Annotated in this window: 95 protein-coding genes and 1 riboswitch (1 of these 96 running past the window's edge); of the genes, 34 read left to right on the forward strand and 61 right to left on the reverse strand. The window is 36.1% G+C overall.

The annotated features are described in order from the left end of the window. Positions 1-2,150: 2,150 nt before the first annotated feature. Both EO244_RS09735 and EO244_RS16935 read left to right on the forward strand, forming a co-directional pair. The gene (locus EO244_RS09735) at positions 2,151-3,065 is read left to right on the forward strand and encodes a carboxypeptidase-like regulatory domain-containing protein (protein WP_129254486.1); all 915 of its coding nucleotides are present in this window, start codon (positions 2,151-2,153) and stop codon (positions 3,063-3,065) included. 689 nt (positions 3,066-3,754) lie between these two features. Next, positions 3,755-3,904: a hypothetical protein gene (locus EO244_RS16935; protein ID WP_164977459.1), complete on the forward strand. Its 150-nt coding sequence runs from the start codon at positions 3,755-3,757 to the stop codon at positions 3,902-3,904. Positions 3,905-4,107: 203 nt separating this feature from the next. Here EO244_RS16935 and EO244_RS09740 read toward each other — a convergent pair whose 3' ends face one another. The 25 genes from EO244_RS09740 to EO244_RS09860 form a co-directional block, all read right to left on the reverse strand. Next, complete coding sequence (locus tag EO244_RS09740) at positions 4,108-4,788, reverse strand: sugar transferase (RefSeq protein ID WP_129254487.1); 681 nt, start codon at positions 4,786-4,788, stop codon at positions 4,108-4,110. A 74-nt stretch (positions 4,789-4,862) separates the two neighbouring features. After that, positions 4,863-6,083: a polysaccharide biosynthesis protein gene (locus tag EO244_RS09745; RefSeq protein WP_129254488.1), complete on the reverse strand. Its 1,221-nt coding sequence runs from the start codon at positions 6,081-6,083 to the stop codon at positions 4,863-4,865. Between the two features lie 45 nt (positions 6,084-6,128). After that, positions 6,129-7,073, reverse strand: coding sequence for an NAD-dependent epimerase/dehydratase family protein (locus tag EO244_RS09750; protein WP_129254489.1), 945 nt, complete (start codon positions 7,071-7,073; stop codon positions 6,129-6,131). A gap of 124 nt (positions 7,074-7,197) precedes the next feature. Continuing rightward, positions 7,198-8,331: a glycosyltransferase family 4 protein gene (locus tag EO244_RS09755; RefSeq protein ID WP_129254490.1), complete on the reverse strand. Its 1,134-nt coding sequence runs from the start codon at positions 8,329-8,331 to the stop codon at positions 7,198-7,200. Positions 8,332-8,695: 364 nt separating this feature from the next. Beyond that, positions 8,696-9,568 carry an ATP-grasp fold amidoligase family protein gene (locus tag EO244_RS09760; protein WP_129254491.1) on the reverse strand — a complete coding sequence of 291 codons (873 nt, stop codon included), beginning with the start codon at positions 9,566-9,568 and terminating at the stop codon, positions 8,696-8,698. A gap of 108 nt (positions 9,569-9,676) precedes the next feature. Beyond that, positions 9,677-10,738, reverse strand: a complete 1,062-nt coding sequence (locus tag EO244_RS09765) for an EpsG family protein (RefSeq protein WP_129254492.1) — start codon at positions 10,736-10,738, stop codon at positions 9,677-9,679. Further along, positions 10,738-11,709: a glycosyltransferase family 2 protein gene (locus EO244_RS09770; RefSeq protein ID WP_129254493.1), complete on the reverse strand. Its 972-nt coding sequence runs from the start codon at positions 11,707-11,709 to the stop codon at positions 10,738-10,740. Before EO244_RS09770 ends, EO244_RS09765 begins: the two co-directional genes overlap by 1 nt. Positions 11,710-11,905: 196 nt before the next feature. Further along, positions 11,906-12,556, reverse strand: a complete 651-nt coding sequence (locus EO244_RS09775) for an MBL fold metallo-hydrolase (RefSeq protein ID WP_129254494.1) — start codon at positions 12,554-12,556, stop codon at positions 11,906-11,908. Between the two features lie 91 nt (positions 12,557-12,647). Continuing rightward, positions 12,648-13,049 carry a methylmalonyl-CoA epimerase gene (mce, locus tag EO244_RS09780; RefSeq protein WP_129254495.1) on the reverse strand — a complete coding sequence of 134 codons (402 nt, stop codon included), beginning with the start codon at positions 13,047-13,049 and terminating at the stop codon, positions 12,648-12,650. A gap of 7 nt (positions 13,050-13,056) precedes the next feature. Continuing rightward, complete coding sequence (locus EO244_RS09785) at positions 13,057-14,073, reverse strand: 3-oxoacyl-ACP synthase III family protein (RefSeq protein ID WP_129254496.1); 1,017 nt, start codon at positions 14,071-14,073, stop codon at positions 13,057-13,059. 2 nt (positions 14,074-14,075) lie between these two features. Then, positions 14,076-15,128: a 3-oxoacyl-ACP synthase III family protein gene (locus EO244_RS09790; RefSeq protein WP_129254497.1), complete on the reverse strand. Its 1,053-nt coding sequence runs from the start codon at positions 15,126-15,128 to the stop codon at positions 14,076-14,078. Positions 15,129-15,145: 17 nt separating this feature from the next. Next, entirely contained in the window at positions 15,146-15,898 is a 753-nt protein-coding gene (locus EO244_RS09795; RefSeq protein ID WP_129254498.1) for an SDR family NAD(P)-dependent oxidoreductase, read from the reverse strand. A 3-nt stretch (positions 15,899-15,901) separates the two neighbouring features. Further along, complete coding sequence (locus EO244_RS09800; protein WP_129254499.1) at positions 15,902-16,126, reverse strand: acyl carrier protein; 225 nt, start codon at positions 16,124-16,126, stop codon at positions 15,902-15,904. 2 nt (positions 16,127-16,128) lie between these two features. Further along, a complete protein-coding gene (gene fabD, locus EO244_RS09805; protein ID WP_129254500.1) occupies positions 16,129-17,055 on the reverse strand; it encodes an ACP S-malonyltransferase in 927 nt (308 codons plus the stop codon). Positions 17,056-17,065: 10 nt separating this feature from the next. Continuing rightward, positions 17,066-17,698, reverse strand: coding sequence for an acetyltransferase (locus tag EO244_RS09810; RefSeq protein WP_129254501.1), 633 nt, complete (start codon positions 17,696-17,698; stop codon positions 17,066-17,068). A gap of 1 nt (position 17,699) precedes the next feature. After that, a complete protein-coding gene (locus EO244_RS09815; protein WP_129254502.1) occupies positions 17,700-18,809 on the reverse strand; it encodes a DegT/DnrJ/EryC1/StrS family aminotransferase in 1,110 nt (369 codons plus the stop codon). Beyond that, complete coding sequence (locus EO244_RS09820) at positions 18,806-20,254, reverse strand: lipopolysaccharide biosynthesis protein (RefSeq protein WP_129254503.1); 1,449 nt, start codon at positions 20,252-20,254, stop codon at positions 18,806-18,808. Before EO244_RS09820 ends, EO244_RS09815 begins: the two co-directional genes overlap by 4 nt. 5 nt (positions 20,255-20,259) lie before the next feature. Further along, positions 20,260-21,132 carry a glucose-1-phosphate thymidylyltransferase RfbA gene (gene rfbA, locus EO244_RS09825; RefSeq protein WP_129254504.1) on the reverse strand — a complete coding sequence of 291 codons (873 nt, stop codon included), beginning with the start codon at positions 21,130-21,132 and terminating at the stop codon, positions 20,260-20,262. A gap of 1 nt (position 21,133) precedes the next feature. Then, a complete protein-coding gene (gene rfbB / locus EO244_RS09830; protein ID WP_129254505.1) occupies positions 21,134-22,186 on the reverse strand; it encodes a dTDP-glucose 4,6-dehydratase in 1,053 nt (350 codons plus the stop codon). 25 nt (positions 22,187-22,211) lie between these two features. Further along, entirely contained in the window at positions 22,212-23,255 is a 1,044-nt protein-coding gene (locus EO244_RS09835) for an NAD-dependent epimerase (RefSeq protein WP_129254506.1), read from the reverse strand. Positions 23,256-23,284: 29 nt separating this feature from the next. Beyond that, positions 23,285-24,727 (reverse strand): UDP-glucose 6-dehydrogenase, encoded by a 1,443-nt coding sequence (locus EO244_RS09840; RefSeq protein ID WP_129254507.1) that lies wholly within the window; start codon positions 24,725-24,727, stop codon positions 23,285-23,287. Positions 24,728-25,010: 283 nt separating this feature from the next. Beyond that, the gene (locus EO244_RS09845; RefSeq protein ID WP_206734530.1) at positions 25,011-25,475 is read right to left on the reverse strand and encodes a nucleotidyltransferase domain-containing protein; all 465 of its coding nucleotides are present in this window, start codon (positions 25,473-25,475) and stop codon (positions 25,011-25,013) included. 1,480 nt (positions 25,476-26,955) lie between these two features. Then, positions 26,956-28,077 carry a Wzz/FepE/Etk N-terminal domain-containing protein gene (locus EO244_RS09850; protein ID WP_129254509.1) on the reverse strand — a complete coding sequence of 374 codons (1,122 nt, stop codon included), beginning with the start codon at positions 28,075-28,077 and terminating at the stop codon, positions 26,956-26,958. A gap of 209 nt (positions 28,078-28,286) precedes the next feature. Further along, positions 28,287-28,571 carry a GIY-YIG nuclease family protein gene (locus EO244_RS09855; protein WP_129254510.1) on the reverse strand — a complete coding sequence of 95 codons (285 nt, stop codon included), beginning with the start codon at positions 28,569-28,571 and terminating at the stop codon, positions 28,287-28,289. 224 nt (positions 28,572-28,795) lie between these two features. Next, positions 28,796-31,219: a polysaccharide biosynthesis/export family protein gene (locus tag EO244_RS09860; protein WP_129254511.1), complete on the reverse strand. Its 2,424-nt coding sequence runs from the start codon at positions 31,217-31,219 to the stop codon at positions 28,796-28,798. 840 nt (positions 31,220-32,059) lie between these two features. On the opposite strand from EO244_RS09860, the gene pyrB reads away from it, so the two are divergent. The 5 genes from pyrB (at position 32,060) to EO244_RS17010 (ending at position 36,507) form a co-directional block, all read left to right on the forward strand. After that, complete coding sequence (pyrB, locus tag EO244_RS09865) at positions 32,060-32,965, forward strand: aspartate carbamoyltransferase (RefSeq protein WP_129254512.1); 906 nt, start codon at positions 32,060-32,062, stop codon at positions 32,963-32,965. An 82-nt stretch (positions 32,966-33,047) separates the two neighbouring features. Continuing rightward, complete coding sequence (pyrI, locus tag EO244_RS09870; protein ID WP_129254513.1) at positions 33,048-33,506, forward strand: aspartate carbamoyltransferase regulatory subunit; 459 nt, start codon at positions 33,048-33,050, stop codon at positions 33,504-33,506. A gap of 255 nt (positions 33,507-33,761) precedes the next feature. Beyond that, positions 33,762-34,412 (forward strand): hypothetical protein, encoded by a 651-nt coding sequence (locus EO244_RS09875; RefSeq protein WP_129254514.1) that lies wholly within the window; start codon positions 33,762-33,764, stop codon positions 34,410-34,412. A gap of 311 nt (positions 34,413-34,723) precedes the next feature. After that, entirely contained in the window at positions 34,724-36,217 is a 1,494-nt protein-coding gene (locus tag EO244_RS09880; protein ID WP_129254515.1) for a dihydrolipoyl dehydrogenase family protein, read from the forward strand. A gap of 80 nt (positions 36,218-36,297) precedes the next feature. Then, on the forward strand, positions 36,298-36,507 hold the full coding sequence (locus tag EO244_RS17010; protein WP_206734531.1) for a four helix bundle protein: 210 nt from the start codon (positions 36,298-36,300) through the stop codon (positions 36,505-36,507). 234 nt (positions 36,508-36,741) lie between these two features. On the opposite strand, the gene EO244_RS09890 is transcribed toward EO244_RS17010, so the two are convergent. From EO244_RS09890 to EO244_RS09915, 6 genes are all read right to left on the reverse strand, one after another. Continuing rightward, positions 36,742-37,815, reverse strand: coding sequence for a [citrate (pro-3S)-lyase] ligase (locus EO244_RS09890; protein ID WP_129254516.1), 1,074 nt, complete (start codon positions 37,813-37,815; stop codon positions 36,742-36,744). 57 nt (positions 37,816-37,872) lie between these two features. Continuing rightward, positions 37,873-39,276, reverse strand: coding sequence for a triphosphoribosyl-dephospho-CoA synthase (locus EO244_RS09895; RefSeq protein ID WP_164977460.1), 1,404 nt, complete (start codon positions 39,274-39,276; stop codon positions 37,873-37,875). A 135-nt stretch (positions 39,277-39,411) separates the two neighbouring features. Beyond that, the gene (gene citF, locus EO244_RS09900) at positions 39,412-40,971 is read right to left on the reverse strand and encodes a citrate lyase subunit alpha (RefSeq protein WP_129254518.1); all 1,560 of its coding nucleotides are present in this window, start codon (positions 40,969-40,971) and stop codon (positions 39,412-39,414) included. Between the two features lie 46 nt (positions 40,972-41,017). Next, positions 41,018-41,914 carry an HpcH/HpaI aldolase/citrate lyase family protein gene (locus tag EO244_RS09905; protein WP_129254519.1) on the reverse strand — a complete coding sequence of 299 codons (897 nt, stop codon included), beginning with the start codon at positions 41,912-41,914 and terminating at the stop codon, positions 41,018-41,020. Next, positions 41,914-42,201: a citrate lyase acyl carrier protein gene (gene citD / locus EO244_RS09910; RefSeq protein ID WP_129254520.1), complete on the reverse strand. Its 288-nt coding sequence runs from the start codon at positions 42,199-42,201 to the stop codon at positions 41,914-41,916. The genes EO244_RS09905 and citD overlap by 1 nt, the downstream gene beginning before the upstream one ends. 671 nt (positions 42,202-42,872) lie before the next feature. Beyond that, complete coding sequence (locus EO244_RS09915; RefSeq protein WP_129254521.1) at positions 42,873-44,306, reverse strand: ADP-dependent glucokinase/phosphofructokinase; 1,434 nt, start codon at positions 44,304-44,306, stop codon at positions 42,873-42,875. Between the two features lie 343 nt (positions 44,307-44,649). Here EO244_RS09915 and EO244_RS09920 point away from each other — a divergent pair, with 343 nt between their 5' ends. The 4 genes from EO244_RS09920 to EO244_RS09935 all read left to right on the forward strand — a co-directional run bounded on the left by EO244_RS09920 (position 44,650) and on the right by EO244_RS09935 (position 48,390). Then, positions 44,650-45,063 (forward strand): OsmC family protein, encoded by a 414-nt coding sequence (locus EO244_RS09920; RefSeq protein ID WP_129254522.1) that lies wholly within the window; start codon positions 44,650-44,652, stop codon positions 45,061-45,063. Between the two features lie 204 nt (positions 45,064-45,267). Next, positions 45,268-45,852, forward strand: coding sequence for a peroxiredoxin-like family protein (locus EO244_RS09925; protein WP_129254523.1), 585 nt, complete (start codon positions 45,268-45,270; stop codon positions 45,850-45,852). Positions 45,853-45,956: 104 nt separating this feature from the next. Continuing rightward, on the forward strand, positions 45,957-46,406 hold the full coding sequence (locus EO244_RS09930; RefSeq protein ID WP_129254524.1) for a hypothetical protein: 450 nt from the start codon (positions 45,957-45,959) through the stop codon (positions 46,404-46,406). Further along, complete coding sequence (locus EO244_RS09935) at positions 46,369-48,390, forward strand: BamA/TamA family outer membrane protein (protein ID WP_129254525.1); 2,022 nt, start codon at positions 46,369-46,371, stop codon at positions 48,388-48,390. Before EO244_RS09930 ends, EO244_RS09935 begins: the two co-directional genes overlap by 38 nt. Before the next feature lie 30 nt (positions 48,391-48,420). On the opposite strand, the gene EO244_RS09940 is transcribed toward EO244_RS09935, so the two are convergent. Beyond that, entirely contained in the window at positions 48,421-49,752 is a 1,332-nt protein-coding gene (locus EO244_RS09940) for an MATE family efflux transporter (protein ID WP_164977461.1), read from the reverse strand. 124 nt (positions 49,753-49,876) lie between these two features. After that, positions 49,877-52,030 carry a S9 family peptidase gene (locus EO244_RS09945; protein WP_129254527.1) on the reverse strand — a complete coding sequence of 718 codons (2,154 nt, stop codon included), beginning with the start codon at positions 52,028-52,030 and terminating at the stop codon, positions 49,877-49,879. A gap of 133 nt (positions 52,031-52,163) precedes the next feature. Between EO244_RS09945 and EO244_RS09950 the strand changes: the two genes are divergently transcribed. The 3 genes from EO244_RS09950 (at position 52,164) to EO244_RS09960 (ending at position 56,668) form a co-directional block, all read left to right on the forward strand. Beyond that, positions 52,164-53,102: a hypothetical protein gene (locus EO244_RS09950; RefSeq protein ID WP_129254528.1), complete on the forward strand. Its 939-nt coding sequence runs from the start codon at positions 52,164-52,166 to the stop codon at positions 53,100-53,102. A gap of 65 nt (positions 53,103-53,167) precedes the next feature. After that, positions 53,168-53,581, forward strand: coding sequence for a hypothetical protein (locus tag EO244_RS09955; protein ID WP_129254529.1), 414 nt, complete (start codon positions 53,168-53,170; stop codon positions 53,579-53,581). Positions 53,582-53,617: 36 nt separating this feature from the next. Next, complete coding sequence (locus EO244_RS09960; RefSeq protein WP_129254530.1) at positions 53,618-56,668, forward strand: ATP-binding cassette domain-containing protein; 3,051 nt, start codon at positions 53,618-53,620, stop codon at positions 56,666-56,668. Between the two features lie 53 nt (positions 56,669-56,721). Here EO244_RS09960 and EO244_RS09965 read toward each other — a convergent pair whose 3' ends face one another. From EO244_RS09965 to EO244_RS10030, 15 genes are all read right to left on the reverse strand, one after another. Continuing rightward, positions 56,722-57,447: a nucleotidyltransferase family protein gene (locus EO244_RS09965; RefSeq protein WP_206734532.1), complete on the reverse strand. Its 726-nt coding sequence runs from the start codon at positions 57,445-57,447 to the stop codon at positions 56,722-56,724. Further along, a complete protein-coding gene (locus tag EO244_RS16940) occupies positions 57,440-57,592 on the reverse strand; it encodes a hypothetical protein (RefSeq protein ID WP_164977462.1) in 153 nt (50 codons plus the stop codon). Before EO244_RS16940 ends, EO244_RS09965 begins: the two co-directional genes overlap by 8 nt. Positions 57,593-57,594: 2 nt before the next feature. Further along, positions 57,595-59,019 carry a RapZ C-terminal domain-containing protein gene (locus EO244_RS09970; RefSeq protein ID WP_129254531.1) on the reverse strand — a complete coding sequence of 475 codons (1,425 nt, stop codon included), beginning with the start codon at positions 59,017-59,019 and terminating at the stop codon, positions 57,595-57,597. 43 nt (positions 59,020-59,062) lie between these two features. Next, positions 59,063-59,743: a DUF554 domain-containing protein gene (locus tag EO244_RS09975; protein ID WP_129254532.1), complete on the reverse strand. Its 681-nt coding sequence runs from the start codon at positions 59,741-59,743 to the stop codon at positions 59,063-59,065. 16 nt (positions 59,744-59,759) lie between these two features. Next, entirely contained in the window at positions 59,760-61,724 is a 1,965-nt protein-coding gene (locus EO244_RS09980; protein ID WP_129254533.1) for a dipeptidyl-peptidase 3 family protein, read from the reverse strand. Between the two features lie 76 nt (positions 61,725-61,800). After that, positions 61,801-62,616, reverse strand: a complete 816-nt coding sequence (locus EO244_RS09985) for a hypothetical protein (RefSeq protein WP_129254534.1) — start codon at positions 62,614-62,616, stop codon at positions 61,801-61,803. A gap of 9 nt (positions 62,617-62,625) precedes the next feature. Then, positions 62,626-63,819, reverse strand: a complete 1,194-nt coding sequence (locus EO244_RS09990) for an aspartate aminotransferase family protein (RefSeq protein ID WP_241687968.1) — start codon at positions 63,817-63,819, stop codon at positions 62,626-62,628. 154 nt (positions 63,820-63,973) lie between these two features. Next, positions 63,974-64,687 (reverse strand): LytR/AlgR family response regulator transcription factor, encoded by a 714-nt coding sequence (locus tag EO244_RS09995; protein WP_129254535.1) that lies wholly within the window; start codon positions 64,685-64,687, stop codon positions 63,974-63,976. A gap of 166 nt (positions 64,688-64,853) precedes the next feature. Beyond that, positions 64,854-65,543, reverse strand: a complete 690-nt coding sequence (locus EO244_RS10000; protein ID WP_129254536.1) for a TrmH family RNA methyltransferase — start codon at positions 65,541-65,543, stop codon at positions 64,854-64,856. 128 nt (positions 65,544-65,671) lie between these two features. After that, on the reverse strand, positions 65,672-65,944 hold the full coding sequence (locus tag EO244_RS10005; RefSeq protein ID WP_125031835.1) for an HU family DNA-binding protein: 273 nt from the start codon (positions 65,942-65,944) through the stop codon (positions 65,672-65,674). Between the two features lie 375 nt (positions 65,945-66,319). Continuing rightward, positions 66,320-67,339 (reverse strand): ABC transporter ATP-binding protein, encoded by a 1,020-nt coding sequence (locus EO244_RS10010; protein WP_164977463.1) that lies wholly within the window; start codon positions 67,337-67,339, stop codon positions 66,320-66,322. 59 nt (positions 67,340-67,398) lie between these two features. Further along, complete coding sequence (locus tag EO244_RS10015; protein ID WP_129254538.1) at positions 67,399-68,439, reverse strand: FecCD family ABC transporter permease; 1,041 nt, start codon at positions 68,437-68,439, stop codon at positions 67,399-67,401. 43 nt (positions 68,440-68,482) lie between these two features. Next, a complete protein-coding gene (locus EO244_RS10020) occupies positions 68,483-69,670 on the reverse strand; it encodes an ABC transporter substrate-binding protein (RefSeq protein ID WP_129254539.1) in 1,188 nt (395 codons plus the stop codon). A 78-nt stretch (positions 69,671-69,748) separates the two neighbouring features. Further along, positions 69,749-69,959: riboswitch (cobalamin riboswitch) on the reverse strand. A 94-nt stretch (positions 69,960-70,053) separates the two neighbouring features. After that, positions 70,054-70,248 (reverse strand): Arc family DNA-binding protein, encoded by a 195-nt coding sequence (locus EO244_RS10025; RefSeq protein WP_129254540.1) that lies wholly within the window; start codon positions 70,246-70,248, stop codon positions 70,054-70,056. 9 nt (positions 70,249-70,257) lie between these two features. Then, entirely contained in the window at positions 70,258-71,112 is an 855-nt protein-coding gene (locus tag EO244_RS10030; RefSeq protein WP_129254541.1) for an SPFH domain-containing protein, read from the reverse strand. A gap of 522 nt (positions 71,113-71,634) precedes the next feature. Here EO244_RS10030 and dnaA point away from each other — a divergent pair. From dnaA to EO244_RS10045, 3 genes are all read left to right on the forward strand, one after another. Further along, positions 71,635-73,065, forward strand: coding sequence for a chromosomal replication initiator protein DnaA (gene dnaA / locus EO244_RS10035; protein ID WP_129254542.1), 1,431 nt, complete (start codon positions 71,635-71,637; stop codon positions 73,063-73,065). A gap of 91 nt (positions 73,066-73,156) precedes the next feature. Continuing rightward, entirely contained in the window at positions 73,157-74,017 is an 861-nt protein-coding gene (locus tag EO244_RS10040) for an EamA family transporter (protein WP_129254543.1), read from the forward strand. A 30-nt stretch (positions 74,018-74,047) separates the two neighbouring features. Next, positions 74,048-74,659, forward strand: coding sequence for an IMPACT family protein (locus EO244_RS10045; RefSeq protein ID WP_129254544.1), 612 nt, complete (start codon positions 74,048-74,050; stop codon positions 74,657-74,659). Between the two features lie 36 nt (positions 74,660-74,695). On the opposite strand, the gene EO244_RS10050 is transcribed toward EO244_RS10045, so the two are convergent. Together EO244_RS10050 and EO244_RS10055 are read right to left on the reverse strand one after the other, a co-directional pair. Then, positions 74,696-75,271, reverse strand: coding sequence for a 3'-5' exonuclease (locus EO244_RS10050; protein ID WP_129254545.1), 576 nt, complete (start codon positions 75,269-75,271; stop codon positions 74,696-74,698). Between the two features lie 89 nt (positions 75,272-75,360). Further along, complete coding sequence (locus EO244_RS10055; protein WP_129254546.1) at positions 75,361-76,146, reverse strand: tRNA 2-thiocytidine biosynthesis TtcA family protein; 786 nt, start codon at positions 76,144-76,146, stop codon at positions 75,361-75,363. Between the two features lie 144 nt (positions 76,147-76,290). On the opposite strand from EO244_RS10055, the gene EO244_RS10060 reads away from it, so the two are divergent. Continuing rightward, positions 76,291-77,613, forward strand: coding sequence for a DEAD/DEAH box helicase (locus tag EO244_RS10060; RefSeq protein ID WP_206734533.1), 1,323 nt, complete (start codon positions 76,291-76,293; stop codon positions 77,611-77,613). A gap of 118 nt (positions 77,614-77,731) precedes the next feature. Here EO244_RS10060 and EO244_RS10065 read toward each other — a convergent pair whose 3' ends face one another. From EO244_RS10065 to argS, 6 genes are all read right to left on the reverse strand, one after another. Continuing rightward, positions 77,732-78,844 carry a hypothetical protein gene (locus tag EO244_RS10065; protein WP_129254547.1) on the reverse strand — a complete coding sequence of 371 codons (1,113 nt, stop codon included), beginning with the start codon at positions 78,842-78,844 and terminating at the stop codon, positions 77,732-77,734. 15 nt (positions 78,845-78,859) lie between these two features. Further along, positions 78,860-80,302, reverse strand: a complete 1,443-nt coding sequence (locus EO244_RS10070; RefSeq protein WP_164977464.1) for a SusD/RagB family nutrient-binding outer membrane lipoprotein — start codon at positions 80,300-80,302, stop codon at positions 78,860-78,862. An 18-nt stretch (positions 80,303-80,320) separates the two neighbouring features. Continuing rightward, positions 80,321-83,542, reverse strand: coding sequence for a SusC/RagA family TonB-linked outer membrane protein (locus tag EO244_RS10075; RefSeq protein ID WP_129254549.1), 3,222 nt, complete (start codon positions 83,540-83,542; stop codon positions 80,321-80,323). 499 nt (positions 83,543-84,041) lie between these two features. Further along, positions 84,042-84,923: a bifunctional methylenetetrahydrofolate dehydrogenase/methenyltetrahydrofolate cyclohydrolase FolD gene (folD, locus tag EO244_RS10080; protein WP_129254550.1), complete on the reverse strand. Its 882-nt coding sequence runs from the start codon at positions 84,921-84,923 to the stop codon at positions 84,042-84,044. A gap of 115 nt (positions 84,924-85,038) precedes the next feature. Next, positions 85,039-86,373 (reverse strand): signal recognition particle protein, encoded by a 1,335-nt coding sequence (gene ffh / locus EO244_RS10085; RefSeq protein ID WP_129254551.1) that lies wholly within the window; start codon positions 86,371-86,373, stop codon positions 85,039-85,041. A 226-nt stretch (positions 86,374-86,599) separates the two neighbouring features. Then, the gene (gene argS / locus EO244_RS10090) at positions 86,600-88,393 is read right to left on the reverse strand and encodes an arginine--tRNA ligase (protein WP_129254552.1); all 1,794 of its coding nucleotides are present in this window, start codon (positions 88,391-88,393) and stop codon (positions 86,600-86,602) included. A gap of 279 nt (positions 88,394-88,672) precedes the next feature. Here argS and EO244_RS10095 point away from each other — a divergent pair, with 279 nt between their 5' ends. The 10 genes from EO244_RS10095 to trpA all read left to right on the forward strand — a co-directional run bounded on the left by EO244_RS10095 (position 88,673) and on the right by trpA (position 99,916). Then, positions 88,673-89,014 carry an avidin/streptavidin family protein gene (locus EO244_RS10095; protein WP_129254553.1) on the forward strand — a complete coding sequence of 114 codons (342 nt, stop codon included), beginning with the start codon at positions 88,673-88,675 and terminating at the stop codon, positions 89,012-89,014. Between the two features lie 1,492 nt (positions 89,015-90,506). Then, positions 90,507-91,817: an aspartate kinase gene (locus EO244_RS10100; RefSeq protein WP_129254554.1), complete on the forward strand. Its 1,311-nt coding sequence runs from the start codon at positions 90,507-90,509 to the stop codon at positions 91,815-91,817. 22 nt (positions 91,818-91,839) lie between these two features. Beyond that, positions 91,840-93,000, forward strand: coding sequence for a diaminopimelate decarboxylase (gene lysA, locus EO244_RS10105; RefSeq protein WP_129254555.1), 1,161 nt, complete (start codon positions 91,840-91,842; stop codon positions 92,998-93,000). A gap of 303 nt (positions 93,001-93,303) precedes the next feature. Beyond that, on the forward strand, positions 93,304-94,710 hold the full coding sequence (locus tag EO244_RS10110) for an anthranilate synthase component I family protein (RefSeq protein ID WP_129254556.1): 1,407 nt from the start codon (positions 93,304-93,306) through the stop codon (positions 94,708-94,710). A 45-nt stretch (positions 94,711-94,755) separates the two neighbouring features. After that, entirely contained in the window at positions 94,756-95,328 is a 573-nt protein-coding gene (locus EO244_RS10115; RefSeq protein WP_129254557.1) for an anthranilate synthase component II, read from the forward strand. A gap of 43 nt (positions 95,329-95,371) precedes the next feature. Beyond that, positions 95,372-96,373, forward strand: a complete 1,002-nt coding sequence (trpD, locus tag EO244_RS10120; protein WP_129254558.1) for an anthranilate phosphoribosyltransferase — start codon at positions 95,372-95,374, stop codon at positions 96,371-96,373. Positions 96,374-96,385: 12 nt separating this feature from the next. After that, positions 96,386-97,171, forward strand: coding sequence for an indole-3-glycerol phosphate synthase TrpC (gene trpC / locus EO244_RS10125; protein WP_129254559.1), 786 nt, complete (start codon positions 96,386-96,388; stop codon positions 97,169-97,171). 31 nt (positions 97,172-97,202) lie between these two features. Further along, entirely contained in the window at positions 97,203-97,838 is a 636-nt protein-coding gene (locus EO244_RS10130) for a phosphoribosylanthranilate isomerase (RefSeq protein ID WP_129254560.1), read from the forward strand. Positions 97,839-97,856: 18 nt separating this feature from the next. Continuing rightward, positions 97,857-99,029 carry a tryptophan synthase subunit beta gene (gene trpB, locus EO244_RS10135; protein WP_129254561.1) on the forward strand — a complete coding sequence of 391 codons (1,173 nt, stop codon included), beginning with the start codon at positions 97,857-97,859 and terminating at the stop codon, positions 99,027-99,029. A gap of 137 nt (positions 99,030-99,166) precedes the next feature. Then, complete coding sequence (gene trpA, locus EO244_RS10140; RefSeq protein ID WP_129254562.1) at positions 99,167-99,916, forward strand: tryptophan synthase subunit alpha; 750 nt, start codon at positions 99,167-99,169, stop codon at positions 99,914-99,916. A gap of 65 nt (positions 99,917-99,981) precedes the next feature. On the opposite strand, the gene EO244_RS10145 is transcribed toward trpA, so the two are convergent. Further along, complete coding sequence (locus EO244_RS10145; RefSeq protein ID WP_129254563.1) at positions 99,982-103,044, reverse strand: ATP-binding cassette domain-containing protein; 3,063 nt, start codon at positions 103,042-103,044, stop codon at positions 99,982-99,984. A 577-nt stretch (positions 103,045-103,621) separates the two neighbouring features. Here EO244_RS10145 and EO244_RS10150 point away from each other — a divergent pair. The 4 genes from EO244_RS10150 (at position 103,622) to EO244_RS10165 (ending at position 107,614) form a co-directional block, all read left to right on the forward strand. Continuing rightward, the gene (locus tag EO244_RS10150; protein ID WP_129254564.1) at positions 103,622-104,470 is read left to right on the forward strand and encodes a prephenate dehydratase; all 849 of its coding nucleotides are present in this window, start codon (positions 103,622-103,624) and stop codon (positions 104,468-104,470) included. Then, positions 104,460-105,608: a pyridoxal phosphate-dependent aminotransferase gene (locus EO244_RS10155; protein WP_129254565.1), complete on the forward strand. Its 1,149-nt coding sequence runs from the start codon at positions 104,460-104,462 to the stop codon at positions 105,606-105,608. The genes EO244_RS10150 and EO244_RS10155 overlap by 11 nt, the downstream gene beginning before the upstream one ends. An 18-nt stretch (positions 105,609-105,626) precedes the next feature. Then, the gene (locus tag EO244_RS10160) at positions 105,627-106,469 is read left to right on the forward strand and encodes a prephenate dehydrogenase (RefSeq protein WP_129254566.1); all 843 of its coding nucleotides are present in this window, start codon (positions 105,627-105,629) and stop codon (positions 106,467-106,469) included. A gap of 77 nt (positions 106,470-106,546) precedes the next feature. Next, positions 106,547-107,614 carry a bifunctional 3-deoxy-7-phosphoheptulonate synthase/chorismate mutase type II gene (locus EO244_RS10165; RefSeq protein ID WP_129254567.1) on the forward strand — a complete coding sequence of 356 codons (1,068 nt, stop codon included), beginning with the start codon at positions 106,547-106,549 and terminating at the stop codon, positions 107,612-107,614. A gap of 82 nt (positions 107,615-107,696) precedes the next feature. On the opposite strand, the gene cysQ is transcribed toward EO244_RS10165, so the two are convergent. The 3 genes from cysQ to EO244_RS10180 are packed head-to-tail and all read right to left on the reverse strand — an operon-like array spanning position 107,697 to position 111,154. Continuing rightward, on the reverse strand, positions 107,697-108,506 hold the full coding sequence (cysQ, locus tag EO244_RS10170) for a 3'(2'),5'-bisphosphate nucleotidase CysQ (RefSeq protein ID WP_129254568.1): 810 nt from the start codon (positions 108,504-108,506) through the stop codon (positions 107,697-107,699). A 2-nt stretch (positions 108,507-108,508) separates the two neighbouring features. Beyond that, the gene (locus tag EO244_RS10175; RefSeq protein ID WP_129254569.1) at positions 108,509-109,330 is read right to left on the reverse strand and encodes an energy transducer TonB; all 822 of its coding nucleotides are present in this window, start codon (positions 109,328-109,330) and stop codon (positions 108,509-108,511) included. Between the two features lie 42 nt (positions 109,331-109,372). Further along, positions 109,373-111,154, reverse strand: coding sequence for an SLC13 family permease (locus EO244_RS10180; protein WP_129254570.1), 1,782 nt, complete (start codon positions 111,152-111,154; stop codon positions 109,373-109,375). Positions 111,155-111,681: 527 nt separating this feature from the next. Between EO244_RS10180 and EO244_RS10185 the strand changes: the two genes are divergently transcribed. Next, entirely contained in the window at positions 111,682-112,260 is a 579-nt protein-coding gene (locus tag EO244_RS10185; protein ID WP_129254571.1) for a DUF2284 domain-containing protein, read from the forward strand. A 42-nt stretch (positions 112,261-112,302) separates the two neighbouring features. Continuing rightward, the gene (locus EO244_RS10190) at positions 112,303-113,232 is read left to right on the forward strand and encodes a hypothetical protein (RefSeq protein ID WP_129254572.1); all 930 of its coding nucleotides are present in this window, start codon (positions 112,303-112,305) and stop codon (positions 113,230-113,232) included. Between the two features lie 185 nt (positions 113,233-113,417). On the opposite strand, the gene EO244_RS10195 is transcribed toward EO244_RS10190, so the two are convergent. Beyond that, on the reverse strand, positions 113,418-115,343 hold the 3' portion of the coding sequence (locus tag EO244_RS10195; protein WP_129254573.1) for a phosphoenolpyruvate carboxylase. The gene runs 615 nt beyond the window's last position; only the last 1,926 of its 2,541 coding nucleotides appear in the window; its start codon lies off the right edge, out of view; the stop codon is at positions 113,418-113,420.

A 115,343-nucleotide genomic window follows, 5' to 3' on the forward strand; every position in this document is an offset into this window, starting at 1 on the left:
GGTACAATACATGTAGAAGACATTCTTCTTTAAATTATTTATCTCCTTTAGAATATGGAAGGCTATTAAATAATGACAAGAGAGCGGCATGACTTAACTTATTGTCCACATTTTTGTTGCAAGTCCAGTACCCGTCCCGATGTTTTTCGGGATGATCGGGGGAGGTGGTTTTTAATACCCCCTTAATCCCCCTGAAGGGGGAATTTTGCCTTGTGAAATTATTGGTTGTCAACACATCTGACCTTAGGCCTTTTTTAACCACAAATATGTAAATGGGCTTCATTGAGTTCATAAATCAGTTCAAACACCCCTTCAGTTCCCCTAAAAGGGGAAAGCTTGATAGAAGCGGGCATTGAGCCTGCCGAAATGCATATAAAACACAACTGAATTTGCTCAAAAGGGGAAAGCCTTAGCTTGCGGAAATCATCAGTAATAAATTCTCATCCTTTCCAAGGAGGAGTACCCGATCGTGATCGGGGGAGGTGGTTCTATCAAGAAAATAATTTTAACCACGGATTATCACAGATGAACACAGATTAAAAAAAAACAACTACTAATGGACTCCGTCAAGTACTAAGCTTGGCTCTCCCCCCCTTCGATGGACTTCGTCGAGATCGTGAACTCAGTTCAGGCACCCCTTAAGTTCCCCTAAAAGGGGAAAGCTTGATAGAAGCGGGCATTGAGCTTGCCGAAATGCATACAAAACACAACTAAATTTGATCAGGATATTAATAAACAACGTTTAACCACCATTTTCACTAATGAACACTAATTAAAGAGAAAGCTTCATGACTTACTGTCTTAGCGAGGAGGTATGACGAAGCTATCTCATGCTAAAAGAGCTTTTATCAGTTTCCATCTTCGCTAAAGCTTTTATGGATGCGATCGCCTATCGGTTGTTAATGGTAAGTGCTTGGTTGTGACTTTTCGACTATTAAACTTTTTGACTCTTCTTCCCTTTTAACCTTTATTGTCAATTATTAGTCATCTTATTAACAAGGCTATAGACTGTGACGAAACGTTACATTTACATGACTAAGACACTTAAATTTAGGATCTAAGCAAAAAGATTTTTTTATTAAAGAAATAATTCATTAAATTTACTTATAATTTTATAAAGCGAATCAATGTCGTCACAATAAGTTCCTTACGAAAATTCAGAACTTATTATTTTCCTCAAAATAAAAATTGGATTATCCCAATTCTTTATGGGCTGGCTATTTATTAATTGCCCGTCTATACACTCCCCTCTTTAGACTCGGTGCGTATGGTATAAACATGCGATAAATCTCTTACAGCTGATTGACAATAGCATATAAACAAAACTTAAAGCAAATAAAAGCATAAAAAAAACAAGCACAGTTCATTAAAAAAGAAGTTGAATCGGTCCAATTAGGTGGATGAATAAGTCCGATTGAAACAAGAGTCAGTCCGACTAGGTGGATGAACAAGTCCAACCGGAACAAGTGTCAGCCCAATTGGGTACATGAGTAAGTCCAACTAGACTATCAGACAGTGTGATTGGGTGAATCAGCAAACCCGATCAGAACAAGACTTAGTCCGATTAGGTACATGAGTAAGTTAAACCAGACTATCAGCCAGTGCAGTTGGGTGAATGCGTCAGTCCAATCTGAACGTGAGTCAGATCGATTGGGGAGATCAGTATCCTCCTTCGCAGATAAACTGCTACGGTGGATAAAAAAGGATAAAGGTTAAGGGATAAAGTGAAAAAAATGTAAAGTTCATTCAGTTTTCGGTCAATGCTCATTAGGTACTGGTTTGTTTTCTCCAACTGTTAAACTACTAGATAATTAGGCTGTCAGATTGCCAAACTCTTAGACAAGGACGGATAAACACTTACAAAAAAAGAATCTCAATTAGTTTCTTTCGCAAGCCCCAAGGTATCGGGCAGGCGAATGTGATCAAATAAAAAAATACAAATACAGCAACTTTCATAAACGCTAAAATAAACTGCCTATGAAACACATCTGATTAAAAGACTTTAAAGCTTGCGTACCTAGATAGAAATGCCCACGACTTCTTAATTCGCTTCATAAAAACAACAAGAGGGTAAGGCAGCAGGCTTTAAATGTCTTTCACAAGAACGATCAATTGTATTTAAAACATTACAAATTTAAAATTATAATGATATGAAAAAGAAATATATGAATATCAGAGAAATGTTGAGACGATTTAGTGATTTTACAGAACTCTATCAGGTGAAACTCGATGCGATCCCTGTAGTTAAGGAGCTAATTGCTCTCATTCTGGGTCTAAAGCTCAATTTTGAAACGGCCTGGGCCATTCGGGAAAAGAATTATAAGGGAACAACGCTCTCCAAAAAGAACAAGAAAGACAAGGTTGCCGAACAGCTGGGCCGTGTGAATCAACTGATTTATAATTATTGTATCAAAATCAATAATTTAGACGACTTGCCCAACTTCAAAGGCAGTAAAATAACCTATGCGCAATACGGAGATGAACGGCTCATTTCGAGATTGGCATTAACAATAGACTATTGCGAGGGATTGGGAGAGAAATTGGTAGATACCGGAGTGACTGAGGACATGCTGACGGAACTTAAAAGCTTAACTGAGGCTTATAAGACGCTGATTCCTAAACCCAAGGAACTGCAAAGTATATCCAAAATTGCCAATAATGAACTCGGCACCATCTCTTTAGAAATCATCAATATCCTGAGATACCGTTTGGACCGGGTGATGAAATCGATGTTTGAGCTTGACGATCCCGAACTTTACAAGGCCTATGTAGAAGCCAGAGATATCGAAAAGGTGGGATACAAAAAGATCGCCATTACGGGGCATATACTGGACAAACAGACCAAACAACCCGTCGCACAGGCACATATTCTTATTCCTGAAGCGAATATCGATCATCAATGTACGGGTGGAAAAGGAGGCTTCCGGATACCATCGGTGGAACCCGGCACTTTTAATATGAGGGTTGAAGCGGTGACCTATAAGAGTATCAGCATGCAGCTGGTCCATCGCTATGGTGAAACCAATGTGCTGGAAATTGAGATGGAGGCGGAGGAAAGTCAGTAAGGTCAAAACCCCGAAGTCTCGGGGGAAAAGTCCAAAGGTCATTCATGAGAATCGACAATAGTCACGGGTCAATAGTGAATGATCAATGGATAGGGATTAGCTTTGATAATGGTGCTCTCAACTGGTTTGAGAGTACCATTTTTATGGAAGAAAAGCAAAAGGTCGGAAGAGTCAATAAAAAAAATTTAACCACTAATTCTCACTAATTAACTTCGTCGAGATCGTGAACTCAGTTCAAGCACCCCTTCAGTTCCCCTAAAAGGGGAAAGCTTGATAGAAGCGGGCATTGAGCCTGTCGAAATGCAGATAAAACACAAGTCAAGTAGACCAAGATAGCAATAAAAAAAACAGTTAACCACTCATTTTCACTAACATGTTAACGAGCCTATGAGTAAATTCACACTAATTTTAGGGAAATATTTGTCACTGGTTATTAGACAATAATTAATGGAGCATGAGCGCAATCAAAATGCAGACTGTTGTCAGTTTTCGGTTGTCGCACTCCACTTTATCCTTTAACCTTTTTGACCTTCACTCTAACTTGACAGATTTGACAAGCCAGCCCCTCCCCTTTTTATTTTACATTTGCATAACTAAACAACCAAGGACTAAATTAGCTTTCCATGAACCGCTTTGGCATGATCATTGCTAAGGACAAGCAGAAATTCTAAGCAAAAAAACAGTATAAAATGGAACTCGGAAACCTACCACAGGACATTGCAAAGGAAATTGAAAACAACCCCACTATTTCGCAAATTGTGCAATTGGCTGAACGCGTCCTCAACCAGGGCGATAGTGAAAATGCCTCTAAACTAGTGGATCTGGTATTGGAAGCATAGAAAAGGAATAAAGTTAAAGTTAACATGGGGCTTCCCAAATCTATGCGGGTACTATCAATTGTTGGTTCTCAGAAAGCCTGAAAGTTGTATGGAGACTTTCAGGCTTTTTTTATTTCTTTAAAGCGCTAGGGATTCGTTTTTGCAAATACACTTATAAGCATAAAAAAAAGGTGAAAATCTGATTGATTTTCACCATTTTTATTTTATTGAGTTATAAACACCGCTGGTAGTGGTGGTAAATCTTTAAAAATCTTGTGAACCAAATCACTTTTTGGCGAAACAATAACCCAAGCCGTTAAAAATATAATCATCATATCCGTATAAAAAGATTGATGTTTTTGATACCATAACTCCAATTCTCCTTTATAAGGTGAGATATGGAGTTTATAATACTGATCTAATGGCATTTTGGTTTCAGATAGTAATTGCTCTTCATCTCTAAAAACAATGGAGCCAATTCCTGTTAAGCCAGGCTTGACATTATAGATCACATCCTTTACATGTTGTGGATAAGGCTCAAAGGTTTTATCAACTAAAGGACGAGGACCAACAATACTCATACTACCAAAAAAGATATTGAATAACTGAGGCAATTCGTTAATTTTAGTTTGTCGCAAAAAACCTCCCATAGGTAATATTCGTGGATCTCTCTTTGTTGTATGCAAGCCTGTTCCTAAATTAGGACTATCTTTCAGCATGGTCGCAAACTTCCAAATATTAAAATATTGATTCTTATACCCTATCCGCTTTTGAAAATAAAAAACATAATGCTCTCCTGTTAAGAGTAGACCTATTACTACAGGAATTAAAATGGGTGACAAGATTAAAATGGCGATTAAGGACGCAGTAAAGTCTATTATTCTTTTAAAAAAATGTTTGTACATTTTTAATTTATTTCGTTAATTATCTTTGTTTTAAACACTGTCAGGAACGACTTCGTCGTACGCTTACAGGTTTTCTACATTTTTTGGTCAAGATGCTTACCCGTCTCAATGTGTTCGAAATTTGGTAAATACTTCGTTAAAACTTTAACAATATCTGATTTCTCAACATTATCCTGAGAAAAAAGTTGCTCCAAATTATCGAAAATAGAATCGATTTCTTTTAAGTCTCTCTTTACAGAATTTTTAATAACACCTAACTCAACAAATGAATCCAAATCCAACACTTCTTTCTCAGTATAAAACTCTTCAAAAGATTTCTCGCCACAGGTATCTGAACCGAAAAAGTAAATTGGGTATTTTTTGAAATCAGCATTTAATAATTCAGCTTTTCTCTTGGCCTCATCTTCAGTCTCACAAATATCAGCTTCCATACCCAAATGTGCTAACAAATCTTTTGCAATTCGATCGAAAGGAATCATGTCCTTTACATCATCTAATTTAGGAAAAAAGATATCTCCAGATTCCCCCATAATGGATGCCATTAAACAAAGTTCTCCAGACTCCTGTGGAGAAACAAAGAAACGACGAATACCAAGTGGGCACGACCATGGCTGACGTTTATTCAAACGATCTAAAAAACCTAAAGGAAGGCTACCATTTGAAAAAGCCACATTTGCAAAACGAGCTGTTTTAATTGGAATTTGAGAAGAATAAGCCATAATTAATTCTTCCATCAACTTCTTGCTGGCTCCCATAATATTCACAGGATTGGCAGCCTTATCCGTAGAAACACAAAAGAAGTGTTCCGGTGGGAATTCAATTAAAAGATCAAGCAATTTTCTTGCTTTTAAAACATTGTTCTCAATCATGGCCTCTACTGAGAAAATATCTTTCTCACTACGTACATGCTTGTGTGCTGCGAAGTTGGCTACAATATCAAATGGAGCCAGGTTTCTGAATAATTTTTCGAAAACACGATCTCCAAAATTAATGGGGTAAGTAATGAAATCCTCAGGAATATTATACTCGGTAGAACTTCTCAGGTCTCTTACCAATTCGGTCAAGCCATTTTCATTGATATCAACAACAACAAGCTTGCTAATATTGAATTTTAAAATGGCTTTAATATAAGAAGAACCAATTGTTCCAGCACCACCGATAACCAAAACTTTTTTCCCATCAATTCGTGATGATAATTCGCTGCTATATTTAGTAAAATCTTCACTTAATAAACTGACCTCTCTACCTGTGACATGGGTATTGATAAATGAATCAATATTGGTATTTATACTCATAACTTAAAATTTATATTCTTTTCTATTCAATTAATTTCCAAAATATCAAATAGTCTTATCACTAAAACTACTAATGGTATTTTTAATACCTACTTCTGCATCATGTGGTAGGTTAACTCCCAGTACAGCTTGCAGTTTCGTTGTCGAAACGACATAATCTTCCGTTAATTTATTCAAGCGTTCTGTATTTAATGGTAAATGTAAAACGTCACCCAATTTAGCCATAAATATGACAACACTTTTAGGGAAATACCACAAGCGTGGTTTTCGCCCCACCCCTTGAGAAATGATCTCAATGAGCTTATTCGTTGATAGCCATTTTTCATCAGCAATGTTGTAAGTTCCAGAGTTAATATCTCGGTCAATAAATGATTTAAAAATAAAACAAAGATTTGCCACTGAAACAAAAGAACGCTTATTCTCAAAAGATGCTAGAGGCCAAGGAATACCCTTAGACACAAGATTATAAAGTAAATTTAGATTCCCTTTATTACCAGGACCATGAATCATGGCTGGTCTGAAAATATATAAATTCTTATTTTCGGGTAAGACAATTGAATTTAAATAGTCTTCTGCCTTTATTTTTGATTTCCCATAAGCTGTAATTGGATTCGGAAGAAACTCTTCTGTTAACTCACCAGAAACAATATCTGCTACAGCCTTTACAGAACTCATCATTAAAAATTGAGTTGCTGAAGATTTATGATACCAATCAAAAACCTTCTTAGTCAAGCCATAATTAACATCAAAATATGATTTTTCATCAGAAGTATTCTTCAGATCATGAGCCTTACCTGCCAAATGGATGACAACATCAATATCTTTAAGATCTTCAAGTTGATCCCAAGAATATATTTTATCAACCCCTGATATATCATCATAAACAATGTCAAGTCCATATAAGGTATAAATCTCATATGATGAAAAATATTTAACAAGATTCTGACCTACAAAACCGGAAATTCCTGTTATTAGTATGTTTTTATTCATTAAACCAAATTTCTTCTTTTTATAATAAAGCGAATCCTAATCACCACTATAATATTTGATTATAAACAATTACGATTGTTCTAATCAATCAATCAATCAATCAATCAATCAATCAATCAATCAATCAATTGGATAGTTCTTGATATATCTTCATATGTATACCGGTCACCAATTCTATACTAAATTCATTTTCAGCTTTCAACCTTGAGTGAAGACCAAAATCTTCACATAATTGAGGATCTCGTAATAAATTCATCAAATATTCAGCCATTTCAAGATGGTCTTTAGATGGAACTAAATAACCATTTCTGCCATGTTCCACACAGTCTCTACACCCAGCATGATTGGTTGTTATAATTGGTCGTCCTATCGCACAGGTTTCAATTAAAAATTTCGGCACACCTTCACCATAATATGAAGGAAAGACAACAACATCAGACAGCGCAATATCTTTCTTCATATCTTTGGAAAAACCAATCCACTTGATACTACCAGTTTCTTCCCATTGCTTAATTGTAGATTCTTGAATTGCCGAGGGATTTATATCATCTAAGCCTCCAGCAATAATAAAATCAACATCTTTAAATTCCTCTTTAGATTTGATATGCTGTGCCGCTAAAAAGAATTCATGAAACCCTTTAGGATACAAGAGTCGAGCTGCCATAAAAACCCTTCTCTTCTTATCTATTTTAGTAGGCACATAAGAAAACTCTTCAAGATTTACACCAGAGCCCTTAATAAACACCGCTTGATTTTTTTCAATCAAATTTGCATCAAGAAATATAGATTTATCTTCATGATTTTGAAAAATAACACGAACTTTATTTTTTAAATCAAAAGCTTTCCTCAACAATTTTAAAACTAAAACTCGCTTTAATTTAGATCCTTCACTAGAAAATAAAATACCTAAACCACTCACGGCATTTACAATTGAAATATTCGGATTGCATTTAGCCGCCAAACTACCCAATATCATTGGTTTTAAAGTAACATGATGTACAATATCAGGTTTTTCCTTTTTGTACATTTTTTTTAATCTCAAGTAAAGAAGATACTCATTTATCGGATTAAACACAGACCTTTCGAAAGGCATATCACAAAATTTTAAGCCATGCTCTTCAATTTCCGATCGTCTGCCACTATCCTTTGTAATAATAGTAACGTCAAATCCATTTTCTTGGGCTGCTAAAGCAATTGGTAAACGATGTGATAAAAAAAACCAATCGACATTAACCACAATAAATATTTTTTTTTTCATTTTATTAGATCCTAATAATTATAACTCAAGATGCAAATTACATTCATGGTTCGGTATTTGCATTTCGAGCTACAGTTCAAAATTCTTTAGCACACTACTTCTACATACAAATTAGTAATACACCATTGTTTTCCAATACAATTATGTAAATATTCGATCATTACTTTTTTATTTTTTGCCATATTCACAATGAAATTGCTTGCCTCGAATAGATGAACTATCTCTGCAACAATCGTATTCCTATGCTTGTTACTTTCACGTTTCTCCACGATTGAGTTCTCTTTAAAATTATATATATACCATGAGGCATTTAATAGAATGCCAATTCTCATAATGATCTCAAAAAAAACAAAGCTATTTTTTATTAATTCAATTCGTTCAAAATCAATAAAGAGCCAATTTCATACTCACTCAGTTTAGATTCAATTCTTCCATTACAATTATCAGGATATAACGTTAACTCACCAAAGTAGACCTTCCCTTTTACATTATACAAATCAACTCTAAGGTATTCAAAGTTATTACTTAACCGTTTAGCAATGGAAACCATTTGCTTATAGTTATCCGGTTTTATCAACTGTGAATCAGAGTTTGGATAAGTCATTTTATACTTAAGCTTTTCATTAAAATCGATATTATAGAAATCTCTTTTGTGACTAGCAAATCGAGCTGAATCAATCTGAATAAATTTTGGTTCCCCATTAAAACAATAAAATTTGTAATCACACAAATCACCTGATGGATCATCCAAATAATGTTCAATTATTATTTGCGCTTTTACATCCTTATATTGCCATTCTCTGGTACGCTTATAATAATTAATATTCAACCATTTATTTACTTGATTTGAGACTTTTATCCAGTCCAATTCACTTTTATCTGTACAAACAATATTATTCTGAGAGCCGTTAGTAATTTTTAAAACAAATTTATTGGGCAATTCGTCAAAATTTATTCCCTCGAAATTATTATAAAGCCCAATTAATGGGATTAAATATTCTTCTCCAATTTTTTCTTTTATATAATTTCTTACAGCAAATTTATCAACGATTACATTCTGGATAGGATCTCTACGGTTTAATTTCAACCACAATAACTTATCATTAAAATACACCGGTTTGTTTAAATCAGGTAATCTTCTATTCTTTAATAGAAATGTGATGGTACAAAATAACCTGTCTGGAAAGATAAATAATATTGTTGCAAACAAGTTTTTTATATTTTTTGTTAATTTCATTCTTTGTATACTATTATTAATTTTACATTACAAATATCCCAATCTACATTTAATCAATATCAAATTGCCAATTTGCCTTTGACTTCTTTTATTCCATAAAAAATACATTTAAATAATAAAATAGTTCACTACCAACAGAAAAATTGTAGCTAAAAACAAATAACTAGTTGAGTTCTTTCGCTCAGATAAGGTCACAAATAGTAAGATAGGTATAGTAAACCAGCAATATAAACCAATACGGTCAGAATACGGAATATTAAACCACAATATAAAAAGAACAGTAGTAATCACATAGTAATTAAGAAAAAATTCATACTGACTATTTTTTTTCTTAAAATACATAAATAACATAAGAAAAAATAAATTATATACCAGGAAATCTAAACGAAAACCTACTTTATACAATGACGTAATATTATTAAAATACCTATCAATCTTAACATTGTTTATTCTAGAAATGAACGTAATAGAATGCAAACCCATGCCCATAAAGCTCAAAAAAGAAGACAAACCTACTATGATATATATATGAATGTCTTTTAATTTGATGTTCTTTGCAACAATTGAAATAGCAATAAATATTAAAACTGAATAGTGCGAAAAAATCGCCAACAAGGCAAATATTAAACTTTTCTTGTATCGCTCTGTAACATAGAAAAATTGAAAAACAAGAAAAAATGAAAGAGCTAAACCATTCCTAATAATATTACATTGGATATTTGAAAAACCTTGCAGTGAAGCAAACATTAACAATAAAAACACACCCGTTTTAGAATTTAAATATTTAGAAAAGTGTATTGAAAAAAAGAGAAAACAAGAAATCGTTATGCAAGAAAGAATCAAATTAAAAACTTCGAGAGACGCTAAATTTGATGTCACATATAAAAGACCCGCAAATATTAAATCGAGATTTACCATTTCACGAGCTGAAAAAAAACTAGGGCTAATTTTATACATATTAAAATATGATATGTAATTAGCAGAATCTGTTCCTAGATCTATATCTCGACTTCCCCAATAAACAATAAAAAAAGTGACTAATACAAATGAAATAAATTTATATACATTGCTTTTATACACCACACCATGATTAACAATGAAATAATAAACTACCGCTAATATTAATAATATATAATAAAAACCTTGGGTGTACAGTTGTGTATCATTCATTAATTTCTCCTCCTCCTCAAAAAGTCATATATATATTTATTACTTAAAAAGTTGGAAGAGAAAGTCTCTAATAATTGGTTATTTGCAATAAACCTAATAAATGCACCTTTACGTGTCTTAGGTCTAAATTTTAAAACCTTGGACTTGTAGTCTATGATACATGGTAAGTTATGTAACAAGGAAAACAAATAAGCTCTACTTATATGGTTTTCATAAACTCGACTTTGTAAATGAGTCAAATTATATTTTTCTATAAAAAAGCTCCTAATGTCAAAAGAACATTCATAAAATCTTATCGTCACCATTTTATTTTGAGAATGGCTAGCTGATTCAGGTAGTATTCTATAAACGGTGGTTTTATCAGAAATGTATTTTATTTTTGATATTCTAGATATTCCTAACCATAAAGGGAAGTCCCCCATTATCCATTTTCGATTAGTTGCGGCCTTCTGTATTATAGGACGAACCTGGTTTAAAATGCTTGCTCTAACTAATACTGTGGGTGTAGTTATTGAGCCAAAAAAAAATAAATCTTCAAAAACACTTCCCTCTAATTTACGAGAATGAATTTTTGGCTTTAAAACTGAATTACATCCAGATTGTTCATAATTATCTGTATAGACAAGACCATAATCCTCATTAGCCTCTAAAAAATCTACCTGCTTTTGCAGTTTATATGGATCAATCCAGTAGTCATCACCCTCACAAAAAGCAATATATTTACCAGTACAAGCCTCATGGGTTCTTTTTGAATTTTCACTTCCACCAACATTTACTTCCGAAATGATCAATTTGATTTGAGGATATTTCTCTGCATAGGTCCTTATAATATCTCTAGTTCCATCTGTACTGCAATCCTCTCCTATTACAAATTCGAACTTAAAATTAGTCTTCTGCATCAAAACCCCTTTAATACACTGCTCAATAAATGGAGCATGATTATATGTAATACAATGTACACTAACTAACATTTCACTTATTATTATTAATATTATTGTGAATATTTAAAAAAAAGAGCATCTCAATACTATATATAGACTATCATAAGGATTTATGATCTAAGTTTTAATAAAATTAAAAACATCTGCCCAGTAAGAATTTAAGTATTCTTTTTCTCGTTTAGATCTCCTTGTCATAAACAACATAATTACTAGAAATCCTTAACAATTAAATGCACAAAGTGACACTATTCTTTTTACCTAATGCAATATCGAAATTAATATCTGATTTTAGAGATGGTAAATTGTGTCCTGGCCATATCATTATATCATTCTCAAAAGCAGTATATATTCTCGTAATTGAATTTTGAGCCAGTTCTTTATTACCATACTTAGATCTAGTAAAAACTTTTATTCCAGGAATTAATGCATCTCCTGTAAATAAATTCTTCTCTACTTGAAAAGATAAACTATCAAGACTATGCCCTGGTGTTTCAAAAATATTTACTGAAATATTCTCCCATATAGGAATAGAATCACCTTCTTTTATTATAGTAATATCTTGTTTGTTAACAACAAAAGGGATCTCCTTATAAAGAGATCCATTTATTTTAGCTGAGAATAAGCCTTCACTTGCATATTTTGAAGCATATAACTTTAAATCAGGAAATCTAGCATAAAAGTCATTAACACCATAAATATGATCGAAATGAGAATGTGTTAACAATATTCCTTTTAACGATTTTTTATTCTCCTTAATCCATTTCAATATCTGACTACTATCACCCGGGTCAACGAGCCAAACATCTTTTTCTTCCCTTTTAAATATTAGGTAAGTGTTTGACGAGAATATACTATTTATGAACTTTTTAATTTGCATTATGCTTATTACATATATTTAATACACAAAGAACTATCTATTCTAAAATAATTTTTGTCAGTAATTTTTCTATTATTACTGTATTAAGAAATTACTTTGAACAAAGCTCAACCAATACTCCTTTTGTTTTTTTAGGATTAAGAAATCCAATATTCATTCCTTCCGCTCCTTTACGGGAAACTCTATCAATCAAGCGAAAACCATTTTCTTTGGCATCATTTAAAGCCTGATCAGTATCATCTACTGCAAATGCAATGTGATGTATTCCTTCGCCTTTCTTCTCAATAAATGATCCTATTGGCCCTTCTGGATCGGTTGATTCCAACAATTCTATCTTTGTTTGCCCAATTAAGAAAAAAGCAGTCTTTACAAATTGATCTTCGACATGCTCAACCGCGTAGCACTTTGTACCAAGAAGTTTTTCATACAAAGGAATACTCTCATCAATACTCTTAACAGCAATTCCAATATGGTCAATATATTTAGGAGTCATAAAAAAATTAATTAGAATGTTTACCAAAATCTAATACGGCAGCCCCAGTAGAATATCCTAAACCAGGTGCGGCTAATAAAACATTAGATTTATTGGCTAATGTTTCGTCTAAAATAGCTTCTTTTAGAGCAATAGGAATAGTAGATGAAACAGTATTCCCAACCTTTTCACAATACAGATAATATTTATCTTTTTGTATTCTCATTTTTTTCCTGAGAAGTTCTAATAAATATTTATTTGCTTGGTGAAAAACGAAAAGATCAATATCTTCTTTCTCTAAATTGTTTTTCAACAAATTATCACTAATGATAGGTGGCAAATAATCCAATGTGTATGTTAAAATTGCTGAACCATCCATAAATAAATAGTCTGATGATTTAGGGTTTCCGTATTCATCAAAAGTTAAATCATCAAGAGGTTTGGGCATTCTGAAACCACCTGTTTTAACAATTAAGTTATCAGCCCCTTTACCATCGGTACTAAAACTGAAATTTTTAATCTCAGCAAAACCATCAGTAGATATTAAAGTTGCAGCAGCAGCATCTCCAAAGATGGTTCTATTACCTTTATCTTTAGGATGTATATGCTTTGAGTAGGTCTCAGAGGTTAAAAGCAATACATTATTAGACATACCACCTAGTACCAATCCCTTAGCTAGGGAAAGACCATAAATAAAGCCTGAACAGCCTAAGTTGACATCAATAGCACCAATTGAAGTTGGTAAACCTAATCTATCTTGAATTAAACAAGCTGTAGTAGGAAGAATATAATCAGGACTCTGCGTTACAAAAATAATATAATCAATAGAGGACTTATCAATTTTGTACTCTTCAATTAATTTTTCCGCTGCATTTACAGCCATGTCCGAAGCTGTTTCATCATCTGAAGCAACATGCCTTTCATTAATCCCTAATTTTTTAGTGATCTTCTCAACTGACCATTCAGGAAACTGAGAAATTAAATCCTCATTAGTAACCATTTTTTCAGGTAAATAATACGATATCCCTTTTATATATGCTTCCATAATTACAATTCATTTACATTTAGAACAGTACAGTCAACAAAGTTCAAAATTGCAGATCCCCACGAAAAACCAGCACCAATCCCATTTAAGAGTAAAAGGTCATTATTTTGAAGATGAGCTTTTTGATCTGCAATTGTTAAAGGAATAGAGACACCACTAGTATTTCCATATTTCTCTATTGAAAACAACATCTTAGAAGCATCCAATTTTGCTTTTTTTCCAATAACTTTCATCATATATTTATTTGCCTGATGAAATACAAATCTATCAAAGTCGTTAATATCTTTACCCGCAAAATCCAACAATCTTTTTATATCTTTCGGAATTTTAGACACAGCAAAACTAAAGACATCCATACCGTCCATACGAATCTGCTCATCGTTCCGAATATTCCCTTCTTCATCTTGTTTATCAGCTAAAGATTCTTCGGAGCTCATATTTCTAAACCCTCCACTAGGGACAATAACAGATTCATAACTACTTCCATCTGTATTAAGTGAGAAAAAACTATCTCCATACTTATCTCCTTTAGATATCAGAGTAGCACTTCCTCCATCACCCAAGAGCAATCCAGTAGATTTATCTCGTTTCGAAGTTATTTTTGATAAGGTTTCTCCAACTAGAAGAAGAACATTATCGACGCCATGCAAATTTGCTAATGAATAAGCGAGAAACAAACCATATATATAACCTGAGCAGGTCATATTAACATCAAAAGCTAGAGTTGATTTCGATAACTTCAATCTATCTTGCATAATTATAGATGTTCCAGGAACTCTATAATCAGGTGTTTGGCTTATAAAAATCAAAGCACCCACCTCCTCTGTTTTGATATCAGACTCGTTAAATAAATTTATCGCAGCATCATAACATAGATCTGATGAACACATATCTTTATCAGCAATTCTACGCTCTTTTACACCCGTAGTTTCAATAAAACTAGTCAAATGCTTTTCAGAATGATAATCAAGCAATTTACTAGTTTCAACAATATTTTTTGGTACAGTTGCACTAACAGACTTGATTCCAATTCCACTAAATTTCACTAAAGCCATAATCGCACTTATTAATTTTAAGTTAAAGTAAAACCACCATCTATTACTATGTTGGTACCTGTCACCCAACTTGAAGCATTAGACAGAAGGTAAATCACTCCATGAGCTACATCTTCAGGCTGTCCAATCCGTTTTAGAGGGTATAGCTTTAATTTATCTTGAATTTGCTCTTTTGAAAATACATCGTTAGCTAACTCAAGTATACTTGTTTGAACAAGACCGGGATTAACACTGTTTACTCGAATTTTTTTAGAAGCTAAATCTATAGCAGCTCCTTTTACAAATCCATGAATAGCACCTTTGGATGCAGAGTATGAAGATTCTCCCAAAGTAGAAATACAAACACCCGAAATTGATGAAACAAAAACAATAGATGCCCCCTTATTTAATTTCTTCTTTTTAACTAATTTTGATGTTAACATTATAGGAGCAATAGTATTTATCCCAATAATTTCTTCTAAACTTTCTCTCTGAATAAACTTAACAACCATCAGTTTTGGTATTCCAGCATTAAGAACACATCCATCTAAAGGAGGACACTGCTCAACAAGTGAGTCTAAATTTTTATCTTCAGATAAATCTGCAATAACTTGAGTGTGGTTATCACCTTCTAAAGCTAAAAAGGTTTCATTAAGGCGTGAACTATTTCGACCAGTAACAACAACAGTTGCTCCCAACTTTGAACACTCAATAGCAGTGCCTCTCCCTATCCCCGAAGAGGCACCTGTTACAAGTATCGTTTTCCCTTTTAAAGAAAATGGATTATACATTGATTATGAATTTGCAACGTTAAATAAATCTTCAATTGTATTACTGTTACGAATATCTGCCCCAGTTATTCTTTTCTCCATTTCTTCATCAATCATTGCAATAACAGATAAAGCGGTTAAAGAATCCCACTCATCTAATTTTTTAAACTCTGTTTTTGAAGTAAAAAGCTCAACAGCAGTATCATCAAATTGTTCTGCGAAAAGTTGAATAAATTCCTTTAATTCCATAATTATAAATTGTTAACATTAATACTCTGATATGTTGGTACTTCGAGAATAGAACACACCTGTTTTTCAGGATACATTCTAGCTACAATTTTTTGTAGCGTATCATCTGTTCCAACCTCATAAAACTTATTTGCCCCATCCAAAACCATATTTCTTACCATGGATGTCCATAATACGGGATGGGTAATATGTTTAATTAAATTATTTTTTATTTCTTCCGGATTTGTATGAGCTTTTCCATCCACACACTGATATATAGGTATGTTTGGTTCATTAAATTTTGTATCCATAATAATCTTACCCAGTTCGAGTTCAGCATCTTTCATATATGGCGAATGAAATGAACCACTAATAGGCAATGGTACAGCCCTTTTAGCTCCCTCTGCCTTAAATATTTTGCAAGCAATACGGATACCTTTTTTTGAACCGGTAATTACAACCTGGCCAGGACCATTGTAGTTTGCAAAATAAATAGGCTCACCAGATTCAGCTGAAATTTCAGCCAATCTTCTATCAACAACATCATCTGCAATACCAATTACAGCAGCCATTGCTGTTTTGTATTTCTCACATGTCTTTTGTGCAATAATTGCTCTATTTAAGACCAAATTAAGACCATCCTCAAAAGAAACCGTATTATTAACAACCAAAGCAGCAAACTCACCCAATGAATGACCTGATACCATATCTGCTTTTATATCTTTTTGAGTTAGTGCTAAAATGGTACTATACAAAAACACAGCAGGTTGCGTATTTTTAGTTTCCATTAAATCCAATTCGGAACCATGAAACATGACATCAGTTATACGTCTCCCTAATATTTCATTTGCATATTCGAAATACTCTTTTGCCTTAGGAAAATTATCATAAAGGTCTTTCCCCATTCCTTCTCTTTGTACTCCTTGTCCTGGAAAAATTAATGTTTTCATTTTTATAATATTAGTTTAATCTAACAGCAGGATTACCATGCACTGTAGTGTATTCTTTTACTCTGCGTAATACAAAACTCACTGCACCAACGCATGCCCCTTTTTCAACACGAACATTTTGGTTTATTACTGCTGATGTATAAATAGTAACTTCATCTTCAATAATAGCCCCTCCTGTACAAACTACATGGCAATCAATCCTCGAATAATTTCCAACTTTAACGTCATGCCCAATTATTGTTGAAACCTGTATTAATGCAAAATCTCCAACTATTGATCCCGATCCCAAAGTAGCATTCTGAAGAACAATACTTCCAACACCAATCTTAGAATCAATATGAATATTTGCAGATGGATGTATTAATGTGATAAAATCACCACCTTTATCCTTTATAATTTGAATGTATTTCTTTTTATATTGAATATCTCCTAATGCGCAAACAAATACATCGTTGTCACAGACAACATAATCTTCAACAGAATTTACTATTGGAGGGTAACAAGTAAAATCATTTAGAGCATTCTTTTTATCATCTAAAAAACCTTTTATTTGATACTCTACTTTATAACCAGGGCATTGTAATGCCAAATTATAAATTTCACGACCAAACCCTCTTGCTCCAATAATTAATAAATTTTTCATATTATTTTTTTAAACACTCAATTATTCTCCCCAACTCTTCTTTGCCCAAATCTGGGTAAATAGGTAAACAAATCACTTCATCAGCAACCCGTTCTGCAACTGGCAGCCTACCTTTCTTTGCTGACTCCAAACCTTTATAGCTAGGGAATTGAGAAATCAAAGGGTAAAAGTATCGACGTGCAAAGATATTATTCTTTTTTAATTTTTCGTAAACTTCATCTCGAGTCATTCCATATTTATCTTTATCAATAAAAATTGGATAATAAGCATAATTATGCACAACACCCTCAATCTCTTCAAGAAATGACAGCCCTTCAATAATATTTAATTGTTGAGAATAAATATGTGCTATTTCTTTTCTTTTTTGAATCGAATCATCAATTGTCTTTAACTGTAAAGTTCCATATGCAGCCTGTAATTCATTCATCTTAGCATTTATCCCAGGAGCTACTACAGTAGTTTCATCTACAAAACCAAAATTCTTTAAGTTGTCAATTCTTTTTTTAGTTTTAGCATCGTGGCTTATTATTGCACCACCTTCAATCGTATTGAAAACTTTAGTTGCATGAAAACTTAAAATCGACAAATCGCCATAATTCAAGATACTCTCACCATCTTGTTTTACTCCAAATGCATGAGCAGCATCATAAATCACTTTTAAACCATAATTATCGGCTATTTCCTCTATCCTCTTTAAATAGCAAGGGTTACCATAGACATGAACAGGCATTATTGCCGTTGTTCTTGGAGTAATTAGTGCTTCTATTTTATCTGGATCGAGATTTAAATAATCCGGTTCAATATCACAGAAAACAGGTTTTATATTATTCCAACGTAAGGAATGAGTGGTTGCAACAAAACTGTAAGGAGTTGTTATCACCTCACCTGTAATCCTTAAGCATTGTAATGCAGTAACTAAAGCTAAAGTTCCATTCGAAAATAATGACACATACGGCACGCCCAAATATTCAGCGAGTCCCTTCTCAAATTCCTGATGGAATTTCCCATTATTGGTCAGCCATTTACTATCCCAAATTTCTTCTAACATCGGAATAAAATCATCCAATGCAGGGAGAACTGGCTGAGTAACTAATATCTTTTTTTCTTTCATCTTTCAACAGGTATAAATTCTTGTATAATTTTCAAACCATCTGTGAGCGCCTCTTGTTTAGATAGATACGCAACAGTAAAATAACTTACTATACCAATAATTATTTGCATTAAAAATAAAACAATGGACATTTCATATATTTTTGCTACAATTAACATTACTGCAACCATTATTAAGGATGCTAAAAGTGTCGGCAGTAAATCTTTCAGCTGTTTAAATAGTGGATAATGAACTAATTTATTTGTGTAATAGGAATTTATAAAAAATGCCACAAATGAAACTATTACATTAGACCACACTAACCCCATAATGCCCCAGTTAAGACCTATAGCTATCCCAACAATACCTATTCCTTTTTTTATTAGCTCTAATTTTAAAAATAAATCAGTTCTCCCTTTCACTTGGAGTATAGATAAATTTATGGCATGTAAAGTATACAACGTACCAGACAAACACAATAATTGGAAATAGGGCACAGCCAATAACCATTTTTCACCTAATACATAATAAAACAAAGGATGAGCGACTACAGCTAATCCTAACATTAAGGGGAAATTAACAAATGCTAATAGTTTTATGGTCTTTCTCAGTGCTAATAATAATTTCTCTGGTTCATCTTGCAATTTTGATAATGTAGGAAAGGTAACACTTCCAACTACTGAATATAAAGTAGATACTGGTACTTGTGAGAAATTTTTTGCCTGGGTATAATATCCTAAATCTTTTGCTGAAAATAATTTCCCAATAATTAATAAGTAAATATTTTGAAATATTTGATCTAACAAACTTGACAATAATAATTTATATCCAAAATTGAATAATTCTTTAAACGATTCTTTTGAAAATTGCAATGATGGTCTCCAATTGCTGAAAATCCAAAAAAACATACTTCTAAATAAGTATATTAATACCATTTGAGCAGCTAATGCCCAAACTCCGAAATTAAGGTAAGCCAAAGTTATTCCTACAAAGGCTGAGGCGATATTAGAAAATAATGTCGCTTTTGCTATAGTCTTAAATTCTATATTTTTACGGAATTTCGCAAATGGCACGACCGCCCATGAATCAAAAATTAAAATCAATCCCACAAAACGCAACAACCAAATTAATTCTAACTGATTAAAAAACGTGGCAATGAAAGGTGCTGTGAAAAATAAGATGACATACAATACGATACTTACACCAATATTACAAAAAAACACGGTTGAATAATCTACGCTACTCGTATTTTTCTTTTGAATTAAAGCATTTCCAAAGCCACTGTCAACAAAAACCTGAGACAGGGTAATGAAAATTGTAAGTATACCAATTAAACCAAAATCTGCTGGCGTAAGTAATCGCGCAAGAATAATTTGAGTTATCAACATTATTATTCTTGAACCAAACTTTTCCATGAAACTCCAAAATACTCCTCTTATAGTTTCTTTCTTTAAAGAATCAGTCAACGTAGCTATTTTATTAAATTTAATAAATATTGTCCATATTCATTTTTCTTCATAGGTTCTGCAATTTCTTTCAATCGTTCAGAACTAATCCATCCTCTTTCAAAAGCGATTTCTTCTAGACAAGCAACTTGCAAACCTTGTCGTTTCTCAATCGTTTCAACAAAACTGGAGGCATGAGCCAATGATTCATGTGTGCCAGTATCTAACCATGCAAAACCACGACCTAATAGCTTTACGTTTAAAGTCTCCTCCCTAAGGAACTCTTGATTTACTGTTGTTATCTCCAACTCACCCCTATTAGAGGGTTTTATGTTTTTAGCAACTTCTACAACAGAATTAGGATAAAAATATAAACCAACCACTGCATAATTGGACTTGGGCTCCTTTGGTTTTTCTTCAATACTTAAAACCTTTCCATTATCATCAAATTCAGCAACACCAAAACTTTCAGGATTATTAACGCGATACCCAAAAACTGTTGCTTTATTCTCTTGTTCAGCTGTTCTCACCGATTCTTCAAGCAAAGGAGTAAATCCCTGTCCATAAAATATATTGTCACCCAAAACCATGCATACAGCATCATCTCCAATAAATTCTTCACCAATAATAAAAGCTTGTGCTAAACCATCAGGCGAAGGTTGTTCGGCATAAGTTAATTCTATACCATAATCAGATCCATCACCTAAAAGTCGTTTGAATCCTGGTAAATCGCATGGTGTTGAGATAATTAAGATCTCACGTATACCTGCCAACATTAATACCGATAAAGGATAATAAATCATTGGTTTATCATAGATAGGCAATAACTGCTTCGATACACCCTTTGTTATAGGATACAATCTTGTACCACTACCTCCTGCTAAAACTATTCCCTTCATCTTATTGAGTTTTATACATTTCGTTATAATAATCATGATAATCTCCAGAAGTGATATTATCCATCCATTCTGCATTATCAAGATACCATTTCACCGTTTTTTCAATCCCTTCTTCAAATTGAAGTGATGGTTCCCATCCTAGCTCTTCTTTTAGTTTGGTTGAATCGATGGCATAACGCAAGTCGTGCCCTGCTCGGTCTGTCACATAAGTAATCAATTTTTCAGATGTTCCTTCCTCTCTACCCAGAGCTTCGTCAACGGTTTTAATCATCACCTTAATCAGGTCGATATTTTTCCACTCATTAAAACCACCAATATTGTAGGTATCTCCTATCTTCCCTTTATGAAAGATGAGATCAATTGCACGAGCATGATCCTCTACATATAGCCAGTCACGCACATTCTCTCCCTTACCATAAACTGGTAGTGGCTTGTTGTTGCAAATATTGTTGATAAAAAGTGGAATCAATTTTTCAGGAAATTGATATGCCCCGTAGTTATTTGAACAATTGGAAATAACAGTTGGCAAACCAAAAGTATCTTGAAAAGCACGCACGAAATGATCAGAAGAGGCTTTAGAAGCTGAATAAGGTGAGTGTGGATCGTAAGCCGTCGTTTCTAAAAAGAAGCCCTCTTCTCCCAATGAGCCATAAACTTCATCAGTAGAAACATGATAGAACAATTTATCTTCTAAGTTCCCCTCCCAAGCAAATTTAGCTGCTTGCAATAAACTTAGTGTTCCCATTACATTTGTCTGAGCAAATGAAAAAGGGTCTTTAATGGATCGATCAACATGAGATTCTGCTGCTAAATGAATCACGCCATCAATTTGATAATCAAGGAATATCTTCTGTACCTTTTCAAAATCACAAATATCACATTTTACAAATTCGTAATTAGACTTATCTTCAATATCTTTCAAGTTAGCCAAATTACCTGCATAGGTTAAGTTATCCATATTAACAATACGGTAGTTCGGGTATTTATTGACTAGCAAACGAACGAGGTGAGAACCAATAAAGCCTGCACCACCAGTTACTAATATATTTTTCATTTATTCCAATTTATAAACATTTATACTATAAGCTATTATACAACTTAAACCATTCAACTAACACTTTTAAACCAACATTCAACGGTACTTCTGACGTATAGGCAACATCCTTATTAAGCTTACTAGTATCGGCGTAAGTAACCTTCACATCCCCATCCTGCATCGGCATAAAATTCTTTTCAGCCTTTTTACCTAAACAAACTTCCATAATAGAAATAAACTCCATCAAGTCAACAGGCTTAGAATTACCAATATTAAACACTTCCGCTTTTGGTTGTTTAGTTGGTAAAGTTGAAACACATCGAACTACACCTTCCACAATATCATCTATATAAGTAAAGTCTCTTTGCATTTCTCCATTGTTGAAAACTTTAATGGGCTCACCTTTTGTGATAGCGTTCGCAAAGAGCATAGGGGCCATATCAGGACGTCCCCAAGGACCATAAACGGTGAAGAAACGCAGACCTGTTGTTGGTAAACTATATAAATGACTATAGGTATAAGCCATCAACTCATTACTTTTTTTAGTAGCAGCATACAAACTTACCGGGTGATCGACACGATCGTCCTCAGAAAATGGAATTTTAGCATTTGCCCCATAAACTGAAGAACTTGAAGCATAAACTAAATGTTCAATTTTGTTATGGCGGCAACATTCTAGAATATTAACATATCCAACGATATTGGATTGCACATAAGCATGTGGATTCTCGATAGAATAACGCACCCCTGCTTGTGCAGCTAGATTGACAACATGAGTAAAACACTCTCTCTTAAACAATCTTTCTAATCCTGAAAGATTAGTAATGTCCAATTTCAAAAATTGATATTTCTGATGTTTAGTACTCTGCACATATGGGAGAGATCCTTCGACAAGCTCAGGATGCCCCTCTGATTTTTCAACTTCAATTCTAGATATTCCTGATTCTGCCAAGCGGGCATATTTTAGGTTGACATCGTAATAATCGTTGATATTATCAATCCCGACCACTTCATGTCCAAGCTTCACCAAGGCCTCCACCAAGTGGAAACCTATAAATCCAGCAGCTCCTGTTACTAATATTTTCATAAAACGCGAATTTCGCTAATTATTACTTTCTAATTTCCTTTACCAATATTGTAGACCTCAAATCCAATCTCTGACAATTGCTTTTTATCTACAATATTTCTACCATCAAAGACAAATGCAGGTTTCAACATATCATTATACACCTTCTGCCAATCGTAAGATTTAAATTCGTCCCATTCCGTTAGTATAGCAGTCGCATGCGCAGATGCCATGGCTTCGTAAGGATCATTATGAACTGTCACTAACGAACGAATCTCATCCATGGACATGATTTCGCCTTGTTCTACATACTGACCAACACGGTGGGTTTGTAAATATTCCAGATCAGCAAAAATTTGCTCTTCTGTTACCTTTGGGTCATAGACATGGATTTCCGCTCTATCCTGTAGCAATTCATCTGCCACATATAAGGCTGCCGTTTCGCGTGTATCGTTGGTATCCTTTTTAAAAGCCCAGCCCAGGAAAGCAATTTTCTTACCCGAAACCGTATTAAATAAAGAATCAATAATATTCTTAGCAAAGCGGTGCTTCTGATAATCGTTCATCTTTACCACTTGCGCCCAATAATCGGCAACTTCAGGCAAATTGAAATGCTGACAGAGATATACCAAGTTTAAAATATCTTTCTGAAAACAAGAACCGCCAAAACCTACAGATGATTTTAAAAATTTGGCACCAATACGAGAATCTTTCCCAATAGCACGAGCAATTTCATCCACATCAGCACCAGTCTTCTCGCAAAGAGCAGAAATCGCATTGATGGATGACACTCGCTGAGCTAAGAAAGCATTGGCAGTCAACTTAGACAATTCAGAAGACCAAACACGGGTGGTCACAATGTTTTCACGAGGCACCCAGTTTAAATAGATATCAACTAGTGCTTGAACAGCCGCTTCACCAGATTCGGTCTGTTCACCACCGATCAAGAAACGATCCGGATTCATTAAATCCTGAACAGCAGTCCCTTCCGCTAAAAATTCCGGACTGGAAAGAATTTCAAACTTCACCCCATTCCCTGTTGAAGTTAATATGGTACGTAGGGCTTCTGCTGTACGCACAGGAAGCGTTGATTTCTCAACAATAATTTTATCATCTTTAGATACTCTGGCAATCTGACGAGCACAAAGTTCAATGTATTTTAAATCAGCAGCCATACCTTTTCCAACACCGTAAGTCTTGGTTGGTGTATTTACCGAAATAAAGATCATTTCAGCTTCATCAATGGCTTTATCCACATCCGTTGAGAAAAACAAATTACGACCACGTGCCTCAGCTACCACATCAGCCAAACCTGGTTCGTAAATGGGTAATTTATCCAAATCAGCATTGTTCCAATCGGCAATACGCTGCTCATTCAAATCTACCACAGTTACTTTAATATGTGGGCACTTTTGTGCAATAACTGCCATGGTTGGCCCCCCTACGTAACCAGCACCAATACAGCAAATATTTGTGATTTTCTTTGTGTTCATATTATAAGGTTAAAGGTTAAAGGCTGTGTACTGAGCGAAGTCGAAGTGTTAAAAACATCGCGATCGTCTGTGACTCAACCTCAACAATTCATATAATTCGTTTTGTTGTATATTTTAAAAATCAATCCTTAAATAGTCATTAGTTGAATAGTCAATGGTTAAAAGAACAGTTATCAATTCCCAATGACACTTCGACAACACTTCGGCAACACTTCGACGAGCTCAGTGACCTACTCAGTGACCTACTCAGTGTCCTGCTCTGTGCACCGCTATTGACAAATGCCTAATGATTACCGGCTTCCCAAACCAAAAAGCAGGATTCATTCTTTACAAAAACTTGTTCTTCATTAGGCTTAATAGTCAACAAGCGAATTTTTCTATTAATTAAATCCTCTGCCTTCTCAACTAAAGTGTTGAGGTAATTTTTATCTATGCTTTCTGCTACAAGTAGCAAATCGACAATTTTAGAATCCTGCCCTTTGGCAAAAGAGCCTGTCAGGTAAACTCGTTTTAAATCTCCCAACTTCTCAGCAATCTCTTCGATGATACTATCCAAACCCACATGCTTACGGATAATGGAATGGAGATCGTTAAAAAGAGGGTGTTTGGTATTGGCATGAAAAACCTTGCGATTTCCTTCAGTTTCTGCCTGCAACAAACCGGCTTCCTCCATACGATTCAGCTCCAAACGAATGGCATTGGATGATTCTCCGAACTCAGCCTCCAGGCCGCGCAAGTAAGATTTCATCTGAACATTCAAAAAGAACTTCAATAATATTTTGATCCTCGTTTTTGAGGTGATTAAACTTTCCAGCATTTTCAGTTATCAAGCCCTTCGGGCGTTTTCGGTTGTCGGTTGTCGGTTAGACTTATAACCTAAAACATACAAACAGAACCTAAAGTCTATTCTTTTCATGACTAATCAATCCCTACTTATGACTAAACAAAGGTTGAGTAGAAATTTTACTCGAAAGTAAATCTTATTTTGATAATTACAAAAGATTTTCACCACAGATTACATAACATGAAGCAAAAAAAATAATCTAACCACTAATGCGCACTTATTGAAATTAATTACGAATTATCAATGACGAATTACGACAAAACTATAAATGTGCGTCGTAGCCGTTCCTGAGTTCAGTAAAACAAACTATTATTCAACAATTCCATCTGAAATTAAAACCGAACAAAAATAGATTAAAAATAAAAGAATCTGACTTGTCAAATCTGTCAAGTTACCCTACGACAAGGATAAAGGAAAAAAGGTTAAATGAAACAATCCCGATTCTCGGGACCAGCAAAGCTGGGGCAAGGTTAAAGGAAGGAAAGGTTAAAAGAGATTAATTACGAATTATCGATAACGAATTACGACAACACTTAGACGCAGATGGACTTCGTCGAGCTCGCAAACTCGGTTAAATATGATTTTAAAAGGTCAATTTTAAATAGGACTTTCGCAAAACAAAACTTTCCCCTTTAGGGGAAAAAGGGGTACTTGAATTAAGCTCATTTACCATTGTCATTCTGAACGCAGTGAAGAATCTCATACGTCACAAGTGAGATCCCTCGTCGCTTCGCTTCCCTCGGGATGACAATGTTCGTCAAGCTCGGTACCGCCACGAATGTTCGGAGTGAGATATCCGAAGGTCATGACAATATATCAATTATAAGTTATGAATTATAAATGCGAACAAAATAATTGATGTAGATTAATGACTTTTCTTTTGTTCCTTTAATTAGTGTCCATTAGTGGTTAAAGAGTAAAAAGATAAAAAAGTAAAAGAATCGCATAACCGATAACTGACAACAGAAAACCAATAACCTATAATTTTAATTTGTGTCATTTGAGTAATTTACTCGCAAGCTCGTCAACATGTTAGTGGTTAAATCTGTTTTTTTTACAAGAACCACCTCCCCCGATCACGATCGGGTACTCCTCCTTGGAAATGAGGAGAAAACTTGAATGTCGTCCTGACACCTGACTTACTCTCTTTTAATTAGTGTGAATTTACTCACAGGCTCGTTAACATGTTAGTGAAAATCAGTGGTTGAATATTTTTTAACCTGCGATATTCACTCGCAAGCTCGTAAACATACTAGTGTTTAGATTATCTTATTTACAATATCGCCCTAATTAAACCCAAACAAGAAAGGCCCGGTGCAATACCAGACCTTATAATTCTTAGTTTTATATCACTAATTATTAATTACAAATCAACAATTAACTTTTATGCTTGCCACTGCTCCTTAACAGATCCCAGAAACTGCTTCCCGAACACCATACCCACACCAACAACACCTCCAAGGAAGGTCCAAATAATTAGAATCATTGGGCGTTTCGGTTTTGATTTATCTAAAGGGACAGCAACTGGTTCGATAATGGTAAACACAGGCGTGTCCTCTTTCACTTGAATCTTTTGAGTTTCCAACTGCTTGGCCAGTTCGGTATAGACCGATGAAGCCATGGAGAATTCCGACTGCAAACGTTCCATTTGCGTTTGGGCCATAGCCGTACTAACATTTTTATTCTGATCGCGAAAACGAGCCAGCTTGTTTTGGGCAGCTGTAAAAGCCTCCTTCTTCTCGGCATAACGCTCCTCTACAAAAATCAACTGATCTTTGGCCTTTTTGATCTTAAAATCGGTAATGGCCTCCTGCAATAAAACTTGGGCACGTTGCACCATCTCTGCCGCTGGTCTGGCCTCAGGCATACGAGCCGAAATTGAGACATAGCCGTCCTTATCGTTCACCTCCAATGATAATTGTGAAGACAATAACTCCATCAATTCCTTATCATCTTGAGAAATAGTTAACAAATGGTCATTCCCTTCGACTCCGCTCAGGGACCTTTGGTCTTCTCCACGGATAGCTTTAATGATGACTCCCGGTAAACCGATCGTGTATTTTTTGATATAACCGAACAGTCCGGGTTTGGCAATCTCCAAATAATAGTCCTGAAAGGTCACCTTTCCCTTTTGTTCTGCTATGGTCAAAGGGGTTTTCATCATCTCCTTCTGAAAAGGAACTGAAGCGATAATCTTGGGATAAAGTGTAGGGGGAATGGTTGAACCACCGCCCATAGAACCCAGATTGATACCCGCCATGGCTGCCAATCCTCCCAAAGAGCCTCCTAACTTAGAACCACCTTCTGCTGATTGGGGTACCATAGTTGTGGATGCTGTATATTCTTTTGCAGAAAACAGAGCAATAAACAAACCCAAAACCATAAAAATCAGGGTGGTTTTAATGACCGTTCTTCGGCCTGCCCATAGGGTTTTGGCAAGTTGGATTAGATCTATTTCGTCCTCATGATTCGAGGCTAATTGTTTGTTGTTATTTTGTTCTTGCATACTCTTATATACTAATTACACGAATTAATGCTAATTACGCGAATGACACCTTATTTTCTTGAATTAACTATTTCTCATACGTCATCCTGAATTTATTTCAGGATCTCATAGTCAACTTCAACAAATTCCGCCCCTCACACTTATCGGGACAGAATGACGAATGCATTTATTCTGGGATACTCTCGTCTACTTCTTGATTTTCTACTTATTTATATATCAAAAGTCAAATCCTTTAAATCAGGATTCATCTCTCTTATCAAATTGAATTTCCATTCTCTTCTCCAATTTTTCAATTGCTTTTCTCTGACTATTGCCTCTCTTATATCATCAAATTCTTCATAATATATAAGATCGGTCAAATTGTACCTTTTCGTAAAATCTGAACCTTCTCCCTCAGAATGACTATTTATTCTATTGGTTAAATTAGATGTAACCCCAATATATAAAGTTGTTCTATTCTTATTACTTACAATATAGACGTAACTCTTTTTCATTTCCAGTTCACAAATCTATTATTTAGATCCTGAAACGAGTTCAGGATGACGAAACTCAAGATATTCATCTTTAAAAAGCAAATCAACCATTAGCATTATTCGTTTAAATCCGCGTAATCAACTTATTTAACATCAACACCTCGACAACACTTCGACAAGCTCAGGGCACCGCGCTCAATGTGCAACTAACTAATGACCAATCACTATTGACCAGCGACCACTCTCTACTTAATCGCAATGGATATAGCCGTAAACATGCTCACTACAGCAGATGTAATACCTAACCACTTACCTGCCTGTGCGGTTTTATCGACCTGAGGTTTCTCCGGCACAATAATCTCACAACCTGGTCGAACCTTAGGGTAACGACGACCAAAGATGCTTCCTTTTGTTGATTCTGCGGTTCCGTTGGCGTAAAGCACATACACCTTACTTTTCTTTGCTGACTGAGCAAATCCACCACTTGATCGGATATATTTCTTTAAACTCTTTCTGTCTTTATAAGTCAATGCTACGGGACTTAAAACAGCACCTGACACTTTCACCGTTTGCATCTGCTCCGGAATCAAAAGCTGATCACCATCCTGCAATTGCAAGTCATCTACACCCCCCGGCTGCTTAAAAATTTTTATCAAATCGATCCCTACGACCTGATAAGTCACTCGCTTTACATCAGCCTCATTCATTGTCGTATCTTGTTTTGCCAAAGCAAGTTTAGCCTCATACTCAGCCTCACTCATTTCGTGCTTTCTGCGTAACGAAGCACCTTCAACAAAGGCCTCAGGGGTTACACCTCCTGCACGTCTGATCACATCCGAAATCTTTTCGCCTTTAAATGTCAAACCAAAATCGCCAGCATAAGCCACTTCGCCCTGTACTTTTACAACTGCCTGAGGACGATAGCCTGGAGCACGACGCACATAAACCTTATCGAAAGGATTTATAACAAAAGCTGCATCTTCATCAGCCATTTTCAATTGTCTGTCAACCGGAAATTGGAAGGAATGAGATAATTTATTTGTTAAGGATTCAATCTCCTTCTTATTTAAAATACGACTGACTTCAACAGCAGAAACCTCTGCTTGCTCCAAGAAACCTCCCGCCATATAGATGAGATCAGCTAATTTTAAATTTTCAGCAAAAGCGTAGGTTCCCGGAAATTGAACTTCACCCACAATCTCAACCGTTTGTGCTTCGCGCATATCAAAAATTGAAGAAATCTGAATCTTGTCATTTTTCTTCAGTGCAATATCAGTTTTTCCATTCAATACATCACGAAGTGAAAAAGACAGGCTCTCAAAAGTGAAATCCTTTTTCTTACGAATAATAACACCACGTTCCATATAAGCTTCTTCTTTGGCGCCCTCAGCACGGTCTAGCAATTGAGAAAGCATTAAACCTTCTGTCATTTCATAATTCCCGGGACGATATACAGCACCTTCAACACTTACCTTATTTTCGAAACGATCAATCACTAATCCTGCAACAATAGAATCTCCATTCATTAAAGCTGTTGATGCAAAACCCGATGCGGCAACATCCTTAAAAGTCATGGTTCGTGTGTTGTTTCGATACAATTCAACACGGTGCGTATAGGCATTTTCAGAAAAACCTCCTGCATAACGGAGCATATCAGCCAAACTTTCATCTTTCTTCGCTTCAAACCAACCATTACGCTTGAATTCTCCGGCCACTTTAACTCTATTCGAATAAGGACGAACCATAATCACATCCTGATCTCTCAACTGAATATTCTCAAGTGTTTTTCCATCTATTAAATAAGCATAAACATCGATAGACGAAATGATATTGCCATCACGCAAGACATCAATCTGTCTGAAAGACCCCTTTTTATTAGGACCTCCAGCCAAATATAAAGCATTAAAAGCAGAAGCCGTAGCAGGCAAAGTATAGGTTCCCGGCACATTCACTTCACCAATCACATTAACAGTAACTGCTTTTAATTGTCCGGCACTCACATCAACAAAGGTATTGGGCTTGTCGCCTTTTAATCCTGAATAAATCGACATCAAACGCTTCTTAATTCTATCCTGAACTTTAGAAAAGCTTAAGCCTCCCACTTGAACGGGTCCCAAGTCAGTAATATATACACTACCATTAGATTGTACCAGTAGATTGTAAGTTTGCTGAGAAGCGCCATAAACATTAACAACAAGCTCATCCCCTGCACCTAAGGTATATGAATCAGAAATCGGCACATCAACAGAAGGTGCAAAAGTCAATTTTTCTGAATTAAAGAAATGAAAACCAAAAATCTTACTTAAATCCTTTTTGACTTCATCATCCAATTCTACTTTGGGGCTTAACTCGTCGACAGTCTCTAGTCCAGACTCCTCATTCAATTTATTTAATTGGGTTGAATCACCACGAGAACTCCATTTCAAAGCTTCTATACGACGACGCATATCAGAGATCTGAGTTTCCGAAAACCCTTTAGCTCTGGCCATCATAATAACTTCTTCTATACTCAAGCCTCTCCTATTCATCTCGTCAACAGCTTTCTGTATTTGAGCATTGCTCAATTTCTCAACATTAACCGTTGAAGGATTCACATTTTGTGCCACCAAGGTTTGTGACAGATTAACAAAAATGAAAAGAATTAAAATGGTTTTTAGAAACCGAATCATAATGTGTATTTTATAAATTTTATAATCGTGCAGATATTACAGACACTAGTAAAGTTTGTTTTGATGAAAACAAATAAAAAACGGATGAGTGCATTTCATTAGTCAGGCAAAAGTAAAAATTTATGCCCAAAGCAACAAGTTTTCTCACTCTGCAATTCAACAAAAAAAAACAGGAACAGGAACAGGATTGAAAGTACATATCCAAAACAGCTTTTTCCTTTAAAGTGCAAAAATAGAATATCTCATAAATCTTGTTGCTTGTCAAACTTGTCAAGTTGTATAAAAGACCAATCATCTTTAAAGGCAAAGAGACGTAAATGCTAAAAGGGTTGCGTAATAAATCAGATAAAATCAAAGGTACAATTATAAAAAAAGACTCTAATGCAACAAAGACTAAATCAGCCTAAACAAAACATAAATCCAAACCTCAAAGTTTCATCCAAACAAATGACGGATGAAAATCAACAAACATACCCCCGGTATCACCTACCCGTAAACACTGAATATCAAACACAAAATATCTTTTTACAAAAATAAGTTCCTTGAAATTTGAATATATACTTTCTTTATCTCTATCTTTGTAGCCTAGAATGGAACACGCAATTATTCAATCTAGACCACATTTATTAGAAAGTGAAAACCTTCACTTTTGCGATTCCTATTTCAACAATTATTTTTCGATATTCGATTTATTCATGAGACGAAAAGCCTGCGATTCAGGTCTCAAATCTCATTTATTATACCTTACATTAAAACCAACATTGTCTGCATTACCGACAATTGTTGGTTTTTTTTTGATATTAAAAACAACCGTTATATACAAATTCTAAAAATTAAGAAATGGATAACAGAAGCTTAGTGTCTATTGACGACTACACCAAAGAAGAAATTTTGGAAGTGCTAGCCAGAGCAGCAGAATTTGAAAAAAATCCAAACTCCAACATCCTGGAAGGAAAAGTGATCTCCTCTCTGTTTTTTGAACCATCGACAAGAACCCGTCTGAGTTTCGAAACGGCTATTAGTCGCATGGGTGGGCGCATCGTTGGTTTCTCCGATTCATCATCATCGAGTACAAGCAAAGGAGAAACACTTAACGACACCATTAAAATGGTAAGCAACTATTCCGATCTAATCGTGATGCGTCACCCCATTGAAGGTTCTGCTCGTTGGGCTTCTGAAGTTTCTGATGTTCCTGTGATTAATGCAGGTGATGGTGCCAATCAACATCCTACCCAAACCATGCTCGACCTGTACTCCATCCAAAAAACTCAAGGCACACTTGAAAACCTGAACATTTTCATGGTAGGTGACCTAAAGTATGGCAGAACGGTTCATTCCTTATTGATGGCACTTTCTCACTTCAACCCAACTTTCCATTTTATTGCGCCTAAAGAGCTTGAGATTCCCAGAGCCTATAAAATTTTCATGGATGAAAACAACATCACTTATTATGAGCATACCGAATTCGATTCCATCATCAACGATGCTGATATTCTGTATATGACTCGTGTGCAACGTGAACGTTTTGCCGATCCTTTGGAGTATGAAAAGGTTAAAAATGTGTACATTCTTAAAAACAATATGCTAAAAGATACGAAAGACAACCTACGTATCCTTCATCCACTACCAAGAGTAAACGAAATTGCTGTTGATGTGGATACTAACCCGAAAGCTTACTATTTTGAGCAAGCTTTAAATGGTGTTTACGCTCGACAAGCTATCATTGCAAAAGCTCTAAACCTATAAATTTAGAACTTTTCCGGCAAGCCGATATCTATCGGAATCATTTGGAACAATTTATTAAATTAGACTAAAAGTACATTAAGATATGACAGCAAAAAAAGAACTTCAGGTTAGAGCTATCAAAAATGGAACCGTTATCGACCATATTCCTGCAGACCTCCTTTTCAAAGTAATCAACATTCTTGAGTTGGATAAATGTCCAACATCGGTCACTATTGGCAACAACTACAAAAGTGACATGCTAGGCAAAAAGGGCATCATCAAAATAGCTGAGAAATTTTTCGAGGCTGAAGAAATCAATAAAATCGCATTGATTGCCCCTAAAGTAAAATTCAACATCATCAAAGATTATCAGGTTGTTGAAAAAAGTGTGGTTGAGGCTCCAAACAAAGTTGAAGGAATCGTTAAGTGCATGAATCCTAAATGCATTACTAACGTTGAAGAGATTTACACAAAATTTAAAGTGGTAAACTCATCTCCGATTACTTTAAAATGCCACTACTGTGAAAAGATTACCGATCACAAAAATATACACATCAAGTAAGCCTGTCTTATTCGCTTATTTATACAAAGGAGTTTCATTACGGAGCTCCTTTTTTCATTTACAAGTTGATTGTTGGTCAATGGTCATTGGTTGATTAGTCATTAGTCACAGGTTTTATCCCGACCTTTTCGACTCTTAGACTTTTTGACTTTCCCCACTTTATCCTTTCTTTCCTTTAACCTTATCTTCTTTTCTTTACCTTTGCGGCTGAAAAATAACAAGCAGGTGTTTTGAACCTGATCTAAAAAAATGGGTATGACTATCGAAAAACTTCAAAATATCGTTTTACAGGCTTTAGAGTTTGGACAAAATGGTAAAACAAAAGCATGCAACGAACACTTACGCTTAATCTACTCATCGCTTCAAGCCAATCCTCTTCTTCTTTGGGAAAGCAGCCAGGTTTCACAACTTGGGAAAAGTATCATTTTAATGCTGCATCTCGATTTGATTGATGATGAAGAAAAAAATATCGGCTTGACTCTTCTTGCCTACCTTTTTTTATCAAAGGGCATTCAAAATGAAGAAAAAATGCCTGAGACTGACATCTGTGAATTGTTTCGCATCCGCAAGGATCGTATTATTCTGCTTAAAAGCTTCGACGACTTTTTTGTAGACAGCTTACAGGAAATCTATTTTGCAAATGAAAAACCCGCTAACAGGGAAGCCTATAATGAACAACGTAAAGCTGTTTTGAGCCGTGTTCCACTGATGCAATTTTCTGATATTTTCGATATAGAACAAGATTATCCTAATTTAAGAGATGATGAATTTCTACTTGAAACAGCCAATTACATCGAAATGGAAGACGAGATCACCTCAGACAACCTAAGAGAAGCAAATCTACTACACAAGACTCTGTTTAAATACGAATTACAAAGATTAAAAGAGGGTAAAATGAACTACTAACTAGTCAATGTTAATTAGTCAATAGTTCCCGGCTCCTGAGGCAGCTATCAGTTGTCAGTTATCGATTCTGCAAATTTTAAGACTTCATCAAGAGCTGAATCGTTTTTTTATAAAACCTATCAGAGACAACTAAGTAGAACGCTCATAAATTTATATTCCAAGCTTTTGACTTTATCCTTTACACTTTCTTTCCTTTATCCTTATTTTCCCTTTAAGCTTTACATTCTTTTTGATTGATTATTCTTATCTTGAGGCTTATTTAAAAAGAGAATAAGGAATCTGAATTTCCACAAGAAAAGGAATTGATAAATATGACTCAAAAGAAATACGACCTTATAGTAATAGGAAGCGGTCCTGCAGGTTTTTCGGCAGCTACACGTGCCATCGATTTTAAAAAATCAGTCTGTATTGTTGAAGCGAATCATCTGGGAGGAGCTGGAATTATGAATGGTGCACTCACGTCAAAAGCGATGTGGGAGTTATCAAAAGATTTTGATATTGCTTCTTCTGTTAGTCGAGGCTACAGAGCTTCAGGAATCATTGCCAACTACAAGCAAGTTCAGAAAACAATTGTTCAGGCTGCCAAACAAAAACAACTTCAGATGCTTTCCCAAATTGAAACCTTTTCTGAAGCAACAGACACACACGGCAGTTTGTGTTTAAAATATGGTTGGGCCCGATTTATCGATTCTCATACCATCGAAATCAAACGGAAAGATGGCATTGAACAAATAAAAGGTGACAATATCATTATTGCTACGGGGTCTCGTCCCAGAGAAATACCGGACATTGAGATTGATCAGGAACGGATCATTGATTCTGAAGGTATCATGAACCTCAAGGAATTTCCTGAACGCATGATTATCATTGGTTCAGGTATTATTGGTTGTGAATATGCCACCATCTTCTCCAACTACAAGCAAACTGAAGTTCACCTGCTGGATCGACAACACAAAGTAATTCCATACGAAGATGACGATGTGAGTGAATTCGTTTCGAAAAGTCTTGAAAACAATGGGGTGATTATTCACCACACAGCCAACTTAAGAACCATACGCAAGCGTAGCGATTGCTTAGAAGTTGTCCTAGATTATCAGGATGGTCATTCTACAGTAATTGAAGTTGATGTGGCTGTTGTTGCTGTAGGCCGAATACCAAACCTGGACAATATGGGACTCGAAAATGTCAATATTCAAACCACAGAAAGAGGCTATCTGGATATAAATGATGTGTGTGCGACTGACAACTTCCAATCTTGTAATATTTTTGCCGCAGGAGATGTATCCGGACACGCCCAACTCTATTCAGTAGGAGAACTTCAAGGACGTTTTATTGTAGAAGCGCTATATGGCAATCAGGACTACCCTCTTGATTATTCCAATATGTCAACCCTCATGTTTTTTAAACCCGAGGTCGCAGCAGTAGGACTAAATGAAAAAGCGTGTAAGAGCAAAGGTATTCCTTACAAAGTTGCCACCTACTCAAACTCCCTAATCAACAGAGCCGTTGCAATGCGAGCAATGGATGGTTTTGTTAAGATTATTGTGAGCGATGATGGTGAGAACCGAATCTTAGGAATGCGTGCTGCCGGGCCACAAGCCTCAACCCTTATCACCTCAATAGCCTATCAAATTACTCAGAAAAATACACTTAAAGATATTCGAAAAAATGTACACCCTCACCCCAGTATATCCGAAGGTGTGCAGGAGTGTTTACGTGTTTTTGAAGGAAAATCGATCTACAAACCTCAGGCATTCCCTGATTTGATTAAATTAAAATCGTGGAAACCGGAAATCCAAGGATAAAGACAACAAGGTTAAAGGTTAAAGGAAATAAGGATAAAGTGAACAAGGGGAAAGGAAGAGAAAGATAAAGTTTATAAAGCATGGAAAATAACTTGCAAGAGCGTTTATTTCGATTTTCAGTAGATATTATCAAAGAAGTTAGAAATCTACCCAATTCTCGGGAATATCAAGTCATATCTTACCAACTACTCAAATCGTCAACATCTGTGGGTGCAAATTATGAAGAAGCACAATCGGCAGTTTCAAAAGCCGATTTTCAAACAAGCTTAGGACTTCACTTAAAGAAATAAGAGAATCAAACTACTGGATTCGAATAATTATTGAAATCTCAGAAACAAATTCGAACTGGCTTTCGTTAGAGGCTGAATCCAATGAATTAATGAAAATTCTCGGATCTATTTATTCTAAAAGCTCAAAACACAGATAAACAAATTTCATTTTTTAACCTTAAGACTTTGAACTTTTTTAAAAAAACAGCGACTAAATTTATTGAAGTTTTAGTCGCTGTTTTTTTTAAGTTCGGCTTAATGCCTAGTTTTTTTCGATTTGATTTTAGCTCGAACATGAGCCGAATCCTCTGACAACAAGAAACGTCTTGTAGATGTAGGCAAGAAATCAATAACCGTATCCAGCTTATCTTCGCGAATGGCTTGTCTGACCTTAGAAGCTGAAATATAATTATCCTTGGAACCACATGCAATACGAGGGATTTCTAACAATTCAACACCATTAGGAGGTAAATGCTTAATCATGGCTTCGTTGTAGGCTTTGGTGACCGGTGAATACATTTCAGTTCCCACATATCGACGATTGATATTGAAAATAGGCACAATATATCGCATAAATGTGATCACATCCAACTCAGCCTGACTAGCTGCGATATCTGATTCTTTCTCTTGTTTTAAAAAATAGGATGGGAAAATGGTACCTGAAACGACATAATTACCTCCTTTTACCATCACCAAATTATCGATATGGCCCAACTCCTCTTTAATCAAACGCCAACGCGTTGTAAAGGTAAAAGACGATCGGTCTTCCTCAACCACAAACAGATATACGACTCTATTTTCGCTACAGGCTTTTTCTATTAAATATTTATGTCCCATGGTAAATGGGTTGCAATTCACAACCACCGCAGCAATCCCCCCCACAGTCACGTCACGCTTAAGCGAACGCAAGTAATCCTGATAGGTTTTGATATTCTCGTAACCAAACTCAAGAACCGAAAACAAAGGCTCAGCTGTTGCAATCTCAGTAAAACCAAGTCCCTTAAAAACCATTAAATTACGAGGTTTGGTATAAACAAAAATGTGATTGTGCTTTTGAATGACAATATCAATCAAATGGGTTACGATCTGAGCGAAAGCCGCACCTTCTCTAAACTTAGGAGCAACAGCTACATATTTCAAAACACGACCTTTATACGATCCGGTTCCAATAATTTCATCATTCAAATTATACAGAATCATTGAATAGTCAACATCTTCCGGAATATAATCAAAGCCCAAATCAGACAAAAACTCTGAAAGCATTTTAACATCAAAAGGGTTTCTCAAATCTAAAGATTCTTCTCTATAGTCAGTATTTTCTACGCCCATATTTTATTGTATTCTCCCTGCAAAACGGGGATTTCATTCAAATTATTAAAACTGGATTTATTCATCATTCCAAACCAACTGTCTATTCACACCATACATGAAATAGGATACAGCCAAAAGATCGGCAGAACCGCCCGGTGATATTTTTTTATCTTTACAAAATTCAATTAAAGAGGCATAATCAGCGTCAAAATCTGATTTACCATACTTATCCACACAAACAATAGCTCTGTTTTTTAATTCCTCTAAAACCTCTTCCCCTTTTCTGTAAAGGATATTGCTATCATCGTTCTGGGAGATAATAGCGAGCAAAGCATGTGTCAAACCTTTGTTGAGCAACTTATCTGTCAATATCTTTTCAGAATCGAAATGCTGGTGCAAAACGGGAAGCGCTTTTAGAAAAACACAAGGCATTCCGGCCTGAATTTCCCCTCTTATGCCCTGCCCCTTTTTACCAAATTTTCGGAAACACACTTCACCATGGGTTTCTTGTCCCAGGTAAAGTTTCTTCCCCAACTCACGAGCAACCAAATCACCATTCATTTTCTGAATAGCAGACACAAAAGCTTCATTGGAAAAAGAATCTCTGGCAAGTAAGTAGGCGGATACAAAAATCGAGAATCCTAATAAAAAGATCGCTCCCTTATGGGTGTTAACGCCATGTGTTTCAGCAAACATATCAGCCTCCATTTCCAGACCTAACAATCGTAAGTTTGGTAAAGCTTCTTTCAGATCCTCTCCATTAAACGTATACCCAAAATCAGCAATTTTTCTGAATGAAACAGACAAAGCCGCCGTTGAATTTAAAAAGGTAGAAAAATCCATGTCCGAATGCGATCCCTCATCAAAACGATCGACTAAACCGGGCTTTGGAGCCAAAGCAACCTCATGCAATAAGGATTGCGTAGCCAATATGGCTAGTTGTTTACAAACACGGTTCTTTTTTTTCGACTCCTGATATTTGGAAATCTCCAATTCAACTTTCATACGCATAGCCGCATAATCGTGAGATTGTTTGCGCATGCAGTAAATGGCTGGAGCAGCATTACAGAAGAAACAAGTTTTCGCTTTTCCTGATGAAACAGGTTCACCTTTTTCATCAACCACATCAACATCTAAAAGACGCCCAACGGGATGTTTTGTTTCAAAAGATTCGCAATATTTTTTTATTTGGATAGCGGAGTAATCGGAATCAATTATATCAGCAAGAAAGAAATCTCCGGCAGCGTCAGTTGCACAATGAATCGTTTTTTGATCAATGACAATTCTGTGTGAAAGAAGATAATCTTGTAACTCGTGCAAGCAAGTGGTAAAAAAGGCATGAAAATGCTCATTCGACTTGGGTAAACCAGGAATATTTAAATTAAAGCTCAGAGTAATACAGCTTCTTTCAAGTCTTTGCATCCTCAATTCTCTTCGCCTGTCTTTAGCCAAAAGCAATTCTTCTATCGACTTATCCATCCCTGCCGTCATGACATTAGTTCGTATTGATTAGCTATCAAAACCGATTAATTTGTTTCTCAAAAAAAAGAAACAGTTCCCTCCCCATTTTTATAGGGAGGGAAATATAATTTTCAATTCGAAAATCGAATTGTCTTATTCCAAGTTAGTGACATTTTTAATCACATCGATAATTGTTCCATCGCGGTATTCTACCAAAGCAACAATTTTATCGCCAAGCTTCTTCTCAGCAGGAATACCTGTCATCGAATCAACTTCTTTTTTCAGATCGCGAATATCTACCACATTCACACCCGCTTTTTTCAAAGCTGCTGCCAAATTCGGTTTTGATGGATTCACACAAACACCACGTTCAGTTACAATCACATCAACACTTTCACCTGGAGTTACTACCGTATGAACACGATCCATAATGATAGGTAAACGTCCTCGGAAAGATGGACAAACAACAACTGAAAGATTCGCACCGGAAGCAGTATCAGAGTGACCACCTGAAGCACCACGAATTTCACCTGATGAACCGGTAATTACATTCACATTGAAATCAACATCCACCTCAAGGGCACCTAAAACAACCACATCCAATTTATTGGTCATGGCACCACAGTTATTAGGATTCGCATATTGATCACATGTAATCTCGATATGCTGAGGGTTATTCAAAACCGATGTACTTACGGCAGCATCGAATGACTGAACATCGAAAATGGCCTTAAATAAGCCTTCTTCAAGCATATCAACACCATAAGATGTCACCCCACCAATCATGAAAGAACCTTGAATGCTCTTACGTTTCATATCCTCACGAAGGAATTTTGCCACTGCCAATGAAGCACCACCGGCACCCACCTGAAATGACATCCCATTCTTAAACAGACCTGAATGTTCGATTACTGTTGCAGCAATACGAGCAATACGCAAGTCCATAGGTGAAGAAGTGATACGAGTTGTACCCGATGCAATTTTAGAAGCATCACCAATACTATCCACTGTCACAACATAATCAACAAAATGTTGACGTACCGAAGGTGGAACACAAGGATACTCAACCAAATTATCAGTTACAACCACAACAGTTTTAGCATAACGGGCATCAATATCAGCATAACCCATAGAACCAAAAGCTGAAGGTCCGTGTGCACCAGTTGCATTTCCTTCCTCATCAGCAGCAGAAGCAGCCAACAAAGCCAAATCCGGCTTAATGCGACCACTCATAATATCGCGAACACGACCACCATGAGAGTGAATAACAGCAGGATGCTTTAATTTTCCCATCGAAATGATCTCACCCAAACGTCCACGAATTCCCGAAGAAAAAATTCGGGTAATCATTCCACTTTCAACATAAGGAACCAAACCATCGTGTGCCGAGGTTAAAGATGAAGAAGCCAAGGTAATATCCTTGATTCCCATCTTGTCAAGAATGGCAATAGCTTGCATCAATACGCCGTCTCCGCCTCTAAGGTGGTGATGACAACTAACTGTCATCCCATCGAAAGGTTGGCTTTTTTTAATGGCATCTTCTAAAGAATCGCACATTTTAGAAACATGCGCTTTTTGGGCTTTAAGAACAGTCGGTACTGTCTGAGATGCGACATCTCCTTTCAGAACACTATTCCATACTCCCTGGTAAGGCTGCAATTCGCCTAAACCGTCTATATATTCAGGAATTTCAACTCCTAATGCGTTTTTCATCGTTTTATAATTAATTGCTAATTACAAATTGTTGCTTGTAAATTGACTAGTCTAAACTCTTTTCAATATCCTTAATATCGATATTGGCATATTCCAAAACGGTGACTGCTCGCTGAACAACAGGAGCATCAATCATTTTACCATCGATAGCAAAAACACCAATACCCGCTTTTGTATTCTTATAAAATTCAGAATATACACGGTAAGCTTTACGAATTTCGTTTTCGCTAGGATTGAATACTTCATGAACAGGATCAACCTGACGTGGATTAATCAATGCCTTTCCTGCAAAACCTAGTTTCTTGATGTATTCGGTCTCTTCTTTAAGTCCCTCATCGTCATTAACATCAGCAAAAACAGTATCCAATACATCTAAATTATTAGCCTTACCTGCCATTACAATTCGCTTACGAGCATAGTCGATTCCAGCTCCATCCGGAGTTTTCACAATCCCCATATCAGCAGTTAAATCCTGACCGCCAATTGTAATTGCATCAATACGTGGCTCACAAGCTGCAATTTCATAGACATTAGCAACACCTTTTGCCGTTTCGATCATTACATGAATGGTCATTTTAGGATCTGTGATACCATGCTCTTTTTCGATTCTTCGAACTTCCTTCATGAAATCTTTAACATCCTGAACCGATTCTGTTTTTGGGAAACGAATATTATCAGGTTGCATCGGTACAATCTCCTCCAAATCGGCCAATCCAAATGGAGTTTGCAGATTATTTACACGAACACAAACTTCAGTATCGTAGAAATTTACAGTCTCAAGCATGCTGCGCACCAAAATACGAGCAGCATCTTTTTGGTTTAATGCAACCGCATCTTCCAAATCAAGTAATACGGCATCGCAGCCATAAACACCCGCTTGTTGAATCATTGCCGGATTGTTACCGGGAATATACAACATTGATCTTCTTTTCTTCTTAGCCATTACAATGTACCCTCCTGAATACCTAAAGAACGTTTAACAGCGGTTTCAACTCTCGCTTTAATGGTTGGAGTTAATGCGCCTTTATCTTTTGCAATAAGGTGCACATTTTCGATTTCCATTACATCTAAAACCTGATTGATGCATGTTTTTAGATCTTCTTCGAACTGCAACATTACAGTTGAAGAAATGTCAACCTGTCTTCCGGATCCTTCGGCAACCGGTTCAATTAGAACCATAATGTCGCTTGATTCAAAAGTTCCAGCTTGAGCTTTAAACTTAGGTGTCATTATTTTGTATCGTTAGTTGTTATTATCTACTTACAACTCAATTTGTAAATCGTAAATAGAACTTTATTGTTAATGCATAAACCTAGACAAAATCAATCGAATTTGAAATATAAATTAGCCGTGAGTCAAATCTTTCTTTAGCTGATTTTAGTTCAAAATCCAAACTGATTTTCAGTGTACAAATGTTGCAGTCTTTCAAAAAATATCAAAGAACTTTCAACAATTTTTTGGTTAAGTAAAAGTGTTATAAAACAGATTAAAGATTTAATTCTTTATTATGCGTATTCAGAATATAAATTGTAAACTCTCCCACATAGTAAGCCAAATCAAAAACAGATCAATAAAATACTAATAATCAATCACAAACATCAACAAGTTACAAAGCAAGCTTTGATATATAGATTTTAAAATAAAAAAATCCCACAGTGGCCTGTAGGATTCTTTGCGGATTAGTGGTTAGTGAGATCTTATCGGTTAGTATAAGAGTTTGCTTTGAATAAGGGTGGCCCCTTTTTTCAAAAGCGTGTGCAATATAGCTTTTCATTTTGAAATATCGCAAACGTTTGCTAAAAATTTTTCAACATTTTTAACAATTAAGAACAAAAAAAAATAAGCATACTAAAAAAGCTATCCTCGAAGGATAGCTTTTTATTTTTTTATCAGATCTGATCTTATCTTGCCCCGACCAGAGATACTGAAGAAATAGTGTCTCCCATACCAACCAAGGTAACAGGTTTTTCAATTAAAATTGTAGGGACAGCAATAAGCTCGATAGACTCATTTTCAAAAAGACCTGTTTCAAGCAAATCATTTTTACCATATTTTGCTGTTACAAGATTCTGTAAATTACTTAACTCATTAAGGCCAACATCAGAAACCTTATGCCCTTGAGCCCACAATAAAACATCTTTTGTATTAATAGCGCCCGTTCCCGCTTTGGCAGCAGCAACAGTAGCCGCCAATTGCATACCATCTCTGTTTTGAACAGGGCTCACTTTAAAGCCTCTTTTCTGCATGGTTAAATACAAACCAAACATATGCAATTGCATACGAGGGCACTGCGTGTATTCATATATTTTCAGCATTCCCTCAAACATATTCTCAGCATTGACATTCGCCTCACATTGTGCAGCCAACTCCTCTTCTCCAATTACCTCAAGAATATCAATCAGTTCACGTTCATTAAATCCTAAACTATCAACGCTCTTACCCAATAAATCGATCAAATGCTTGCGTACCGCCTTATCCTGCGTAGATGCAACCTCAAGGTGCAATAAATTATCAGGACACGATTTTCGCCATTCGTTTATCATTGCCTTCGAAGCATCTATTTTGTCAGCACCTTTACTTCCGTCCTTCAAGGTTTCATGAAGCATTTGATAACCAGAAAGTATAATATATTCCGGATTTATATCTGGCTGAGACATTTTATTTGAAAAATGCTCATCGATATGCAGTTTAAAATTTAATGGATCATATGTTGCAATGAATCGGTTGGCTTTCGGACAGGTATAAACTTTTCCATCCAAAGTGATGGCATCCCCCTTATCAAATTCAATAATCCAGTGAATTAGAGGTAAATCATTTTTACGATCGACTTTGGAGGCCTGAGCCACATCTCCATTTTCATCTACAGTTAACAGATTATCCAAATCTAAGAAAAGCTGCGACTGCTCTTTAGGAGATGATGCACAATGCACGTAAACTGAATCGACACCACAAACAGCCATCACATTCGCAACAATTCCGCCTTGGCCACCCATCTGAAGTTTATCGTAACCAATTGTATCATTCAACCAATTGAATACTGCTTTATCTTCAATCAACCATTCTTCAGCTTTTCCAGCTTGAAAACATTGTAAAAATCCACGTATTGCATCCTCATTTGTTTGGATACAATTCTCCCCTGCACCAACAATTTTAGTTAGATCTAATTCATTTTCCTCAATGATTTCCTCAATAAATTTCCCATTGATTTTAATCACTGCATCCACATTTGCATTAAAAGCACTAATAAGACCTTTTACTTGCCCCATTTTCTCAAGCTGAGCAGGTGCCGTTTTATAATGCGCTAACCATTTTTCTTTTAAATCGCTGTATGACATGCCAATAATTTAGTTTTTATTACAGTTAACTCTAACTCATCATAGAGCATTACAGTTAACTTCCAGATGTTTGATAAAGGCAAAGAAATACAATTTAGGAGTGTTTATTAAAAATTCATAATAAAAAGCAAATAAAAATCGTTGCAAAGGTTTGAAATAAATGTTCTGAATTACACGCCTACATAAAATGAAGTTAAAAATACCATGATAAATCAAAATGTTAAAAAACACCCAATCACACCTACATATATTTGTATATTTAAATATATTTGTAGCCGTATAAATGATTTAATATTTAAAAACCAAAGGCTAAATAGAAGCTAGCCGTATAAAATTTAAACAAATGAAAGCAACGACAACTTGGACACAAGGCATATCTTCAGTAATTACTGATAATAGAGGACACGAAACGATTGTTGATTTACCAGAAGCAAAAGGTGGACAGGATTTAGGCCCTACCGCATTTGAACTTTGCTTGATGAGCTACTCAGGATGTGTTAATACAATTTTTAATATTGTATCAAAAAAAATGAGATTTGAATTCACGGCTCTTGAAGTAGATACCATTGGTCACCAAAAAGATGGTGCTGCTACCTTTACCGATGTTGAGGTAGAACTTAGAATAGACACCGAAGCAAGCGATGAGAAAATAGAATCCTGCTTGGAGAAAACTTTAAAAATATGTCCTGTCGGCGTTCTTTTCCACCAAGCTGGTGTTAACACTACTTACAAAATTATGCGACTACAAAAAGCATAATCCATAACAATTCAAACATATAGATATCCCTTATCGAAACTGGTAAGGGATATTTTTTTTGATCTTTAACAAGAAATTAACAATAAAGCGGTTTTAACAGAAGACTCTAAAGTCTTTTATTTCATATTTTTACAATAAACGTGAAAAAGAGACTCCGTTCTGTTTCTCATTTATCAATTCATCCAAAATTTTAAATCCAAAAATATGAAACGCTTATTATTTCTTATCCTGGTTCTAATCAGCCTTAGCAGCCATGCTCAAAAAACAAAATGCAGTCTGAAAATTGGCCAAAAAGCCCCTAGATTTGTTGCTTTAGATCAAAATGGAGTCAAAATAAAGAGCACGGCTATTCTAAAAGAAAAACAATTAATTGTTGTTTTCTATAGAGGACAATGGTGTCCATTCTGTAATCGACATTTGAGTGAATTACAAGATCATCTGGAAGATTTCAAAAAGGCCGGTGCTCAACTTATAGCCATCACTCCCGAGAAAACAGAAAATATCGATAAAACAATAGAAAAAACGAAAGCCGATTTTCCCATTCTTTGGGATAAAGACAACTTAATAATGAAAACCTTTGGCGTTGATTTTATTTTAGCGAAAGATTTACAAGAGAGGTATAAACAATATGGTGTTGATTTAAACAAAGCCAATGGAAATCCAAGCCAGACTCTCCCGGTGCCAGCTACTTTTGTGATCGGTAAAAACGGAAAAATTAAATTCATCCAATACGATCCCAATTATAAAAACAGATCAACAGCACAGGAGATTTTAAACCATCTAAAATAGCTTGATCTTTATCTGAGGACAAAAAAACAGCTTAGATGCTTTAGAATACCAGGTTTAACTCTAATTCATTCAAATAAAAGAAGTATCTATGCAAAAAATAAAACATGACAAGCTACACCCCACACAATACAGATTTCTCGATTTGGAAAAGAATCAAAAGTGAATTAAGCCTATTCTTAATCATACAAGTTATTTTCCTTTTTTTCACCGGAATTAATCTTATATATGAAATAACTCTTGTTCTAATTTTCATTCTTTTATTGTCCCTAAAACGAAACCGAATCATCTATCAAATCGATTTCGATGAAGAAAAAAATGAATTCACAATTTCATATTTCAGTTTAATCGCAATAAAGGGAACAGAAATTGTTCCTTTAACAAATCTGAATACAAGACTCGGCCCTAAACGCTTTGGCCTTGGCAGTTCTGTCACCACCCTTGAATTCTTCAATAAAAAACAACTTATTGGCGAAATTCGTTCAGATGACAAATGGCAATGGACTGATGAACAACTTGATGAAATTCACAAAAAAGTTGTCGATTCAAAAATTTAAAACAGATATATTCCCATTCCTCATTTTTATTATCTTTAAAAACAAACCAAGATTTATTAAGATAAAAAAGAGCATACTATATTCAATTCTAATTCTACTGATTTCTACAAATTGGTTAGATGTTCATGCTCAAATATCCACGACTTCAAAACCAAACTCTCAATACTTCACTAGTGATGCAGGAAGAACTTATATATATATTGACACAATTGATGAGCATTTACGGAAAGATAGTTTAAAAAAGGGCCAAACATTTTACAATAACCTAAAATCAAAGGCTTACAAAAGCAACATTACAAAAGAACTCTATAATTTATTCTTTGTTTCTCCTAACAAAAATGAGATAATTAGTACTAAAACAAGAGAGCAAAGTGGTGAAGTATTTTTGCCTTACGAAGGAAAACGTATCAATAAAATTATCGTTGATGTTATACCTCCATTCAAACCTAATTTCTTAGACAGCCTTCAAAAAACACGTATTTGGTTTGAAAAAACCGCCAACAAACTCCACAATACCAGTAGTCGGGAACACATAAAAAAGCTTCTATACATTAAAGAAGGAGACACAATCGACGCCTATAATACAGCAGACAACGAGCGATTGATTCGTAAGCTTTCCTATATTAAGGATGCTCAATTTATTGTCATCCCTGTAATGGGTTCATCTGAGTTAGTTGATCTTTATCTGTTAGTAAAAGATCAATTCTCGTGGGGTTTTGATTTAGACATGGGTTCTTTTACTTCATCTTCACTTGAACTCTATAATCAGAATTTATTCGGAAGAGGCCATGAGATAAAATCAGGCTTTGAATACAATTCTAGCAAAAGCCAAAAATGGGGCTATCTGGCCAGCTATAAAGTTCAAAACATAAAGAATACTCATATAAATGCCGGGATAAGTTTCAGGGACAATTATAAAAATTCATTTGTTGGTTTAAGCCTCGAAAGACAGTTCGAAACCTTCTTAACCCAATATGCAGGAGGATTATCACTATCACGAACCAGACATTCAAAAAAAATAAAATCAAACGATCCCATATTAAATAAAGAACCCCTTGATTTTGATTATGCCTCTACATGGATGGGGCGTGCCTTTAAACTCAGTTCGCCACAGAAACTCGCAAAGAAACGATTATTCTCAACACTAGGTTATTCTTCATTAAAATTCTCAAAACGTCCGGAAGTTGCTCCCGATCTCAATAGATTCTTTCATAACAAAAGAACTTATTTAAGCAGTTTAACCCTCAATCAGGTTCAGTACTTCAAATCGAATTTAATTTACAATTTTGGTCGGACAGAAGATATTCCTTACGGATACATGATGCAACTAACGGGTGGACTTGAAGACAATGAATTTTCTTACCGAAAGTATTTAGCATTCGATTACCAAAGAGCCACATATTTCTACAAAGCAAAGAGTTATTTTTTCACACGTTTTGCTCTGGGAGGATTCTTTGACAAAAGTCATTTTGAACAAGGCAATTTCATCTTTCAAAATAAATACATCAGTCGTCTACGAAAAACAGGACGATATCGTTTACGTAACTTTGTGGAATTGAACTACAGTCTTGGGATTCGCCGTTTTCCTGAAGAGTTTATAACCTTTAACACGGATACCGGTATTCGTGGGTATTCAAGCCTCCAAGCTACAGGTACACAAAGACTGACCTTAAAGCTTGAAAACATGACATTCACCCCTTACATGGCTGCTGGATTTCGACTTGCATTTTTCAATTTCCTCGATGTGGGCACCATCGGTAGCAATCAGCACCACCCATTAAAAAACAAAGCTTATTATGGATTGGGGCTGGGGATTCGTTTAAACAACGAAAATCTGGTATTCAAAACAATCGAAATACGTTTTGCTCTTTACCCCAAAGCGCCAAGCGACTTTACAAGTCCACAATATGGAATATCGGGAGAAGATCGACCTAATTTCAATAATTTTAATGTCAAAGGGCCTAAAATTATTGACTTTGAATAGACCTTCCGCTCTCAATTCAAAAGACCAGTATCAAACAACACTCCCCCGCCACTTTGCATATTTGAGGTATACAAATGAAGCTGTACCTAAGAATATGGCATAAAAATATTCAGACAACCAAACTTCTGACACAGAAACCTGTAAAACTTGAGTCAGAACGTAAACTGCTCCTAAATAAAATGTAAGAACAACAACTTCAACAAGCATGGCATGAAACGTTCGTCCTGTTCCGGAAATACCATGAAATAAGGTAATGGCAATTGGAAATAAAAGCGATGCTCCAAATACAACATACACAACTGGGCGAGTATGCTCAATCAATAAAGCATTATCGGTATAAATTGAAATAATAAAATCAGGAATAAAAATTGAGATGCCAACCAGTGCAAGAACAGATAAAAAAGACAACTTTATCGTTCGCCAAATAATCAGCATCACTTTATCAGGAAATCCTTCTCCAATAACCTGACTAACGAGTGTATTCACTGCAGAACCAAAGGCCCAAACCGGCACCATTAGCAGAACATAGATACTTCGAATAATATTAGAAATAGCCAACTCATGCTCCCCCATTCTCTCAACTAAAATAAAAAAAACAAACCAACACGAAAGAGCCAGAAAATTCTGAATCATGATAGGAAATGAAACCTTTATCAATCTCGAAAACAAGGGCCAGTCTATCTTACAGAAGTGAAACAGGTCATAATAGGCGATAGGAATCTTTCTTAATGTAAAGACAATAAAGAAAATCATCGCTGTAAATTCAGCAATCACCGAAGCTAAGGCAGCCCCTTTTATTCCCATCTCAGGCAATCCGAACTGTCCAAATATTAAGGCATAATCCAAAAAAACATTCACAATAGCCATTACTCCTGTACTCCAACTAATTACTTTAGTCTTAGCTATCCCAATATAAAATGCCCGAAATAAAAGGTTCACACAGGCAAACAAGATTCCCCAGGCACGATAAGAAATGTAATCGTTACTGGCCTGAAAAATAGCATCAGAACTGACCATCCACTTGAGAAGAGAAGGTGACTGAAATTCCATAAAACCAAACAAAAGAATCCCGGAGAACATTAAAAAATAAAACGCATGGATAAAGGTTTTACCCACCAAAGTATAATTCTGCTCCCCTACCCGTCTGGCAATTACAATTTGAGTGCCCAAACCGAATCCCCAAACAAGCATAACAATAGCAAAATAAAAAATGGTTGCGATGGCAGCAGCTCCAAGTGCCGTTTCACTCAAGTGTCCCAGAAAAGCCGTATCGGTTACCGATATTATATTCTGCGCCACACTACCTAATATAATGGGATAAGCTATCGTCCAGATGCTTTTAGAATCTATTTTTGTTTTCAATTCTTCTTGTATTAAGGATTTCGTCCAAATGTAAGACCAAAACTAAAATTTACAAACTCCGATAAAAGAAAAAAGGCTCACTTAACAATATGAAAGTGAGCCTTTGTGATTTAATGAGAAAATTTTATTTCAAATAATCATCAAAATAATTGCTTACTTTCTGTTTTAAGTGGATTCGATCCATCCCTCTAACATTGTGTTCTGCTCGAGGGTATGGGAAATAATCAACCTGAACATTATTCTTAATACATTCTCTAATAAAATTCAAGCTATGTTGCCACAATACTGTTTTATCAATGGCTCCCTGGCAGATTAAAAGTTTCCCTTTTAAATCTTTTGCTTTATTCAATAGCGAAGCCTGAGCATAACCTTCGGGATTTTCACTTGGAGTATCCATATAACGCTCGCCATACATCACTTCATACCATTTCCAATCGATTACCGGACCACCGGCAACAGCCACTTTAAATACATCAGGGTAATTGGTAATCAGCGAAATGGTCATAAAACCACCATAACTCCATCCATGTACACCAATACGATCCGCATCCACATAAGATTGTGATTTCAAAAACTCAACTCCTTTCATTTGATCTGCCATTTCAGGCTGACCGCACTGACGATGAATAACCGCTTCGAATTCTTTCCCACGATTAGCCGAGCCTCTATTATCAAGCGTAAAAACAACATAGCCATGCTGAGCCATATATTCTTCCCACAAACGAGCTCCGCCTAACCATCTGTCGGTTACCAGTTGAGCATGAGGTCCACCATACACATATACCACTACCGGGTATTTTTTAGCAGGATCAAAATCAGACGGCTTAATCAGTCTGTAATACAAATCTGTTTTATCGTCTGCAGATTTAATAGTTCCCAGTGAAATTTCACCCAAGTTATAATCTTTAAGTTTATTTTCAGCTGTTACCAAATTCTTTACAATCTTGCCTTTTGCATCTGCAATATTGATAACTCGGGGTACGTTCAAACTGCTATAATTATCGATAAAATAAGCTCCTGACTTGCTAACCTCTACACTATGGTAACCTTCCGCTTTAGTCAGTTGAGTGCGCTTGCCGGTCTTCATATTCAATTTATAAACATGACGCTCGGTAGGACTTACCTCGGTTGATTCATAAAATAAATTCTTCTCCGCATTATCAAAACCTAAAACCTGAGTTACCATCCAGTCTCCTGAGGTTAGTTGCTTTATTAATTTCCCATTTGTATCGTACAGAAAAAAATGATTGAAACCCGCTGTGTTAGACTGATAAATGAAGTTATTAGGCTTATTTTTCAAAAAAATAAGCTTATGTTGTGGTTCAACCCAACGGTTATCTTTTTCAGTTAACAAGGTCTTTACCAATTCACCTGTTGCAACACTGTATTTATTAAGCTTCATATGATTTGAAGCTCTGTTCAAAACCTGAATATATAAATACTCACCTGCTGAACCCCAGCTAACATTAGTTAAATATCTTTCTTTTCCAAAATCATTAACTTGAATCCAAGTTGTTTTAGCAGTCTTAAAGTTGTAAACACCTACCGACACAATTTCAGAACTCATACCTGCCATTGGGTATTTAATTTCTCTCAACTCGCCTACACGCGTGTTGATGTCAACTAAAGGAAAATTTGTTACTTGACTCTCATCTTTACGATAAAATGCCAAAGACTCACCTTTAGGCGACCAAAAAATACCACCATCAATTCCATACTCATTTCTACTAACACTTTGTCCATTTACAAAGTTCTTATCCTGATCCTCTGTAATAGCAAGTTTTGTCCCTTTTCCATCAACAACGTAAAGGTTATTCTCTAAAGTATATGCTAACTTATCATTGGCTTCACAAAAGCTTTTATTTTCTGCTTCAGAGTCTGAATTCAAAACAAGCTCAGCTTGTTTCTCAGTAAACCGATAACGCAATAAACTCGATTTCAACCAAAACTGAATGGTATTTGCATCAAGCCATATAAAAGCAGGAATTCGTTCCAATTTCCCTAGTGAACTTGCCGAAAGTGCGGCATTCAATTCATCCAGACTAACAAGTACACTGGATGCTCCTTTCGGTGTTCCAAGCATAATTGAATTCTTCTCAATAAAGCTGTATTCATTTTTATCTGCACGCCAAGTTAATTGGTTAATATTTTCCGGGTAAAAGTCACGCCATTGCCCAATAATAGCATCTTTCATACTCAAAGTTTTATTTTGAGCATAGACAGAAACATCACAAAGAGCTAATAAACAGATGGCTCCTAAAATGATAGTTTTTTTCATTTGTTTAGAGTTTTAAATTTGCTGTTAATAGTATTTTTACAAAGCCCTCAAATGTATTAAAAATAGACCAAAGGGCATTTGACTTCTAATATTTTCTTATTAAATTGCCATATAATTTTATACGTAAAGCATAATGCCTGAAAAACACACTAAGAACCGCATCAGACTCGTAGTTATCTTTCTAATAATTATAGTAGTAGCCTCTCTTTTTTACTTTAGGAAACCGTCCACCGAGACAACTGATGAAGTTAAACTTATTGAAAATCTTGTCGCTTCATCTGTCAAATCAGAACAGGAAAGCGTTACTATTTTCCACTTTAACAACATTTTATTTAGTTTACCATCCCCTTATCAGATTTCACTCATTTTACACGAGTCAGGTATTTCATATAATAAAGATTTACTCAACCCTACTCGCAAAGCATCTGATTATATAACAAACTTTAGTCGAGCCATCAATTTTGGTGTTTATGGTGTCGATTTAGGCTATATCAATATCTATCAACAAACACAAGATGCGGCAAGTTATTTTGCTGTTCTCAAAATTTTATCTTTGGATCTTGGCATCTATAAAGTTCTCAATCAGGCAACTGTCAATAGAATTGAGGCTAATATTGACAACCGGGATTCTCTGATGGTTATAGTTTCTGAAACTTATCGAAATATCGATAATTTTTTAAAAAATAATAAACGCGAAGAAATTGGCGCACTGATACTTGCCGGGGGATGGATTGAGTCAGTATATGTTCTCACTCAAGAGATGAAGAACAATCCACATCCTGATTTAATGCAACGAATTGCAGAACAAAAAAGACCGCTCGAGAATCTAATCAAGTTATTGGTCCCCTATGCAGAGGATAATGAAGACTTTAAATTTCTGGTCGAAAACTTAATTGATTTAGCTTATACTTTTGATGAAATTGTTGAAGAGTACGAATATGTCCCTTCCACTGATTTTCCTAAAAAGAAGCTTACTGTTGTCAATTGCAAATCTAAACTGATTATCACTCCAAAAGTGACTTCTGTAATTACTGAAAAGATTGATAAGCTGCATGTTTTTATTACACGATGAATTGAACTAATTAAGCAATTCAACAGCAATCAATTAATGCTTCAACCTAAACCAATTCTCAACAAATGAAAACGTTATACTTTTTTATTCTTATAAGCATTTTGACGATATCCAACAGTCTGGCACAAGACAAAAAATTAATGGAAGAATGTAGTAAATACCTGCAATCAACTTATGTTTCTGATGGTCAGGAATACAAAGCATATTTAAATTCCGGGGAATCTGCTGAATTCCATACCACCTTCTATTCTGGCAATCATTATCGAGTGGCCGGTGTAAGCGATCAGGAAGATAGCCAACTTATATTCTCAGTTTACGATCAGGAAAATAACCTCTTATTCACCAATAAGAAATATGCGTCAACCCCATATTGGGATTTCGAATTCGCAAGTACACTTAATTGTACGATAAAAGCTCAATACATTTCCAAAAAGAAGAAGCCAGGTTCAATATTATTACTTATTGGTTTCCAACAGTAATTTCCCCAAACAACATACTACAAGTCCTCTTAATTCATGAGCGAAAGAATTCTAAAAGCCTTGATGCAATTATTCGCGATTATTGCACATCCTGAAGGTTCAGGTGAAAAGCGCCGCGCAATGGTTGTGAAATACCTATACCGCCAATTGGATCAGGATTCTGCACAGGAATATCTGAATTTATATAACAAATATTATCAGGATACTGTTGACAGAAACAACAGGCGATCAAAAAGAAAACAAGTCACCTCATCCCGCTCCGTTAGAGTCTTGAGAATATGCAGTGAAATGAATAAAGAACTTGTCGCCAGACAAAAAATCATTATTCTTATTCAACTGCTTGAATTCCTTATGGAAAGCGATGAGATTACCTCCAGCGAAAAGGAATTCGTTGAAACGGTTGCAGACACTTTTAATTTGCCAATAGATGGCTATATCAGACTGCAAGACTTTATGCTTTCAGACTTTGATGATATCAAAGAATCTGACCGACTTTTAACAATCAACAACAAAAAGACACATACAGGAGAAGGGGAACATATCTATTCTGAAGGAATATCCGGAGAAATCAAAATTCTCCGACTTGTTCGAATTGATTTGTTTGTAATCCGTTTTCAAGGGCTCAAAGAGCTTTACATGAATGGACTTGCGTTAAAACCAGAACGCGTTCACATTCTGACTCAAGGCTCTTCCGTTCGTAATCCAAAGATTGAGCCGATTTATTTTAGCGACATCTTAAGCACATTTAACCGCGATTCAAACAACGAACGCGTTGTTTTTGAAGCGAAAGATATCGAATTCCGATATAAAGAAAATGATCAAGGTGTTCACCAGCATTCGTTTAAGGAAGAGTCGGGAAAAATGGTTGGGATTATGGGCTCAAGTGGTGCCGGAAAAACAACACTCCTGAATATTTTAAATGGATCATTAGCGCCTCAAAAAGGGCAGGTATTAATAAATGGTCATGATATATATCAGGATAAAGAATCTATAGAAGGGGTTATTGGGCACGTCTCTCAGGATGACCTTCTTATCGATTCATTAACGGTTTTTGAGAACCTCTATTTTAATGCAAAACTTTGTTTCAATAAATACTCTTCTTTTAAACTTATTAGACGTGTATACAAAGTCCTTAAAGATTTAGGCCTATTTGAAGCCCGAAATCTGAAGGTTGGTAATCCTCTTGATAAAAAAATTAGCGGGGGACAACGTAAGCGATTGAATATTGCTTTGGAATTAATCCGTGAACCAGCCGTACTTTTTCTTGATGAACCAACATCCGGTTTATCTTCGCGAGATTCATCCAAAATAATGGATCTTCTTAAAAACTTAGCTTTAAAAGGGAAACTCATTTTTGTGGTTGTACATCAACCCTCAAGTGAAACATTCAAAATGTTTGACCGTCTTCTCTTTCTTGATCTGGGCGGTTATATGATTTTTAATGGTAACCCGCTTGATGCCATCACTTACTTTAAGGCACAAACACAACAAGCCAACCGTAGTGGTAACGAATGTGAAGTTTGTGGTAATATAGATGCTGACCAAATATTCAACATGGTTGAATCTGAGGTGCTTGACGAATACGGGATTCCAACACAAACTCGTAAAGTAAGACCTGTACAATGGGACAAAAGATTTATAGCAAGCAATATTCCTCAAAAAGTAATTGAAGATGCTAATGAATTACCACCGGTCAGTTTCAAAGTACCCAATCAGTTTAAGCAATTCAGTGTTTTTGTTAAGCGAGATATTATTTCAAAGTTATCAAACAAACAATATCTGCTCATCAATTTTTTAGAAACACCCCTATTAGCATTCATCTTATCCTATATTATTAAATTCTATAATATCGATAAAGCCAATCAACTGGGCTATACTTTCAGTAGCAATAGCAATATTCCGGTTTATATTTTTATGGCGGTAATCGTAGCTCTATTTATAGGCTTAACCCTTAGTGCAGAAGAAATAATAAAGGATAGAAAAATTCTAAAACGAGAACGTTTCCTCAACTTAAGTCCGGCAAGCTATTTTTTGTCGAAAGTTGTTATTCTTTTTTCGGTATCAGCCTTTCAAGCGTTTATTTTTGTCATTATTGGTAACTCAATACTTGAAATAAAGGACATGTATTTCACTTACTGGCTTGTCCTGTTTAGTTCCTGGTGTTTTGCAAATATGTTAGGCTTAGTTATTTCTGACAGCTTTAAAACGGTCATAAACATCTATATTTTAATTCCATTTATTTTAATCCCCCAATTAATTTTAAGTGGCGTTATTGTCAAATTCGATAAAATTAATCCGAACATTTCACATCCAAACAAAATACCTTGGTATGGTGAGATTATTACGGCTCGATGGGCCTATGAGGCTTTGGCAGTAGAACAATTTACGGCCAATAAATATGAAACCAATTTCTATCTATTCGATAAAATAATGAGCCAGGCTGATTACAAGAAAAACTACTGGCTACCCATCTTAAAAAACAAACTAAACGATTGTGAAAAGATTCTAAGGAAGGGCAAAATCAATGAAAAGTACAGTGTAAATCTAAGCTTAATTTACAATGAACTCAAGTCTAACGAATTACCTATAAAGTTTGACAAACTGGATCTTTTGACAAGAAATCCAATAACCTTAACCCTACTGAAAGAGCTCAGGATGTACCTTAATGATATCAGCCATCATTACGTCATGCTATATAATGCTGCTAACAAAAGAAAAGACGAAAAACTGCTTGATCTGCAAAGCAAATACGCGGATAAAGAGAGCTTTGTAACTATGAAGAAATCTTATGACAATGACAGATTAACTGAATTTGTTAAAAACAGCAATGATATTGAACGTATTGTAGAGTACAAAGATCGATTATATCAGAGAATTGATCCAATATTCAGAGATGGTAAAAGTTCTTTCTTAAAAGCGCATTTTTATGCCCCTCGAAAAAAGATTTTTAATCGTAAATTCGATACATATTGGGTTAATATCACCGTTATTTGGCTAATGACTATTTCCCTATACATCGTTTTATACTTTGGATTATTCAAGCGTTTTTTAAACGCATTGGAGCGTCGAATCATAAAATTAATCTAAAACAAAAAAATCCATTCTCAGTGAATGGATTTTTTTTCGTCCTGTCAAGAAGGTTATTTCTTTAGAAGTGTTTCAGCCTTCAACAAGTCTTCCGGCTTACCAAGATCCATCCACAATTCTGTTGAATCGTAGAAACCAGCTATCTTATGATTTTTAGCTAATCGCAGATATAAATCAATTATAGAAAATGCACCCTCTTCTTCAATCAGCTCCAACAACTTTGAGTCGATAATATGAATACCTGAAAAACTATAAGCCTTAGAATTCAAATGACTATCATTCACAATTTTTTCTTCATGAGTTGCATCATTTTTCCAGGCACAGAGTAAACCGTCCTGATTAAAGCACAGATACCGATCAGTCTTTTTATCAATTAAATTCAATGTTGCTAATGCATTATTCTGCTTGTGAGCCAATAAAAGCTCTCCTAAATCTAAAGAACTCAACACGTCTACATTATAAATTAAAACGGGAGAATCAGGAATGAATAATGGCGCTGCCTTTTTAATTGCCCCTCCTGTATCCAACAGGAGCTCTCTCTCATCCGAAATTCTGATATCCATCCCAAAATTTTTATTTGATTCGAGAAAATCTTCTATTTGATCGGCAAAATGGTGAACATTTATCACAATTCTATCCACACCAAAAGCTCTCATCTTCAGAATGCAATGCTCTAACAGAGGTTTTCCATTCAGTTTGACCAAAGCTTTAGGGCAATTCTTTGTATAGTGATGCAAGCGTGTACCAAGACCCGCAGCAAATATCATTGCATTAATCATGTTGTCTTTTTATTTCTTTTGCATCGCAAAGTTTTTTCACATTCTTAGCGACACGTGCACATTTTTTACAGACATACTTTTCACCACCTTTACAAAGCTTATCTGCGTATTCTGTTTTCGATAATTTACAACGCTTCTTACCCATAGCTAAAAGGTCTTTACACTCCCCATTTCAAGGTGTTTAAGCTCAATTTGAACATCGTATTTACCCTCAATATATTTAGCCAAATAGTCAGCTGCATACACCGATCGGTGTTGGCCTCCAACACAACCAAAATAAATATCCAATTGTTTTATTTTCTGTTTTTGAGATTTATCAATGGCAAAATCAAGAACAGCGCATACAGATTTTAGAAATGCATGCATGCTTGTTTCTTCTTTGAAAAAAGTAGGTAGAAATTCTGAATTCATATGACTTTCTTCAAAACGAATGTCACCAACAGGATCATCAATTATTCGACAATCAAAAACAAAACCATCAGGTTGAATACCTCTTCGATATGAAAAGCTCTGAATCGATACTTTCAGCTTATTCTCCTCAACAAGACCTACTGAATTTAAAAATTCTGATTCACACACCCTTTTCAATGCAGCCAACAACTCTGGAAATTCAACAGAGAAATCCAAATGAGGCAATATTTCTCTTAAATCTCGCAAGGCATAGGGTATTGATTGCAGAAAGTGCACTTTCTTCTCATAAAAACCTCTAAAACCAAAAGCGCCCATAGCTTGCATCTTACGTATCAAAACATAGCCATAATAATAGGTTTTAAACGCTTTTATATCAACTTGCTTATACGAACTCAACTCATCCAAATAATAAGCTAAAAGTTCATCACGTACAGCCTGAGGGAAATCAGCCTTAGCATCGTATAAGAGGGATGCCAAATCGTATGGTAAAGCTCCCTTTCGTCCTCCTTGATAATCTATAAACTTGGGCTCACCATCTTTTAACATGACATTTCTCGATTGAAAATCTCTATAGAGAAAATAGTCATCCGGGGCTTGCAATAAGTAATCAGTAAACTTCAAATAATCATCCTCAAGCAATTGCTCATCAAAAGGCACTTTGGCCAGCTTCAGAAAATAGTATTTAAAATAATTCAGATCCCACATCATAGATTGCTTATCAAAAGCAGCTCTAGGGTAAGCAACCGAATAATCTAATCCCTCACCGCCTTCTATCTGAAAACGGATTAATTCTTTAATCGTTTTTTTCAGAATGAGAATAAGTGAATCCGGAAAATGATTGCCTTTTCGTTCTTTTTGAATAAAATCGAAAAGCATGGTATCGCCAAAATCATCCTGTAAATAAATATCTTTAGATTCGTCCACAGCCAAAATTGAAGGAACTGGCAAATCTTTCGATTTAAAATGACGACTAAACGTGATAAAGGCTTTATTTTCTTTTTTATCAGCATTATAAACGCCCATTACGGTCTGTTTCTTCCCGATTAAACGAATATACTGACGATACGAACCAGATGGAGGAATCAGCTCGGTTCGCACAAGTTGGTCACCAGTTGATTCTTCAAAAAGTTTGATAATATTTTGTTCTATATTTTTCTTCATAAAGAATGAAAGTTTCGATATCAATAAAATTAAAGTTTCTTGCTTACAAAAAGAAGTAACACAAAAGAACTTCGATAAGCAGAGCTGGCAACATATTTAAAACACGAATTCTTTTAATATCAAGGATCGTGACACCCAATCCCAGAATTAAAATCCCGCCTATTCCTGTTAGCTCAGTAATGATGGCATCCGGAATGATATTGCCAAAAAACACGGCCAACAGGGTTAGGGCTGCCTGATAAATAAACAAGGGAACTGATGAAAACATGACACCAATACCAAAAGCTGCCGTTAAAGCAATGGCAGAAAAGCCATCCATAATCGACTTGGTAAATAAGAGGTTGGCGCCTTTCCCCATGCCTTCTTCAAAACAACCTAAAATGGACATACTCCCCATACAAAACAAAAGGAAAGCAGTAATCATTCCTGTAGAAAAGGAGTTATCCTCTTCCTTGCCTAACTTACGTTTAATTATATCACTTAGCTTTTCAGTGCCTTTTTCAATATTGATCCATTCTCCAAGTAAAGATCCTGTGACCAAACTAAAGATCATAATCAGCATGTTATTGGCTTTAAAAGCCATAACCAAACCTAAACTGATTGTAAACAAACCTATGGCTTGAAAAACAATCTCGAAAAGCCTCTTGGGTATTCGGGAACGGAAGGCCAAACCAATAGCACTTCCAAGAATTACAGCTCCTACATTAACAAGGGTTCCAATCATCCTATCAGATTATAGATTAATTCTCATTGGGTAAGAATGAATAGTTTTTTGAGTAGTTAAGCATTTGCTCTGCAAAATCCATAGGATAACTCACCTCTACATCAACAATGATTCCTTCTTTGTAAACAGGATGATATTCCGGATTGATAAAACCAGCATAAGCAGCCAGATTCAATTTCTCAAATCGATATTTAACTTCCTGATGAATAGCCTCGTCAACTTTCACGGCATAGTTCTCAACCAATAATTTACCCGCTTCAAAATCACCTTCTGATTTGATACGCTGAACTTCTTTTAATAGTTCACCAAAGAGAACTCTTAATTTCTCGTAATCACGAATTACAAAATAAGTTTTTCCTTCTTCTTCCAGTTTCTCAATCACATTATCATCAAAACCTTTTTCAAAAACCCACTTTGCAATAAGTTGACGGTTTCTCATATGTGATTCTTCAATCTCTTTGCCCAATTCAATTCGGGTAAGCTGAGTTAATAACCCATTACGGATATAGCCATCATACTCCGCTTTACCCACTTCCAAATTAGGAATCAAGCCAAGCTCAATCAATTTTTCATCCATGATATAGTATAAGGCAAATAAATCCGCTCTCGCTTCTTCAAGTGTAGAATGGTAATTTTTCAATGCATCCATGCCTACACCTGGGAGCAATTGTCCGGAGCCATGACCTAAACATTCATGCAAATCCGTATGCAGATTGCCTCCTAAATGACCAAATTCCTTCGAACGGGCAATCTCTTCTTCACTATAAGCAAACTCTTCGAGCATTCCCCCTTTTAAAGAAGCCTGATGATAAGCATGTGTGATATTATCAATCGTCACCGACTTGCTACCATGCTCTTTACGAATCCACTCAGCATTGGGCAAATTAATGCCAATTGGCGTAGCAGGATGGCAGTCACCACCAAGCATGGCAACCGTAATCACCTTAGCACTTACCCCTTTCACAACCTCTTTCTTAAAACGCGAATCAACAGGAGAATGATCCTCAAACCACTGAGCATTTTGGGAAATAATTTTTGTGCGCTTGCTTCCTTCCAAATCCTCAAAGTTAACCACTGACTCCCAGCTTCCTTTTATAGCAAGAGCATCACCGTAAACTTCAATAAAACCATTTACCACATCAACATGCGCATCTAAATCCTTTACCCAAAGAATTGAATAATCATCAAAGGTTTTTAAATCGCCTGTTTTGTAGAATTCAATCAGTTTGATTAAGGCTTGTTTTTGCAGCTCACTATCGGCAATCGGTAAAGCTTTCTCTAACCAAAATACAATCTCTTCGATTGCTTCGGTATACATCCCCCCAACTTTCCACACTTTTTCTTTTAGCTCACCATTCTCCTTTATCAGTTTGGAATTTAAGCCAGCTGAAATAGGTCGATCAACATCGCCTTTATCAAACTGCTTGTAAAATTCTTCAACTTCCTTTTGAGAAACCGATTCATAATAGTTATTGGCCGAACTCTCAATCAAATCCATATCAGGATTAAGTACCACCCGTTTTGCCTCTGATTTTTCATCAAACATGACCTCGCTCAATCGAGTAATCAGATCAATCTCATTTTCGTTTGACTTCAAAGGCAGCAATTCATAGTTTGAATTGGCAATTAGTTCACCAAAGTATTCCTCTGTAAACTCCGGCATAATTTTATCCATGGAATAATGGTGATGTATTCCATTTGAAAACCAAACACGTTTGGTATAAACCTCAAAATTCTTGAATTCGTCGCAGTCTCTATCGCCGTCATAAGACAGAAGAATTGCTTCCAAAGTTCTTCGAATCATCAGATTGTATTTATTATTCTGATCAAACAAGATATCACGTCCGCAATGCGCCGCCTCAGATAAATAATAGATTAACTCTTTTTGTTGCAAAGTCAAATCTTCGAAACCAGGCACCTGATATCTTAATATTTTAACATCAGCAAATTGTTCCGTTTGATATATAAATTCTTCTGTCATAATTGTTGATATTGATTACACAGCTAGTCTGACAAACAGTTGCTGTACTTTTCGTAATTTTATATAGTTCTGATAACTAGTTCAGATTCCTTGTGTCAAATTCTTCGACTAAATTCCAAATGCCATTTTTTAATTCTAAAGCATCGTATGAGAAATCCGGACCGTAATATTCAAATTGATTAATATAGCGTGACTCCGAAGGAGAAAGATGATCAAAAACAACACAATTCACCCTCTCGTGATATTTTAATTGCATTTGTACCTGCTTAGAATATTCAAAAATCACACGAGACAAACGCTTTCCTCTCCAATTTATGAGAGGAAAACCAAATTCGGGATTTCCCATTTTTGAAAAGCCCAAGGTTTCAATAACTTTTTTACTTGTTCTGTTATTATTACCATCCCAACCAAGTAATAAATACAGACTCTTCTTATTGTATTTAAAAGGTACAATTTGATAATATAAAGCTCCCAACCACTGATCTGATGAAAGCTTAGTCGTCATGCTTTCTTCAACCTGCAAATTTTGTTGAAATTCAAATAAACGAGTTTTTCGTCCATCCTTTTTCTGACAAAGTGCAAAATATCTGTAGTCGCCGTTCTCCAAAGTATAGTTCCATGAAAAAATTCTCAACTGCTCATCCGGCGATGTCACCTTCCCAAGATTATTAATCAAACTAAATGGATAACTAAAACTCCCTTTCTTTCTCAGAACAGTCTTTAAATCATCCATTATCTTTTGAGAAAGACTCCACTTAACAGAATCATTGGGAGCAATTTTCAAACTCTCAAATTGAGCATTTAGATCTTGTTCAGAATCTAAAAACTTTGACTGAGCATTTAAGTTCAGAATCGTGAAAAATAATACAAATACAATAAGAAACCGTTTCAAGATCATCGTTTAGATATTTACAGCATCCATAGCTTGAATTAGAAGTGCACAGGCTTCATGTATTTCTTCATCGGTAATAACCAAAGGAGGCGCAATACGAAAAGCTCCGGGATAGAATAAGAAAGGATCCATAACAATACCTAACTCATAGGCATGCTTCATTACCTCAAGCATAATTTCCTGACTCTCCACATTCACAGCAATAAAAAGCCCCTTATTTCGAAATCCCTTAATTAAGGGATGATCTTTTAAAAGAGAAATAAAGAGTTCTCCTTTTCTATTGACATCATCAATTATCTTATCCTCCAGCAACACTTCCAGGCCAGCTAAAGCTGCTGCACAAGATACCGGATGGCCACCAAAGGTTGTGATATGTCCCAGCATAGGATTAGATTTGAAACTGTCTAAAATTCCTTTTTCAGAAATAAATGCACCAATTGGCATTCCCGCACCCATGGCTTTGGCAAGCGTTAAAATATCCGGAATCACATTAAAATGCTCAAAAGCAAATAACTTTCCTGTGCGTCCAAATCCCATCTGTACTTCATCAAAAATCAAAAGAGCGCCCGTTTCATCACAACGCTTGCGTAGGGTATCCAAAAACTCCTGAGACGGAATGATAAAACCTGCTTCTGATTGAATTGGCTCCAAAATCACACAAGCTGTTTTATGGGTGATTTTCTGAAGATCTTCAATATTATCAAACTCAATCTGGCGAATATCAGGTAAAAGCGGACGATACGCATTTTTCATCTCTTCATCGCCCAACACACTTAATGCACCATGTGTACTCCCATGATAAGCATTTTTGAAATGAACAATCTCACTTCGTCCCGTATAGCGTTTGGCTAATTTTATTGCCCCTTCGTTTGCTTCGCTGCCAGAGTTCACAAAGTAAACCGAATTTAATTTGTCAGGGAGATTATCAACCAAAAGTTTAGCCAACTTAACCTGCGGTGTTTCAATAAACTCACCATAAACCATTAGGTGCATATATTTATCTACCTGATCTTTCACGGCTTGTCTCACACGTGGATGACCATGACCTAAATTACTTACGGATACACCTGAAACCAGGTCGATGTATTTCTTCCCTTCAGGGCTGTACATATATATGCCTTCTGCTCTTTCAATCTCTAGCGAAATTGGATAGTCTGAGGTCGTTGCAACATGTTGCAAAAATAATTGTCGATTGGAAATCATAAACTTAAATTTGATAGACTACAAAAATCTTAAAAATTCCGGCCAAAAGGAAACGATAGACTTAAAATTATCTGTAATCCTAAAAATACAAATTTAGAAATACTAAAAAAGGGTTTGCTTATGCAAACCCTTGACTATCTTTTTAGATGACAACTTATCGAGTCATCAGATTTATATCACCCATTAACTTCTCGCGGTACGATTTTCCAATAGGAATCGACTTAGACCCCCCGTCAGTTGTAATAACCACTGAATTATCTTCAATTATCTCAATCTTTTTAAGGTTGACAACGTATGAACGATGAATTCTTGAGAATAAATGAGAAGGCATTTTATCTTCAATCGCTTTCATTGTAAAGTGGATGGTATACTTATCTGTAAACGTATTAACAACCACATAGTTTTCTAGTGCTTCAACCCATAAAATATCATCATAATGAAGTCTCACAAGAGTTGAATTACTCTTAATAAAGATCTCATTCTTTTCAGGTGTAAAGACAGTACTTCCGTTTTTATCAGCACGAGCATTAACCTTATTGACCGCTTTGAAGAAACGACTGTATGAAATTGGCTTCAATAAATAATCTGATACATCATACTCAAAAGCCTCTAAAGCATATTGCTCTTTAGATGAAATAATAATGACCTGAGGTGTTGTATTCAAACTATTCAAAAACTCCATTCCAGACATTTCAGGCATCTCAACATCAAGAAAAATCAAATCTATAGGATCATTTTTCTTAATATCATTAATAGCCTCAATTGCGCTTGGGTAAGAAGCAATAAGTGTAAGATAATCTGTTCTTTCAATATAACTTTCAACAACCTTTCTTGAAAGTTTATCGTCATCAATTACAACACAATTCATATGATTAAATTTATTATATCAATTTTAAAATAAAATTCAGGTGTTTATGAACACTTAAATTTCCGTGACCAAATTTAATAATCTTTTCGTGAATGACGAAAAAAAAATCATTCTCTCTAGATAAACTTAACCAAATAATATGAGAAAGTAAACAAATCAGGTCATTTTATTGCGTTTTGATAGATTTTTTAAACCTATCTATCATTTTCTGACCACTTTTAATTGATTTTTTATACCACTCTAACTTTAAATCAAGCTTTTCTTCAGCAGTCAATTGCCAATCAATATTTGAACGTCGCAAATCTGATGCTAAATGATTTAACACAAGAGAGGCCGAGACTGAAATATTAAAACTTTCTGTAAAACCATACATCGGAATTTTAACAAACTCATCAGCATTATCCATAACAACCTCGGATAAACCCGTCAGTTCTGTTCCAAAAAAGAATGCCGCTTTTCCCTTAGCAAGATCAAAATCGGGGAGCAGAATATCATTGGTATGTGGTGTTGTTGCAACAATTCGATAGCCCTCGCTCCTCAAATGATTAATGGCATCAAGGGTATTCTCATCTTTGGAATTGTATCTTTTCAAATCAATCCATTTCGATGAGCCCATAACCACTTTAGGATTGAGTTCATATTGATTCGAATTTTCAATAACATGCAAATCCTGCACCCCAAAACAATCGCATGATCGCATAACAGCACTTGCATTTTGAGGCTGAAATATATTTTCAAGAACAACCGTAATATAGCGGGTTCTATTATTTACATTTTTATCAATTAATTCAATTCGGTCTTCATTCATTACCGTTTCAAAAAATTGAATTAATTCTTGCTTCTGCTTAAAATTCATAAGGTATAAAATTAAGAATAGCGATAATAAAAACTATCGCTATTCTAAATTTAGGTTAATTACTAACCCCGATGATATAAAAAAAGGAGGTTAAAAAGATAACCTCCTCTAAATTTCTTATTCTTAAATTATTGAATTACGTCAACAAGCTCAGAACCTGCCTTAAATTTAATAACTTTTTTAGCTGGAATATCAATTGGCTTACCAGTTTGAGGGTTTCTTCCAGTTCTAGCTTCACGAGTTGAAACAGAGAATGAACCAAATCCGATAAGAGCTACTCTATCTTCGCCTTTAAGGGCTTCAGAAGTTGTTTCAATAAAAGCATCAAGAGCTTTTTTTGCATCAGCTTTAGTTAAACCGGCCTTGTTAGCCATCGCTTCAATTAATTGAGCCTTGTTCATAATTTATAAGTTTTTTGGGTTAATAAAAATGTTTTTTATCTGAATCACACACAAATATAACGGTTTTCTTAAGCTTTGCAAATTTCAGAGCATAAAAATTCGATTTTTTATGATTTTAAAGTGTCAACATAATAAACATACACTCCCCCTATTTTCACTAGATTACAGGCATAATCTGTGCACATCTTTCATTAAATCCAATACTCAAGTTAAACTTTCAACTCAAAAAAAACGATCTACAAATACAACAACAAACAACCTAAATGATTAATAATCAAAACAAACCAACGATGCAGGAAATGAAAATATTCGAATAGAACCCTATTTACAGATATTCCATTCGACATAAGCGCTTAAAAATACTTCAAGCCAGGATTACAATTTTTTGTTTAAACCAAGTAGCAAATCATGTATACTCCTACACTGTGTCACTTCTCCATCTTTATGAATCTCCCAAACCATTTCATCTTCTTTAAGATGAATAGAACAATTCCCTGTTTTTTCGCATGTAACCTGATACCCCTCACGGGATAAAGCGCGTTGCGTCCAAAAACCCATAACATCATTCCCTACCAATTGGACGATTTGTTTTTTCTGGTAATTCATAATGAAATTACCCGATTTTCGGTCGAAATTAAATGATTTATTTTTAAAAGTCTGTTCAATACTCCCGCTCAAAACCAAATCCTCAGGCGCACCAATTTTTAAGTCACTATTCTTAGACATCAACCAAATAATATCTGCCGCCTGAAGTGCCAAATCAAGTTCGTGAGTGGACAACAATATAGCCTTATCCGTTTCTTTTGCCAGGTTCCTTAAAAGACGCATAATCTCAACTCTATTAGGAAGGTCTAGATGTGCAGTCGGTTCATCCAACATGATGAGTGGTGTATCCTGAGCCAAAGCCTTTGCAATCATCACACGTTGACGTTCTCCATCACTTAACTGATTGATAAACTTATTGACATATGGCCACAATCCGACTTGCTCAAGCGCCCACTTTATCATTGATTCATCTTTTTCTGACAATCGCCCCATCCAGGATGTGTATGGATGTCGCCCAAGAGATACAATATGGTATACCGAAAGATTTCCAACTTGAAGCCGTTCTGTTAAGACAATACTCAACAAGCGTGCAATCTCACTAAAATTACGTTCACGAATAGGCACCCCCTCAACCAGGGTTTTTCCTTTCAAAGGAGTTTGTAAACCTGCTATTGTACGCATTAAAGTTGATTTTCCGGAGCCATTAGGCCCCAAAAGACAAACCAACTCCCCCCTACGAATTGTCAGATTAAGATCCGATAAAAGACACAAATCCTCGCTTCTTTTTTGCTTATACCCTATTGATAAGCCTTTTGTTTCTAATATGTCTTTAAAGTAATTATCAGTCACGGTCAATAAAATTTCTCAATACACAATTCACAAACTGAATCTTCAATTAAAATATTCTTCTAAGAAAAGGATGCTTTAACACTTCGACTTCTTAAAATCACCCATATCACAACAGGACCACCAAAAATTGCAGTCACCGAATTTATGGGTAAAGTGGTTTGATTTCCCGGAACCTGTGACAAAATATCACAAACCAACATCAAAACAGCACCGATGAGAACAACTGCCGGTAATAAAACCTTATGACTAGCCGTACCAAAAATAGCCCTCGCCATATGAGGAACAGCCACACCTATAAATGCAATTGGTCCCGTAAATGCGGTTAAAGTTCCCGCAACAAGAGCCGTACTAATAATCACCCAAATTCGGGTTCTGTTTACCGAAATTCCAACACCTCGTGCATAATTCTCACCCAGCAGCAAAGCATCGAGAGGTTTTATCAAAATAAAAGACATCAATAGACCAATAACGACAACAGGCGCCATCAAATGCATTTCATTCCACGTCACCCCACTAAGACTACCAAATGTCCACACAATAAAACTTTGAAGCTGCTCGGGATCACTGAAATATTGCAAAATATTAACGACTGCTCCGGTAATGCTCCCAAACATAATACCGATAATTAACAGTGAAACACTATCCGAAATTCGGATTGAAGCCATTCCAATAATTACAAAAATGACAGATGCTCCAGCAATAGCAGATACCACCAAAGCCCAACTTCCAAGAAAACCATATATGGCTCCAAAAACACCTGGTAGTATAGCTGAAGCCATTACCATTAAAGCAACTCCCAAACTTGCACCGGAGCTAATGCCTAAAACGTAAGGTCCGGCCAACGGATTCCGAAATAAAGTTTGCATCATCAAACCAGAAACAGACAATCCTGCACCAACAAGAATTGCGGTAATCGCTTTGGGCAATCTAAAATTTAGTATAATATAATTCCATGAGGTTTTTACATCTTCCCCAGTAAGAATTGCAATAATTTTATCAGAAGGTATACTCACGCTCCCAAGTACAAGATCGACAACCAAAAATACGGCTATCAAAATCATGAGGCTAACAAATAGAAATATTTTAGTCTTATTCTGCATTTTCAATTCGATTATCTTTTCTATCTAAAAATATACAATTCAGCTACTCCAATTTTTGATAAAAATACAGATCATAATCAGGAAACAATTCCGGATGTAAAATCTTGGCAACATCTTTAAGCATCAAATCCGGACGTATCACACCCGACTCGAAATAGTCATTAGCTCCTTTTTCATTCTTACGCTTTGTCATAGAATAAACCTGACCATCCCTATAAGCTTGAAACAAGGTATAACGCTCATCCAAGTCGGCCATCTCCTTTAAACTCCGACACTGAGCCGGTCCAAACCAAATTTTAGCACCGGATTGTTTCTCCAAAACCACCTCAAAACTTAGAGGAATACTTCCTTGAGAAGAATCTGAGAACCAACAATAGTCCCCTTTTGCATCTCTCAACAGCTGAGCCAGGTAACTCTGTCCACCTGGCATGTACCAAATCCCTTTAAAATGATATCCGGAAATAACTCCCGGTCTGTTTGTCACATGATTAATTTCCGATTTAATGTTCAAATAGCGCTCTTCAAGTGAAGTAAAGAGTTTATCCGCTTTTTCTTCTTTATTAAAAAAAGCAGCTATAAACTTAGCCCACTCCGCACGGGCAAGAAGACTACTCTCCATCCACTCGATATTAAAAGCCACGGGCAAACCTGCATCTATCAATTTAGCTTCATCATTCGAAATTTTCATGTAACCTGATACCATAACAAGTTCCGGTGAAATATCGATAATTTTTTCAAAATCGAAAGTCATCCCCTGTCCTGATCCGGCACCAGCAACCTCTCCTTTTTCAATTCTCTTATTTAAATCGTCACTATAAATCCGATCCGGCATTGACACAGCAACGACTTTATCAAGTACTCCAAGAAAATTCAATATTCCAATTTGAGTATTCGACAGAGAAGCAATACTCCTAACCGGAACTTCAATAATTTGCCCATCTGACGGCAAACTCAGCTTTTGTTTTTTACCTCTGGGAATTAAGTAATACTTCTGAAAGATTTCACCTTTATTCCAGGGATCCATAACAGATAATTCTTTATATCCATCATGCCTTTCAATTTTAAAACCCTTGGCATATTTTATATTTGAAGTGAATTGGAATGAAGAATCAACCGAAGTAGTTTGATTTTCAGTTTTAGATTCAGTTTTCTTACTTGAAGATTGACCACAAGACGTAATCAAAAAAACACTACATGCTACAGCCAGCATCATTAGTTGACGAATACCCATTTCATAAAATTAGAATGGGAAGTAGAAAAGAAGACATAACCTCACAGTTATGATCTCGTTACTCAACTCCCGAAGTTACGAATAAAAAAAATTGAGGCAGGTCTTCTGGCTTATCCATTCAAACCCCTTCCCATTCCCTCAAAGCAATTGAGATCGAAATAGTGGTTATAATGTTTGAACATACAATTCGAATAATCGAACAGGACATACAGCTGCGGGAACAGCTCCGGCTTTAAACCGGATTCCCTTTTAATTCCAATAACAGGAAACCTATATGCTGCAAAGCTATGCAATATTTATAAAAAATAAGCAAGACAGCCTTTTTCCTTGTCAAAAATTGAATAGCAAAAGAGGCTATTGACAAACAATAACCTCTTTATAATTTATACATCTCCTTCCTTATCGACATCTTCTGAAACAGAGCTCTCTTTTTTCTTTCGTCCGGAATCCTTTAGAGATTTATCTATAATCCATTCGATTTGCCCATTGACACTTCGAAATTCATCAGAAGCCCACTTCTCCAACTTTTTATAGATTTCCGGATTTAATCGTAAAACAAAGGATTTCTTTTTAGTCATATTTTTTAATTATTGATACAAACTCCCCGTATTCAATACTGGCGTTGCATCCTTATCAGAACAAAGCACAACCATCAGACTACTTACCATAGTTGCCTTTTTATCTTCATCTAATTCAATTACATCTTTTTCTTTCAGTTGCTCAAGAGCCATTTCAACCATACTCACAGCACCTTCAACAATTTTAAATCGTGCAGCAACTACTGCTGTGGCTTGCTGACGGCGCAGCATCGCTCCTGCAATTTCCGAAGCATAAGCCAAATAATTGATTCTGGCTTCCATCACCTCTATACCCGCAATTTCTAGTCTTTCTGAAAGTTCCTTTTCAAGCAACTCACTCACCTCATTACCTCCTGAACGCAAAGTGATCTCAGCCTGTTCATCTTCAAAATTGTCATATGGATAAGCTCCTGCCATTCCTCGGATAGCTGCCTCCGATTGAATCGCTACAAAATTGGAATAATCATTAACATCAAAAGTAGCTTTAAATGTATCTTTTACCCGCCATACTAAAACAACACCTATCATAATTGGATTCCCAATTTTATCATTTACCTTAATCGGATCACTATCAAGATTGCGTGCCCGCAAAGATACTTTTCTCTTCGAAAAAAACGGGTTTACCCAGAAAAAACCATTTGCTTTCACTGTTCCCTTATATTCTCCAAATAAGATTAAAACAACAGACTGATTGGGATTGACGATCACAAAACCTGGCAACAAAAAAATTGCAGCCAAAATTGCAATCACAAAAGCCGGATGATGAATAATTGCCAATCCAAAAACTCCAGCTAAAATTAAAATCAGGACTGAAAAAATCATAAAGTAGCCTGACATTGGTGAAAAACTCTTTTCTTGTTTCATTTTTATATATTTTGATATTATTTTGATATCAAATCTAAAAAATTTATTTTAATTGAACAAGTCTTCGTTTTCGAAGAGTCTAAAAGACTAATACCTAAATGTTAAAAATCAGATTTAATTATCAATAAAATTTATGCGAATGGCATTCCAATTATGTTTAAATACTACTAACAAACTCTGCGCAAAAATCGAATAGTTCTAGTCACTTGTTACACATAGCCAATATCATTTTTTTGTTAAATTTAAGTTAATAAATTTCTTCTTTGAACAAATCCGACCTGCATTTAACAAAGATCTTATCAACCAGACACTTAGCTATAATTTAAGTCGTAACTAATTGATTACCAGTGCTGAAAATTAATTTATTTTTTTTTCAATCTCTAACAGCTGATGTTTCAAGGGCTAAATCTTCTTTTTTAAAAGTCAAGTTTAAATTCATTTTTTTTACAGATTTTTTTTATCCAAATTTGCATGACCCAACAAAATCTAACCATTAAAACGACTTAAAATTCTGAACAAGAAATGAACAATAATCACTTCCAAATCTGGGAAAATTGCTTAACTGTAATAAAGGATAATGTTTCGCCAATTAGTTTTAGTACATGGTTTCAACCTATTGTACCATTAAAATTGGATAACGAAATTCTTACTTTACAGGTACCTAGCCATTTTTTCTACGAGTATCTGGAAGAGAAGTATATTGATCTGCTTAGAAAGACTTTAAGAAAAGAACTTGGGCCCAATGCTAAGTTAGAATACAACGTGGTAATGGAGAACAATCACATGGCAAATGTGAAACCTCTGTCGGTTGTTGTACCTGGAAATAATCCGGCAAATACAAAAAACCGCCCCGTAAAAAATCCGTTCTCACAAGAGGAACCTAGCATCAAGAATCCATTCGTTATTCCTGGTATCAAAAAATTACAAATTGATTCTCAGCTTAACCCTGATTATACTTTTGCTAATTTTATTGAAGGCGACTGCAACCGTTTAGCCCGTTCGGCAGGTTGGGCCGTTTCTGAAAATCCAGGGGGAACAGCTTTTAACCCGCTTGTATTATATGGCGATTCGGGATTAGGTAAAACTCATTTGGCTCAATCAATCGGATTAAAAGCCAAAGAACTTCACCCTGAAAAAACCGTTTTATACGTTAGTTCTCAGAAATTCCAAACACAGTTTACTGAAGCTATTCGTAACAACAATAAAAATGATTTCCTTCATTTCTATCAAATGATCGACATCTTAATTATTGATGATATTCAGGAGCTGGCTGGTAAAGAGAAAACTCAAAATACATTCTTCCATATTTTCAATCACCTGCACCAATCAGGGAAACAATTAATTTTGACTTCTGATAAGGCTCCTATTGAATTGAAAGGAATGGAAAACCGTTTGCTTTCTCGTTTCAAATGGGGATTGTCAGCAGATTTGCAAAATCCTGATTACGAAACAAGAGTTCGTATTTTACAGCAAAAAGCTTATAAGGACGGTATCATTCTCGAAGCAGATGTAATTGAATATATTGCCACACATGTTACCAATAATGTGCGTGAACTGGAAGGTGCTCTTATTTCACTTCTTGCTCAATCAACTCTTAACAAAAAGGAGTTAAACCTTGAGCTTGCTATTGAAATTATTGACAAGTTGGTGAAAAATACGAAACGTGAAATTTCTATCGACTACATTCAAAAGATTGTTTGTGATCATTTCAACATGGCCGTTGATTTGCTTCAAGCTAAAACCAGAAAACGTGAAATTGTTCAAGCGCGTCAAATTGCAATGTATTTTTCTAAATCGATGACAAAGGCTTCATTATCAACCATTGGTTCTCAGATTGGGAAGAAAGATCATGCTACAGTACTACATGCTTGCAAAACGGTAAACAATCTGATTGACACCGACAGAGCTTTTAAGACTCAAATTGACGAGATAAATAAAAAACTAAAGATGTAATTGCTTACAGCCTTACATTTAAAAATATACAAAGGAGCTGTTCTAAAAAGAGCAGCTCTTTTTTTTAACAACTAAAATTTAGAAATAAAATATGCTACTCATCCTACTCGCTATATTAACCTCAACAGGTATATTTATTTGCTTCAAAAGTTTTGAAAAGTTCAAAATTGAAATTTTGCCAGCCATAGTTATCAACTATATTATTGCTGGACTTATGAGTTATATCCTGACAGATAATTCGGTTTCGATGCAACAACTCTCTGAACAAAACTGGTTTGGATTTGCCCTATTAATTGGTCTACTCTTTATTGTTGTCTTTTTTATTATTGGTAAATCCTCGCAAAAGGCAGGTATCACCATAACGAGTTTGGCGAGTAAAATGTCTTTCATTATCCCCATCCTATTCTCAATCTTATATTTTAAAGAGTCTGTTAATCTGATTATGCTTATAGGATTTATACTGGCAATCGCTTCAATTATTCTTGCCGTATACAAACCTTCAAACAAATCGAATAAGATTAAATACATATGGCTGCCTTTTTCCCTCTTTCTTGGAGCCGGACTTGTGGATAGCTTGGTTAAATATTCTCAAGAAACATTTTTAAGCAAGGGAGGTTCAGCTATATTCTCTCTCGTCCTTTTTGCCATTGCCGCACTCGCAGGTTTAATCAGTTTATACATCCAAAAGAGATCTCTGAAACAATTACTATCAATCAATACACTTATTGGAGGAAGCATTTTAGGTATAGCTAACTTTGGTTCGCTCTACTATTTGATTGCTGCACTAAACAGTTCAGGATTTAAAAGTTCAGTTGTTTTTAGCATGGTAAATATTGGTATTGTTTCCTTATCCCTTATATTTGGACTTTTCATTTACAAAGAAAAAATCAGCAAACTCAATTACTTTGGAATTGCACTCGCTTTTGTTGCAATTATTATTTTAACTCAGTAATTAAGTTGAAAAGAAGTAAACTGATGCATTATGCAAACAGATAGTTATAAAACCATTGAAACCCCTTCAGAAGGAATCTACAAAGAAAAAGGGAGTAAGTTTATTGCTTATGCCTTTCCTGTAACTTGTGAAGATGAGATAAAAGAACAAATCGAAAAACTCAAAAAGGAATATTATGATGCACGTCATCATTGCTATGCCTACATGCTGGGGGCCGATAAGAAGGACTTTCGTGCCAATGATGATGGTGAACCCTCCTCTACGGCCGGGAAGCCCATTTTAGGCCAAATATTGTCGGCTGACCTAACGAATATTCTAATTGTTGTGATCCGTTATTTTGGAGGAACAAAACTAGGCGTTAGTGGTTTGATTCATGCCTACAAAACTGCTGCTCAGGATGCCATTGCCAATGCCCAAATCATTGAAAAAACGGTAAATGACATCTATGATATTTATTTTGATTATCTGGTTATGAATGATGTCATGAGAATCATTAAAGAAGAGCAGCCTCTACAAATCGATCAGGACTTTAATCTCAATTGTCGAATCACCTTAAGTATCAGACAAAGTGAGGTTGATAAAATTATCGAGCGATTTACCAAAATTGACAGTTTAAAAGCCGAGCATATTAGAACAGAATAAAAAAATCCCGCCTTATATAAAGCGGGATTCCAATATCTAATCGAATAAACTTACCATATACGGGAACTCTCCCATCTGATAAAGCTTATACACAATCTTAGCTTCGTGAGCAGCATCATCCAATCCTCGATGCGCTTCGATATATCCTGTATCTCCAAAGAAGAAATCCCATGCCTCTTCAACCTTTGGCCATTTAAACCCTCGACGGCCGTTAGCTGCAGGAAGCTTCACAATGGGTGTCGATAAATGCATAGGGCAATCAAGTTCCTTTATCTGAAAACCTCTGTCTTTCAAGAAACCAAAATCAAAAGCCTTATTGTAAGCCGTTACTCTATACTGATCTAATAAATCTTGAATTTCTTCTCTTTGGCTCTCTAAACTTGGCGCTTCCAAAACATCTTCAAACTGAAGATCAGAATTCTGAAAAATCCAACCAAATCCACCACGCGTATGCGAAGCATTCAAGCCATCTTCCTTAATTAAAGAATCGTAAACAGGAGTTACCTCTCCGGTGTCAAGATCCAGTTTTACAATTCCAATTTCAACAATCTTTCCTCCCTGATTCAAAAAACCAGTCGTTTCTATATCTAATACTAATATTTCTTTAGCCATATTTTTATTTTAGTGTGTGAACAATGAGCCCTGTCAAATAAACCAAGACGAATTGAGGATTAAAAATAAGTCAATCCTATCAAAAAAACTTACTGCAACTTATCTTTTTTCGGGATAATTGGCAAGTATTCTGTTTGCACATTGCTCATCGACCGAAACAAATTGGTTCTAATTCGCTCATCATCACCTGCTAATCTATCAATTAGTTTATTGGTTTCTTTACGCTTTGTCACATCTTCATGAGGGCACAATTCTTTTTCCAATACAAAATTACTGATACGACTATACTCCCGCATTTCTTCATTTCTGAGATATATCAGTGGTCGGATCAAAATGATATTCCCCTGAAACATACTCAGCTTAGCTGGCATACTGCACACGGCTCCCTGATACATCATATTCATTAATAAAGTTTCCAAGGCATCATCCATATGATGACCTAAGGCCAATTTATTACATTTCAACTCATCAGTCATTTTAAAAAGAGTCGTTCTTCTGTGCCACGAGCAGCGAAAACAAGCCGGCTTTTTACTTGGGCGTTCAAAATCAACATTGATATCCCGATAGATCATTGGCACATCCAACTTTCGGCAAAATTCATCTAAAAAATCCCTATCAACCTGATAAGGCAGCTCCAAAACATTGATATGCACAGCCACAACTTCAAAATTCTGCTTCTTAAACTTGCGTCGGAGAGCAAGCAATTCGAGCAATGCAAGCGAATCCTTCCCTCCTGAAACACCAACCATAATTCGATCACCATCCTCAATCAACTCGAAATCACTAATCGCCTTACCCATTCGTTTAGCAACTTTTCGTTGGAAAAAAATATCCCTTTTCTCTTCTTCTGTTTTTGGCCTTTTAACGCTCTCCATAATCTTTCAATTTAAGATTGCCAAAAATAACAGAATCTAAAGATGATAAGGCGTAAAAAAACAATTTAAAATGAGTTGGGATAATACCAAAGCATATCTGTTGTGACTAACTGATTATTGAGAAATTAAAATTACTTTTGCCGAATGCAAGCAAACAAGATAAACACTCAGGAGATTTTAAAAAAAATAGGCATTAAGGCTTTAAAGCCAATGCAGGAAGATTGTATTAAAGCCTGGAATGACCACAAAGACATTATCCTTCTTTCACCAACTGGATCAGGTAAAACCCTCGCTTTTTTACTTCCTCTACTCAATCAAATTGATGAAAACAAAAAAGAAGTTCAAGTTTTGATTTTAGCTCCTTCGAGAGAACTGGCTATACAGATAGAATCTGTATTTAAAAGTCTTGCAACGCCATTCAAAGTAAATTGTTGCTATGGCGGACACGCCATGAGAATAGAGAAAAACAGTTTAGCAACACCTCCTGCCGTACTAATTGGTACACCTGGTCGTATTGCCGATCATTTACGTCGTGAAAACTTTTCACCTGATAGTATCAATACCATCATTCTTGATGAATTTGATAAATCTCTGGAACTTGGTTTCCATAGAGAAATGGGCGAAATTATTGAACAACTCGATTGCATTGAAAAAAGAATATTAACATCAGCCACAAAAAGCGAAAGCATACCCGATTTTACAGGTGTAAAAAATCCTTTTGAAATCAATTATCTGGTTGACGAACCCAAACAATCTCTAACAGAGAAAATCGTTCGTGCTGATGGCAAAGATAAATTAGCAGCCTTGTTTAATTTAATCTGCCACAATGGGAATGAATCAACACTGGTCTTTTGTAATCATCGCGATACAGTTGATCGAATTAGTGATTTGTTAAAAGATTCACACTTGCAACACGACACCTTTCACGGGGGACTAAAGCAAGAAGAACGTGAAAAGGCATTGATTAAATTTAGAAACGGATCTCACTCCATTTTAATCACGACAGATTTAGCATCCAGAGGGCTTGACATCCCTTCAATCAAACATGTGATACATTATCAGTTGCCAACAACTTCAGACGCTTACATCCACCGAAATGGACGGACAGCAAGAATGGATGCATCAGGCTGTTCCTACTTTATTTTGTCAGAAAGTGATTACCTGCCTGAATTCATCAATCAAAATATTGAAGAACTGGTTATTCCTGATAATATCACATTACCCGAAGATCCGGAATGGCTGACTATCTATATAGATGCAGGTAAAAAAGATAAGATTAATAAAATGGATATCGTCGGCTTCTTTATGAAAAAAGGCGAATTAGGAAAAGATGAATTGGGAAAGGTTGAAGTTCTCGATCATGCTTCTTTTGTGGCTGTAAAGCGCAAACTGGCAACTCAACTTCTGAGAAAACTGAAGGATGAACGCATCAAGAAAAAGAAAGTAAAGATGGCGGTGAGTTATTAATCTCAATATCTTTAGAATCTTAGAGCAATAATCAGAATCGACTGTTTAATGAACAGTGTTTTATATAAAAAAAGGTGTCCTTGCAGGACACCTTTTTTTATATAAATGAATAAATTAATTATTTCTGGACATCATACTCCTCAAAAGCAACATCAAATGAGACATAATCATCAGCCCCAGTTCTATTATCATTTTTAGATGTAATGACTAATGTTCCATAATAATCTTTTCCTCCTCTTGAGTGTTTAATTAAGTAACTATCACCAACGGTAACATCACTCACAACAGTCATAGGAGTTCCAGCATCAAAAGCAGCCTTTAAAACAGGAAGATTCCCCATTAATTCTTCAAGAGCTTCGTCACTAATTGCAACTAAAGAAGTAGAATTCATAGTTTCAAGTCCTTGCTCTAAACTCGCAAAATCATGAGTGAATTTAACCGTGCAAGCAGTTTCAGCTATATCAATAATTGAATCACCAACTAAATCGTAACCAGGTTTTTCAACATTTACATTGATAGACTTTGAATCACCTAGCAAATACTCACTAATAATAATTGAAGTTGAAACAGTGTCAGTAAAAGTACCAACCTTAGCAATTAATTGAACAAATACAGTATCATTCTTGGTATAATCTGACCCCTTGATAGGAATGTTCAAATTATCAGCATCGTATGCTTTTGAACCTAACGATGCAAAAGTCGCCATTTCACCTACCTTTATAAATGGCTCTACAATTATTGCGGTAGAAGTTTTAGGGCTTACTTTATAAGTAAAGTTTTTAACAACATCTGAAAGCTCATAAACAGCCACTTCATCACCGTCCTCATCTACAGGATTATCAATGCTTGTAGCAGATACCATTTTTATAGTAGTATACATTTCTTTTTCTTTACCATCAACAGTGGCATAAACATATAGTCGTGAAGCATCACCTATTTCAGATAATTCTAGGTCGGATCTTTTTAACGTCACACTATATTTGTTATTAGCAGCAGTTCCTGTATTGATTTCATTTCCATCATATACAAGTCTTACATTTGTTACTGTTTTTGTTGTAGTAACAAAATCAATTGTTGTGGCTAACTCACTATCTAAAACAGTAAACTTAGTCGCTGATAAATCTAGCTTAGCAGTATCATAGTAATTAATTTCTGGATCATAATCCTCGCATGCAACGAGGCTTACACCCAAAAACATTACTAAAATATATTTAAAAATATCTTTTTTCATAATATTGTTGTTTAATTAGTTTTTATCCCACCAAAGTTTAGTTGTCGCTTTATCACCACCGATAGCAGCAGCTGCAGCATCATAGTTTTCCTCATTCATATCATTCTCATCATATGGATATGGGTAACGAACAGGAATATCACCATAGGTTAATTCTTCTGGAACATTCAAAATTGGAAAATCCAATCGTCTCCACTCTGTCCATCCTTCAACACCACGATTATACATCGCAATCCACTTTTGAGTACCTATTTTCTCCTTCCAATTACCAGAAGCAGTTGCATAAGCTACAGCAGGCTGAGCAAGATATGCAGCAGCATCAGCAGCAGTTCCTCCATATTGCAAAACACTTGCAGTGATCGCGTTATTATAATGAGATTCAGCAGTACCAGGTACCGACCATCCTCTTTCCACAGCCTCTGCTAAAAAGAATTCTTTTTCAACGTAATCTGCTAAAATAACAGGTAAATCAGCCTCAAAAAACATATCTGTAAAATGAGAGAAATTACCATAAGCTCCACCAGCGGTTAACCCATAGGTTAATCCAACATAAGCACCATCCTTTTTAGTAAACCATAGAGGTAAACGTGGGTCATTTAAAGCATTCATTTTATCAATCAAGGTATTTGAAGGTACATAATCTGAACGATTATCAACCACAAAACCTTGATATATTGTATTTACATAAGGCTCTAATCCTAAATAGTTAAAAATAGCACCTTCTGAAGCAGAATATAACTCTGAATCTGAAGCAAGAGCCTCTACAATAGCTTGTGAGCCAAACGCAGGAATATCAGCCATACGCATAGCCATTCTCAACTTCAAGGCTTTAGCCAACTGTCTCCACTTAACAATATCACCTTCGAATAAAAGATCAGAAGAACCAAAAGTACCAGCAGTTTCATCTAATGTTGCAATTGCTGTATTTAATCTTGATAATACATCAGCATAAATAGTAGCAGCATCATCGTATTTTGGTTGCGTGACATCTTGATCTGCCATAAAAGCTTCAGTGTAAGGAACATCACCAAATGTTTCTGTTAATAATGTCCAACAATAGACTTCCAACACTTCAGTAATAGCAATTTTGTTATTCGCCTCATCAAGCAAACCACCTGTATAATTGGCAGCAGTTAAAATTTTCTTAACTTCTTCGAAATCCATTAATGCATCACGATATATTTCTCTAAAGAAAGCATCAGGAATACCTCTATCCTGAAAATCATAACGAGATTCATTAGTATAAGTCGTTTCCATCCAATACTGAGCTAAAAGTCTAGAAATATTGGCATTCACACTCATACTGTTATATTGACCTACAAACTGAACCTGAGCAGCTGTAAGCAGAGTTCCTGCAGGAACTTCGGTCGCTCTTTTAGGATTTATATTGTCATCTAACTCACAAGAGACAAATCCAAAGCCAACCAATGCGACTAAAAGATATATTAATTTTTTCATCATTTTTCTTATTATTAATTAAAAGCCTAATGTGATATTAAAACCATAAGATCTTGTAGTAGGATAAGATCCATTAGAAACACCTTGCATATTACCAGCACTTTGTCCAGTTTCTGGATCGAATCCAGGGGTATTTTTATGCAAAATCGCGAGATTTCTACCAACAGCAGTAAAAACTGCTTTCGTAAAGAATGTTTTACTTAAGATACTCTTAGGAAGAGTGTAAGAAAGAGCAACTTCTCTTAATTTCACATAAGATGCATCAAATACGTATCTTGCAGTTGGAGTTCTACCATAATACTGATCACCACCCCAATAGTTGGCACGTGCAAAAGTTGTATTTGGAGATCCATCTTCATTTACAGCTTCAGCATGTAGAATACCACCACCGTCAGAAACTGCATCACGCTTAGGATTACCTTTAGAGTTTAAACCAGCAGTTTCTTTGTAAAGACCTGTTGCTAAACCATATTTACGGTCTGTAGAATAAATGTCACCACCTTGTTGAATATCAATCAAAGCACGTAAAGTAATTCCTTTATATGACAAAGTATTAGTAATACCTGCGTTCCAATCAGGTTGAATGTTACCAATTACAACATCAGTCTCGTCAGTCTTCTTGTAATAACCATTGGCATCCACAACTTTCTTTCCATTAATACGTTGGAAATCGGTACCCTTAATAACACCATAAGCTTCGCCTACTGCAGCATTAACGGTCACATCCCATGCAGATCCAAGAACAATATTCTTAACTTTACCGTACAATTCTTTAACCTCATTCTTGTTCTGAGCCCAGTTCACACTCATGTTCCAAGAAAAATCATTGCTCTTAACTGGAGTTGCATGAAATGCTAATTCAACACCCTTATTTTCAATTTCACCAGCATTAACATACTTTCGTTGGTAACCAGTTGCAAAAGGAACACTTACATCCATAATCTGGTCAAAAGAGTTTGACTTATAATAGGCAATATCAAAACCAAATCTGTTATCAAAGAAATTAGCCTCTAAACCTATCTCTGAACTCTTCGTAGATTCAGACTTAAGATTAGGATTCAACATAGTATTGTTAACAGAATACGAGGAATTTTTATCCCAATTGACATTTTGAGTATAAGTCGCCTTTAAGTTGTATGGATTAGTATCATTACCAACCTCAGCATAATTAGCTCTTAATTTGGCAAATGTCAGAAATGAGAGATCTTTCAGAGCTCCTAATTGAGAAAGAATTAATGATCCTGAAATCGCAGGATAATCATAAGCATTATCATCAATTGGTAACGTAGATGACTCATCATGACGGAAAGAAGCCTCCAAGTAAGCAAAGTTCTTATAACCTACCGAAACGTTAGCATAAACACTGTTAATATTATTATCTTCTTCCCACTCTGTTGCAGATTTTGCAACGGTAGAATTGGAAACAGAATATAAACCTGGAACAACAAGACCACCTTCAGTTTCAGCAAAAATTCTCTTTACTCTGTTCTCACGGTATGAAGCACCAATTAAACCAGATAAATTAAAATCATTGATTTGTTTATGAAATTTCAACATCAAATCTGAATTCAATTCAGCAAAGTTTCTTCTATAATTAGAGAAATAAGACTGACTGTTACTGTTTACAGCAATTCTTTCATTTTGAATTTCGCTATAACTATCAAGAGAATTTCGCCATGACAAAGAAAATACATCATTAAATTTGTAATCTAAAGTAACATATCCAAAGACTCTATTTCTTTCATCATTCTCATAATTCTCATAACGAGTCCAATATGGGTTATTAGCATAAATTGGATCCAAATTAGTAGGACTGGAAGCGTTCCAGGTTCTTTGATCACCATCAGCAGTTTTATAGTTGTTCTTTAATCTCTTAAAATCAAGATTGGTTTGGAACCATTGTGCAAAATTCTGCATTGGGTTATTATCGTCATAACCTGTTCCGTATCTTCCTTTGCCTTTTGTGTTTACATAATTAACGTTAGCCTCAGCTGACAACTTATCATTCAATTCTAATTTTGATCTGAAAGCAATAGAATTCTTTTTAATACTTGAATTTGGTAAAATACCTGATTCATCTGAATTCGTAAATGACAGTCTAAAATTATAACCATCCTGTCCCCCTTCTAAAGCAACACTATTTACATATTTAATACCTGTTTCAAAGAAACTATAAACTGTATTGTCTTTACCTGGAGCAACCCAAGGACGAGTCTCTCCATAGTTAGCTGCATTAGGGTCAAGAGCATCCCAATGTACTACTTGTAAATTTGGATCAAAAGCAGCTCCCCAAGATGCATCTTCAGAAGTTGGAACCACTAACTTTTCAGTTCCGTTAAAGTCAGATACAAAAAAATTATCACCAGGACCTCCATCATAATAAGGACCATAACCAGCACCATACTCATACTGATACTCAGGCATAGTCGCTTTATTAATTGTAGACCATGTAATACCAGAATTAACTGTTACGCCAATTCCATTTCTTTTTTTCCCTTTTTTGGTTGTAATTAAGATAACACCATTAGCAGCTCTTGAGCCATATAGAGCTGTTGCTGCAGCACCTTTAAGAATAGACATTGACTCAACATCATCAGGGTTGATATCCATAGCAGCATTACCATAATCGTAACCGCCATTACCATTCATCTGAGCTGCAGTGTTGGTATTTGAGTTATCCATTGCAACACCATCAATCACGAACAATGCCTGGTTATTACCCAATAAAGAAGCAGTACCTCTAATCAAAATATTAGCAGACCCCCCCATAGTGTTAGATTGACGAATGGCAACACCAGCAACTTTACCAGAAAGTGAGTTCACAATATTTGTTTCTTTCACCTCACTTACGGCTTCGCCACCAATTTCTGTAACAGCATATCCAAGAGATTTCTTCTCTCTTGTTACACCTAATGCTGTAACAACAACCTCATCCATACCTATAGATTCAGTTTCAAGAACTACATCAATCACAGTCTTAGTTCCAACTGTAATTTCTTTAGTTACCATACCTACAAAACTAAATACAAGCACATCACTTGCAGAAGCTTCAAGGCTATATTTACCGTCGATATCAGTACTAGCACCAATAGTGGTACCTTTAACAACGACAGACACTCCAGGCATTCCGAGCCCGTCATCAGCACTTGTCACAGTACCAGATATTTGCTTGCTTTGCGCAGTCACTATTTGGGTTCCTACTAGAAGTAGAAAGACAAATAGTCCAATTAATTTTTTCATAAATAATTCTTTTTAGTTAGTAATTAAAGTAAAGATGCAAATGGTTATATGGTATTAATCGATGCTAAATTTAGCACATATAATGGATTTAACAAATATTAACATCGATTTAACACTCACTAACATTTATGACTTTTATCATGATACCATTCAAAAGCCCAAAGAATCTTTATTCTAACATGAACAAAAAAATTAATTTTATATTTTAAAAATCAAGCTAATAGACGTAATATATTCACACATCCATATATTCTAATTTTTAAGTTTAATATTTAGACTTAATTTGTATTTATAAAAATTCTAAATAACAAGTTTAAAATCAGACAAACCCTATAAATTGTCGTACAAAAGTATCTTTTGTACGACAAAGACATTTCTCTGATAATGCCTCACCTAACTGATTGGTTATTCATTCAAAGAATAATGATCAAATAAACAAATAAAAAAAGGGATGACTCAATTAAGAATCATCCCTTTGTTATATCGGAAAATTTATTCTTTATGAATAAATCTCTTTTTTCGATGCAATTAATGTGTTTTGCAATAATGACACAATAGTCATTGGTCCTACTCCACCAGGTACAGGCGTAATGAAAGAACACTTAGGAGCAACTTCATCGAAGTTGACATCACCTATCAATTTCCAACCCGATTTTGTTTTATCAGATTTAATTCTGTGAATTCCCACATCAATGACAACAGCACCAGTCTTAACCATATCTCCTGTCAAGAACTCAGGCATACCAAGAGCAACAATAATAATATCTGCTTCACGAGTAATCTCAGGAATATTCTTGGTACGACTGTGACAAAGTGTTACTGTACAATCACCATGAGAAGCTTTACGTGACATTAATACACTCATTGGTGTACCAACAATATTGCTACGGCCAAGCACAACACAGTTTTTACCCGAAGTCTCGATCTTATATCGCTTTAACAATTCAACAATACCTGCTGGTGTTGCTGGCAAATAAGTTGGTAAAGTCGCAACCATTTTTCCCACATTCATAGGATGGAAACCATCTACATCTTTCTCCGGACGAATTGTCTCAATCACTTTTGATTCAGAGATATGTTTTGGTAATGGCAACTGAACAATTAAACCGTCGATTGAATCATCCTGATTCACCTTCTCAATTTCAGCCAAAAGCTCTGCTTCAGTAATCGTATCTTCAAATCGAAATTCTGAAGAATCGAAACCGACTTGATGACAGGCTTTAACTTTTGCTGCAACATAGGTTTCACTGGCACCATCATGTCCGACAATAATAGCCGCAAGATGTGGCTTTTTACCACCATTTTTAATAATCTCTTCAACTTCAGCAGCAATCTCCTGCTTCACCTCAGCCGAAATCTTTTTTCCATCGATTAATTCCATGACTATGTTTTGTATCTGTGATAAGTATTATACAGCTAAAATCTTTAGCTGAAAATCGTTATTGATATTTAAGAAAAAATGCCTGACCATTGAGTCAAGCATTTTCATATTTTGTCTATCGCTTTCTCATCGGAAGATTTCCCATCATTCGAGACATCTTACCGCCTTTCGACATCATTTTCATCAACTTACGTGTTTCATCAAACTGCTTAATCAGTCGATTCACATCTTGGATATTTGAACCACTACCCGCAGCAATACGCTTACGACGTGATCCATTTAATAAAGTTGGATTTTCACGCTCCAAAGGCGTCATTGAATAAATGATAGCCTCAATGCCTTTAAATGCATCATCATCAATATCGATATTCTTAAGGGCTTTTCCCACACCAGGAATCATTGATGCAAGATCCTTAAGATTACCCATTTTCTTAATTTGAGAAATCTGAGAAAGGAAATCGTTAAAATTGAACTGATTTTTAGCAATCTTCTTCTGAAGGTTACGGGCTTCATCTGCATCGAACTGCTCTTGTGCACGCTCAACAAGTGAAACGATATCACCCATACCTAAAATACGGTCAGCCATACGAGCCGGATGGAAAACATCCAAAGCTTCCATTTTTTCTCCCGTACCAACAAATTTAATAGGCTTATCAACAACCGAGCGGATAGATAAGGCAGCACCACCACGAGTATCACCATCAAGCTTGGTTAAAACAACACCATCAAAATCTAAACGATCGTTAAACTCTTTTGCTGTGTTTACGGCATCCTGACCTGTCATTGAGTCAACAACAAACAAAATCTCAGAAGGATTAATGGCTTTTTTAACAGCTTCAATCTCCTTCATCATCTCTTCGTCAACTGCTAAACGACCGGCAGTATCGACAATCACTAAATCGTGACCTTTTGCTTTAGCTTCCTTGATAGCAGCTTCAGCAATTTTCACTGGATTTTTATTATCCTTATCTGAATAAACAGGAACTCCGATTTGCTCTCCTAAAACGTGCAACTGATCAATCGCAGCCGGACGATAAACGTCACCCGCAACCAACAATGGATTTTTTGAACGTTTGGTTTTAAGCAAATTGGCCAACTTTCCTGAAAAAGTGGTTTTACCAGAACCTTGAAGACCAGCAATCAAAATAACAGCAGGATTCCCTTTGATATTAATATCAACATGCTCTCCTCCCATCAGTTCAGCCAACTCATCGTGAACAATTTTCACCATCAATTGATTTGGCTTCAAAGAAGTCAATACATTCTGTCCTAATGCTTTTTCTTTTACTGTAGCAGTAAACGACTTGGCTATTTTAAAATTGACATCGGCATCAAGTAAAGCACGACGCACATCCTTTAAAGTTTCAGCTATATTTATTTCGGTGATCTTTCCATGTCCTTTCAACAACTGAAAGGACCGCTCAAGTCTTTCATTAAGATTTTCAAACATCGTATTTCCGGATTATTTTAGTTTCCTGCAAAAATAAAAAATTCTCTGTATTTGCTCTTATCAGAAAGCATCTTTTAATCAGATGCTTTTAAGAGAAAATGCATATTTCTTATTTTTGATTCATTTGAATAAGTTAAAACCTCAACAAGTCTTAACTTAGAGAAGCAAGACTCATTTTTATATTATTAATAATGGAATCAGTCAATCAACCGATTCCATTTATTTATTACATTCTTTCTGGTAAGCTAACCCCTAATAAACTCATACCCGATTTAATAATTTCTGCCACTTGCTTAGACAAAACAAAACGGAAATTTCTTAAATCAACGTTCTCCTCTTTATTCATAGGAAAATCGTGATAAAATTGGTTGTACTCCTTAGCTAAATCATAAACGTAATTTGAGATTAAAGCAGGACTTGTATCACGACCAGCATCTTTCACAACGTTAGGATAATTCGCCATTAACTGAATTAGGAATGACTCTTTTTCAGAAATATCCAAATCAACTTTAGCCAATTCTGGAATCTCTATTCCAGCCTCAACTGCCTTACGCAATACCGATTGAATACGGGTATAGGTATATTGAATGAATGGCCCTGTATTACCATTGAAATCGATAGAATCCTTTGGGTTAAACATCATATTCTTTTTAGGATCGACCTTCAGAATAAAATATTTCAAAGCACCCATGGCTACCTTATAATAAACATCCTCAGCTTCTTCTTTTGAATAGCCTGACAGTTTACCCAATTCTTCTGATGTTTCACGAGCGGTATTTACCATCTCCTTCATCAAGTCATCGGCATCAACAACAGTTCCTTCACGTGATTTCATTTTACCTTCAGGCAATTCAACCATTCCATACGATAAGTGCTTGATTTTATCGCTCCATTCGTATCCTAATTTCCCCATGATCAGAGAAAGAACCTGGAAATGATAGTTTTGCTCATTTCCAACCACATAAATATGCTCATCAATATGGAATTCATTAAAACGCTCATAAGCCGTTCCGATATCCTGAGTCATATAAACTGAAGTGCCATCATCACGAAGCAATAGTTTGTGATCTAAACCATCCTCTTCCAAGTTGGCCCAAACCGATCCTGTTTCTTTCTGATACAAGACTCCTTCATCCAAACCTCGCATCACAATAGCTTTCCCTTGCTTGTATGTATCCGATTCGAAATAAACCTTATCGAAATCAACTCCCATGGTTTTATAAGTGATATCGAAACCAGCTAATACCCAATCGTTCATTTTACGCCATAGAGCAACTGTTTCTTCATCACCAGCTTCCCACTTCACAAGCATATCCTGAGCCTCTAGTAAAAGCGGTGCTTTTTTCTTCGCTTCATCAGCATCCATACCACCAGCAACTAATACTTCTACCTCTTTCTTATATTCCTGATCAAACTTCACGTAGTATTTTCCAACCAGGTGATCGCCTTTTATGCCTGTTGATTCCGGAGTTTCTCCCTCACCAAAACGTAACCAGGCTAACATCGACTTACAGATATGAATACCTCTATCGTTTACCAAATTTACTTTGATAACTTCGTAACCATTCGCTTTTAAAATTTGAGCGACCGAATAACCTAATAAGTTATTTCTGATATGTCCCAAATGCAGTGGCTTATTGGTGTTAGGAGACGAATACTCAATCATCACTTTTTTTGCACCTGCAGTCAGTGGAGTAAAACCGTAGTTTTCAATTTTTACAGCTTCGTTCAAAACTGAAAGCCAGTATGAATTGTCGATAACCAAATTCAGAAATCCTTTTACGATATTAAATGAAGGAATGGCTTCAACATTTTCCTTTAGAAAATTTCCAAGATCGTTAGCAGTTTCTTCAGGTGATTTCTTAGAAAAGCGCAAAAATGGAAAAACAACAACTGTTAAATCTCCTTCAAACTCGCGACGGGTCTTCTGAATTTGAACACTATCCTCTTCAACTTTCTGACCATAGCACGCACTAATGGCCTCTACTACTTTACCTTTAATAATACTTTCAATACTCATTTGGAAATTCTTTGTTCGGGGAATAACTAAAACTAAACGCCTAATTGATTCCACCAGATGAAATTAAAAATGTTCGAAATTGGGGCTCCAATATATTAATTGACAGATCATCCCTCATACTCGAATTCGCAAAGATAACATGAATTCCAAAAAAACATATTTTCAATCTCCAGAAATCTTGTAAAAATCACATATTTCGATTATATTCATTCAAATAAGTCTAACATTATAGGAACATGTCTTTCAAAATGGATGTTTCAAATATAAAACCCCTGCCCTATGAACATAAATTTAAACGGTCGCTGGCGCAATCAGTACAATTCAGAAATGAATTTAAAAATTGATGGTCAAAACATCACCGGAACATTCCAAACAGGAATCGGACTTCCAAATTTTGAAGAAAAATTTGAAGTTATTGGACGCGTAAAAGATAATGTCATTGCTTTCATGGTTGATTTTGGGCACTACGGCTCTATTGCCTGCTGGACAGGACGAGTTGAAGTCGACGATATTGGTGTGGTTATCCACTCTATGTATCACCTTTCGCAATCGGATGGTAGTGATGAAGAAAAAATGGCTAAAGCGATTATTACAGGTGTCGGGACTTTTAGAAAACCCTAATCTACAAAATAATTGAATTTAAATTTATATCAAAATTTGTCGATTAACCTATGTTTACTGGCATACAAAAAAATCTGAAGATTATTATTCATTTAATTCACACAGTTTTAACCTTCTTTAACTTAGATTTTTTTTTCGTAATTGATTTAAGCCGTATGTTTGTAATAGTAAAACAAAATTGATTTCTAAGATCAATTCTAAACTCTGAATCACACGAGTTTAGTCGTTTTCATAGGTTAGATTTAGGTTAGTAAGAAAAACTCAGGTGGGGACCTGAGTTTTTTTCATTTATAGTAATCTCATTTTAGTCTTAAATATTACGATTTCACTTATATTTCCTAAACCAACTATTCTTTTCAAAAAAAGCAATCCTTAACTTTCTTTAACTTGTATTGACGCCCATTAACTAAAGAAATCTCTATGTTTGCAATGTAGAAACACAACTAATTTTTTCATAATTAGGCTAAGCTCTACTCCATAAAGCTTAGTAGTTTTTCATAGGTTAGATTTAGGTTAGTAAGAAAACTCAGGTGGGGACCTGAGTTTTTTCATTTCCACCATTCCTTATCTAAATTCCATTCTACAGCCTTAAATGAATTTCCTAAAACACTGTTTTTCTCTTCAAAGCACCAATAAATTTGGAGCTTAACGTTCTTTAACTTGTGTTGACTCCCATTAACTAAAGAAAGCTATATGTTTGTAGTGTTGAAACAAACTAACAATCCAAAGTTAGTTCTAAGCTATAATCCAAAATGAGCTTAGTCAATTTTTTCATAGATTAGATTTAGGTTAGTAAGAAAAACTCAGGTGGGAACCTGAGTTTTTTTCGTTTACCCCATTCCACTCTCTTCATCTTTTAATCAAGAGCATGAGTTTTAGCCCCAAAGCGCACCTATACCAATCTCAACATTCATAAAAATAAAAGCTTAACGTTCTTTAACTTGCGTTGACTCCCATTAACTTAAGAAAGCCCTATATTTGTAATGTTGAAACAAACTAACAATCCAAAGTTAGTTCCAGGCTTAATCCAAAAGAGCCTGTCAATTTTTTCATAGATTAGATTTAGGTTAGTAAGAAAAACTCAGGTGGGGACCTGAGTTTTTTTCGTTTAAAATAATATTGATTTTAAACCAAACAAAAATCAGTTTGAGTCAACCTTTGCCTGTTAAAATCTTAACAAATGAGTTTAATTTAAAAATAATTGTGAAAATATTTTTTACTTATCTAATTTTTCTCATCTTTGCAGCCATAAGATTAAAACACATGAACATCAAATTCACTTTAAGATATAAACAGATAAAACACAATAAACACTATTGTGTTTCAATCGATGTGGAATAATGTGAAGCTTTTAAATAAATTATAAAAGGCCTACAGATATTCTGCAGGCTTTTTTTGTGTTTGTATCTTGAAATTTAAATTTGATTTTAAGGAAACCATAAATTAACCAGCCTTAAAATTCAATTCATTTAACTATTACCAAACAAAAACCATGAAAATCCTAAAATTTGGTGGCACCTCCGTAGGTTCAGCGCAACGCATCCAGAACCTTGCCCAAATTGTTCAAAACGAAGAACCATGCATTGTAGTCCTGTCAGCCATGGCAGGAACTACAAATGCTCTCGTTGAAATCACCGAGTTACTTTATAAAGGTGATAATGAAAACGCATTAATTAAAATTGAGGAGCTGGAACAAAGCTATTTCAAACGAATAGAAGAACTTTACATCAGTTCGGAATATTTAGCCAAAGGCGTGGAATTAATACAATCTCACTTTGTATACATTAGAAACTTTGTATATAAAACCTTTACTCAGCTTCAGGAAAAAGCCGTTTTAGCTCAAGGTGAGCTTATTTCAACGGCCATGTTCCATTACCATCTTGCCGAAAACAAGATTGATTCCGTATTGCTTCCGGCACTCAACTTCATGAGAATAGATAAAGATGGCGAACCTGACAATTATTATATTCAGGAAAATATTAAAAGAGAAATTAGTCAATACCCTAACAACAAACTTTTTATTACCCAAGGTTATATTTGCCGAAATGCCTATGGTGAAGTAGACAATTTACACAGAGGTGGTAGCGACTATTCAGCCTCACTTATCGGTGTTGCAGTTTCAGCTTCTGAAGTACAAATCTGGACAGATATTGATGGTTTCCACAATAACGATCCTCGTTTTGTTGAAAATACCAAAGCCATTAACGAATTATCCTTTGATGAAGCTGCTGAGCTCGCCTATTTTGGGGCGAAAATCATGCACCCGGCAAGTGTCTTACCCTGTAAATTGAGTTCGATCCCTGTCCGATTAAAAAACACATTGAATCCTTCGGAAGAAGGCACGCTAATTTCAAACAAACTTGAGCGAAAGCGCATAAAAGCTGTCGCTGCAAAAGATGGTATTACAGCCATTAAAATCAAGTCCGGTCGTATGCTTTTAGCCTATGGCTTTCTCAGAAAAGTATTTGAGGTTTTTGAAATCTACAAAACGCCTATTGATATGATAACAACTTCAGAGGTTGCTGTATCACTAACGATAGACGACACTCATAATCTTGAAGAAATTGAGAAAGAGCTGCGAAAATTTGGTGTGGTTGAAGTAGATAAGAATCAATCCATCATTTGTATAGTTGGTGATTTTATCTCTGAAGCAGCCGGTTCGGCCAAATTAGTGCTTGAGGCATTGGAAGAAATACCATTAAGAATGATTTCATACGGTGGTAGCAATCACAATATTTCAGTATTAGTTGATCAGAAAAACAAGATAGAGGCTTTAAAAGCCTTAAACAAGCTTTTCAATTAAGATGTCTTTAAATAACACAGGTATGATTAATTCATCAACATATAAGTATCTCAACGCTCAGGAGACTCCTTTTTATTACTATGATATGGATCTTCTAAAAACGAGTTTAGCTACAATAAAGGAAGAAGCTGCACGATACAATTACCATATCCACTATGCAATTAAAGCAAATGCAAACCCTAAAATCTTATCATTGATTCAAGCCTATGGTTTTGGTGCTGATTGTGTAAGTGGCAATGAAATCAAGCGTTCTATTGACAATAAATTCCCTTCAAATCAGATTGTTTATGCAGGTGTAGGTAAATCTGACAAGGAAATTGAGATGGCTCTTGAGGCCAATATTTTCTGTTTCAATTGTGAATCAATTCCTGAAATTGAAGTCATTAATGAGATTGCAAAATCGAAAAATAAGGTGGCTAAAATTGCTTTACGAATTAACCCCAATGTAAATGCCAACACACACCATTACATCACCACGGGGATAGCCGAAAATAAATTCGGAATAAACCCTTGGGAATTTGATCAGATTCTGGAATTATTGACCGAACTTGACAACATTCAACTTGTTGGTTTACATTTCCATATTGGATCTCAAATTGTTGATTTGAGCGTTTTCAAAAGCTTATGTTTGCGTATAAATGAGATACAAAACTGGTTTCTCGAACACCAGATTATAGTCGATCATATTAACGTTGGAGGCGGATTTGGTATCAACTATCACAAACCGGATGAAGAGCCGATTCCTGACTTCAGGAATTACTTTGCCATATTCAATGAATTTCTGAATTTGAAAGCCAAACAGCAGGTTCATTTTGAATTGGGACGATCAATCGTTGGTCAGTGTGGCAGTTTAATATCGCGTGTGTTGTATGTAAAAAATGGAATCAATACCAACTTTGCAATTCTTGATGCTGGCATGACAGAGCTATTACGTCCAGCCCTGTATCAGGCCTTTCATAAAATTGAAAATTTAAGTTCAACAGACGAGCATGAAAACTATGATGTGGTAGGACCCATTTGTGAATCTTCGGATTGTTTTGGAAAAGCAGTTTCTCTTCCCAAAACCAAACGAAATGATCTGATTGCCATTCGCTCTGCTGGTGCCTATGGCGAGGTTATGGCTTCGAATTACAACCTTAGACAGACTGCAAAATCATTTTTTTCTGACGATATACAAATTTGAAACAGCCTCATTACCTGCATATTATAGGCAAGCTCAAACAATTAAAATCTAAAAATCAATCTTCCGGATTTGGATATTAAATTTTTAATTCGATACATTTGTCAAAATAAAACAAGATAAACCATGAACGCTTCAGTTTGCAAATTTTGGTGGTGGCACAATACTAATCTCTCAAATACCCTGAGCAGAAACGTCCGCCCTATATGCAAAATTTAAGCTTCTAAAAAGATATAACCTGCACATTAAGCGACCTACTGATTTCTCAGTAGGTCGCTTTTTTTTTATCCCAAAATTTTAAAAACCATGATTCAATTTAAACACCATAAAAAAGAAATGTTAGCCGATCTTATTACCCCGGTAAGTATGTATCTAAAACTACGCGATCGGTTTCCTCAAAGTATTCTTTTGGAAAGTTCCGATTATCATAGCCCTGAGAATGCCAGTTCGTTCATTGCACTTGAACCCATTGCCAATATCAGTTTGAAAAACAATGTGCTGATTGAAAGCATTGGTTCAGAAAGAAAAGAAACTCCCATAACAAATCAACCTATTGGCTTTGTTGCTGATCAGCTTGAAGCATTTGTCAAGCAATTCGATTTGGAGGATAAAGCGGAAATAAATAAAGCCAACGCCCTTTTTGGCTACACCTCTTTTGATGCCGTTCCGGCATTTGAGAATTTAAATTTTGTAAAGAAATCGGGAATAGAAATACCTCAACTCTCCTACTCTCTTTATCGATTCATCATCGAAGTGAATCACTTTAATAACACACTTTCAATTGTAGAGCTGACACAAAATGGTGAGAATTCCAGAATAAAAGAGATTGAAGATCTATTAAGAAATCACAATATTCCAAACTTCAAATTTAGCCTGAAAGAAGAAAAGGAAAAATCAAACATGAGTGATCAGGATTACCTTGACATGGTTGAAAAAGGAATTAAGCATTGTCGACGAGGTGATGTTTTCCAAATCGTACTTTCCCGTTCATTTTCACAAAGCTATCAGGGCGACGATTTTAATCTGTACCGGGCTTTACGCTCGGTTAATCCATCACCCTATCTCTTCTATTTTGATTGTGGATCCTTCCGAATTATGGGCTCCTCACCCGAAGCTCAAATCGAAGTGAAAAACAACAAAGCTTACATTCACCCGATTGCAGGTACATTCCGAAGATCAGGAGATGCTTTACAGGATATTGAACTGGCCAAACAGTTGGAAGCCGATGAAAAGGAACAAAGCGAGCATGTCATGTTAGTCGATTTGGCGAGAAATGATTTAAGTCGAAATGCCTCCAATATCAAAATTGAAACCTTTCGTGAAGTTCAATTCTATTCACATGTCATTCATTTGGTTTCAAAGGTTTCAGGTGAATTACCCCAAAATTACAACACCTTCGATTTGATAGGCAATACTTTTCCGGCCGGAACGCTCTCTGGGGCACCCAAATACAAAGCCATGGAATTGATAGATAAATACGAACCCACTAAACGTGGCTTTTATGGCGGTTGCATAGGCTCTATCGGATTTAATGGCGAAGTCAATCAAGCCATTATGATTCGAAGCTTTCTTAGCAAAGACAATACACTTTATTATCAGGCAGGTGCCGGAGTTGTCGAAAAATCGAAAGCTGAAAATGAGCTGAATGAAGTCGACAATAAATTGGCTGCCTTAAGAAAAGCATTAAAAATTGCAGAAGGTATTAGTAAATAAGCACATCATCGTATTACAACACTCAGTAATCCAAAGATCAACATCATGAAAATATTAGTCTTAGATAATTACGACTCATTCACCTACAATTTGGTTGAATATTTGCGCCAAATCAATGTTGGGACTATTGAAATTCGCAGAAATAACGAAATTGAATTGAGTGAAATCGAACCCTACGATAAGATTTTGCTTTCGCCGGGTCCAGGCATACCCGACGAAGCCGGCATTCTGAAAGGTTTGATTAAAGAGTATGCTCCAACAAAATCGATACTCGGCATTTGCTTAGGCCATCAAGCCATTGCAGAAGTGTTTGGAGGCAATCTCGAAAACCCAGCCAAAGTTTACCACGGACTCGCATCAGATATAAATCGGTGCAGCGACAAATCCAAACTACTAAATGGGATTCCAAACAAATTTAAAGCCGGACGATATCATTCATGGAATGTATCAAAACCAGGATTACCCGATTGTTTAGAAGTGACTTGTATGGATGATGAAGGCATGATTATGGGCTTACGACACAATCAATTCGATGTAGAAGGCATTCAATTTCATCCGGAATCGATTCTAACGCCTCAAGGTATTCAAATGATTATGAATTGGTTGAAGGATGATTAAATAAAACAGACATCATCAATTCACAATTAAAAATGAAATCAAAATGAAAAATTTATTACATCATTTGTTCGAATATAAAACCCTCACGAAGCAAGAAGCTGAAGAGGTACTCACACACATAACCAAAGGAGACTACAACGAAGCCCAAATCATTGCTTTTCTAACTGTATTTCAGATGCGAAGTATCACTGTAGACGAACTCAGTGGCTTTAGAAATGCTTTGCTAAAAATCGCTATTCCTGTGGATCTATCCGATTACAATTGCATAGACCTTTGCGGAACGGGTGGTGATACAAAAAACACCTTTAATATTTCAACCCTAGCCTCATTTATTGTTGCTGGTGCAGGTGAGATGGTTAGCAAACACGGGAACTATAGTGTTTCTTCCTTTTGTGGCTCATCCAATGTAATCGAATACTTAGGCTACAAATTCAAAAACACAGAAGAGGAATTAAAAATGGATTTGGAACGCTCCGGGATCTGCTTTTTGCATGCGCCTCGCTTTAATCCGGCAATGAAAAACGTCGCTTCTATCAGAAAAAATTTAGGAATTCGAACATTTTTCAATATGCTCGGTCCATTGGTAAATCCGGCTCAACCTAAAAATCAAATTGTTGGGGTTTACGATTTGGAATTGGCTCGTCTGTATCAGTATCTCTTGCAAGAAACAGATTCCCAATATACCGTGATACACAATATTGACGGTTACGATGAAATTGCTCTCACCGATAAAGTTAAACTTATTTCAAATGAGCGAGAAGAGATTCTCAGCCCACATGATTTAGGCTTTAAAACCTTAACTCCTCAGGAATTGCACGGTGGGCAATCAGTTGAGCAAGCTGCCAAACTCTTTGTGAATATCCTTAAAGGCAAAGGTAGTGAGGCTCAAAACGCCGTTTGTATCGCCAATGCAGGTGTTGCCATCCATTGCCTGCATCCTGAACTGGCAAGAGAGGAAGCTATGGATAGAGCTAAAGTTTCTCTGGAATCGGGAAAAGCGCTGGCATCGCTCAACAGGCTCGTACAAACTGAAGTTCAATATTAATAAACAAGAATCATGCACGACATACTACAAACCATAGTTGAGCAAAAACACAAGGAGCTTGAGTTTTTACAATCACAATACAGCATTGCTGACCTTAAACAACAAAAATACTTTCAACATACTTGCTATTCAGCTAAAGCAGCACTTACTGAGAAAAATGCCTCAGGTATAATCGCCGAATTTAAAAGACAATCACCAACCAAAGGGCCCATAAATCCAAATGCAAATATTAAATGCGTGGTTGAATCTTACCAAGAAGCAAACGCATCAGTGATTTCTGTTCTGACTGATAAAGATTTCTTTGGGGCAAAAGACACTGATTTTGAAAATGCAAGAGCTTGCTTAACTACCCCCTTGTTGCGAAAAGATTTTCTGGTTCATCCCTATCAGGTTTACCAGAGCAAAGCTATGGGGGCAGACCTTATTTTGTTGATTGCTTCAATTCTCACTATCAAAGAAGTTGTATCAATGAGTCAGTTGGCTAAAGAACTAGGCATGGAAGTTCTTTTGGAAATTCATGATGAATCTGAGTTAAACCACATTAATCCTCATATTGATTTGGTTGGCGTCAACAATCGCAATCTGAAAGATTTCTCTGTTGATCTATATCACTCAGTTAATCTGTCTGAACAGATTCCATCTGAGTTCATAAAAGTTGCTGAAAGTGGAATTTCAGGAAAAGACGACATCCATTATCTTAAAAACAATGGCTTTCAGGCTTTTCTGATTGGAGAATACCTGATGAAACAAAAAAATCCAGGTCAGGCTTGTCGCTTATTAATTAACCGGATCAGCTAAACCCTTTTAAACCTGACAATAAATCAAAATCATGAAACTAAAAGTTTGTGGACTAAAAAATCCCGAAAATATAGAACAAATATCAAAACTTGATGTCGACTTTATGGGCTTTATCTTCTTTGAACGATCGAAGCGCTTTGTTGGTGCAAATCTAAACAGAAGCATGCTAAATAGAATTCCTAAACACATCAAAAAAGTCGCTGTGTTTGTTAACGAACGATCAGAGGATGTTTTATGGACACTAAAAGACTATGAATACAGTTTTGATTACATTCAATGTCATGGCGATGAAACACCTGACTGCTGCAAAGATTTAAGAAATTTGGGTTTTGGAATCATCAAAGCATTTCAGATAGATGCAGAATTTAATTTTGATCAACTGGAAGCCTATAAAGATGCCGTTGACTATTATTTATTCGACACCTCATCGAAACATTACGGAGGAAGTGGTCAGAAATTCGACTGGTCGCTTCTAAAAAAATACAAGGGCAACAAGCCATTCTTTTTAAGTGGAGGAATTAAACCCGAAGATGTGAGTCAAGTGCAGAACGTTTCTCACCCTCAACTTTTCGCCATTGATATTAATTCAGGTTTTGAAGATGAACCGGGCTTAAAAAACAGCAACTTAATCGAAACATTCAGCGAAGAACTAAAACATCATTCCTAACCAGAAACATCAAATAAAATGAACTATCAAATCGACAATAAAGGCTTCTATGGTAAATTTGGAGGCGCATACATTCCCGAACTATTACGAAAAAATGTAGATGAACTTCAAGCTGTTTATCTTGATATTTTAGAATCCGAAGATTTTAAAAACGAATACGCACGTCTGCTCGACAACTATGTAGGAAGACCAACCCCATTGACGTTTGCCAAAAATCTATCTTCAAAATATCAAACTCAGATTTATTTAAAACGAGAAGATCTGAATCATACAGGAGCACATAAAATCAATAATACAATCGGTCAGATTTTGCTGGCGAAGCATCTGGGTAAAAAACGAATTATTGCTGAAACGGGAGCAGGACAACACGGTGTTGCAACAGCAACAGTTTGTGCTCTTTTCGGATTGGAGTGTGTCGTGCATATGGGAGCTTTGGATGTGAAGAGACAAGCGCCTAATGTCGCGCGTATGAAGATGCTGGGAGCAACAGTTATCCCGGCTACCTCAGGCAATCAGACGTTGAAGGATGCAACCAACGAAGCCATTCGCGACTGGATCGCCAATCCACATTCGTTTTATCTTATTGGTTCGGTTGTAGGACCACATCCCTACCCCGATATTGTCAGTCGTTTGCAATCCATCATTTCTGAAGAAATCAGAGTACAACTGGAAAAGGAGCAGAATACCCCGAATCCGGATTATGTAATCGCCTGTGTGGGTGGCGGCAGCAATGCAGCTGGTGCATTCTATCATTTTTTGGATGAAAAAGCAGTAAAGCTTGTGGCTGTTGAAGCTGCCGGGAAAGGTATTGATTCATCTGAAACGGCAGCAACGATTACCATTGGAACCACAGGCTTTATTCATGGAAGTAAAACCTTACTTATGCAGGATGATGATGGTCAGATTATTGAACCCTATTCTATTTCGGCTGGTCTTGATTATCCTGGAGTTGGCCCAATACACGCGCATCTGGCTGAAACTGGTCGTGTAAATTATATTAGTGCAACTGATGATGAAGCCTTAAATGCCGCTAAAACATTAGCCCTGAACGAAGGTATCATCCCGGCACTTGAATCAGCACATGCATTGGCGGCACTCGACAAAATGCAATTCAAAAAAAATGATGTTGTCGTCGTGATTGTATCAGGTCGTGGCGACAAGGATATGGAAACATATATAACACATCTTTAAGTTAATAATTACGAATTTAGAATTATGAGTTAAAATGAAAAAACAAAATAACATACTCCGAATTCGCACAGAAACCATACTTCGACAACGCTCAGTAACCACCACATCATCTCATCATCAAATCAACTCATTATCCCATGAACAGAATAGACAATTTATTCCAAAATAAAAAGCAAGATATTTTATCCATCTATTTTCCTGCCGGATATCCGAACTTAAACGACACCGTATCCAATCTGGAATTGCTACAGAAAAATGGCGTCGATATGGTGGAAATTGGCATCCCCTTTTCCGATCCTCTAGCCGATGGATCTGCCATACAAGCTGCTTCGAAGCAAGCCTTAGACAATGGTATGACGCTCAGCCTGCTTTTTGAACAGCTTAGTTCTGTTCGAAAAACGGTTAGCATTCCCTTGCTGTTGATGGGGTATTGGAACACGATCTACCGCTATGGTGTAGATCTTTTCCTTCAGGATTGTCAAAAGGTGGGCATTGATGGACTTATCATCCCCGATCTGCCTTTGGAAGAGTTCGAAGAACATTACAAATCTGACTTTCACAAGTATGGCATCTATAATGTTCTATTGGCATGCCCGGAAACTGACGAAGCCCGCTTTAAAAACCTAGCCAATGCCAGTCAGGGTTTCCTTTATCTGGTCTCGTCATCGGCAACAACTGGTGGCAGCCTGAAAACAAGTGAAAAACAAAAAGACTATTTCAATCGAATTAAGATGATTGAGACACCAAGCCTTATCGGATTTGGCATTGCTAATAGGAATAATTTCGAATATGCCTGCCAATTTGCCAATGGTGCTATCGTAGGAACTGCCTTTATTAAAGCTTTAGAAAAAAATCAGGCACAAGAATTTATAAAAGACTTAATCTAAAAATTAAATTTAACAACAAAAAAGCGCAGTCATGAATTGCGCTTTTTAATTCCTTAAACTCAATATTAAAGTCGTTTTAAACGGATTTTAAAATCGCCATGTGGCATAATTTTCAGCCACAATCGTTCTATATATGCAAAGAGTTTTCTGAAAAAATCAGCATATAAAGTCAAATAGAAGAAAGCTGTTGTCAACCAAATAAATATGAGGTTGAACCAAAAAGTCTCTATGAAATAATTGCCAACACGTTTTTCTGCCGCATAAAAATGCGCGCGTCCCATTGTATTCTTAGGTGATTTAAACACCGGATCTTTTAACTGAACCAATTCATTTTTATACTCGGTCAGTTTATTCAATTCACGCTTATTAAGCACAACATTCTCTATTGCATTGTTATGATATTGCTGCTTAAAAGCAAACAGTTCCTCAAAACTACCATATTCTTCAAGCAAATTGTTGTAAACTTTATCCCGTTTTTTAGAAGCTCTCGAATAATAACCCCATGATAATTGCTGTAAATCATCCAACCATTGATTTATTGAGTCTGCATTCATAATTGAAATATCGCTGGAAAGGGCCTCAAGACCAGACAACTTAGAAAACTCATTTCGAAGCAATTTAAGTTCCTTCTCCTTTTCAGTCTTTGCTTTTACATGACGGAGATAAGCTTTATATCGCCTCGATAACTCAGGAATCAAAAAAGAGGCATTGTAAGAAGCTTCACTCATTTCTTTTTCCAAATCAAAAAACTGTTTCTCAAATTCATTCTGAGCAAACTGTTCAACCATTAAAGCCTCATATGCCCATCTTGAGGTCATCAAATCGCCACAAACGGGCACATATTTTTGAGTCGTAATGCTGGGATGCAACTTGTTGTAACTCACTATAACTCCCGAAAACAACAATTGAGGAACCAATATGAATGGAATGGAAACATAAACGGCCACGACCGAATTGAGAGAAGCAGAGAGATTTAAACCAATAAGATTTGCACAGGCAGACACCGTGTATAACATCAACCAATACTCGAAATTCAAGCCTTTAATTTCTAATATTGAATTGGCAATAATAACAAAAAAGAAACTTTGAATCGCCGAAATACCTAACATGACAAGTACCTTGGAATTAATATAACTCAAACGGCTTAAATTCAAAAAAGATTCACGTTTGATTATTCGCCTGTCGTGCAATATCTCCTCTGCCGATATAATCAAACCTAGAAAAAGGGCCACCACCACTGCCATAAAAATATAGGAGGGTAAATTTTCATTTTTTGCAAAAATATAGGCTGTAGGATCATCTTCGGTTCCGCTAATATACTTGGTGAAATAACCCAATATCACAGCTAGTAAAGGGGCTTCCAATAAGGTGATCATCATGTACTGAACGTTACTCAATTTCGCATTGATATCACGAGACAAGTAGATTTTCAGCTGTTGTAATCGTTCGGGAATTTTAAAATAGTTCTCAGGTAAATTTGTCTTTCTCTTAGGAGGGGCAATCTTCTTTTTGCTTTCAATTTCCTCCTTATATAAGGCATACCATTCCTCCGGATCGCGTTTACGCTTACGAATCTGTTTGCCATATTCGTTCATCATCTTAGTCTCAATAATTTTGAGAATTTGCTCAGAACTCACATTACCACAAGACAAACATTCACTTTCTTCAGCATTCACAAAGTGGCTCTGTGTTTTAAAATAAACGATGGCTTCAACCGGATTTCCTGAATAAATCACACGTCCTCCCTGATCCAGGATAATCAAAATATCCAACAACTTAAAAATATCTGAGGATGGCTGATGAATATTGCACATCACCAATCGACCTCTCAAAGTTTGACGCTTCAACAAAAGCATCACCTTTTCCGAGTCCATACTCGACAAACCTGAAGTCGGTTCATCAACAAAGAGAACTGAAGGGCGGCGCATCATTTCCAAAGCAATATTCAATCGCTTACGCTGACCTCCACTTAAAATCTTATTGATAGGATCGCCCACTTTTAAATCGCGCGCCTCAACCAAGTCGAACTTCTCCAGCGTATCTTCAATCAAATTGTTGATAGCTGTTTCAGTAATATTGTCGAAACACAGTTTTGCGTTATAATAAAGGTTTTCAACTACCGTAAGTTCTTCAAGCAATAAATCTTCCTGAGGTACATAACCAATAATTCCAGCAAGTTTTTCTTTCTCTTTGTGCAGATCGTAACCATTAATCCAGATATTCCCGGAATTCAATGGTAAATTTCCATTCAAAACATTCAGTAGTGTGGATTTTCCTGTTCCACTTCCCCCCATTATTCCAATCAATTGGCCGGATTCTGCTTGAAAACTAAATGGATGCACCCCATTATCGGTCCCCTTAAACTTAAACTCGATGTTCTTTGCAACAAAATTTATAAGTGAACGGTGCTTCCCTTCAATAAATTCAGAAACAATTTGAGAATAATAGATCGGGTCGATACGAGGCGAACGAATAACGGAACCAAAGGTGATAATATAACTTCTGTCAACCTTGATATTATGCCCATTCAGGAACAGGTTATATTCTCCAAAATACTTGATCAAATAGGTATTGGTACTCTTTATTCGAAGAACAAAAACACGACCTCGAAGTTTGGGTTCATAAATGTGTTTTACATTCTCCTCCTTGAAGTCCTCATTACTATCAATCAACAATATATGATCGTTGAATGGGATAGAATATTCATCTCCTAAAATAAACTGTTTGGCATAATCAAACTCTTCTTCAGAAACTTTAAATGCAATGGAAACTGTATGAACAAACTCAAGAATCTCTTCTCCTACAAATTCGGAATCATCAATAAATTCGAGCAACTGAAGCATGATCCAAACTTTTTGTTCCTGATCCACCTCTTCCAATAAACTCAAACAAACCTCTGTCAGCTGCTTATGCTTGGTCTGAATGTAATCCAAGCTTCCATTATCGTAATAAGATGCTTTTAAATAAGTGTCAAAATCGCTTAAATAACGTTTCTGCCATTCTTTATTGAATCTGGTTTCAAGGTAGTTAGCCACAACATCACGGGCAGCTAATTCAAAACCTTTTTTTTGCTCATCAACAATAATGGCAAACAATTTCATCAGAGCATTTAAAACAGATTCATTCATTCTTTGTATTTAGGGAGGTTTGGTTGATTTATTTGCAAGCGCTCTAATTTAAAAAATATAATAGAGATTTCTTACCTATAGACTTTAGGAATTTGCAAAGCTAAAGAAAAAACAGGGGCTTCATACACACCTAACTATCAAGTTAAATAGAAGCTTAGAATGCAAACGTTTCCATAAAATTATTTTATTTTTTTCTTGTCTGATAAAAAAATACGCCCTACATTGCACGCATCAAACAAGACAACATGACTGTATTAAATTCATATTTCTGGTTCTATTTTTACTTTATCAACTGATAGAGCGGAACCTGGTATGTAAATATTACAACAAAATATTTTAAAGGCTTCGCAAAATGCGAAGCCTTTTTTTTAACTCAAAATTCAACACATAAGGATGAATACATCAATATCATATAACTATTTCTTTTATTTCTGGTTCTTCTATTTTAGAAGCGATCCGAGACCGTATGACATCATCTGAACAAAAAATAACAGAATAGTATGCAAAGCGTCTCGGGTAAATCCTCGAGACGCTTTTTTATTAACCAAAATTTTAAAACCACTAGAATTCAATCTCCATGCAAATAGCAATACAAGGCGTAAAAGGTGCATTCCACGAGGTGGCAGCTCGAAATTATTTCGGAAATAATATCGAAATTCTGCCCAAACTTCATTTTTCTGACTTGGCCGAATCGGTTAAAAAAGGAGAATGTGATTTTGGCATAATGGCTGTGGAAAATACCATATCCGGAACCATACATGCCAATTTAAATTTGATACAGGAACACAAATTGGTTGTCTGCGGTGAAGAATATCTCCGTATCAAACAAAACCTGGTTGCAAAAAAAGCTTGTCGAATTGAGGACCTGACTGAAGTCCGATCTCACTATATGGCCATCAACCAGTCTCGTAATTTCTTTAAACAACACCCGAATATTCAGCTGATTGAATCGGTCGATACGGCATTAAGCATGAAAGAAATTGCTGAAAATAACCTCACGAATGTAGGAGCAATTGGTAGCCTATTGGCTGCAGAATATTACAACTTGGATGTTCTGGCAGAAAGTATCGAAACAAATCGTAAAAATTACACACGATTTTTGATTTTAAGACGGGATCATATCTGGAAAAAAACGACTAGTAACAAAGCATCACTGGCTCTGATTCTCGATAATCACCCGGGCAGCTTAGCCGAAATACTTTCAATTATCGCAGCATATCAAATTGACTTAAGCAAAATTGAATCGGTTCCCCTTGTTGGTGAACCCTGGCATTATCGATTCTATCTGGATGTTTTATTTGATAATAAACAAGATTATCAAAAAATGATCGCGGAAATTAAAAACAAACTCGATCAACTTGATATTCTTGGCGAATACACAAGTGGCAATCAGTCTTATTCAAAAATTCACAACAATGGCAATTAGAATCGCAAACAGATTATCTCAGGTTGAAGAATACTATTTCTCCAAAAAATTAGCCGAAGTCGAATCGCTTAAACAAGCAGGGGCTGACATTATTAATTTAGGTATTGGGAGTCCGGATATGCCTCCCCACCCCGATGTAAAAACCGAATTGGTTCATGCCTGCGATCAAACAGGAAGCAACCATTATCAATCTTACAGAGGTTTGGAAAGTTTTCGACGAGCCATTGCCAATTGGTATAAATCGATTTACGAGGTGCAATTAAACCCAGCCACACAAATTTTACCCTTAATGGGATCAAAGGAAGGCATTATGCACGTTTCAATGGCTTTTTGCAATCCTGGCGATACAGTACTCGTTCCAAATCCCTGTTACCCGGCTTACCTGTCGGCTTCAAAACTTTTAAATATAAACCTGAAGTTTTATCATTTAAAAGAAGAAAACAATTGGTTACCCGATATGGATGAGATTGAAAGCCTTTGTGATGAATCATGTCGTATGATCTGGACCAATTACCCACACATGCCTACAGGAGCAAACGGTAATATGGATGTTTTCAGGCAACTGGTTGAATTGGCAAAAAAGAAGAATATTCTGATTGTTAACGACAATCCCTACAGTTTAATATTGAATGACAAACCAGAGAGTTTATTACAGGTTGAAGGTGTTAGTGAATACGTTTTGGAGATGAACTCGTTGAGTAAATCGCACAATATGGCAGGCTTTAGGGTTGGAATGCTTTGCGGATCAGAAAAAAACATCAATCATGTTTTAAAAGTGAAAAGTAATTTCGATTCGGGCATGTATAAGCCTATTCAAATTGCGGCAAGCAAAGCTTTGGCCTTGGATTCCGACTGGTATCAGGAACTTAACAACAGCTATCAAAAGCGTAGGGCTCTGGTTTGGAAACTTGCTGACAAGCTGAATTGCCAATACAAAAAAGACAGTGTCGGGCTCTTTGTTTGGGCAAGAATTCCCGATCAATTTGATTCCGGAGAATCGTTTTCAGATCACCTGCTCTATCAGAAAAGTGTCTTTGCAACTCCGGGCATCGTATTTGGACAGGAAGGGAAAAAATATATCCGTTTTTCACTCTGTGCCACAGAAGAAAGTATACAACAAGCGATCAACAGATGCTAAAAAAGTTAAAAAGAAAAAATGAAAATAGGAATAATAGGTTTAGGATTAATAGGCGGATCGATTGCAACAGATCTGCGAAAACGCGGTTTTGCATCCCGAATATTGGGACATGATGCCAGCAAGCTTCATGCTGAAACAGCCCTGAAATTTGGCTTAATTGATTCACTTACATCTATGGATGAACTGATTAAGAAGAGTGAATTGATTATCATGGCCATTCCGGGAGATGCAACGCTCAAGTTACTCCCTAAGGTTTTGGATCAGGTCAGCACACAGGTTGTTTGCGATGTGGCTTCCATTAAGAATCAGATTTGTGAACGGGTGAAATACCATCAGAACCGAAAGCAATTTGTCGCGACCCATCCCATGGCAGGAACAGAACATTCGGGGCCATGGGCTGCAAAATCAGGCCTTTTCGATGGGAAAGCAAGTATTTTTTGCGATGCTGAAGACAGTGACGAAGCCTGTTTGCGTGTTGTTCATCAGATGTACGAATGCCTCAATATGCGTGTGCTGTACATGAGTGGATTCAATCATGATGTGCATGCCGCCTATGTATCACACATTTCACACATCAGTTCCTTTGCTTTGGCCTTAACGGTTCTGGAAAAAGAAAAAAATGAGAAAAACATTTTTGATTTGGCCAGTGGCGGTTTTGATTCGACTGTCCGATTAGCCAAGAGTGATGCTGAAATGTGGGCCCCTATTTTCAACCACAACGCCGACAATGTTTTAACGGTACTCAACACCTATATCGACAGTTTGAATCAATTTAAAACGGCTATCGAAAACAGAGATCGTGAGGGTTTAGTTTACATGATTACGAAAGCAAACCGAATAAAACGAGCACTCAGAGAATAAAACCACAGGTAAATTATCAATTCATATTTTAATTAGTGATGAAAAATTGCTAACTATCAGCCAAATTAGAGAAAAAGATGAAAAGTAAGTTAGATTTAAATAAGATTGAAAGACCATTAGTTATTGCAGGGCCGTGTAGTGCCGAAACCGAAGAGCAGGTTCTTAACTCAGCTCGTTTATTACAAAAAGAAGGGATTCAAATCTTCCGCGCAGGAATTTGGAAACCCCGTACACGTCCAAACTGTTTCGAAGGTGTTGGTAGTGAAGGATTGGAATGGTTGAAGACGGTTCAAAAGGAAACAGGTATGCAAACTGCTACCGAAGTTGCCAATGTCAAACACGTTTTCGAAGCGCTTAAATATGGTGTGGATATTTTATGGATTGGTGCCCGTACATCGGCGAATCCCTTTGCCATGCAAGAAATTGCTGACGCCTTAAAAGGAGTGGATATTCCTGTTTTGGTTAAAAATCCCGTAAACCCTGATGTCGAATTGTGGATAGGTGCTTTGGAACGATTGGAAAAAGCAGGCATCAAGCAGCTTGGTGCAATTCATCGTGGCTTCTCAAGCTACGAACACAGCATTTACAGAAACATCCCTCAATGGCAAATTCCCATCGAGCTGAAAAGACGCATGCCCAATATGCCAATCATTTGCGACCCAAGTCATATTTGTGGCAATCGGGTGCTTTTACAATCGGTCTCACAAAAAGCCATGGACCTCAACTTCGATGGTTTGATGATTGAAACACACCCCACCCCGGATCAGGCCTGGAGTGATGCTCAACAGCAAATCACACCCACGCAACTGACAGAACTTCTTTCGAGTTTGAAGTTACGTGTTGAACATCCGGATGGTATTTCGCTGGATACACTTGAGGATTTGAGATACAAAATTGACCAATACGATAATGAAATCATGGCTATTCTTCAGAAAAGAATGGAAGCTGCCAATAGTATTGGTCAATACAAAAAGGATAATAACATGACCATTCTGCAATCTGGACGTTGGGAAAGTATTTTGGAGAAACATTTGGCTCAATCCAAAGACACCAATCTGAGTGAGCGATTCATCAGTAAACTTTTTAAAGCGATTCACGAGGAATCAATAGCTCACCAAACAGAAGTCATGAATATAAAGAAATAGATTCCAATAAAAACAGAAAAGCGCCATTCAATTTGATTTTGAATGGCGCTTTCTTATTTCTTATTTCTTATTTCTTATGGTACTATCGTTTACAAATAAACCAGGGATTCAGTAAATCGGCCTTATTGTACTCTAACTCTTTATCCGAATCGAGCTGCTTAACAAAGCCACCCGCCACCGAAACAATCGCATGACCTGCGGCAATATCCCACTCCATGGTTGGTGCATAGCGCGGATACACATCAGCAGCGCCTTCGGCAATCAAACAAAGCTTTAACGAACTCCCTTTGGTCACCAAATCAACCTCGTTTCCATTATCTTTTAAAGACTCTATAAACAAACGTGTTTCCTCATTCATATGCGATCGGGACCCCACGACTTTTATGCTTGATCGCTCTTGCTCAATGGGTAATTGCACTGAATCAGCAATCAACTTGTCCAATAAATTTGTTTCATTCTCAACAGCATCGCAACGGAACGAACCCAAAAGCTCATCGGCAAAATAGATTTGTTTATATACCGGTACATAAATCACACCGGCAACTGCTTTCCCATCCACAACCAAAGCCACATTCACGGTAAATTCATCGTTGCGCTTGATAAATTCTTTGGTTCCATCAAGCGGATCCACAATCCAACAGGCTTTCCAGTCTTTACGTTCTTCATAAGGCAAATGTGTGCCCTCTTCACTCAAAATTGGAATTTCAAATTGATCCAAAACCGAAACAATGGCATGATGTGCTCTCTGATCTGCAATGGTCAACGGACTATCATCCGATTTTAATTGCACATTAAAATCATCTGACTGATAAACGTCCAATATCTCTTTCCCTGCTTTTATGCAAGCCTCAATGGCTGCACTTAAAAGCTGCTTCCTATATTCTTTACTCATCTCTATCGTAATCTAAAATTTACTGGAAGCGTATATCCAACTTTAACTGGTTTCCCGTCCAATTTGCCCGCACTCCAGTTGGCCATTTCCGACACCACTCTCAAAGCTTCTTCATTAAATAAAGAATGTTGAGATTTTTTAATATAAGCACCAATGACTTTTCCATCAATATCAACCACAAAGCTAACAAAAACTCTACCTTCAACACCTTTCATTCTTGCCTCCTCAGGATATTTAATATTCGTTGAAAAATATTTCATCAAATTGATCATGCCGCCCGGAAATTCAGGCATAACATCAACCTCGTCAAAAATATTATCAATATAAGGCTCCCCATTTTCGAGCCAATTTTTATTCATTAAAACCTGGTTGTTTTTATACTTACTTATACTTGCCAATCTTCCTGAGGAATAGTACTCCTTAACCTGTCCTTCCCAATAAGTAACTAAAAGTGTTCTTGATAATCCTTCTGCGATAATTTTTCCACTTTCATTATAATCTTTAATCAGATACCCCTTATTAAAATGCTTGTATTTTCGATAGATCATTTTTTTTGAATAATCATCCTTAATCTTAACCAAAGAATCATTTTCAAGGTAAATCACTCGCTTCTCATGGGATTGCTCCCAAATATTATCTGATTTAATGTATGAATCTACTTTAAATTCATTCTTCTTTTTTTTCTTAATCTCAATATATCGAGTCGCATCTTCCTTTCCTATAGCTGGCTTATTATTTGCCTTATAATAAATTGTTGTATCGTTTTGAGTATATCCAAATTGGAATAGAAAGACAAAAGCAACAAGAAAGAAAAACGACTTCATAAATGTTTAATAATTATTAGACTAAAATTTCAGTAAGCACTGTTAATAAAAATAGATATAGGAAAGAATGCTTACACAAACCACCATATAGATAAGGGTTAAAGGGAAACCAATTTTAAAGAAATCGCCAAATTTATAACTTCCCGGACCATAAACCATCAGGTTGGTTTGGTAACCAATAGGTGTCATAAAATTGGCCGCTGCAGCAAAAGCAACAATCAAAACAAAAGGTTCCGGATTAAGGTGCAGGTGCAATGCCATACTCAATGAGATTGGAAAGATAATGGCAACGGCAGCCTTATTGGTGACATAAGCCGCTAAAACGGTTGTTATTAAATAAATACCAAAGAGTATCCCAACCTTACCCAAAGGCAAGAATACGGAAATCAACAGGTCGGCAACCATTTCAGCAAGGCCGGATTTGATCATCGCAGTGCCAAAAGCCAGCGAAAGGGCAATAATCATAGCCAGGTTAAAATCGATACTGGCGGCAATATCCTTAGGGTTAGTGATTTTTAAAGCCAAAATCACAATAATCATCACAATTAAAGTCATGAACAGGGGCACGATATTACAAGCCGATAAAATCACAGCCAGAATCGTTCCACCCAACAACAAACCAATCTTGTAGTTCTCCTGTTTGCGGAATTCTTTCACTTTCGAAATAAAGTAGAAATCCTGAACGCGTTGTGTTCTGGCCGTAAAATCATCCCCCCCCAATAAAAGCAGAACATCACCGGCACGAACTTTTACATCGCCAATTTTGCCGGACATACGCTCGCCATTGCGGTGTATAGCAATAACAGCGGCGTCATATTTCCCTCGGAAATTGGCTTCTTTTACCGTCTTAGAAATCAGAGTAGAATTATGCGAAACCACAATTTCAACCACCTCTAATTGTTTTTTATGGCTCAACATGCCAACCGTTGGCAAGGTCAGCCCTTTGTTTGCAAGAATCAAATCGGCAATGGTCTCGGTAGCTCCAGCAAAAAACAGACAATCGCCTTCAGCCAGAATAAACTCCGGTGAAACGGCGGCAATCTTCGAGCCATTCCTCTTAATTTGAAACAAATATAAGCCCTGAAGGTTACGCAGATTTGCCTCACCAATGGTTTTTCCATTCAAATCAGATCCCGGACGAACATGAGCCTCAACAATATACTGACGTGAATTTTCGGAGAATTTATCCAAAGTGTCAGCATTATCAGGTAAGAGTTTTTTCCCCACAAACAAAATGTAAATCGATCCGATAATCATCATGGGGACACCTACATAAGCAAAATCAAACATATCCAAGGACTCTAAGCCTGGGATGATATTCTGATCCACCACCATACCATTTACAATCAGGTTAGTCGAGGTTCCAATCAGGGTGATACATCCCCCTAAAATGGCGGAATATGAGAGGGGTATTAAAAGTTTGGATGGGGATATTTTATTGCGTTTACTCCACGAATGCACATAGGGCATCATCACGGCAACCAAAGGCGTATTATTCAGAAAAGCAGAGAATCCTCCCACCAGAAGCATCATTCTCCCCATAAATTGACGGTAAGTTTTTGCCCTTCGAAAAACCTTATCAAAAAGGTTCTCAACAATTCCCAAATCGCGGATAATATCACCAATCAGTAGAAGCATCAGAATGACAACAACCTGATCGTTGGCAAATCCACCCATGATCTCAGAAGGCGTCAGCACCCCAAAAATTCCCAACACGACAATGCCAATCAGAAAAGTAAATGCAGGCCCGACCCATTCCTTGTAAAAGGACAGAATTATAAATATTAAAACAATTGATACGACAATGGCATCAAAACTGAGCATATAGTAGAATTTATAGTATCGCTTCTTAAAAGCTTCAAATGAACGAATTAAGCGCAGAATGCTGAATATACAGCTTTGCACAGGTATTTTAAAATACGAATATACGAAAAAACCAGTCGATCAGACTCTATCCTTATGCTTATTTAAGTTCAATATAATTAAGCCATTTTATTAGTCATAAGATTCATATAATAAGCGCAAAATTCGATATTATTTAAGGCAATCAAATTAGTATTTAAGAATTGTGCTCATCATTGTCAGCCTGAGCTGTATGTTTTAATGATGAACAAATATAACAGGCCCAAAGGGCCAGAATATCAATAACCCGGGGTAAAGTCACAAAGTGACTGCAACCTCGGGTAGTGGACTCACTTATAACCGTCGCACAGATAAATATTAAGAATAAAAACAATGCTTTTAGCGACGGAATATAATAATTGCAGCTACAAGACGACAAACACTGTTTTCAACTATCCTCAATCAATTAAAAGATTAAGTGTAATTTTGCTGCCCTAAAACAAAAAATAATGCAAGCAATAGTACAACCCTATATAAGCAGCCACTACCAGGACAAATCGATTCAAATCCAAACCAAAGAAATTGAATTGCCCATCGAAGCCATTCTCCCCTACTTGAATCCTGAAGAGTTTAACGCCTATTGCCAGACAGGTTGTGAGAATTTCTCGAAAAAATGGACCTGTCCGCCACACTGCCCGTCCTTTACAGCCTATGCAGCCGATCACACGCATATTAAATTGATTTTATACAAAACCAATTGTGATCAGTTCTCATTTATTGACTCGGAAGAAAGAGTCTTGACCGCTTATAATTTCGCCAAAGATTTATTGCAACAAAATTTGAGAAAGGCTGAGGCTGAAACCGAACGTTTCATCGGTCCCAACTCGTGCGAGATTTGTACCATTTGCAAAGCCGCCAGTGCCGATGCCTGTCATCTGCCCCACTTAATCCGTTACAATTTGGTAGCCTTTGGTTTTAATGTGAGCAAGATAATGGAAGATCTCTTCCAACATCAACTGGAATGGGCCAAAGCCGGACAAGTCCCCAAGCATGTCAGTTCGGTTGGTGCTATTCTGTTAAAAAAATAAGTCATCTTTTTTTGTAAATTACAGCCTCATAAATTCATCGCCATGCAAAATATTATCTACACCCTTTTAGCTCTTTTAATTCCCAGTTTGGGACTGGCTCAAAACACCTGTTGTCACAAAACCCATCCGGTTAAAACTGTGGTTTATTCCCCTGAACTGATCAGCGATCAACTGTCACCAAAGGTGAATGAACAATCGGGGCTGGTTTGGCACGATGAGCTGTTTTGGGTGATTAACGATAGCGATTGCCCGGCGGAATTGCTGGCTTACGATTTGAGTGGCGAATTGAAGAGGACGCTCAAAATAAAAAATGCAGCTAATACCGATTGGGAAGATTTGGCTGAGGATGAAAACTACATTTACATAGGCGACTTTGGCAATAACCGGGGCGCCAGAAAAGATTTGCGCGTGCTTCGCGTATTAAAATCAGACATGGTGAAACAAAACAAATTGATGGTTGATTCCAGCACCTTTGCCTGGGCCGATCAGCAGGACTTTAGCAAACGCAATATGAAACACGATTTCGATTGTGAAGCCTTTTTTGCCTATGGCGATTCCCTTTATTTTTTCACAAAAAACTGGGCCAACAAGAAAACCCGCCTGTACAGCATGCCCAAACAAGCGGGAGACTATCAGCTAAAGCCCATAGCTGAATTCAACACCGATTTTATGGTGACCGGAGCCGACATTACAGCCGATGGTAAAAGCGTGGCACTGGTGGGTTACAAAAACTTCCGAACCTATATGATGCTCTTTACAAACATCGAAGGCCTGAATTTCTTTGCGGGTGATGCGCTGCGATTAGATTTGGAATCATTGGGAGGCAGCCAAACCGAAGGGATTGTTTTCACCGATGAGAATGAACTCTTCATCAATACCGAAGAAACCAGACAACCGCAGGCTCTTTATCGGGTGGATTGGAAAAGGATAATCAGTAGTCAATGGTCATTGGGGAAACCTTGTAGAGACTAAAAAATAAAGAACCACAGATAGAAAGTCACCTTTTAGAAATTCAACTCTAACACCCCCTTAGTCCCCCTGAAGGGGGAAATTTAGCTTCTGATTTCAACATACCTCCTCAACTAAATAGCTTTACTGCGTTTTCAATCTATCGTAATTCGTTCCCGATAGCTATCGGGATTATAATTCGTAATTAATTAGACTGAATTTCTGCTGGCATTAATATTGCCATATACTGATCTGACCACCATTTTTTCGAAAGTGCTTTTACTGGTCGTATCCTGACCCAATTTTTGCAAAGCATATTGTTGAATCACCAATAAGGGAAGAACAATGGCTTCCCGGTTCTCTATCGATCGTTTTGAAATGGGCTCATCAGCCATCAGCTCGTCGTATTCAGTAATTTCCAGAATCATCGCTTTTGACAACTGGTATTCATCAAACAAAATGCGCCAAAACTCACTGTAAGTATCTTTTTTTTCCATATACGCCGTCAGCTCAAAATAGCATTTCGACAAGGACATCATACTGTTTGAAATCAAAGCCTTAAAATAAGGCACCTCTTTATATAAGGCTTTTAAATCGTCCAGGCGATTCTGATCCTTGAGACTTTTCAGGGCCGTGCCAATACCAAAATAGCCTGGGATGTTCTGCTTCAGCAAGCTCCACGAGCCCACAAAAGAGATGGCTCTCAAATCGGTTAATTCGAGCTGTTTCTTTTGTCCCCGTTTCACAGGACGGCTTCCAATTTTGGCTTTTGAATAATATTTTAAAGGACTAACATTCTCCAAATAAGGAATGAACATTTCATGCTGCTTTAGCGCATTATATTTTCTGAAACTCAATTCACTTAAGTCTTCCAGCAGGCGTCGGTTATCTTCAGAAATCGAAGCCTCATCGTGATAGGTGAAATTGTATAGCCCGGCTGATATCAATTGCTCACAAGAGTATTGAAATTGTTCTTTTGTACCATAAGTGCTGGTGATGGTTTGCCCTTGTATGGTCAGTTGAATTTCTTCATTGGATATTTTAGCCCCCTGCGAAGCATAAAACCGATGTGTCTTTCCGCCTCCGCGAGCTGGCGGTCCTCCCCTGCCATCGAAAAAAATGGATTTAATCTGATACCTCTCACACAGGGCGGTCAAGCTTTCTTTTGTTTTGTATATCGACCAGTTTGCCTTTAAATAGCCACCATCTTTGGTTCCATCAGAGAAGCCCAGCATCATGGTTTGCCTCATATTTCTTCGTTTCAGATGCTCTGCATAGGCCGCTGTATTAAAGATATCTTCCATAATCCGACCGGCTTCACTCATGCCTTTCATGGTTTCAAACAGTGGAACAATATCAAAATTGATAGCCTTAGTCGACCATCTGAACAGAGCAAAGACAAAGAGAATAGAAAAGATATCTTCTGAATTGCTAATGATATACCTGTGGCAACCTTGTTCGCCATTCGACAGCTGAATGGAAGGAAGTTGAAGGATATTGGCAATGGTATCGGCAACAAGCGGATCGTCAGCCTGAAAGTCGGACAACTTAATCTCCCAACTCAGAAGAACAGCAAGCAGCTCATCAGTTGACAGTTCATCAAGTGTTTCATTAATCAATCCCTCTTTCCTAAGAATATAAGTGATGACTTGCTTATGTACGGAATGATCCTGTCGGATATCGAGGCTGGCAAAATGCGTTTTGAAAATATGTACCTTGTCAATCGTATCCTGAAGATCGTTTAAATACAAGGCATTATACTTTTCCTGAATAATCTGTTTAATCTCGAGCAAGGGTTCTAAAATGGCTTGATATGGCAAACAATAATCGGCGTTAAACATGGCCAGATACAGCTTTTCACGGAGAGCCTCTATTTTCTCATCAACATGCTTAAAGGTGATTTTACTGCAAAGTCGCTTAACATCTGAGTAATAACATTTCATTAAAGTCATTCTTAGTTCATCAGCCACTTTTTGGGTAATATCGCTGGTAACGTAAGGATTCCCATCCCTGTCGCCCCCCGGCCAAAAACCTAAGGATACAATTTCAGGATTATCAATATCGCTCACCTTAGCCTTCATTCGGCTGTATAGTTCGCCAATAGCCTGATAGTAGACATTTTTGCAGAAATAAAT

The organism is Ancylomarina salipaludis, assembly GCF_004122035.1.
Lineage (GTDB): Bacteria > Bacteroidota > Bacteroidia > Bacteroidales > Marinifilaceae > Ancylomarina > Ancylomarina salipaludis.

Bases quoted from the DNA above. Each gene is read 5' to 3' on its own strand.
- EO244_RS09800 (WP_129254499.1), bottom strand. From the start codon at position 16,126: ATGGAATTAAAGGAATTTATTCAACTTTTCGCAGAACAATTTGATGAT.
- EO244_RS10040 (WP_129254543.1), top strand. From the start codon at position 73,157: ATGCTACTCATCCTACTCGCTATATTAACCTCAACAGGTATATTTATT.
- EO244_RS10025 (WP_129254540.1), bottom strand. From the start codon at position 70,248: ATGACTAAAAAGAAATCCTTTGTTTTACGATTAAATCCGGAAATCTAT.
- EO244_RS09930 (WP_129254524.1), top strand. From the start codon at position 45,957: ATGACAAGCTACACCCCACACAATACAGATTTCTCGATTTGGAAAAGA.
- EO244_RS17010 (WP_206734531.1), top strand. From the start codon at position 36,298: ATGGAAAATAACTTGCAAGAGCGTTTATTTCGATTTTCAGTAGATATT.
- EO244_RS10180 (WP_129254570.1), bottom strand. From the start codon at position 111,154: ATGCTCAGTTTTGATGCCATTGTCGTATCAATTGTTTTAATATTTATA.
- EO244_RS09915 (WP_129254521.1), bottom strand. From the start codon at position 44,306: ATGTCATACAGCGATTTAAAAGAAAAATGGTTAGCGCATTATAAAACG.
- EO244_RS09895 (WP_164977460.1), bottom strand. From the start codon at position 39,276: ATGGATAAGTCGATAGAAGAATTGCTTTTGGCTAAAGACAGGCGAAGA.
- EO244_RS09750 (WP_129254489.1), bottom strand. From the start codon at position 7,073: ATGAATAAAAACATACTAATAACAGGAATTTCCGGTTTTGTAGGTCAG.
- EO244_RS09835 (WP_129254506.1), bottom strand. From the start codon at position 23,255: ATGAAAATATTAGTAACAGGAGCTGCTGGATTTATAGGTTTCCACTTG.
- EO244_RS09950 (WP_129254528.1), top strand. From the start codon at position 52,164: ATGCCTGAAAAACACACTAAGAACCGCATCAGACTCGTAGTTATCTTT.
- EO244_RS10130 (WP_129254560.1), top strand. From the start codon at position 97,203: ATGAAACTAAAAGTTTGTGGACTAAAAAATCCCGAAAATATAGAACAA.
- EO244_RS10115 (WP_129254557.1), top strand. From the start codon at position 94,756: ATGAAAATATTAGTCTTAGATAATTACGACTCATTCACCTACAATTTG.
- trpB (WP_129254561.1), top strand. From the start codon at position 97,857: ATGAACTATCAAATCGACAATAAAGGCTTCTATGGTAAATTTGGAGGC.
- EO244_RS10015 (WP_129254538.1), bottom strand. From the start codon at position 68,439: ATGCAGAATAAGACTAAAATATTTCTATTTGTTAGCCTCATGATTTTG.
- EO244_RS10030 (WP_129254541.1), bottom strand. From the start codon at position 71,112: ATGAAACAAGAAAAGAGTTTTTCACCAATGTCAGGCTACTTTATGATT.
- EO244_RS10175 (WP_129254569.1), bottom strand. From the start codon at position 109,330: ATGAAGTCGTTTTTCTTTCTTGTTGCTTTTGTCTTTCTATTCCAATTT.
- trpC (WP_129254559.1), top strand. From the start codon at position 96,386: ATGCACGACATACTACAAACCATAGTTGAGCAAAAACACAAGGAGCTT.
- EO244_RS09815 (WP_129254502.1), bottom strand. From the start codon at position 18,809: ATGAAAGAAAAAAAGATATTAGTTACTCAGCCAGTTCTCCCTGCATTG.
- argS (WP_129254552.1), bottom strand. From the start codon at position 88,393: ATGAGTATTGAAAGTATTATTAAAGGTAAAGTAGTAGAGGCCATTAGT.
- EO244_RS10020 (WP_129254539.1), bottom strand. From the start codon at position 69,670: ATGGGTATTCGTCAACTAATGATGCTGGCTGTAGCATGTAGTGTTTTT.
- EO244_RS10075 (WP_129254549.1), bottom strand. From the start codon at position 83,542: ATGAAAAAATTAATTGGACTATTTGTCTTTCTACTTCTAGTAGGAACC.
- fabD (WP_129254500.1), bottom strand. From the start codon at position 17,055: ATGAAAACATTAATTTTTCCAGGACAAGGAGTACAAAGAGAAGGAATG.
- EO244_RS09735 (WP_129254486.1), top strand. From the start codon at position 2,151: ATGAAAAAGAAATATATGAATATCAGAGAAATGTTGAGACGATTTAGT.
- EO244_RS10160 (WP_129254566.1), top strand. From the start codon at position 105,627: ATGAAAATAGGAATAATAGGTTTAGGATTAATAGGCGGATCGATTGCA.
- EO244_RS09765 (WP_129254492.1), bottom strand. From the start codon at position 10,738: ATGAATGATACACAACTGTACACCCAAGGTTTTTATTATATATTATTA.
- pyrI (WP_129254513.1), top strand. From the start codon at position 33,048: ATGACAGCAAAAAAAGAACTTCAGGTTAGAGCTATCAAAAATGGAACC.
- EO244_RS09960 (WP_129254530.1), top strand. From the start codon at position 53,618: ATGAGCGAAAGAATTCTAAAAGCCTTGATGCAATTATTCGCGATTATT.
- EO244_RS09745 (WP_129254488.1), bottom strand. From the start codon at position 6,083: ATGAGTATAAATACCAATATTGATTCATTTATCAATACCCATGTCACA.
- folD (WP_129254550.1), bottom strand. From the start codon at position 84,923: ATGGAATTAATCGATGGAAAAAAGATTTCGGCTGAGGTGAAGCAGGAG.
- EO244_RS10070 (WP_164977464.1), bottom strand. From the start codon at position 80,302: ATGAAAAAATTAATATATCTTTTAGTCGCATTGGTTGGCTTTGGATTT.
- EO244_RS09845 (WP_206734530.1), bottom strand. From the start codon at position 25,475: ATGAAATCTTACTTGCGCGGCCTGGAGGCTGAGTTCGGAGAATCATCC.
- EO244_RS09970 (WP_129254531.1), bottom strand. From the start codon at position 59,019: ATGAAGAAAAATATAGAACAAAATATTATCAAACTTTTTGAAGAATCA.
- pyrB (WP_129254512.1), top strand. From the start codon at position 32,060: ATGGATAACAGAAGCTTAGTGTCTATTGACGACTACACCAAAGAAGAA.
- mce (WP_129254495.1), bottom strand. From the start codon at position 13,049: ATGACTCCTAAATATATTGACCATATTGGAATTGCTGTTAAGAGTATT.
- EO244_RS16940 (WP_164977462.1), bottom strand. From the start codon at position 57,592: ATGGGTAAGAAGCGTTGTAAATTATCGAAAACAGAATACGCAGATAAG.
- EO244_RS09775 (WP_129254494.1), bottom strand. From the start codon at position 12,556: ATGCAAATTAAAAAGTTCATAAATAGTATATTCTCGTCAAACACTTAC.
- EO244_RS10190 (WP_129254572.1), top strand. From the start codon at position 112,303: ATGCAAAATATTATCTACACCCTTTTAGCTCTTTTAATTCCCAGTTTG.
- EO244_RS09925 (WP_129254523.1), top strand. From the start codon at position 45,268: ATGAAACGCTTATTATTTCTTATCCTGGTTCTAATCAGCCTTAGCAGC.
- EO244_RS10110 (WP_129254556.1), top strand. From the start codon at position 93,304: ATGATTCAATTTAAACACCATAAAAAAGAAATGTTAGCCGATCTTATT.
- EO244_RS10055 (WP_129254546.1), bottom strand. From the start codon at position 76,146: ATGGAGAGCGTTAAAAGGCCAAAAACAGAAGAAGAGAAAAGGGATATT.
- ffh (WP_129254551.1), bottom strand. From the start codon at position 86,373: ATGTTTGAAAATCTTAATGAAAGACTTGAGCGGTCCTTTCAGTTGTTG.
- EO244_RS09795 (WP_129254498.1), bottom strand. From the start codon at position 15,898: ATGTATAATCCATTTTCTTTAAAAGGGAAAACGATACTTGTAACAGGT.
- EO244_RS10145 (WP_129254563.1), bottom strand. From the start codon at position 103,044: ATGAATGAATCTGTTTTAAATGCTCTGATGAAATTGTTTGCCATTATT.
- EO244_RS10000 (WP_129254536.1), bottom strand. From the start codon at position 65,543: ATGAATTTTAAGCAGAAGCAAGAATTAATTCAATTTTTTGAAACGGTA.
- EO244_RS09760 (WP_129254491.1), bottom strand. From the start codon at position 9,568: ATGAAATTAACAAAAAATATAAAAAACTTGTTTGCAACAATATTATTT.
- EO244_RS09790 (WP_129254497.1), bottom strand. From the start codon at position 15,128: ATGGCTTTAGTGAAATTTAGTGGAATTGGAATCAAGTCTGTTAGTGCA.
- EO244_RS09850 (WP_129254509.1), bottom strand. From the start codon at position 28,077: ATGCAAGAACAAAATAACAACAAACAATTAGCCTCGAATCATGAGGAC.
- EO244_RS10100 (WP_129254554.1), top strand. From the start codon at position 90,507: ATGAAAATCCTAAAATTTGGTGGCACCTCCGTAGGTTCAGCGCAACGC.
- EO244_RS09785 (WP_129254496.1), bottom strand. From the start codon at position 14,073: ATGGAAGCATATATAAAAGGGATATCGTATTATTTACCTGAAAAAATG.
- EO244_RS10005 (WP_125031835.1), bottom strand. From the start codon at position 65,944: ATGAACAAGGCTCAATTAATTGAAGCGATGGCTAACAAGGCCGGTTTA.
- citF (WP_129254518.1), bottom strand. From the start codon at position 40,971: ATGAAAAACGCATTAGGAGTTGAAATTCCTGAATATATAGACGGTTTA.
- EO244_RS10045 (WP_129254544.1), top strand. From the start codon at position 74,048: ATGCAAACAGATAGTTATAAAACCATTGAAACCCCTTCAGAAGGAATC.
- EO244_RS09980 (WP_129254533.1), bottom strand. From the start codon at position 61,724: ATGACAGAAGAATTTATATATCAAACGGAACAATTTGCTGATGTTAAA.
- EO244_RS09855 (WP_129254510.1), bottom strand. From the start codon at position 28,571: ATGAAAAAGAGTTACGTCTATATTGTAAGTAATAAGAATAGAACAACT.
- dnaA (WP_129254542.1), top strand. From the start codon at position 71,635: ATGAACAATAATCACTTCCAAATCTGGGAAAATTGCTTAACTGTAATA.
- EO244_RS09920 (WP_129254522.1), top strand. From the start codon at position 44,650: ATGAAAGCAACGACAACTTGGACACAAGGCATATCTTCAGTAATTACT.
- EO244_RS09945 (WP_129254527.1), bottom strand. From the start codon at position 52,030: ATGAAAAAAACTATCATTTTAGGAGCCATCTGTTTATTAGCTCTTTGT.
- EO244_RS10150 (WP_129254564.1), top strand. From the start codon at position 103,622: ATGCAAATAGCAATACAAGGCGTAAAAGGTGCATTCCACGAGGTGGCA.
- EO244_RS09890 (WP_129254516.1), bottom strand. From the start codon at position 37,815: ATGGGCGTAGAAAATACTGACTATAGAGAAGAATCTTTAGATTTGAGA.
- EO244_RS10165 (WP_129254567.1), top strand. From the start codon at position 106,547: ATGAAAAGTAAGTTAGATTTAAATAAGATTGAAAGACCATTAGTTATT.
- EO244_RS10065 (WP_129254547.1), bottom strand. From the start codon at position 78,844: ATGAAAAAAGATATTTTTAAATATATTTTAGTAATGTTTTTGGGTGTA.
- EO244_RS09955 (WP_129254529.1), top strand. From the start codon at position 53,168: ATGAAAACGTTATACTTTTTTATTCTTATAAGCATTTTGACGATATCC.
- cysQ (WP_129254568.1), bottom strand. From the start codon at position 108,506: ATGAGTAAAGAATATAGGAAGCAGCTTTTAAGTGCAGCCATTGAGGCT.
- EO244_RS09965 (WP_206734532.1), bottom strand. From the start codon at position 57,447: ATGATTAATGCAATGATATTTGCTGCGGGTCTTGGTACACGCTTGCAT.
- EO244_RS09995 (WP_129254535.1), bottom strand. From the start codon at position 64,687: ATGAATTGTGTTGTAATTGATGACGATAAACTTTCAAGAAAGGTTGTT.
- EO244_RS10185 (WP_129254571.1), top strand. From the start codon at position 111,682: ATGCAAGCAATAGTACAACCCTATATAAGCAGCCACTACCAGGACAAA.
- EO244_RS16935 (WP_164977459.1), top strand. From the start codon at position 3,755: ATGGAACTCGGAAACCTACCACAGGACATTGCAAAGGAAATTGAAAAC.
- EO244_RS10155 (WP_129254565.1), top strand. From the start codon at position 104,460: ATGGCAATTAGAATCGCAAACAGATTATCTCAGGTTGAAGAATACTAT.
- EO244_RS09975 (WP_129254532.1), bottom strand. From the start codon at position 59,743: ATGATTGGAACCCTTGTTAATGTAGGAGCTGTAATTCTTGGAAGTGCT.
- EO244_RS10050 (WP_129254545.1), bottom strand. From the start codon at position 75,271: ATGGCTAAAGAAATATTAGTATTAGATATAGAAACGACTGGTTTTTTG.
- trpA (WP_129254562.1), top strand. From the start codon at position 99,167: ATGAACAGAATAGACAATTTATTCCAAAATAAAAAGCAAGATATTTTA.
- EO244_RS09935 (WP_129254525.1), top strand. From the start codon at position 46,369: ATGAAATTCACAAAAAAGTTGTCGATTCAAAAATTTAAAACAGATATA.
- EO244_RS10095 (WP_129254553.1), top strand. From the start codon at position 88,673: ATGAACATAAATTTAAACGGTCGCTGGCGCAATCAGTACAATTCAGAA.
- EO244_RS09880 (WP_129254515.1), top strand. From the start codon at position 34,724: ATGACTCAAAAGAAATACGACCTTATAGTAATAGGAAGCGGTCCTGCA.
- EO244_RS10060 (WP_206734533.1), top strand. From the start codon at position 76,291: ATGCAAGCAAACAAGATAAACACTCAGGAGATTTTAAAAAAAATAGGC.
- EO244_RS09840 (WP_129254507.1), bottom strand. From the start codon at position 24,727: ATGAACACAAAGAAAATCACAAATATTTGCTGTATTGGTGCTGGTTAC.
- EO244_RS09860 (WP_129254511.1), bottom strand. From the start codon at position 31,219: ATGATTCGGTTTCTAAAAACCATTTTAATTCTTTTCATTTTTGTTAAT.
- citD (WP_129254520.1), bottom strand. From the start codon at position 42,201: ATGACACCTAAGTTTAAAGCTCAAGCTGGAACTTTTGAATCAAGCGAC.
- rfbB (WP_129254505.1), bottom strand. From the start codon at position 22,186: ATGAAAAATATATTAGTAACTGGTGGTGCAGGCTTTATTGGTTCTCAC.
- EO244_RS09905 (WP_129254519.1), bottom strand. From the start codon at position 41,914: ATGGCTAAGAAGAAAAGAAGATCAATGTTGTATATTCCCGGTAACAAT.
- EO244_RS09990 (WP_241687968.1), bottom strand. From the start codon at position 63,819: ATGATTTCCAATCGACAATTATTTTTGCAACATGTTGCAACGACCTCA.
- lysA (WP_129254555.1), top strand. From the start codon at position 91,840: ATGATTAATTCATCAACATATAAGTATCTCAACGCTCAGGAGACTCCT.
- trpD (WP_129254558.1), top strand. From the start codon at position 95,372: ATGAAAAATTTATTACATCATTTGTTCGAATATAAAACCCTCACGAAG.
- rfbA (WP_129254504.1), bottom strand. From the start codon at position 21,132: ATGAAGGGAATAGTTTTAGCAGGAGGTAGTGGTACAAGATTGTATCCT.
- EO244_RS09755 (WP_129254490.1), bottom strand. From the start codon at position 8,331: ATGAAAAAAAAAATATTTATTGTGGTTAATGTCGATTGGTTTTTTTTA.
- EO244_RS09770 (WP_129254493.1), bottom strand. From the start codon at position 11,709: ATGTTAGTTAGTGTACATTGTATTACATATAATCATGCTCCATTTATT.
- EO244_RS09810 (WP_129254501.1), bottom strand. From the start codon at position 17,698: ATGAAAAATTTATTAATTATTGGAGCAAGAGGGTTTGGTCGTGAAATT.
- EO244_RS09740 (WP_129254487.1), bottom strand. From the start codon at position 4,788: ATGTACAAACATTTTTTTAAAAGAATAATAGACTTTACTGCGTCCTTA.
- EO244_RS09875 (WP_129254514.1), top strand. From the start codon at position 33,762: ATGACTATCGAAAAACTTCAAAATATCGTTTTACAGGCTTTAGAGTTT.